The sequence below is a fragment of the Candidatus Omnitrophota bacterium genome (genome assembly GCA_028699255.1).
Taxonomy (GTDB): Bacteria; Omnitrophota; Gorgyraeia; order 2-01-FULL-45-10; family 2-01-FULL-45-10; genus FEN-1322.
The window spans coordinates 1-108,447 of record JAQVUX010000005.1 but is presented as its reverse complement, the minus strand read 5'-3'; the positions used below and the strand labels follow the sequence as shown (position 1 = coordinate 108,447).

At 49.0% G+C, this 108,447-nt stretch carries 90 protein-coding genes, 4 tRNA genes and 1 other RNA gene; 82 read left to right on the top strand and 13 right to left on the bottom strand.

Annotated features, from left to right (window positions below):
* A partial coding sequence (locus tag PHS46_05425) for a hypothetical protein (protein ID MDD3905954.1) occupies window positions 1-1,736 on the top strand: 1,736 nt, incomplete at its 5' end.
* On the opposite strand, the gene PHS46_05420 is transcribed toward PHS46_05425, so the two are convergent.
* Entirely contained in the window at window positions 1,733-2,164 is a 432-nt protein-coding gene (locus tag PHS46_05420; protein MDD3905953.1) for a hypothetical protein, read from the bottom strand. The genes PHS46_05425 and PHS46_05420 overlap by 4 nt on opposite strands.
* A gap of 55 nt (window positions 2,165-2,219) precedes the next feature.
* Window positions 2,220-3,431, bottom strand: coding sequence for a CHASE2 domain-containing protein (locus PHS46_05415; GenBank protein MDD3905952.1), 1,212 nt, complete (start codon window positions 3,429-3,431; stop codon window positions 2,220-2,222).
* Between the two features lie 49 nt (window positions 3,432-3,480).
* Between PHS46_05415 and rlmN the strand changes: the two genes are divergently transcribed.
* The 6 genes from rlmN to hemW all read left to right on the top strand — a co-directional run bounded on the left by rlmN (window position 3,481) and on the right by hemW (window position 11,544).
* Window positions 3,481-4,515, top strand: coding sequence for a 23S rRNA (adenine(2503)-C(2))-methyltransferase RlmN (gene rlmN / locus PHS46_05410; protein MDD3905951.1), 1,035 nt, complete (start codon window positions 3,481-3,483; stop codon window positions 4,513-4,515).
* The gene (locus tag PHS46_05405; protein ID MDD3905950.1) at window positions 4,512-5,480 is read left to right on the top strand and encodes a PEGA domain-containing protein; all 969 of its coding nucleotides are present in this window, start codon (window positions 4,512-4,514) and stop codon (window positions 5,478-5,480) included. Before rlmN ends, PHS46_05405 begins: the two co-directional genes overlap by 4 nt.
* Window positions 5,467-6,978: a glycosyltransferase family 2 protein gene (locus PHS46_05400; protein ID MDD3905949.1), complete on the top strand. Its 1,512-nt coding sequence runs from the start codon at window positions 5,467-5,469 to the stop codon at window positions 6,976-6,978. Before PHS46_05405 ends, PHS46_05400 begins: the two co-directional genes overlap by 14 nt.
* Before the next feature lie 134 nt (window positions 6,979-7,112).
* Window positions 7,113-9,449, top strand: a complete 2,337-nt coding sequence (locus PHS46_05395) for a vitamin B12-dependent ribonucleotide reductase (GenBank protein ID MDD3905948.1) — start codon at window positions 7,113-7,115, stop codon at window positions 9,447-9,449.
* 153 nt (window positions 9,450-9,602) lie between these two features.
* Window positions 9,603-10,277: a hypothetical protein gene (locus PHS46_05390; protein ID MDD3905947.1), complete on the top strand. Its 675-nt coding sequence runs from the start codon at window positions 9,603-9,605 to the stop codon at window positions 10,275-10,277.
* Between the two features lie 142 nt (window positions 10,278-10,419).
* Window positions 10,420-11,544, top strand: coding sequence for a radical SAM family heme chaperone HemW (hemW, locus tag PHS46_05385; protein MDD3905946.1), 1,125 nt, complete (start codon window positions 10,420-10,422; stop codon window positions 11,542-11,544).
* Between the two features lie 64 nt (window positions 11,545-11,608).
* Here hemW and PHS46_05380 read toward each other — a convergent pair whose 3' ends face one another.
* A complete protein-coding gene (locus tag PHS46_05380; GenBank protein ID MDD3905945.1) occupies window positions 11,609-12,223 on the bottom strand; it encodes a transposase in 615 nt (204 codons plus the stop codon).
* A gap of 200 nt (window positions 12,224-12,423) precedes the next feature.
* On the opposite strand from PHS46_05380, the gene gpmA reads away from it, so the two are divergent.
* The 5 genes from gpmA to folE are packed head-to-tail and all read left to right on the top strand — an operon-like array spanning window position 12,424 to window position 18,069.
* Complete coding sequence (gene gpmA / locus PHS46_05375; protein ID MDD3905944.1) at window positions 12,424-13,173, top strand: 2,3-diphosphoglycerate-dependent phosphoglycerate mutase; 750 nt, start codon at window positions 12,424-12,426, stop codon at window positions 13,171-13,173.
* On the top strand, window positions 13,173-14,750 hold the full coding sequence (purH, locus tag PHS46_05370) for a bifunctional phosphoribosylaminoimidazolecarboxamide formyltransferase/IMP cyclohydrolase (protein ID MDD3905943.1): 1,578 nt from the start codon (window positions 13,173-13,175) through the stop codon (window positions 14,748-14,750). Before gpmA ends, purH begins: the two co-directional genes overlap by 1 nt.
* A 1-nt stretch (window position 14,751) precedes the next feature.
* A complete protein-coding gene (locus tag PHS46_05365) occupies window positions 14,752-16,059 on the top strand; it encodes a bifunctional folylpolyglutamate synthase/dihydrofolate synthase (protein MDD3905942.1) in 1,308 nt (435 codons plus the stop codon).
* Window positions 16,052-17,491 carry a tRNA uridine-5-carboxymethylaminomethyl(34) synthesis GTPase MnmE gene (gene mnmE / locus PHS46_05360; GenBank protein ID MDD3905941.1) on the top strand — a complete coding sequence of 480 codons (1,440 nt, stop codon included), beginning with the start codon at window positions 16,052-16,054 and terminating at the stop codon, window positions 17,489-17,491. Before PHS46_05365 ends, mnmE begins: the two co-directional genes overlap by 8 nt.
* Window positions 17,492-17,508: 17 nt before the next feature.
* Entirely contained in the window at window positions 17,509-18,069 is a 561-nt protein-coding gene (gene folE, locus PHS46_05355) for a GTP cyclohydrolase I FolE (protein MDD3905940.1), read from the top strand.
* A 15-nt stretch (window positions 18,070-18,084) separates the two neighbouring features.
* On the opposite strand, the gene PHS46_05350 is transcribed toward folE, so the two are convergent.
* Window positions 18,085-18,633, bottom strand: coding sequence for a hypothetical protein (locus PHS46_05350; protein MDD3905939.1), 549 nt, complete (start codon window positions 18,631-18,633; stop codon window positions 18,085-18,087).
* 76 nt (window positions 18,634-18,709) lie between these two features.
* Between PHS46_05350 and PHS46_05345 the strand changes: the two genes are divergently transcribed.
* From PHS46_05345 to PHS46_05320, 6 genes are all read left to right on the top strand, one after another.
* Window positions 18,710-19,156, top strand: a complete 447-nt coding sequence (locus tag PHS46_05345; protein ID MDD3905938.1) for a divergent PAP2 family protein — start codon at window positions 18,710-18,712, stop codon at window positions 19,154-19,156.
* 15 nt (window positions 19,157-19,171) lie between these two features.
* The gene (locus PHS46_05340; protein MDD3905937.1) at window positions 19,172-20,020 is read left to right on the top strand and encodes a L,D-transpeptidase family protein; all 849 of its coding nucleotides are present in this window, start codon (window positions 19,172-19,174) and stop codon (window positions 20,018-20,020) included.
* Window positions 20,021-20,090: 70 nt separating this feature from the next.
* The gene (locus PHS46_05335) at window positions 20,091-21,059 is read left to right on the top strand and encodes an acetyl-CoA carboxylase carboxyltransferase subunit alpha (GenBank protein ID MDD3905936.1); all 969 of its coding nucleotides are present in this window, start codon (window positions 20,091-20,093) and stop codon (window positions 21,057-21,059) included.
* Window positions 21,060-21,074: 15 nt separating this feature from the next.
* Window positions 21,075-21,560 carry a hypothetical protein gene (locus PHS46_05330; protein MDD3905935.1) on the top strand — a complete coding sequence of 162 codons (486 nt, stop codon included), beginning with the start codon at window positions 21,075-21,077 and terminating at the stop codon, window positions 21,558-21,560.
* On the top strand, window positions 21,557-22,099 hold the full coding sequence (locus PHS46_05325) for a hypothetical protein (GenBank protein ID MDD3905934.1): 543 nt from the start codon (window positions 21,557-21,559) through the stop codon (window positions 22,097-22,099). Before PHS46_05330 ends, PHS46_05325 begins: the two co-directional genes overlap by 4 nt.
* Window position 22,100: 1 nt before the next feature.
* Entirely contained in the window at window positions 22,101-22,667 is a 567-nt protein-coding gene (locus tag PHS46_05320; GenBank protein ID MDD3905933.1) for a hypothetical protein, read from the top strand.
* Between the two features lie 204 nt (window positions 22,668-22,871).
* Here PHS46_05320 and PHS46_05315 read toward each other — a convergent pair.
* Window positions 22,872-22,945, bottom strand: a tRNA-Ala gene (locus tag PHS46_05315).
* Between the two features lie 215 nt (window positions 22,946-23,160).
* Here PHS46_05315 and PHS46_05310 point away from each other — a divergent pair.
* The 10 genes from PHS46_05310 to holA all read left to right on the top strand — a co-directional run bounded on the left by PHS46_05310 (window position 23,161) and on the right by holA (window position 37,625).
* Window positions 23,161-26,430 carry a hypothetical protein gene (locus PHS46_05310; protein ID MDD3905932.1) on the top strand — a complete coding sequence of 1,090 codons (3,270 nt, stop codon included), beginning with the start codon at window positions 23,161-23,163 and terminating at the stop codon, window positions 26,428-26,430.
* Window positions 26,431-26,683: 253 nt separating this feature from the next.
* Window positions 26,684-26,770: transfer RNA gene (locus PHS46_05305), tRNA-Leu, on the top strand.
* A 278-nt stretch (window positions 26,771-27,048) separates the two neighbouring features.
* Window positions 27,049-27,903, top strand: coding sequence for a deoxyribonuclease IV (locus tag PHS46_05300; protein ID MDD3905931.1), 855 nt, complete (start codon window positions 27,049-27,051; stop codon window positions 27,901-27,903).
* 63 nt (window positions 27,904-27,966) lie between these two features.
* Window positions 27,967-30,489 (top strand): leucine--tRNA ligase, encoded by a 2,523-nt coding sequence (gene leuS / locus PHS46_05295; GenBank protein ID MDD3905930.1) that lies wholly within the window; start codon window positions 27,967-27,969, stop codon window positions 30,487-30,489.
* Between the two features lie 3 nt (window positions 30,490-30,492).
* On the top strand, window positions 30,493-30,864 hold the full coding sequence (locus tag PHS46_05290) for a ComEA family DNA-binding protein (protein MDD3905929.1): 372 nt from the start codon (window positions 30,493-30,495) through the stop codon (window positions 30,862-30,864).
* A 3-nt stretch (window positions 30,865-30,867) separates the two neighbouring features.
* The gene (locus PHS46_05285) at window positions 30,868-33,345 is read left to right on the top strand and encodes a DNA internalization-related competence protein ComEC/Rec2 (GenBank protein ID MDD3905928.1); all 2,478 of its coding nucleotides are present in this window, start codon (window positions 30,868-30,870) and stop codon (window positions 33,343-33,345) included.
* A 101-nt stretch (window positions 33,346-33,446) separates the two neighbouring features.
* Entirely contained in the window at window positions 33,447-33,812 is a 366-nt protein-coding gene (locus tag PHS46_05280; GenBank protein ID MDD3905927.1) for a PilZ domain-containing protein, read from the top strand.
* Between the two features lie 52 nt (window positions 33,813-33,864).
* On the top strand, window positions 33,865-36,072 hold the full coding sequence (gene bamD / locus PHS46_05275) for an outer membrane protein assembly factor BamD (protein ID MDD3905926.1): 2,208 nt from the start codon (window positions 33,865-33,867) through the stop codon (window positions 36,070-36,072).
* A gap of 11 nt (window positions 36,073-36,083) precedes the next feature.
* Window positions 36,084-36,638, top strand: coding sequence for an LPS assembly lipoprotein LptE (gene lptE / locus PHS46_05270; protein ID MDD3905925.1), 555 nt, complete (start codon window positions 36,084-36,086; stop codon window positions 36,636-36,638).
* Complete coding sequence (gene holA, locus PHS46_05265) at window positions 36,639-37,625, top strand: DNA polymerase III subunit delta (protein MDD3905924.1); 987 nt, start codon at window positions 36,639-36,641, stop codon at window positions 37,623-37,625.
* Between the two features lies 1 nt (window position 37,626).
* On the opposite strand, the gene rpsT is transcribed toward holA, so the two are convergent.
* Window positions 37,627-37,902, bottom strand: coding sequence for a 30S ribosomal protein S20 (gene rpsT, locus PHS46_05260; protein ID MDD3905923.1), 276 nt, complete (start codon window positions 37,900-37,902; stop codon window positions 37,627-37,629).
* A gap of 88 nt (window positions 37,903-37,990) precedes the next feature.
* On the opposite strand from rpsT, the gene murJ reads away from it, so the two are divergent.
* The 6 genes from murJ (at window position 37,991) to PHS46_05230 (ending at window position 46,466) form a co-directional block, all read left to right on the top strand.
* Window positions 37,991-39,523 carry a murein biosynthesis integral membrane protein MurJ gene (murJ, locus tag PHS46_05255; GenBank protein ID MDD3905922.1) on the top strand — a complete coding sequence of 511 codons (1,533 nt, stop codon included), beginning with the start codon at window positions 37,991-37,993 and terminating at the stop codon, window positions 39,521-39,523.
* Window positions 39,502-40,776 carry an excinuclease ABC subunit UvrC gene (locus PHS46_05250; protein MDD3905921.1) on the top strand — a complete coding sequence of 425 codons (1,275 nt, stop codon included), beginning with the start codon at window positions 39,502-39,504 and terminating at the stop codon, window positions 40,774-40,776. The genes murJ and PHS46_05250 overlap by 22 nt, the downstream gene beginning before the upstream one ends.
* A 43-nt stretch (window positions 40,777-40,819) precedes the next feature.
* A protein-coding gene (gene prfB / locus PHS46_05245; GenBank protein MDD3905920.1) for a peptide chain release factor 2 occupies window positions 40,820-41,918 on the top strand; the annotation gives its coding sequence in 2 pieces (ribosomal slippage) (window positions 40,820-40,888 and window positions 40,890-41,918; 1,098 coding nt in all).
* Window positions 41,919-41,920: 2 nt separating this feature from the next.
* Entirely contained in the window at window positions 41,921-44,668 is a 2,748-nt protein-coding gene (gene secA / locus PHS46_05240) for a preprotein translocase subunit SecA (protein MDD3905919.1), read from the top strand.
* Window positions 44,665-46,227, top strand: coding sequence for an apolipoprotein N-acyltransferase (gene lnt / locus PHS46_05235; protein MDD3905918.1), 1,563 nt, complete (start codon window positions 44,665-44,667; stop codon window positions 46,225-46,227). Before secA ends, lnt begins: the two co-directional genes overlap by 4 nt.
* On the top strand, window positions 46,215-46,466 hold the full coding sequence (locus PHS46_05230) for a SemiSWEET transporter (GenBank protein ID MDD3905917.1): 252 nt from the start codon (window positions 46,215-46,217) through the stop codon (window positions 46,464-46,466). Before lnt ends, PHS46_05230 begins: the two co-directional genes overlap by 13 nt.
* A 65-nt stretch (window positions 46,467-46,531) precedes the next feature.
* Here the strand turns inward: PHS46_05230 and PHS46_05225 are convergent, their stop codons facing one another.
* The 6 genes from PHS46_05225 to PHS46_05200 all read right to left on the bottom strand — a co-directional run bounded on the left by PHS46_05225 (window position 46,532) and on the right by PHS46_05200 (window position 50,769).
* On the bottom strand, window positions 46,532-47,071 hold the full coding sequence (locus PHS46_05225) for an ORF6N domain-containing protein (GenBank protein ID MDD3905916.1): 540 nt from the start codon (window positions 47,069-47,071) through the stop codon (window positions 46,532-46,534).
* A 20-nt stretch (window positions 47,072-47,091) separates the two neighbouring features.
* Window positions 47,092-48,624, bottom strand: coding sequence for a YifB family Mg chelatase-like AAA ATPase (locus PHS46_05220; protein ID MDD3905915.1), 1,533 nt, complete (start codon window positions 48,622-48,624; stop codon window positions 47,092-47,094).
* Window positions 48,625-48,999 carry a YraN family protein gene (locus PHS46_05215; GenBank protein MDD3905914.1) on the bottom strand — a complete coding sequence of 125 codons (375 nt, stop codon included), beginning with the start codon at window positions 48,997-48,999 and terminating at the stop codon, window positions 48,625-48,627.
* A 5-nt stretch (window positions 49,000-49,004) separates the two neighbouring features.
* Entirely contained in the window at window positions 49,005-49,265 is a 261-nt protein-coding gene (locus PHS46_05210) for a SpoVG family protein (protein MDD3905913.1), read from the bottom strand.
* Between the two features lie 382 nt (window positions 49,266-49,647).
* Complete coding sequence (locus PHS46_05205; protein MDD3905912.1) at window positions 49,648-50,094, bottom strand: zf-HC2 domain-containing protein; 447 nt, start codon at window positions 50,092-50,094, stop codon at window positions 49,648-49,650.
* A 72-nt stretch (window positions 50,095-50,166) separates the two neighbouring features.
* Window positions 50,167-50,769, bottom strand: coding sequence for a sigma-70 family RNA polymerase sigma factor (locus PHS46_05200; GenBank protein ID MDD3905911.1), 603 nt, complete (start codon window positions 50,767-50,769; stop codon window positions 50,167-50,169).
* Window positions 50,770-50,933: 164 nt separating this feature from the next.
* Between PHS46_05200 and PHS46_05195 the strand changes: the two genes are divergently transcribed.
* The 38 genes from PHS46_05195 to alr all read left to right on the top strand — a co-directional run bounded on the left by PHS46_05195 (window position 50,934) and on the right by alr (window position 93,001).
* Entirely contained in the window at window positions 50,934-53,990 is a 3,057-nt protein-coding gene (locus PHS46_05195; protein MDD3905910.1) for a diguanylate cyclase, read from the top strand.
* Window positions 53,991-55,469 (top strand): lysine--tRNA ligase, encoded by a 1,479-nt coding sequence (lysS, locus tag PHS46_05190; protein MDD3905909.1) that lies wholly within the window; start codon window positions 53,991-53,993, stop codon window positions 55,467-55,469.
* Entirely contained in the window at window positions 55,466-56,689 is a 1,224-nt protein-coding gene (locus PHS46_05185) for a lipoprotein-releasing ABC transporter permease subunit (GenBank protein ID MDD3905908.1), read from the top strand. The genes lysS and PHS46_05185 overlap by 4 nt, the downstream gene beginning before the upstream one ends.
* Complete coding sequence (locus PHS46_05180; GenBank protein MDD3905907.1) at window positions 56,682-57,374, top strand: ABC transporter ATP-binding protein; 693 nt, start codon at window positions 56,682-56,684, stop codon at window positions 57,372-57,374. The genes PHS46_05185 and PHS46_05180 overlap by 8 nt, the downstream gene beginning before the upstream one ends.
* Before the next feature lie 52 nt (window positions 57,375-57,426).
* Entirely contained in the window at window positions 57,427-57,945 is a 519-nt protein-coding gene (locus tag PHS46_05175; GenBank protein MDD3905906.1) for a CvpA family protein, read from the top strand.
* A 32-nt stretch (window positions 57,946-57,977) separates the two neighbouring features.
* Window positions 57,978-58,934 carry an NGG1p interacting factor NIF3 gene (locus PHS46_05170; protein MDD3905905.1) on the top strand — a complete coding sequence of 319 codons (957 nt, stop codon included), beginning with the start codon at window positions 57,978-57,980 and terminating at the stop codon, window positions 58,932-58,934.
* 18 nt (window positions 58,935-58,952) lie between these two features.
* Window positions 58,953-60,710: a DNA primase gene (gene dnaG, locus PHS46_05165; protein ID MDD3905904.1), complete on the top strand. Its 1,758-nt coding sequence runs from the start codon at window positions 58,953-58,955 to the stop codon at window positions 60,708-60,710.
* 4 nt (window positions 60,711-60,714) lie between these two features.
* The gene (gene rpoD / locus PHS46_05160; protein MDD3905903.1) at window positions 60,715-62,361 is read left to right on the top strand and encodes an RNA polymerase sigma factor RpoD; all 1,647 of its coding nucleotides are present in this window, start codon (window positions 60,715-60,717) and stop codon (window positions 62,359-62,361) included.
* Window positions 62,362-62,581: 220 nt separating this feature from the next.
* A complete protein-coding gene (locus PHS46_05155; protein MDD3905902.1) occupies window positions 62,582-62,782 on the top strand; it encodes a cold-shock protein in 201 nt (66 codons plus the stop codon).
* 92 nt (window positions 62,783-62,874) lie between these two features.
* Entirely contained in the window at window positions 62,875-63,195 is a 321-nt protein-coding gene (locus PHS46_05150; protein ID MDD3905901.1) for a DUF5666 domain-containing protein, read from the top strand.
* A 298-nt stretch (window positions 63,196-63,493) separates the two neighbouring features.
* Window positions 63,494-63,570: transfer RNA gene (locus PHS46_05145), tRNA-Ile, on the top strand.
* Between the two features lie 274 nt (window positions 63,571-63,844).
* Window positions 63,845-63,921, top strand: a tRNA-Val gene (locus tag PHS46_05140).
* A gap of 9 nt (window positions 63,922-63,930) precedes the next feature.
* Entirely contained in the window at window positions 63,931-64,644 is a 714-nt protein-coding gene (locus tag PHS46_05135) for a C4-type zinc ribbon domain-containing protein (GenBank protein MDD3905900.1), read from the top strand.
* Window positions 64,634-65,050: a ribonuclease HI family protein gene (locus tag PHS46_05130; GenBank protein MDD3905899.1), complete on the top strand. Its 417-nt coding sequence runs from the start codon at window positions 64,634-64,636 to the stop codon at window positions 65,048-65,050. Before PHS46_05135 ends, PHS46_05130 begins: the two co-directional genes overlap by 11 nt.
* Before the next feature lie 72 nt (window positions 65,051-65,122).
* An RNA gene (gene rnpB, locus PHS46_05125) (RNase P RNA component class A) lies at window positions 65,123-65,592 on the top strand.
* 132 nt (window positions 65,593-65,724) lie between these two features.
* Window positions 65,725-66,168 (top strand): division/cell wall cluster transcriptional repressor MraZ, encoded by a 444-nt coding sequence (gene mraZ, locus PHS46_05120; GenBank protein MDD3905898.1) that lies wholly within the window; start codon window positions 65,725-65,727, stop codon window positions 66,166-66,168.
* Between the two features lie 45 nt (window positions 66,169-66,213).
* Window positions 66,214-66,393: a hypothetical protein gene (locus PHS46_05115; GenBank protein MDD3905897.1), complete on the top strand. Its 180-nt coding sequence runs from the start codon at window positions 66,214-66,216 to the stop codon at window positions 66,391-66,393.
* A gap of 35 nt (window positions 66,394-66,428) precedes the next feature.
* Window positions 66,429-67,310: a 16S rRNA (cytosine(1402)-N(4))-methyltransferase RsmH gene (rsmH, locus tag PHS46_05110; GenBank protein MDD3905896.1), complete on the top strand. Its 882-nt coding sequence runs from the start codon at window positions 66,429-66,431 to the stop codon at window positions 67,308-67,310.
* A gap of 5 nt (window positions 67,311-67,315) precedes the next feature.
* A complete protein-coding gene (locus PHS46_05105) occupies window positions 67,316-67,699 on the top strand; it encodes a hypothetical protein (GenBank protein ID MDD3905895.1) in 384 nt (127 codons plus the stop codon).
* A gap of 13 nt (window positions 67,700-67,712) precedes the next feature.
* Window positions 67,713-69,422 (top strand): penicillin-binding transpeptidase domain-containing protein, encoded by a 1,710-nt coding sequence (locus PHS46_05100; protein ID MDD3905894.1) that lies wholly within the window; start codon window positions 67,713-67,715, stop codon window positions 69,420-69,422.
* Complete coding sequence (locus PHS46_05095; GenBank protein MDD3905893.1) at window positions 69,391-70,860, top strand: UDP-N-acetylmuramoyl-L-alanyl-D-glutamate--2,6-diaminopimelate ligase; 1,470 nt, start codon at window positions 69,391-69,393, stop codon at window positions 70,858-70,860. The genes PHS46_05100 and PHS46_05095 overlap by 32 nt, the downstream gene beginning before the upstream one ends.
* A complete protein-coding gene (locus PHS46_05090) occupies window positions 70,857-72,236 on the top strand; it encodes a UDP-N-acetylmuramoyl-tripeptide--D-alanyl-D-alanine ligase (GenBank protein ID MDD3905892.1) in 1,380 nt (459 codons plus the stop codon). Before PHS46_05095 ends, PHS46_05090 begins: the two co-directional genes overlap by 4 nt.
* 11 nt (window positions 72,237-72,247) lie before the next feature.
* On the top strand, window positions 72,248-73,336 hold the full coding sequence (mraY, locus tag PHS46_05085; protein MDD3905891.1) for a phospho-N-acetylmuramoyl-pentapeptide-transferase: 1,089 nt from the start codon (window positions 72,248-72,250) through the stop codon (window positions 73,334-73,336).
* 7 nt (window positions 73,337-73,343) lie between these two features.
* Complete coding sequence (gene murD / locus PHS46_05080; protein MDD3905890.1) at window positions 73,344-74,714, top strand: UDP-N-acetylmuramoyl-L-alanine--D-glutamate ligase; 1,371 nt, start codon at window positions 73,344-73,346, stop codon at window positions 74,712-74,714.
* Window positions 74,711-75,805 carry a putative lipid II flippase FtsW gene (ftsW, locus tag PHS46_05075; protein ID MDD3905889.1) on the top strand — a complete coding sequence of 365 codons (1,095 nt, stop codon included), beginning with the start codon at window positions 74,711-74,713 and terminating at the stop codon, window positions 75,803-75,805. Before murD ends, ftsW begins: the two co-directional genes overlap by 4 nt.
* Window positions 75,787-76,914, top strand: a complete 1,128-nt coding sequence (murG, locus tag PHS46_05070; GenBank protein ID MDD3905888.1) for an undecaprenyldiphospho-muramoylpentapeptide beta-N-acetylglucosaminyltransferase — start codon at window positions 75,787-75,789, stop codon at window positions 76,912-76,914. The genes ftsW and murG overlap by 19 nt, the downstream gene beginning before the upstream one ends.
* A complete protein-coding gene (gene murC, locus PHS46_05065) occupies window positions 76,904-79,207 on the top strand; it encodes a UDP-N-acetylmuramate--L-alanine ligase (protein ID MDD3905887.1) in 2,304 nt (767 codons plus the stop codon). The genes murG and murC overlap by 11 nt, the downstream gene beginning before the upstream one ends.
* A complete protein-coding gene (locus PHS46_05060) occupies window positions 79,204-80,106 on the top strand; it encodes a D-alanine--D-alanine ligase (protein MDD3905886.1) in 903 nt (300 codons plus the stop codon). The genes murC and PHS46_05060 overlap by 4 nt, the downstream gene beginning before the upstream one ends.
* On the top strand, window positions 80,103-80,903 hold the full coding sequence (locus PHS46_05055; GenBank protein MDD3905885.1) for a cell division protein FtsQ/DivIB: 801 nt from the start codon (window positions 80,103-80,105) through the stop codon (window positions 80,901-80,903). The genes PHS46_05060 and PHS46_05055 overlap by 4 nt, the downstream gene beginning before the upstream one ends.
* Window positions 80,900-81,979, top strand: a complete 1,080-nt coding sequence (ftsA, locus tag PHS46_05050; GenBank protein MDD3905884.1) for a cell division protein FtsA — start codon at window positions 80,900-80,902, stop codon at window positions 81,977-81,979. The genes PHS46_05055 and ftsA overlap by 4 nt, the downstream gene beginning before the upstream one ends.
* 346 nt (window positions 81,980-82,325) lie before the next feature.
* A complete protein-coding gene (locus PHS46_05045) occupies window positions 82,326-86,162 on the top strand; it encodes a hypothetical protein (GenBank protein MDD3905883.1) in 3,837 nt (1,278 codons plus the stop codon).
* A 120-nt stretch (window positions 86,163-86,282) separates the two neighbouring features.
* Window positions 86,283-87,650, top strand: coding sequence for a YchF/TatD family DNA exonuclease (locus PHS46_05040; protein ID MDD3905882.1), 1,368 nt, complete (start codon window positions 86,283-86,285; stop codon window positions 87,648-87,650).
* A gap of 15 nt (window positions 87,651-87,665) precedes the next feature.
* Complete coding sequence (locus PHS46_05035) at window positions 87,666-88,772, top strand: DUF362 domain-containing protein (protein ID MDD3905881.1); 1,107 nt, start codon at window positions 87,666-87,668, stop codon at window positions 88,770-88,772.
* Between the two features lie 61 nt (window positions 88,773-88,833).
* Complete coding sequence (gene mtnA / locus PHS46_05030; GenBank protein ID MDD3905880.1) at window positions 88,834-89,874, top strand: S-methyl-5-thioribose-1-phosphate isomerase; 1,041 nt, start codon at window positions 88,834-88,836, stop codon at window positions 89,872-89,874.
* The gene (locus PHS46_05025) at window positions 89,865-90,779 is read left to right on the top strand and encodes a thiamine-phosphate kinase (GenBank protein MDD3905879.1); all 915 of its coding nucleotides are present in this window, start codon (window positions 89,865-89,867) and stop codon (window positions 90,777-90,779) included. Before mtnA ends, PHS46_05025 begins: the two co-directional genes overlap by 10 nt.
* Window position 90,780: 1 nt before the next feature.
* Window positions 90,781-91,200 (top strand): tRNA (adenosine(37)-N6)-threonylcarbamoyltransferase complex ATPase subunit type 1 TsaE, encoded by a 420-nt coding sequence (gene tsaE, locus PHS46_05020; protein MDD3905878.1) that lies wholly within the window; start codon window positions 90,781-90,783, stop codon window positions 91,198-91,200.
* Entirely contained in the window at window positions 91,197-91,850 is a 654-nt protein-coding gene (gene tsaB / locus PHS46_05015) for a tRNA (adenosine(37)-N6)-threonylcarbamoyltransferase complex dimerization subunit type 1 TsaB (protein ID MDD3905877.1), read from the top strand. Before tsaE ends, tsaB begins: the two co-directional genes overlap by 4 nt.
* Window positions 91,847-93,001: an alanine racemase gene (gene alr / locus PHS46_05010; GenBank protein MDD3905876.1), complete on the top strand. Its 1,155-nt coding sequence runs from the start codon at window positions 91,847-91,849 to the stop codon at window positions 92,999-93,001. The genes tsaB and alr overlap by 4 nt, the downstream gene beginning before the upstream one ends.
* A 24-nt stretch (window positions 93,002-93,025) precedes the next feature.
* Here the strand turns inward: alr and PHS46_05005 are convergent, their stop codons facing one another.
* Window positions 93,026-93,661, bottom strand: a complete 636-nt coding sequence (locus PHS46_05005; protein MDD3905875.1) for a transposase — start codon at window positions 93,659-93,661, stop codon at window positions 93,026-93,028.
* Between the two features lie 223 nt (window positions 93,662-93,884).
* On the opposite strand from PHS46_05005, the gene PHS46_05000 reads away from it, so the two are divergent.
* The 10 genes from PHS46_05000 to PHS46_04955 form a co-directional block, all read left to right on the top strand.
* Window positions 93,885-98,438: an N-acetyltransferase gene (locus PHS46_05000; protein ID MDD3905874.1), complete on the top strand. Its 4,554-nt coding sequence runs from the start codon at window positions 93,885-93,887 to the stop codon at window positions 98,436-98,438.
* Between the two features lie 91 nt (window positions 98,439-98,529).
* Window positions 98,530-100,185 (top strand): dihydroxy-acid dehydratase, encoded by a 1,656-nt coding sequence (ilvD, locus tag PHS46_04995; GenBank protein ID MDD3905873.1) that lies wholly within the window; start codon window positions 98,530-98,532, stop codon window positions 100,183-100,185.
* 51 nt (window positions 100,186-100,236) lie between these two features.
* Window positions 100,237-101,913, top strand: coding sequence for a biosynthetic-type acetolactate synthase large subunit (gene ilvB / locus PHS46_04990; GenBank protein MDD3905872.1), 1,677 nt, complete (start codon window positions 100,237-100,239; stop codon window positions 101,911-101,913).
* Window positions 101,914-101,990: 77 nt separating this feature from the next.
* Window positions 101,991-102,506, top strand: coding sequence for an acetolactate synthase small subunit (ilvN, locus tag PHS46_04985; GenBank protein ID MDD3905871.1), 516 nt, complete (start codon window positions 101,991-101,993; stop codon window positions 102,504-102,506).
* A gap of 23 nt (window positions 102,507-102,529) precedes the next feature.
* Entirely contained in the window at window positions 102,530-103,522 is a 993-nt protein-coding gene (gene ilvC / locus PHS46_04980; protein MDD3905870.1) for a ketol-acid reductoisomerase, read from the top strand.
* Between the two features lie 68 nt (window positions 103,523-103,590).
* Window positions 103,591-105,105, top strand: a complete 1,515-nt coding sequence (locus tag PHS46_04975; protein MDD3905869.1) for a 2-isopropylmalate synthase — start codon at window positions 103,591-103,593, stop codon at window positions 105,103-105,105.
* On the top strand, window positions 105,106-105,981 hold the full coding sequence (gene aroE, locus PHS46_04970; protein ID MDD3905868.1) for a shikimate dehydrogenase: 876 nt from the start codon (window positions 105,106-105,108) through the stop codon (window positions 105,979-105,981). It abuts the gene before it with no gap.
* Window positions 105,982-105,991: 10 nt separating this feature from the next.
* Complete coding sequence (locus PHS46_04965) at window positions 105,992-106,777, top strand: prepilin peptidase (GenBank protein MDD3905867.1); 786 nt, start codon at window positions 105,992-105,994, stop codon at window positions 106,775-106,777.
* A gap of 77 nt (window positions 106,778-106,854) precedes the next feature.
* Window positions 106,855-107,979 (top strand): chorismate synthase, encoded by a 1,125-nt coding sequence (aroC, locus tag PHS46_04960; protein ID MDD3905866.1) that lies wholly within the window; start codon window positions 106,855-106,857, stop codon window positions 107,977-107,979.
* On the top strand, window positions 107,979-108,447 hold a 469-nt coding region (locus PHS46_04955), incomplete at its 3' end, for a shikimate kinase (protein MDD3905865.1). The genes aroC and PHS46_04955, both read left to right, overlap by 1 nt.

Sequence of the window (108,447 nt, the reverse complement as noted above, 5' to 3'; positions counted from 1 at the left end):
TCGACCCCAACGGTTCAACGCTGACCGGCTCCGGCACCTCAGCTCTCGATGTTACGGGTACTCTCAAGGTCGATGCCGCCACATTCGCGGGTAGCTACGCTTCCTTCGCGAGCCCGACATTGAACGCAGGCTCGACGGTGGAATACAGCGGCTCAACAGCCCAGGCAATAGATAATACACTCACATACGTAAATCTCTCCACATCAGGCGCAGGCACAAAGACACTCGGCGGCGATACCACCATAACAGGTGACCTGACCATAGGAAGCGGCTCTACCCTTGCCTCAGGTAACTACGACATAACATTATCAGGTAGCTGGTATAATAACTCAGGTACATTTACTTATGGCACAGGTGAGGTAGAATTTGTAGGTACGGGTGATGCCAATATAACAGGGGATAACACATTCTACGACTTCACATGTGAAGTAGCCGGCAAATCCCTCATATTCGAAGCCGACAAGTTGCAGGACATCAAAGGTATCCTAACACTTAAAGGCACATCTGCAAGTAAGCTCACATTCAAGAGCTCCACCACAGGAACTACCAATACCCAATGGAAGATAAATCCTGAAGGCACTGTAGTAACCCAGTATCTTGACGGATACGACTCGAATAACTTAGGCGCTACCATATACGACCCTACGAGCCTATTTACCCGTTGTACAAATTGGATGGGAACCGCCAGACCGGTACCAGCGCCCAGCGGTAATACAAATACGCCCCAGATAAACAACGCGATCTTTTTCTTCAATCCAACATCGGCCATGATGATAACCAGCTCCATGGGCGGTGGAATGATGATGGGCCCGGGAGGAGTAATGCTGTCGGCTCCCGCGTATTCGAATATCAGCGTGCCGATAGCGGCCATGAGTCAATCGGTACGCACAGCCGCGATGGCACGCGCGGTTGCGCCGGCGATGGAACCGGAACAACCTACGCGGTTACATGTGGAAACCACTGCCCAACCGCGTAGGTTATTCGAGGGAGTGTCTGCGACGAGCGCGATGGTTACGCCGGAAGCGACTCAGCCGGAACAACCTACGCGGTTACATGTGGAAACCACTGCCCAACCGCGTAGGTTATCTGCGGTGGAGCTGTTTGGCGGTATGAATACCACGACCACATTGTCGCAGACTGTTTCGTTCGATGGCGTGAGCGCGACCTCCTCATTGGTTGCTCCGCTCGCACCGGCAAGCTTTGACAACGTCAGTATGATAGCTGTGTTACCGCAAGCGCCGTCGTTTAGCGGCGTCCAGGCATCTTCGGCAATGACTGTGGCTGTGATGCCGGGAGAGTTTAAAGGTGTGGCGACTGTAGCTACGTTGCCGCAGGCTGTTCGGGTGGAACAACCTACGCGGTTACCTGTGGAAACCACTGCCAAACCGCGTAGGTTATCAGCGGAGAGGTTATTCGAGGGGGTGTCTGCGACGAGCGCGATGGTTGCGCCGGAAGTGACTCGACCGGAACAACCTACGCGGTTACCTGTGGAAACCACTGCCCAACCGCGTAGGTTATCTGCGGAGAGGTTATTCGAGGGAGTGTCTGCGACGAGCGCGATGCCCGAGCCGGTTAGTCATGACATATTCAGCCAATTGACCGGTCAGTCAAATGTCAGAGTGGTATTTCCCGGAGGTCAGCAGATAACGTTAACGCAGAGCGCTGGAGTTCCTATGGGTTCGGAGGGTAAAGTGGTCGAGCCACGCGCAGAGCAGACGAAAAATAAGAAGAATTAATCTACATTAAAAGTGATCGATCTAAGAAGCCGCTTATCGAGGAACAAATCCGTGCGGTATTTGCCGGATGGCAAAGTCTTTCCTTCGGGCATCATAAGACGGACGCTTCCGTGTCCGGTCTTGCGCGGTATGGCGAATTTATGATCGAATATAGAGATGTCGTCCGTCAGAAAACGCCATTTTGCCGATATTCCGGTGCCTATTTTCGCATTCTCCCAACTGAACCAGCACTCTACTTTTGATGTGCCTTTAGGGAAGTTTGTCATTATCCCGACGGGCATTAATTTGTCATCTATCGCGTTAGCCATCTTTACATCGGTAATGTGGAAACCCGCCCTATTGGCAATATAAAAATAAGACGACAACGCTAAAACCAGCAATAATACCGCTACCGCTGATACTATGATAAGCATCTTTAATTGTGTCATTGTTTTCTCCGATTTTATTATATAAATATAACACCTTATCCGCGAAATTACAAGCCTATGTCCAGTAAAATTTCTTCCGGCCCCATAGCCAGTTGTAAATTTTTATGCTTAAAGCCGGGAATACACCGACCGAGAACGGGAACGCGAAATAATTCCATGAGTATCCGAGAGTGAGCAGGACGTAGCTGGCCGCGAAAAATACTGCTATCTCGATCCCTATAAATATGTACGCCATGCGGGTATCCAATAAAATGACAAGCGCCAGGGCAAGCATCACCCCCAATACCGTAAGAAATCTGTCGATGCCCATAGGATATTCTGTGATAAAGCTTTGCGTGTACAATGTTAAGAGGGAATTGGCGTTGAGCGTTATGCCCGGCATCCATCCTATGGGCGTGTTGTGGATATCCCCCAATAGCGAAGAGACGAAGCCTACCAGCACCATCTTATCTTTTATCATATCCCGGTCAAAATTGCCGTTGTAGACATTGTAAAAAGATACGCGGCCGAAGTCATCGGTATGCGCCCGGAAATTTATTATGAAAGATTTATTATACGAGTCCACGGGGATGAGCCATTTTTGACAGGTATTATTTTGTATCGATATGAAGGATTCGTTGCCCTTGATCGGCGTCAGGGACAATCCTTCCGCCGCTTTTAGTATGGCGAGCTCCCAGGAGAGAAAGCCTCTCGGGGGGACTTCGTCGCTTACCAGATAGGTGAGGGAGCGCCGTATTTCGCCGTCCGGATCCTGCAGTTTCGTGACTACGCCGAATGGCACATTAGCGCTTATGCCGGGGTTTGAACGTATCCTCAGCGAACCGCTTTCATCGACGGCGCTTGCCAGTATTATCTTGTTGTTATTGGATATCGCGCTTGCGAGGGCGGCGTCTTCCGCGTCTTCGGATTTACCGAGGAACACGAAATCGAACGCTATGACTTTTGCCTGCGCGAGGGTGAGATTTGTTACCACTTTCGCGAAGGCCGAGCGCGGATACGGCCACCGGTGGGCCATCTTCGTAACCGTTTCGCTGTCGATCGCTACGATGACGATATCTTTGATCTTGGCCGGTGGTTTTCTCAGGCGGTATTCTACGCGGGTAAGTATGTCGTATATCTTGAAATTAATAAGCCTTGCGGGTGGGATTAATCCTTCGCACGATAGGAAGATCGCGGTGATTGAAAACCCCAGGATAAATATTTTAACGTTTTTTTTGAAATGCGGCGGCATATTGGTTAAGTTTACATGATGTCTCGAATTTGTCAAATGAAATCCTTCGTCAGACGGGAAGATTATGTTATAATAAACGGCTAATATGAATAAGGCATCCATAAAAGATCTATCCAAAAAAGAGCTCGAAGAGGCTATCAAAGAGGCCGGAGGGCAGTCATACCGCGCCGGGCAGATATTCAGATGGTTGTATAAAATAGCTGTCGGCGCCTTCGACGAGATGAAGGACATACCCGCCCCGCTTCGTGAAGCGCTCGACGCCCGATTCCGGATAATATCTCTCGAAACCATAGATACGAGGCGGTCGCTGTCGGACGGTACGACAAAGTACCTCTTCCGCCTGGAGGACGGCAATACGGTCGAAGCGGTCCTTCTGCCGGAGAGAACGCGCGCCACCGTTTGCATATCGTCACAGGCAGGATGCAAGTTTAAATGCGATTTTTGCGCGAGCGCTTCGGCGCCATTCGCGCGAAACCTTACTTCCGGCGAGATAGCCGGTGAGGTTATGGCTATAAAAGCCGCCAATCCCGGCGCGAATATTACCAATATCGTATTTATGGGCATAGGCGAGCCGTTTGATAATTACGAGAATGTATTAAAGGCCGCGAGGCTATTTAACGATAAGGACGCGTTCAATATAGGTAGCCGCAGGATGACGATATCGACCTGCGGGGTGGTGCCCGGGATAGAACGCTTGGCAAAAGAGGGCATGCAGATAGAGCTTTCGGTTTCTCTGCATTCCGCCGGCGACGCTGTGCGTTCGAAACTTATGCCCGTCAACAAGCGCTATCCTTTGCGCGAACTGATGGCTTCGTGCAAAGATTATATACGTTCGACCGGCAGGATAATAACATTCGAATATGTGCTTCTGGACGGTGTAAATATTTCCCGCGAAAGCGCCGCGGAACTGGCCGGCCTTTTAAAGGGGGTCAAGTGCAAGGTGAATGCCATTTCGTATAACAAAGTCCCGGGCAGTAAATATGGCGCGCCGAAGGATAAAGACGTAAAAGTGTTCATGCAGACGCTCGCGGATGCCGGTGTTAATGTGATCCACCGCAAGCCGAAGGGCGAGGATATAGACGCGGGTTGCGGCCAGCTCAGAGCCTCGAGGTTGAAATGAAAAAAAGCGATAAGATAAAAAGGGCGATAGCATTCTATGTTTCGGTACTGCTATTTTTCATCACCCTTCCTATATTATTGTCCTACTCGCTTGGCTACCGCATAGAATATAAGGCTATGAAGGTTTACAAGACCGGCATAATCTTTATAAATACAAAACCTTCCGGCGCGTCCGTCTACATAAACGATGAATTGCTGGACGGTGTTACCCCGACGCAGGTAGAGGATCTGAAGCCGGGTTCTTACAGGGTCAAGGTCAATAAGGACGGTTTTTATCCCTGGGGGGAGGAGCTTATCGTAAGGCCCAATATGGTGACGAAAGCCGACAGTATAATATTATTCCCTGTAATGCAGGAGATGAACAGGATAAGCGGTTATCCGGCGGAAGATTTTGCCGTATCGGAGCGCGGCTATATTTACTATTTTACCGGTTCGGGTTTGTTCCGTTCGGATACAGGCGGTGTCGGTTTTAAAAAACTTTCTTCGTTTTCCGATTGGCCGAAAAAGATCATTAAAAAAAGGTTTTCGCCGGATGGCGATAAGATCCTGTTATTCAACGAAAAGAACATAGTGGTCGTTTATCTCGCCCATGATAAAGATCTGATGAAAGACGCCGAAGCGGCGCGTGTCGAGAATATATTGATTTCCGAGGAGCCGATATTGGATGTATTCTGGTATACGGGATCCGGTTATATCATAGCGGTAACGGAAAAGTATATAAACGTGCTCGAACTCCGCGGCGGCGGGAAGCGTAACATCGCCACCCTCTACAAATTTGCCGCAAAGCCGCAGTCGGTATCCTACGATCCGGCGAATGGGACGCTTTATTTTATGGATAGGGCGAGTGGTGATTCCGCTAAAGGCGGGGCTTTCCTTTACAGGCTGGATCTTCGCCAGAAGTTCTTCGATTATCTCATGCAATTACTGCTGAAGAAAGAACCGGAAGCTTCTTATGAAAAAAGATAGGTTTTATCAAAGGCTCTTCGAGATAATCCCGGGGTTTTTGACCTGGACGACACTTGGCGGGCTATTCGCGCTCGCTTTCATAAAACCGTTGTGGGTCGCTATATTTGTAATAACTTTCGACCTTTATTGGGTTATACGGATATCCTACCTGACATTCCTGCTCGTTTTCGCGTACAGGCGGCTTGGCAAAGAGAAGAAGATAGACTGGCTTAAAGAGTCGCGCTCCGCCGGATGCGTCGACGGCCTGGAATATAAAAATATCTACCATGCCGTGCTTTTTCCGGCTTATAAAGAAGGCCTGGACATATTGACCCCGTCGATAGAAGCGCTCGAGCATGCCAATTATCCCAAAGATAAAATGATAGTGGTTTTGAGTATAGAGGAGCGGGCGGGCGAGGAGGTGTGGCGGAACGCGCTTTCCTTAAAAGAAAAGTACGCCAAACACTTTTTTCATTTTATAGCGACACGCCATCCGGAAAATATCCCGGGTGAAGTTAAGGTAAAAGGCGCCAACGCTACATGGGGGGCGAAAGCGCTGAAAGAATTCGTTGATTCGAAAAAGATAGACCATGAGCACGTTATAATATCGTGTTTCGACGCGGATACCTGCGCGGACGAGGAATATTTCGGATGCCTTGCCTACCACTATATAATAAACAAAAAGAGGACGCATTCAAGCTACCAACCGATACCTGTATACAATAACAATATCTGGCAGGCGCGTTCGATCGCCCGGATACTGGAGCTCGGTTCGAGCTTCATGCAGATGATAGAGACGATGCGCATCGAGAAGTTTGTGACGTTCTCCAGCCACAGCATGAGCTTCAGGACGCTCTGCGAGGTCGGTTACTGGCCCGTCGACATGATCTCGGACGACTCGGTGATATACTGGAAGTGCTTCCTCCATTTCAACGGTGATTATTCGGTCATCCCGATGTATGTGACCGTATCGATGGACGTCGCGACGGAGAAGGGTATCATCCAGACGGTAATAAAGCAGTATAAGCAGAAGCGGCGCTGGGCCTGGGGCGTCGAGAATTTTCCTTACGTAATGATGGGGTTCAGGAAAAATAATAAGATACCTTTTTTTGTAAAGGCCCGGCGGGCTTTCAATATCTTAGAGAGCCATTACACGTGGGCGGTATGGGCGATAATCATAACTTTTATAGCGCCCCTGCCGCTTATATTCGGCGGCGGGCTTTTCCGCCAGACGGCGATAGGCTATAATCTGCCGAGTGTCGCGGCGGCGCTATTTAGAGTATCGCTATTCACGATATTCGTCTGTATGTTCATCGGCGTCAGGCTTCTGCCTCCGCGGCCGAAGGAAGTCAAGCGGCAGAAGATCGTGGTGATGGTCGCTCAGTGGGTATTTTCGCCGCTCGTTGCCGCGCTCCTGGGGTCGACTCCCGCGATAGACGCGCAGACGCGGCTTATGCTGGGAAAATATATGCACTTCTACGTAACTTCGAAATCCCGACGGCAAACCCATTCCCACTAATAGTGTTCATGTGTATGAAAACCACAATAGGTTGTGTTTTTATTTGACTTTTTCGGATATGTGTGATATATTCAATCCCGGCGTTCGGGGAAAGAAATTTTCTTATTATAATTTAAAATCGGGGGTAATGGGAAATGGAAGATCCGCGTGATGGTTCTTTGGGGTTGTCGGAAAACGCGATAAAGGTTCTGGAGAAGAGATATCTTAAAAGGGACAAGGACGACAAGGTTATCGAGACGCCTGCCGATATGTTCCGCAGGGTCGCGAAGAATATCGCGAAAGCCGATTCGCGTTACGGGCATACCGCCGCTGAAGTGACGGCGACGGAAGCGGAGTTTTACGCGATGATGACGCGGCTCGAGTTCCTGCCGAACTCGCCCACGCTCATGAACGCCGGCCGCGAGCTTCAGCAACTCTCCGCGTGTTTCGTCCTCTCGATAGAGGACTCGATGGAGTCGATATTCGAGACGATAAAAGATACGGCTATTATACATAAATCAGGCGGCGGTACCGGTTTCAGTTTTTCGCGTCTTAGGGGGAAGAACTCCCGAGTCCGTTCCACCGGCGGGATTTCCAGCGGCCCGGTTTCCTTCATGAAAGTATTCAATTCCGCAACGCAGGCGGTAAAGCAGGGCGGTACGCGCCGCGGCGCCAATATGGGCATCCTCAGGGTTGACCATCCGGACATACTCGAATTCATAACGTGCAAAGAGAGCGATAAAGAGATAACCAATTTCAATATTTCGGTGGCGCTGACCGAAGAATTCATGAAGAGGGCCGCCGATAATAAAGAATATGACCTTATCGATCCGCATACTAAAAAGAGCGTCGGGACTTTGAACGCGAAGGATGTTTTGGATCTTATCATAAAGATGGCCCACAAGAACGGCGAGCCCGGCATAATATTCATCGACAGGATGAATAAAGATAACCCCACCCCAAAGTCAGGCGAGATAGAGTCTACGAACCCGTGCGGAGAACAGCCGCTCCTCCCGTACGAAAGCTGTAACTTGGGCTCGATAAACCTGGCGCGCATGGTCGACGATGGCGCTATAAACTGGCAAAAGCTGGGCGACACCGTCCGCAAGGCCGTCCATTTCCTCGACAACGTCATAGATATGAACTCTTATCCGCTCAAGCGCATCGAAGATACGACGAAGTCCAACCGGAAGGTAGGCTTAGGCGTCATGGGTTTTGCCGACATGCTTCTCATGCTCGGGATTACCTACGGGTCCGAAAGTTCGATGAAGATCGCCGAGAAAGTCATGAAGTTTATACTCGATGAAGCTAAGATAGCTTCGCAGGATCTGGCCAAAGAGCGCGGGCCTTTCCCGAATTTTAAAGACAGCATTTATAATGTTGCCGGCGCCAAGCGCCTGCGCAACGCTACGTTGACGACGATAGCGCCGACGGGTACGTTGTCGATAATAGCGAATTGTTCGAGCGGGATAGAACCGGTATTCGCCATTTCCTATATAAGGAATATCATGGACAATACGAAGCTTATCGAGGTCCATCCCTATTTCAAGGAAGTCGCGGTAAAGGGCGGGTTCTTTACGCCTGAACTTATGAATATCATCGCCCAAAAGGGGTCGCTCAAGTCGCTTAGCGAGGTGCCGGAGAGAATACAGAAGGTTTTTGTTACGGCGCACGATATCGACGCGGTTTCTCATATAACGATGCAATCCGCGTTCCAGAAATATACGAATAATGCCGTTTCCAAAACGGTCAATCTCCCGCAGTCCGCCACCGTCGAGGATGTGGGTAGGATATATAAGCTTGCTTATGAGGGCGGTTGTAAAGGTGTTACCATCTATCGTGATCATTCCAGAGACGAGCAGGTTTTGAGCATACCTGCGGCCACAGAGCCGAAACAGCAGTTGGTGGGCGCTAAGATAAGCCCGCGGCCCAGGCCAAACGTTACAGTCGGCACTACCACAAAGATAGCGACCGGTTGCGGCAATCTGTACGTAACGATAAACGAAGACGAGAAGGGTCAGCCGTTCGAGGTTTTCATGTCGATGGGTAAGGCGGGCGGATGCGCGATGAGCCAGCTCGAAGCGATGGGGCGGCTTTTGTCTCTTGCGCTACGAAGCGGAATAGATACCAACTCCATAATCGAGCAGTTGCGCGGTATCAGATGCCCCTCGCCAAGCTGGGAGAAGGGCGGCAGGATATTCTCATGCAGTGACGCTATCGCGCGCGTTTTGGAGCGCAGGATAGTCGAAGCGAAGAAGGGCGCGGCCAAGCCGAAATCCGGGACGGCCGCCGATGCCGTCTCTCAGGCCTCGTCCTCGCCGGCTCAGGAGTCGGGCCTGTCTCAATCCGAATCTTCGGCAGTCAATACTCAGAAGGCGGTTAAAGCGAAGACGGGCAACATAGTAGGCGTCTGCCCCGATTGCGGCAGTTCACTGCGGCACGTTGAGGGTTGCATGGTATGCAACTCCTGCGGTTACTCTAAGTGCGGTTAGAAACAGAGTAAAAAAGTCAAAAAAAGTCAGATTTTAACTTGCCAAAATGTAAAATTGTGGTAAACTTTATTCAATGGCGATAGTTCCGCCCGGACTAAGATTAGAGGCGGGACGATTTGCCGGAGTTGAATTACAACAAATCGGAGGTGCTGTATGGATTGGCTGACGTTCGTTGTAGTTGACCCTGTTAAGGCTATGTTTATAAGAGTATGGGGTTATATTCCCGCCATAGCAGGCGCGATTGTCATCCTGGTAATAGGCTGGCTTGTAGCCAAGCTTATAGAAACGGTAATAGTAAGGGTTTTGAAGGCCATCCGCTTAGATGCGGCAAGTGACAAAGCGGGTGTATCGAATGTCCTGGCGCAGGGCGAGATACGGTTGACCGTATCGGAACTTATAGGCGCAGTGGTATATTGGATAATTATACTTGTAGTTATAGCGACCGCATTAGGTACGCTAAGCCTTACGGTAGCGGCAGACATGGTGCAGAGGCTCATTGAATATGTGCCTAACATACTGGGCGCGATATTCATCCTTATAGTCGGATCGTTCGTGGCCGATTTTGTCAGTACGATAGTGCGGACGACCGCTGGCAACGCCGGATTGAAAAAGGCGAGCATGCTTGCCAAGCTTACGAAGACGGTACTTGTTATCTTTGCAGTGGTCATAGCGATAGAACAGCTTAAGATCGCCTCGACGCTGATAGTTCTGGCCGTCAATATAGTTCTCATATCCGTAGGCATAGGCATAGCGTTGGCATTCGGCCTTGGATGCAAGGACATAGCCGGCAAGTTCGTTCAGGACGTTATCAACGACATGAAGAAATAGTAAGTTCGGATATATAAATAACGGTAGGGCACCTTTTCCCGCCATCGGTTTCGCACGGGCGGGATTCCGCCAAAGCGATAGCGACGGCGTGGAAGAGGTGCCCTACTTGTTTTATGGCGCGACTTCCTTTATAATGTCATTCATGGAACCTTCCCTGTATATACACATCCCATTCTGCAAAAGAAAGTGCATCTATTGCAATTTTTACAGCCGCATATACGATGAGGATGCGGCGGGCGCTTTGGTAGATACCGTTATTCTCCAGCTTAAAGACATAGATCCGAAAGTTTATTCGATATACATAGGCGGTGGGACACCCAGCGCCTTGTCTACAAAACTTCTGGGAAAACTTCTGGACGCGTTAAAAAACTTTTCCATAACATCCGGCGAGTTTACATTTGAAGCGAATCCCGAAAGCATGGATGGCGATAAGATGAAGTTTCTCCTCGATCGGGGAGTCGGACGCCTGAGCGTGGGTGTTCAGTCGCTGGATGACCGCAAATTAAAGAAGTTGGGCCGGATACATTCCGCGAAAAGGGGGGAAGAGTGTGTCGCGCTCGCCCATAGGATGGGGTTCAAGAATATAAGCGCCGATCTTATCTTCGGCGTGTGGGATGAGACGATCGATTCGTGGAAGAAAGAGCTTGATGGAATAACGCGCTTGCCGATAACGCACGTATCGTGTTACGACCTTACTTATGAGAAGGGTACGCCGTTGGCTGTGGCTGTGGCAAATAGGAGCGTCGAGCCTCTATGCGACGACATAACCTCGGTGATGTATGAAGACGCGATAGATATTTTAAGCCTGCGCGGTTTCAAGCAATACGAGGTGTCAAATTTTGCCCGCGCAGGGTTCGAATCGAAGCACAATACGAACTACTGGGAGAATAATCCTTATATAGGGCTGGGCCCATCGGCCGCTTCGTATCTGGACGGCGTCAGGTCGAGGAATGTGTCTGATGTGAAAGAGTATGTCGGGAGGGTGAGTTCGCGCAAGAGTGTTACGGGGTTCAGCGAGAAGCTCTCGCCGATTGAGCGGGCTATGGAGACGGCCGCCGTCAAGATAAGGACGAAGCCGGGTATCGACTTCGCCTGGTTTAAGGATAAGACGGGATTTGACTTTTGCGAGCTCGAGAAGAAAGCGCTACCCGCGTTACTGGCTGACGATTTAATCAAATACAAGAGGGCTGGCGACGCCATAACCGGAATATGCCTCAAGCGCAAAGGTTTCCTCTTCTGCGACACCGTCTCCACCGCGTTACTGTAGTCAACCATAAAAACCTATATCAACCTACGCGGTAACCGCGTAGGTTACCGCGTAGGTTGACAGGTCACTCAAGGAGTAAGTCCTTTATTTTTGCTAATTCTCGCTGATAATTAATTCTATCGGTTACGAAATTCATATATATTGTTGGTTGCATATCTATTAAATCAGCATATTTACATATCTGTAGATCTTTTGGTATTTTTAAATACTCATCATAAGAGGAATATGGCCATTTCCCCGGGTTGTCAACCAAATATGACGTAACAGGATTCAAATGTATGTATCTTGTGAGGTGTAGCAGTTGTTCATCGGTCTTTACTAATACCCTTCGGGATCTTCCCTGCCATAAAGGCCCTTTTCTATTATGTTTTATATTGAAATAACGAGTATAGCTATTAAGCAGGTTGTTAGTAAAAGAAGCTATTCCGCCTTCTTTTTGTTCATTTAAGATGAAATGGAAGTGGGTAGGCATAAGACAATACGCGATTACATCAACAATCTTATTTTCTGTTGGAATTTGCGTTTTTTCTTTTTCTAATAAACTAATAAATCGCGAAAAACTGGTTTTCCCCGGATTTGATTGGTAATACTGAATAGCTGTGAGCATCCGCAAGTACTCAAAAGCATCGTTGTATATTGTAAAATTCGATATACTTTTGTTAAAAATATGATAAATCATAATGCCCTCCTTGTCAACCGCGTAGGTAACCTACGCGGTAACCTACGCGGTAACCTACGCGGTTGAATGGTTTAATTGTTAACTGTCCCCTCACTATATAGACGCTTAAAACGTGGTTTTGTTGCAAAATATTTTAAAAAAAATTGGTTTTGTGTTATAATCGAATCTCGTAAAAAATAATATTAAGGGAGACGAATAATATGAAGAAGCTTGTTTTACTGCGTCACGGCGAGAGTGTCTGGAACAAGGAGAACAGGTTTACGGGATGGACCGACGTAGATCTTTCCGAAAAAGGCATGGGCGAGGCGAAGAAGGCCGGAGAGGTATTGAAGAAGGAAGGGTTTGTTTTCGACGTTGCTTACACATCGGTGCTGAAGAGAGCTATACGGACTTTATGGATGACGCTCGACGGGATGGATCTCATGTGGATACCCGTCTACAATTCATGGCGGCTGAACGAACGCCACTACGGCGCTTTGCAGGGGCTGAACAAATCCGAAACGGCGGCCAAGTTCGGCGAAGAACAGGTGCTTGTGTGGAGGCGTAGTTACGACGTACCCCCGCCGGTGCTGGAAAAGAAAGACCCGCGCTATCCGGGCAACGATCTCCGTTACAAAAACCTGACACCCAAAGAGCTTCCACTTACTGAATGCCTGAAAGATACCGTCGCGCGGTTCCTGCCGTATTGGCACGAGACTATCGCGCCCGCGGTGAAGGGCGGCAAGCGCGTGATAATCGCGGCCCACGGGAATAGCTTGAGGGCACTCGTGAAATATCTCGACAACGTTTCCGACAAAGACATAGTCAGTCTGAACATACCGACCGGACTGCCGCTCGTGTATGAATTGACCGACGACCTTAAGCCGATAAAGAGTTACTACATGGGCGATCCGGAAGAGGTGAAAAAAGCAATGGAAGCTGTAGCTAATCAGGGAAAGGCACAGCGATAATGAAGATAAAACGCGCGCTCATAAGCGTATCCGATAAGACGGGTCTCGATATACTCGCGAAGACATTAAATAAATTCGGGGTGGAAATATTGTCGACGGGCGGCACCGCCAAAGCGATAAGGGCGCTCGGCATACCGGTGAAAGACGTGTCGGAGCATACGGGTTTTCCCGAGATGCTCGACGGCAGGGTCAAGACCCTGCATCCGATGATACATGGCGGGCTTCTCGCCCTGCGTGAGAATAAAGAGCACATGGATATCGTAAAGAAACACGCCATCGGCCTCATAGACATGGTGGTCGTAAACCTGTATCCATTCGAGAAGACGGTCGCGAAAGCGGGCGTCAAATTGGAAGAGGCGATAGAAAATATAGACATAGGCGGGCCGTCGATGTTGAGGAGCGCGGCGAAGAACCACAGGTCGGTATGCGTCATCTGCGACGTTGCCGATTATGGCAGAGTGATAGCCGAAATGGAAAAATCCGGCGGTAGCGTGGCGGAGGCTCTTCTGGTCGAGCTTGGTGTCAAAGTATTCCAGAAGACATCGACGTATGACGCGGCGATATACGAATATCTTCAAAGGCAAGGGGCGACAGCGTCGAGCCAGGAGCCTGCCGGTGAGTTCCCGCAAGTTTTGAATTTGAAGTATAAGAAGCTACAGGATCTGCGATACGGCGAAAATCCGCACCAGAAGGCGGCATTTTATAAAGATGAAGCGTCTGCCGAGCCGAGCGTCTCCGGAGCCGTGCAGTTGCACGGAAAAGAGCTTTCATTCAATAATATCATTGATCTTAATGCCGCGCTCGAGATAGTCAAAGAGTTCAAAGAACCCGCCGCGACCATAATAAAACATACCAATCCGTGCGGTACGGCTACGTCTACGAGCCTGAAGCAGGCATATATCGACGCGCTCGATTGCGACCGGCTGAGCGCCTTCGGCAGTATCGTAGGGTTTAACAGGCCCATCGATACGGAGGTAGCAAAAACGATATTGGAAGAAGCGGATTTCGTCGAGTGCATAATCGCCCCATCCTATGACGCGCAGGCGCTCGAATCGCTTAAAGTAAAGAAGAACCTGCGCCTGGTCGAGGTTAAGAATTTCGGCGCGAAGCCTGCCAATTTTGATAAGGATATAAAAAAGGTCGTCGGAGGCCTGCTTATTCAGGATAGGGACGTTGTAACGCTTAAAGAGTCGGATCTGAAATTCGTTACAAAAATTAAGCCGACCAAGGAAGAGCTTGCGTCCTTACTATTCGGCTGGGTGGTGGCTAAACATGTAAAATCCAATGCTATCGTGCTCTGCCGCGGCACTAAGACCGTCGGTGTCGGCGCCGGCCAGATGTCCCGGGTCGATTCGGTAATGATAGCGTGCAAAAAAGCGGGCCAGAGAGCTTCCGGCTCGACATTGGCGTCCGACGCGTTCTTCCCGAAGGAAGACGGGATCGAGCAGGCTCATCAGGGCGGCATCACGGCTATAATACAACCGGGCGGATCGATCCGCGACGCGGAAGTGATAAAGGCGGCCGACCGTTTAGGCATAGCGATGGTCTTTACGGGGGTCAGGCATTTTAAGCACTAGGATGACTTACGAAGAAGCTCTTCGATATCTCGATACATTTGTCAATTATGAAAAGCGCGATGGTTATGATTACGAGCGCTCCTTCCGGCTCGACCGGATGCGGCGCCTTGCCTCGGAGATAGGCGACCCGCAAAAAAGTTTTAAATCCATCCATATAGCGGGGACTAAAGGAAAAGGTTCCACCTGCGCTATCACATATTCCATTTTAAAAGAAGCAGGTTTTAAGACCGGGCTATACACATCGCCCCACCTGATCTCATTCCGCGAGCGGATAATGATAAACGGTGAACTTATTACTGAAGGCGATGTGGCGCGGCACATTTCACAAATACGTCCTGCCGTGGAAAAGATGGGCGGTGAAGCGCCGACGCTATTTGAAGTGTGCACCGTTTTAGCGTACCTGTATTTTAAAGAGAAAGCTGTCGACTTTGCCGTCTTCGAGACGGGCCTGGGGGGACGCCTCGACGCGACCAATATACTCGCACCGCTCGTCGCGTGCATAACGCCGATAAGTTACGAGCATACCGATAAACTCGGGAATACACTTACGAGCATTGCCTCCGAAAAGGCGGGGATAATAAAAGATGATTCGATTTGTGTAATAGCCCCGCAAGAGAAAGAGGCGCTCGACGCTATTGTGAAAATATGCGGCCAGAAGCGCGCAAAGGCTATCCTTATAGGGCGCGACGTGAAGTTCGAAGAGCTTAAGCACGACGATTCATCGGAGGTGTTCAAAGTGCATGGGTTGGTTAACGAATATCCGGCGCTTACGATGTCTCTTTTGGGCGCACACCAGATTGTTAACGCGGCTACTGCCGTCGGGATTGTCGAAGCGCTATCGATGCGCGGCATCAGAGTAGGGAAAGATGTGGTGGAGCGCGGGATCGCCTGCGCAAAGTGGCCGGGACGGATGGAAGTAGCGGCGCGGCGTCCGCTGATTGTTTTGGACGGCGCCCAGAACCGCGCCAGCGCGAACGCGCTCGCGATAGCCGTTAGAAGAGCGTTTCAATATGAGCGACTTTTTCTGGTTCTCGGCGTGTCGGGCGACAAGGATATAAAAGGCATTCTCGACGAGCTTCTTCCTTTGGCGGACGAAGTGTTTTTGACAAAGGCAACGATAAAGGAAAGGGCCGCGGAGCCGGAGAGGATAAGGTCTTTTATCCCGCCCGATTATAAAAATATCCATATTACCGGTACGGTAGCGGAAGCCGTGGATAGCGCCAGATCATTCGCCGGGCCCGAAGACCTTGTGTTAATTACCGGTTCACTTTTTGTGGTAGGGGAAGCGAAACAATTAAGATATGAGTAGATACGACCAATCCGAAACAATAGTCGCTATAGCTACTCCGCCCGGCGAGGGCGGGATAGGGATAGTGCGTTTAAGCGGGCCTGATGCGGTAAAAATAGCCTCGGAGCTATTTCGGACGAAAAACGGCCAGGCGCCGTTAAAGCTTAAAACGTACACGATGCATTATGGGCACATAGTCGATGGTGAATCGAAAGATAACCGCGCGCCTTATCGGCGGGGCAACGCGCGGCCAACCTGCGCGGTTGTCGACGAAGTCATCCTTACCGTGATGCGCGCACCCGGAAGCTACACAAAAGAAGACGTGGTTGAGATAAATTGCCACGCCGGCATACGCGCCCTCGAGCGCGTCATGGAGCTCGTCTTAAAGCACGGCGCCCGGCTCGCCGCGCCCGGCGAGTTTACCAGGCGGGCGTTTCTCAACGGCCGGATAGATCTGTCGCAGGCCGAAGCCGTCCTCGATGTCATACGCTCCAAGACCGAAGGATCTTTAAAGGTCGCGATGGGCCAGCTTGAGGGTGAACTCTCCAGGAACGTGAACGCCATACTGGAAAAGGTTATGAATATAACTGCCGAGGTGGAGGCATCGATCGATTTCCCTGAAGAGGGGCTGGAACTGCCCCGCCGGCAGGAGCTTGCGGAAAAGGCCGATAGCGTAGTAAAAGAACTTGAGCTTCTGGCAAAAAGCTACAAGAACGGTGTGGTGTTCAGAGAGGGCGTCCTCGCTATAATATGCGGTAAGCCTAATGTCGGGAAGTCCAGCCTGATGAATCTCTTGCTAAAGAGAGACAGGGTTATCGTCTCGCCGATACCCGGGACCACGCGCGACGCGGTCGAGGAGACCATAAATTTGAATGGCGTACCGATACGATTGGTCGATACTGCAGGTATATCGTCTGCCGGGGATGCGCTTGAGAAAGAAGGGGTCAGGAAAAGTAAGTCGTATCTTAATATGTCGGATATCGCCATTCTAATGTTCGATGCTTCGACACCGCTCGACGGGGCGGATCGCGATATGCTTAATCTTGTTGGTGGTAAAAAGAAGATAGTAGTGTTAAATAAGATCGACTTGGCCGAAAGCCGCGTTTTAAGCGGTATAAAAAATGCTCTCGGCGATAATGCGGTAGTGGAAATATCCGTGAAAGACAGGCGCAATATTGACGCGCTCGAGGGCGCGATACGCGACGCGGTCTTAGGCGGCGGTTACGTTCAGGGCGAGAGCGCGGTTGTAAGCAATGCGCGCCATAAGGAGGCGCTTGACAACGCGGTGTCCGCCATGTTATCTGTAAAAAGAGCGATAGGGGAGGAACTCTCGCCTGAACTTGTGGCGATCGACCTGAAAGAGGCTATATTCAATCTTGGGCTGGTAATAGGTAAATCCGTATCGGACGACATGCTCGACCGTATATTCGGTCAGTTCTGTATAGGTAAATAGAGAGGGAAGGGTGCGCGGTGGACAAGAAACGTATAGAGAAAGCGGTAAAGGAGATACTTTTCGCGGTAGGAGAAGATCCCTCCAGGCCTGATATAAAGGATACGCCCAGACGCGTAGCCGAGATGTATGAAGAGATATTGGGCGGCATTAAAGTAAATCCCGAGAAGGAGCTGGAGGTTGTATTCGAGAAGGAGCACGACGAGATAGTGCTTCTTAAAGGCATACCATTATATTCTATCTGCGAACATCATCTATTGCCTTTCATAGGCAGGGCGCACGTCGCTTACATTCCCAGTAATAATAAAGTTACCGGTTTAAGCAAACTTGCGCGGGTGGTGGATACGCTATCCAAGAGATTGCAGGTTCAGGAAAGGCTTACGACGGATATAGCCGATATTATAATGCGTAAATTATCACCGAGGGGGGTAATGGTCATAATAGAGGCGGAGCACCTTTGTATGTCGATGCGGGGAGTAAAGAAGCCGGGTGTTATGACCGTGACAAGCGCCGTAAGGGGCATATTCCGTAAAAATGAGAAGACGCGCGCTGAGGCGATGGCGCTTATTAAAGGTTGGTAAAAAACCCCCGTCTTTTTATTTAGTCGGCTTACCGAAACACTTCCACAGAAAATGCCTTGCCATCTTTTCGGCAATGACCGATATGCTCTCCTGCGGCGTCATGCGCTGTTTTATGTAAGGATTCAACGTGTCCTGCCATAGTATTTCACCGTTGCTCGTCCTGGTTACCGTAAAGAGCGTCGTCATTTCGACATAATTCGCGGTCATCGATGCGGCGGCGTCAAGGAGCGTAGTGCCTATCCCGGGCGTCGGTTTGAACGGGCCTTTATCCAGATATTTGAATTGCTTTATTATAGAAGAGACCTGTATGTCGCTATCTTTTGGATCGGTCGTTATAACGAACTTCGTGGATTTTCTGTTCAATAGAGTTGTTTCTATGGCTTTCTTCAGGTTATCGGGCAGGATCTGCGCCTGATCGGATTCGTTTACAGGTTGAGCGATGAATACTTTTATACAGCCTTTATCATCCGCCAGGCGCCAGAGTTGGCCCTCCTCAGCCGATGCCGTGCCATAAGCGAAAAGCAGTACTGCTGTAATCAGCGACACAAAAAGCTTCTTCACCATGTCCGCCCCTCCTTTATTTATATTGAAAGTAACCGATGGATATATTATAATACCTAAACAAATAAAAGCAATGACAATGAACTATTTTATAGAATTCAGCAAAAATTACATATTCTGGACATCAGCCGCCGCCTGGATCATAGCGCAATCGATAAAGGTGGCTCTTGGCGTTTTCAGGGAGAAGCGGTTTGATTTTCGCTGGTTCTTAGGAACCGGCGGCATGCCCAGCTCCCACGCGGCCGGGGTCTCGGCGCTCGCGACCTCGATAGGCGTTACCTACGGATTTGATTCGGCAGTCTTTGCGATAGCGCTCACATTTACGCTTATAGTCATGTTTGACGCCCAGGGCGTCCGGCTGGCTACCGGCAGGCAGGCCGAGATATTGAATAAGATGCTCGATGACATTTATTGGAAGAAGAAGATGGACGAAGAGGAATTAAAGGAACTTATAGGTCACACACCGGTAGAGGTATTCGCCGGCGCGTTTCTTGGTATAATAGTTTCGTTACTGCTCTACAAATAGCGAAGGGTGCTTAAAGTGAATAAAAACATTCTTTTGATAGCGGTTATTGCCGTGATGCTTATATGCGCGGGGCTTCTTATCCTGGGGATCATCAGAAATTCAGGCGTCCCTAACGAGGAGGCCAAGACCATCGAGCCCAAAGCGGTTGTCGCGCCCGGAGAAAGCGAGCAGGATTATTTATCCACGGCCGTAGAATCCGAGAAGAAGGGTGACCTCGTAAAAGCTAAAGACGCATATCAAAAACTTACAGAAAAGTATCCAGCCTCGGGAAATGCCGCAAAGGTACAGGAATCCCTCGATAATCTGAATATTAAAATACTATTTTCTTCAGTAATAACCCCCGATTCGATGCTTTATGAAGTTCAGCCAGGTGACACCCTTAACAAGATAGCGAAGAAGTTCAACACCACGTCCGAACTTATAATGAAGGCGAATAACCTGAAAGACGCGGCGGTAAGATCCGGCAAGAAGCTGAAAGTAACCAAAGCGAAATTCAGTATCGCCGTGGACAAGTCCCAGAATATCCTTACATTGAAAAACGACCAGGAGATCGTGAAGACCTACCGCGTATCGACCGGTAAAAACTCCTGCACCCCCGTCGGAACATTTAAGATCACCAACAAGCTTATAGACCCGCCATGGTATCCTTCCGCAGGAGGCATGATACCTGCCAAAGATCCGAAAAATGTGCTCGGCTCCCGCTGGTTGGGCATATCCAAACAAGGTTACGGCATACACGGTACCATCGAGCCGGAATCCATCGGCAAGAGCGTTACCGAGGGCTGTGTGAGGATGAAGAACTCCGAAGTTGAGGAGTTGTACTCGATAGTGCCTATCGGCACGGAAATCGTTATAATAGATTAGAGGAGCGACCGTAAAATTGACCTCGGAGGTCGCTTTTTAGCGACTGCGGAGGAGAGGCAAGTCGTAAAATATGGCTACACATACACATATATCCGGCCTTGATTTCGAACGTCCCATAATGGAGCTGGAGCGCAAGATCGAGGAGCTGAAGAGCTTCACATCCGGCAGGGATATCGACATATCCGGGGAGATCGTGCGGCTCGAAGAGAAGCTCGCCCATATAAAGAAGGACGTTTACGACAACCTGACGCCCTGGCAGAGGGTCCAGCTTGCGCGTCATCCGAAGCGCCCGTACACGCTCGATTACATTGAGATGATGATGACCGATTTTATCGAGATACACGGTGACCGTCATTTTGCCGACGACAAGGCTCTCATATGCGGCTTCGCGAAACTGAACGGCGAGCGGGTGGTAGTTATCGGCCACCAGAAGGGCAGAGACACCAAAGAGAACCTCGAGAGAAGTTTCGGTAGCGCCCATCCGGAAGGCTATCGCAAGGCGATGAGGGTCATGAAGATGGCGGAGAAGTTCAATCTGCCGGTAATAGCGCTCATAGATACGCCCGGCGCATACCCCGGGATAGGCGCTGAGGAGAGAGGGCAGGCCGAGGCGATCGCGTATAATTTGCGCGAGATGGCCGACCTCAAGACCGCGATACTCGTATTCGTGATAGGTGAGGGCGGCTCGGGCGGCGCGCTCGGTATCGGCATTGGAGACAGGGTGTATGTGCTCGAGAACGCGTATTATTCCGTCATATCACCGGAAGGGTGCGCCGCGATATTGTGGAAAGAGCGCTCGAAGTCTCCGGATGCGGCCGCGGCGCTCAAGTTGACGGGTAAAGACCTCCTCGAGATGAAGATAATCGACGGTATAGTCAAAGAGCCGCTGGGCGGGGCGCACAGGAATCCGCAGGAAGTGGCCGATAATATCAAAAAGATAATCAAAAAAGATATCGCCGCGCTCAAAGCGATAGATAAGAATAAACTTATAGAGATGCGCTATAACAAGATCCGCGCGATCGGTGTGTATAAGGAATAGCAAAAGGGGGCTTTCATGAAGCATTTTATTTTGGCCGTGATTATCGCGGCTTTATTTATGTCCGGCTGTTGCGGCAGGACAGAGAAATGCGACGCCGATAAGAGCCGGGTTATCGTCAGGATAAATGATTACGATCTGACTTTAAATGATTTTCAGGAAGAGGCGCGGTTTATGCTACCGGATAAGCTTGCCGCATCGGATGCCGTTAAGGCGAAGGAGGACGCGCTCGACAAACTCATAACCAAGAAGATACTGCTTCAGGAAGCGCAGAGAGAATCTTTCGACAAAGACCAAAAGTTCATGAAGGAGATCGAGCGGTATTGGGAGCAGGCGCTTTTGAAACTTTTGATAAATAAAAAGATCGACGACTTCTCGAAAAAACTTCCAGCCGATCTGAGCGTTGAAGACAGGCAAAAGATGCTTCAGGACGAGCTTACGAAATGGGTATCGGGCTTGCGCGCTTCGGCAAAGGTCCGGATATACAGGGAGAACCTGAAATGAACAGGCGAAAAAATTATTATATAAAGAAAGAGTTCCAGCGGAATTTTATATTGAAATTCTGTGCTATCGTGTTGGCCGGGTCGGCCATATCGGGTGTTACGATCTATCTTTTATCCAGGGCTACAGTAACAACATCATTCGAGAACCTGCGCCTCGGCATTAAAAGCACCGCCGATTACATACTTCCCGCTGTATTATTATCGAGCGCGGTGGTGATAATAGCGACGGGCATAGCCACGATATTCATCACGCTATTCACTTCACACAAGATAGCCGGGCCGCTTTACAGGATCGAGAAAGACATCGAAGACGTCGCTTCCGGCAACCTTCGCAGAGAGTTCAATCTCCGGGAAGGGGACGAAATAAGGCCTATCGCGGAAGGCTTGAACGCAATGGTGCGGTTTTTGAAGAACGAAATAAGCGCGCTTAAAAAAACAGCCGCGGAACTTGAAGCATTACCGGCGGCGAACGATCTGCCGGGCGAAGTTAAGCAGAAGATAAAGGCGCTGAAGTCCGGCTTGGATAAGTTCAGGACATAGGATGATCCGCCGCGCCGCGATATCGGCATTACTCATAATCCTCACAATAGCCGCTCCCGTTTTTGCGGCCGGGCAGGAATGGATCATTCTCGAGACCGGCTATCTCACCATTTGCTATATGCCGGGGGCAGACCTGGACGCGGTCGAATCCAATCTGCGGAAACGCGCGACATATTTTACGAGCGAGATGCCCGGCGAGGATGCTCCCGTCGAAGAGAAGGTGCGCTATCAGCTTGACGCTCTATTCAGGCGCGCCGAAGAGCTTCTCGATATGTATCCCGCCAATGTTCATGTGAAGATAATGATATTTACCGCCCGAGCGGATGTGGAGGCCGAATACGTTAAGATATTCGGAACCCCCGCGCCGGTCGAAGAATATAAAAGCGGTATAAAATCATTTTATGTGCACAAGTTCAACACTATATATATTTCAGAAGAGGACATATCCGATTCGATCATAGCGCATGAGATGGCCCACGCGATAGTCGACCACTATTTCAATGTTATACCTCCGGAAAAGATAAGGGAGTTATTGGCGTCATACGTAGACTTGCATCTTGCGGAATGAGGATTTTCTTCGAAAAGTTTCTCGAGTTCTTCTATTTTGCGGAGCAAAATAGAAACTTGTCAAACCCCAGGCCCCTAAAATTTCCTTCGTATTGTTTCCTGAGTCCTTCTATTTTTCTCGAAATTTTCTCCGAAAATTTCAGGAAAAATAGAAGTATCTGAAACTGCAGGACCTGAAAACTTTCTTCGAAAAGTTTTCAGAGTATGGTGGAGCTGACGAGAATCGAACTCGTGACTACACAATGCCATTGTGTCGTGATCCCTCTTCACTACAGCCCCAATTTGGAAAAATAGTATAGCACAACCTTCCTCCAGCAAGCTACTAAAAAAATCAACCGCGTAGGTAACCTACGCGGTAACCTACGCGGTTGACATGGTTATTTTCGACCTCCGAGGTCGCACCTCGGAGGTCGAATGGGTTAAAGTGTTAGGTAGAAAAAAGATGGCTATCTTTATATTGTTTTAACATAATTCTATGTTATAATCTTCTCGCTATGTATAAAAAGTCATTGCGAGACGATACGCCTAAGGCGTGGCGGCGAAGCAATCTATATAAAATAATCTCACTAATCCTGGTCTGCCTATTCCTGCTCAACGACCTATCCTGGGCGGCGCCGCAAGTCCAAACGCCGCAACAGGCAACACTTGCCCCGCAATCCCGCTTCACCCTTTTCGATATTAAAAACGAAATAGATTTTAAATACAGGGCGAAGTTGAATTTGGCGGCCGATACGCTGGGCAAATTATTTATGGCCCCGAACCTTCCGGACGATGTGATTATTCGAAGAACGATCAATCGCCTCAATAGCGAATTATTTCCCGACCAATCCGTGTTTATTGATGAAACGTGGCGATCCCGCAAGGTGGCAGGGAAGGATTATAAATACGTTACCTTTAAATTTGCGAACGACGGAAAGATGATTGATCTATTTTTTATAAAGGATTATGAAAATATTGCCCACGAAGAGTTGGTAAAATTTGGAATTAAAACTCCGGATGACCGGCGTAATCTCGAGTCCACGGATCTCCCCGGCCTCAAAGGGCTGTGGTTCCGCAAAAGGCGTGACTCGGCAGACGATACACGAATGGTTTCCTATGCCAACATGCCTAAAGGCCTGCCCGGCCCGACGGACCCCGGGAGCAACTCTGGCGTCAGGCGATATTTACGACCGCCGGAGGTTGAGGGCGACTCAATGTCGCCGGATCGGTCAGTGTTCGGGCGTGCGGACGAAACCTCTCGTCAGGAAGTTGACCCCAAATATCCCTCCGGTAATACTTACGCGGTTAGGATGAAAGCAATATACGGCGAGCGGACGGGGCCGTCCGATTTTGAACGCAGGGCAGGGGTTTTTGCGTTAGCGCCGGTTTTAGATTTCGCCGCAGGAGGCGTTTTAAGTGTGGTATCGATGGCATTTTTTGTACTAATAAACGACGTCATGTCAGGCTTACTGGAAAGTGAAAAATTCTGCCGGATGTTGATCGATAATCATCCCCGGGCTTACCGGATATCGGATACAATTTTCCAGGGCCGATTTTTTCCTGCCAGCTACTCCCGATGGGCTGTTAAAATAATACTTCGATTAACAGATTCGTTATCATCGGCCGTATCCGTCCCTTCCAACATACCTATTCAACCAAGAAAGATAGAAACTACTTTTCTCAGGAAAGCGCTTCCTCCGGATTGCTTTAAAAAGTTTGAGGATTTCATCAGGCCGATCCCTGTAAATGATCAAGACGGGATGGTTGGAGTTTTTGAGGAAAACTATGAGCACTTTCGGAAGGTCTCTCATCCGGATATTAATGATCAAGTATATGAACCGGATTTTTATCGTTTATTAAAAGAATCTCATGACAACTTATATAATTATGATATGGATCCTGGGCAGAAATATGAGACTAAAATTGCCTTAGAGCAACTAATAGCTTTTTTAAATGCCAAATATCTGCATCAGCGCATAAGGCACTTATTTATACTTTCGGAGAAGAACAGCTATGAGTTTAGGTATGTATTAGCCAAGATGATGGTGTTGGATGTATTAGAACAGGAAAAGTATCTGGACTACAAGATAGAGAAGGCTGAGAGATGGCAGGACGTAGTGGCGCGAGGAACTTATGATTATCAGGTTGCGTATATCAACGCCGTCGGCGCAGAGTCGCAGTATAAATTTCTGATGTATATGCCGCTTCTGGATGAAGATATGCGAGCGCCTACCCATGAGTTTATCGATACCATAACGCCTTTACTCTTGTCCGGCGGGGTTACATTTAAAAAAATGCATCCCCATTTTGTACAAACGAATCAGTCCGGTGGGTATACTTTCAGCCTTTATCTTGATAATAGTAATGAGGAAGAAAGAAATCAGCCTTTACTTGAAAATATACCGTATTCTTTGGTCAGAAATCCCGGGGAGCGGGAAGTACTGGCGAAAATTCTTTCAGAGATGATTGAGAAAAATTTTCGCCAAATAGAATATCCATGCGGCAGTGCCACCCTGTATATGGACGGTGCGGACGCTATTCAGTTTATAGATACCGGCGATGATGTCGGACTATCGGGGGTGGCGCATATCCTTTTCGCGGCCATCGAGTTAAGAGATAATTTTTGTGCCGCAAGACCGGCGGGCAGTGTCAGGGCGTGTCTGACGACCGAAAAAGCGCATCTCGTAGTTCAATTTTATGAAGAAGGGAGTGGGGGAATGATACGACTTTCCGAGCGCCCTTTCGCGATATCCATGTATGATCGCGCCTCCGGTAAATTCGACGGTGTCCGTTATATTAATCTTCCCCACGGCCCCGGCGCCGATCCCGGGCCGCTCGGGAATGGCGGGCCCTTAGATGGCAATCGTTATTATAAACAGCCGAAGAAGCCGGGCGCTTTAAAACCGTCGGATCAGCCATTGACGTATGATAATGACGCTCTTCTACATGTGCATGCACCGGCGCATGTACATGTAAGACAGGCCGCCCCGACGGAAAATGGGCTCCTGCCCATGGAGAGGGAGGCGGGACAGGTAGTGTCAAAGGTTCAGGGGCAAGGGGAAACGGAAGCCGCGGCCGGGCGCGGCAAAGCGGGCATGACCCAGAACACAGTACGCAGAACGCCGAACGGGCAACCGGCTATTATAACCGATTCTGCCGTTGCCGAGGCCGGTCGGATACACGAAGAGAATAAAAAATATCGGCCAAAGGATCTCGGGAAAACGAAAACGATACTGTGCCATATAGCCGCGGAGGAAATATTTCCTTATATACAAAGAGATATGTTAAGGGCCCTGCTTCAGCAGGAGATGGAAAAGGACGCGAAATGCGGCGAAAAGGTTGCCTTACTGCCGGTTTGTGGCCCATCCGATTTTGTGGACGAGGTGAAGAGATTGATCGATAGGAAGAGAGCTGATTACGCGATAGAATACCCGGGTTACGAGGTGGAATTCGATGTTGCTTGTCCGAGTACGGAGATCGTTAACAAAGTCCTGGATAGCGGCATTGGTATAAGGGCGCTTGCCTTTGATCCTTGCCAAAACGATGTTCAACCCGAGGGGATTATCCTTGCGTTAAGAATTCGCCGTCTGGATGATATTGGCCGTCTAAAAGCAATATTTGAGTTTCTTGCCCGCCGGCCGTTATCCATGAAAGAGCAGTCCCAGGCCGATATCAATAATTTCGTGCGAAGCGTGCCATTCAAACTGCCAACCGCAAAATTATTGGATAATGACAAACGCCGGTTTAATAAGATGGCAAGCGATAACGTGATGTCCGCGGCGTAACCTGTCGGTACAACCGCGTAGGTTATCTGACTGAAATAACTGGCCAACCTCCGCGGTTGCGTGTAGGCGGCGGTTTGACAAGGTGGCGGTGTTGTGGCAATATTGCGGCGGTTTGTAGTTGAGGAATTGGCGGCGGTGTGTTATACTTTCCGTCAAGGAATATTGTGGAATAACCGTATTGCAAAACAACCGCGTAGGTTTGCATGCGGTAATCATAGATAACCTACGCGGTTGTTTTGACATGCATAATCGTGCCGAGGTGGCGGAACTGGCATACGCGTCGGTCTCAAAAACCGATTTCCTCACGGATATGAGGGTTCAACTCCCTCCCTCGGCACCACAAGCCCAAAATTTCGGGAAATTTTGGGGTCCTGGGGTTTGACAAGTTTCGATTTTTTCGGAGAAAAAATCGAAGTACTCTGAAAACTTTTCGAAGAAAGTTTTCAGGTCCTGGAGTCTAAGATATACCGATTTTTCTCTGAAAAATCGGTATACTGAGTAAACTTTTCGAAGAAAGTTTTCAGGTCCTGGAGTTTCAGATACTTCTATTTTTCTCTGAAAAATAGAAGCACTCACGAAACTTTTCAAAGAAAGTTTTGGAAATTTCGGAGAAATTTTATGCGTATCGGCGTTCACGTATCCATCGCGGGACACATCTACGAATCACTCGACAGGGCGCATGCGTTAGGATGCGACGCGATGCAGATATTCAGCCGTAATCCGAGAGGCTGGCAGGTAACGAAGCTTGCCGCTGAGGATGTAAAAGAGTTCGCGCGGCTCAAAACGAAATACGATATAAGCCCGGTAGTAGTTCATATACCGTATATCATAAATCTCGCTACACCCGACGATCGATTGTACAAGATGTCGATCGAGGCATACATCGAAGATGTTAAACGCGCGGATCAGCTCGGCGCGGAATATTTTGTTACGCATCTCGGAAGCCACGTCGGGAGCGGGGAAGATAGCGGCATAAGACGCTTCTCCGATGCTCTGGGCGAGATAATAGGCCGCGCCAAACCAAAGACGACGATACTTTTAGAGAATACCGCTGGCTCGGGTTCATGGATCGGTTACAAATTCGAGCACATAAAGCGTATAGTAGATAATGTGGGCGGCGATTATAAATTAGGCGTTTGTCTGGACACAGCCCACACGTTTGAGGCCGGTTACGATATAAGATCGAAGGCCGGTTTGGATAGGACTTTGAAGGAGCTTGATAAAGCAGTAGGGTTGGACGCTGTGAAAGTTGTACATTTTAATGACAGCCTGTCCGCTTTCGGCTCACATGTCGACAGGCATCAGCATATCGGCAAAGGCAATATAGGTGAGCAGGCGCTATCCCGGATAATACGCCATCCGAAATTAAAACACGCGGCCTTTATAATGGAAACGCCGAAAGAAACGGAAAAAGACGACAAAAGAAATTTGGCCGTTGCGAGGAAACTGGCGCACCGCGAAACAACCGCGTAGGTTGTTCGAGGTCAACGCATGGTTAACCTACGCGGTTGACCGCGATTGGTATGGTGAAAGAAAATGACACAAGACGAAAAACTTTTCCCCTTCGATACGATAGAGCCGAAATGGCAGAAGTTCTGGCGCGATAAACGACTGTTCAATGTCGATACGAAGAACACCGCGAATAAATATTACTGCCTTATGATGTTCCCGTATCCGTCGGCCGCGCTTCACGTGGGCCACGGCCGCAATTATATTATTGGCGATGTCGTCGCCCGTTACAAGATGATGCGCGGATTCAACGTCCTGGCGCCGATGGGCTTCGATTCGTTCGGGTTACCCGCCGAGAATGCCGCGATAAAAGGCGGTCTCCACCCAAAAACATCCACACTCAATAACATCAACACGATGAAGCGCCAGCTCAACCAGTGGGGCGTCGAGTACGATTGGGAGCGCGAGGTCATTTCCTGCCTGCCTGAATATTATAAGTGGACACAGTGGATATTCACAAAACTTTATGAGAAGGGCCTTGCTTACAAGAAGAAGGCGTTTGTCAACTGGTGCCCGTCGTGCAAAACCGTTTTGGCGAACGAGCAGGTCGTGAACGGCAACTGTGAGCGGTGCTCCACAGAAGTGAACCAGAAGGAGCTCGAGCAGTGGTTTTTCAAGATAACCCATTACGCCGACCGCCTTTTGAATGACCTGGAAAAACTTACCGAATGGCCCGAGCGCGTCAAGACGATGCAGTCCAATTGGATAGGCAAATCTTCCGGCGTCGAGATAGATTTTAAAATAGACGGCATGAATGAAAGCCTGAAATGTTTCACGACGCGGGTCGATACGATATACGGCGCTACGTTCATAGCTCTGGCGCCCGAGCATCCGCTTGTCGGCGCCTTAATCAAAGGCTCGACAGACGAGGCCGTATCCTTGAAGGCCATACAGAAGATGCGCGACGAGTCGAAGATATCGCGCTCGCAGTCCGAGGCCGCGAAGGAAGGCGTTTTTACCGGCAAGAACGTGATAAACCCGGTAAACGGCCGCAAGATCCCGATATGGATCGCGAACTACATCCTGATGGAATACGGCACCGGCGCTATCATGGCGGTTCCCGCCCACGATGAGCGCGATTTTGATTTCGCGAAACAGTACAAGCTTCCGATAGAAGTAGTGATAGACGATCCGAAAAACCATCTCGATCCCGACAGGATGAAAGAGGCATATACCGAAGAAGGTGTGATGATAAACTCCGCCCAATTCAACGGCTTAAGGTCGCAGGACGCGTTAGAAAAGATAGCGGAATATTTCGAAGAGAAGAAGTTTGGTAAGCGGATGGTGCAGTACAGGCTAAGGGATTGGCTGATATCGCGACAGAGGTATTGGGGCGCGCCGATTCCGATAATATATTGTCCAAAGTGTGGCGTGCTTCCCGTGCCCGAGAAAGACCTGCCGGTACTTCTTCCCGAGAACGTGGAGTTCAGACCGACGGGCGAATCGCCTTTGAAGTTCGCTAAGGGCTTTGTGGACACCAAATGCCCGAAGTGCCATTCCCCGGCCACCAGAGATACCGATACGATGGATACGTTCGTCGATTCGAGCTGGTATTTCCTTAGATATGTTTCCCCGCATCTTAAAGACAGGCCGTTCGATTCGGATCTTGTGAATAAGTGGCTTCCGGTCGATCAGTACATAGGCGGGATAGAGCACGCGATATTGCACTTATTGTATTCGCGTTTTATAACGAAGTTTTTGCATGATATCGGCGCGATAAGTTTCGACGAACCGTTTAAAAATCTTTTTACTCAGGGAATGATAATAAAAGATGGCGCGAAGATGTCGAAATCGAAGGGAAATGTCGTGTCTCCCGACGGGTTGATAAAAGACTATGGCGCCGACACCGTCAGGCTATACACGCTCTTTATCGGGCCTCCTGAGAAGGACGCAGAGTGGTCGGATCGAGGCGCTGAGGGCGCATACAGATTCCTGGGAAAAGTTTGGCGGTTAGTGGAAGGCGCGGTTCTTTTAAATAAGGGGGTAGGAGACGTTACCGGTACCCGGGGCGTAGACAACAACCCTGATAGTGAAATCCAGAATAAATTAGCGGAAGGCCTTAAGCGTAAAATCCATCAAACAATCAAGAAGGTTACCGATGATTTGGAGGGAGGATTTCATTTTAACACGGCCATAAGCGCGATTATGGAACTTGCCAATGAAGCAGGCGATGTTAAAACCAAGATCACCGCCAAAAATGATGTTTTAGTAAAACGTTTGAACGAAGCGGTAGAAGCTATTGTTATACTACTTTCGCCGTTCGTTCCGCATATGGCCGAAGAGATGTGGCGCATGATGGGTAAAGAGAATAGTATATTCAAGCACGAGTGGCCTTCTTACGATAAGGGTGCGATCATCGAGAAAGTTTTGACCATACCCATACAGGTAAACGGAAAGCTCAGGTCTAAGATAGAGGTAGACGCAGGTATCGATAACGACGCGCTCAAGGCGCTGGTTATAGCCGATCCTAAGGTAAAGACGTGGCTGGGCGGTAAGCCGGCCAGAGACTTCATAATAATCCCCAGGAAACTCGTCAACATAGTGACGTGACGGATGATAAATCTTGAGCGCATAGAGAGGGCCATACTGATATTTCTCGTGGCCGCGCTCATCGCAGGAGTTGCCGTCTCCGCGTTGCGAAAATCACGTGCCCCCGTCAAGGTACCTGTAGAAAAATTCGATCCATTAAAATATGCCGACACTGCGGAAGGCGCCGACACGACTGCGCGGGAGAGGGTTAATATAAACTCTGCCGGCGCCGAAGAGCTGGCGGCTATAAAAGGCATAGGGGCGAAGAGGGCCGCGCGCATAGTGGAATATCGTTACAGGAACGGGAGTTTCGCCTCGATAGACGATGTCAAGAATGTGAAAGGCGTCGGCGTGGCGCTCTTCGAGAAGATCCGCAATAAAATAACGGTGGAATAAAGAATGAAGCGCCCTGCGCTATACGCCCTCATACCGTTCTGCCTTGGCATAGCGCTTTCCGGGATATGCGTCATCCCGATAATTTTAACGATTCTCTCCGCCATTTTTTTCAGCGTACTCTCCGGTTTCTTTTCCAAAAATAGAGCGCTTGCTCACACAGCGTTATTCCTGGCGATCCTGTTTGCAGGGATGGCCGTTCATCTTAATTCAAGGATCATTTCTTCCGATCACGTATCCCGTTCCGTAGCGTCCTGCGGTAATAATTTCGTAGTTCTAAAAGGACGCGTTATCGACGACCCTGTCGCGGCGCCTACCATATATCATACTGTAAAGACGAGTTTCCTGCTGAAGGCTCAGATGCTGAAGGAGGACGCGTCCTGGCAGAATGTGAGCGGTTTAGCCAGGGCCGATATATTTTCAAATAGCATGGCTGGCGTGTCGTTTGGCGACGATGTAATATTGGAAGGGGCCATATCTAAACCTCAAGGCCTGAAGAACCCCGGCCTATTCGACTATGCCGAATATCTCGAAAATAAAGATATATATTGCCGCATCCGTGTCAAAAATAAGGATGGGTTTAAGGTATTGAGCCGGGATGGTGATAAGTCAGGTTCAAATCCGGCTTATCATTTGCTCGATAGGATAAAAACTATATCGTTCGGCATCCGCCACAGGATGTCCTCGCTCATAGACGAATATCTTACGATGCCTTACAGCGGTTTTTTAAAGGCGATACTGGTGGGCGACAGGACGGATCTGAAAGACAGCATACAGGACCCGTTCATACAGACGGGCACGGTGCATGTGATCGCCGTAAGCGGCCTTCAGGTCGGCCTTATCGCGGCCGTATTTCTCGCGGTGTTCGGCGTCCTGCGCATCCCTAAGCGCGTCAACCTTGTCATCACAACCATACTTCTGGTATTCTACGCGTTCGTTGCCGGTTCGAACCCTCCTATAATAAGGTCGGTGGTGATGTTCGCGATGTATGTCCTGGGCTATTTCATAAACAGGGAAGCCGACGCTATAAACTCTCTGGCGATAGCCGCCATAGCGATACTTCTATGGAACCCGAAAGAACTTTACGATCCCAGCTTCCAGCTTTCATTCGTGTCGATAGCGAGCACGCTTTTATTTACGACAAAATTAAATTCATTCTTTCCCGTTATTCAGGGAAAGAGGAAGAAGCGAAACTGGTTCGCTATAATTTACGTTTACATTACCACGGGCGTCTCCGTGTCAATCGCCGCGTGGATTGGCAGTTTTCCGATCGTCGCTACCTATTTTAATATAATATCGCCGGTGTCCGTGGTGGCGAACCTTATAGTCATACCGATACTATTTTTCCTTACCGCCGGATTTTTTCTTTTCTTTGCGGCGTCACTTTTATCGGCATCCATAGCTTTCTGGTTCGGGTCGATCCTTCAATTTACGGAAAAACTTCTATTTGCTATAAACGGATACCTGTCGGGTATTCCTTTTGCTTTTTTCAGGATCGGCAAACCCTCAGCGTTATTTATGGTAGCCTACTATGCGCTCGCCATTATTTTTATCATGCCGCCGATTATTGAAATAGGGAGGATGAAAATAACAAAACGGCGCATTACCATAATCGTTCTCATTCTTTTTAATCTTACGATCTGGCCTTCGGCTCTGGATACGGGACGGAAAAGCCTCGAAGCGACGTTCCTCGATGTGGGGCAGGGGGATTGCGCGTTTGTGGAATTCCCGGGCGGCGGCAATATGCTTATAGACGGCGGTAGCGGCGGAGAGGAGGACAGGTTCGACGTTGGGAAGTCTGTCATCGCTCCATTCCTGTGGAATAAAGGAATAAAGACGATTGACCTCGTGGTAGTGACGCATTTCCATGAGGATCATATGGGCGGGCTTCTGTATGTGCTGGAAAATTTTAATGTAGGATGTGTCGTCGATAACGGAGCGACTCCGGCCGCGGAGAGCCGGAAAAAATACTCGAAGTATACGCGGCTCGTCGAGCGAAAGGGCATAAGGCGCCTTGTCGTCAGTGAAGGAGATGTGCTCCGGGCGTTTGCGGACACAAGTATTTTTATACTGAATCCCACCGGAGAAAAAGAGCTTATGGATTCTAACGACAACTCCATCGTGTTGAAAATTGAATACAAAAATATCGCGTTTCTTTTCTGCGGCGACATAAAAGACAGGGCGATGTCGCGTCTTCTTCCCGTCGGAGATTTTCTGCGATCTGATATTGTGAAGGTTCCTCATCACGGCGGGAATCCGGGCAATCGAAAGGTCGCTGAAAGTTTTTATTCGCTCGTCTCCCCGGAGATATCGGTGGTAAGTGTGGGCTCAACCGGTAAATACAGGATGCCGTCAGAGGATGTGATTAATATGTTAACTTATTTAAAATCAAAGTGTTACGTTACAAAATCCACAGGCGCAATCGAGGTCGATGTTAATCCTAAGTCGAACAAAAAATTGATAAAAACTCTTAACAAAAACTAACTTTTTTATACTTTACCTTGACAAAAGTGTAATTGTATGATATAGTTTTGTGAAATGAAATATGTCCTTATACTAAAAATTTTAAGGAGAGCGACATAAAAATGGAAAACAATATACCGGCGATAGAGAAGAGAAGGTATAAGAGAGTAGACGCAAGTTTACCTGTAGAATACCGCGATCTCAAGAACTCGGTAGAATTACCGAAGGGCTCGTCGCTTCGCAATATAAGCGAAGGCGGAGCGTGCTTCAGCTCCAGCAAGTTCATGTCTTTGGCTTGTCGTCTCGTCCTTACAATAAGTCTTCCGAATAATTCCGCCCCAATAAAAGCGATATCGAAAGTCGCGTGGATACGTCGGTTGCCGCAATCCGACCAATACGAGCTCGGCAATCAGTTTTTGGAAATAACGAAATCCGACAAAACGCAGATAATGGATTTCGTAAAAAACTTACCAAGCGCGGCCGTATAAATTTAAGTATTATTTTTTGACTAAACACTCCAGCCTGTGGTATAATTTGCGGATGAAAAAAGAATTTTTTTGCAGAAGTATAGCGATAGCCGCAGTAGCTTTATTATTTCTCTTTTCCAATACGGCCCTGGCCTACTGGGTCTGGACGCCCGGAACTAAAAAATTCATAAATCCCAAGAATGCCGTTAAAGACACTCCGAAAGAACAGTTCGAGTGGGCGATGACATTTTATAACTCCAAGGATTTTCAGCGCGCCGCTACCGAATTCGAAAAACTCACAAAACAATACGAATATTCCGAATATGCCTCCAAGTCCCAGTATTATGTGGGCCTCTGTTATGAAAGCATGAACAAGTTTTTTATTGCCTACCAGAATTACCAGAAAGCCATAGATAATTTCCCGCACATCGAGAACCTGGACGAGATAGTGGCCCGGGAGTTTAATATAGCGAATATGTTTATGGTCAAAGAAAGTCCCAAGGTTCTTGGAGCCGATATATTGACTTCGCTCGACCGAGCTATCGAGATATATAAGAAGGTAGTGGAGAACGCCCCGTATGGCAGACTTGCCGATGAGGCGCAGTTCAGGATGGGTCTTGCGACGAAGAAGGCCGAGCGTTACGACGAAGCGATACAGGCTTTCCAGAAGATACTTGACGATTATCCCACATCGACGTTTGTGGATAAGGCGAAGTTTGAGGTGGCCGATTGCGCATACAAAGCGTCTCTTAAGCCGGCTTATGACGTTGAGCCGACGCAAAAGGCTATCAGGGCTTTCGAAGATTTTAGCCGGGAGAATAGGGACAGGTCCTTATCTAAGGAAGCGGACAAAACAATACAGCGCCTGAAGGACAAGGCTTCGGAAAAATCGCTTCTTACAGCGCAGTTTTACGAGAAGCAGGGGCGTTACCAGGCCGCGATAATATATTACAAAGATATTCTCAGTACATATCCGGAAAGTTCGTATGTGGACCTGGCGAATTCGAAGATAAGCGCTTTAACGGAGAGGCTTGAGAGGAAGACCAGCCCGTTCTCTTTAAAATTTGTAAAGTCACAAAAATCGGCTAAAAAAGATTCCACCGGTGAAGAAGTGACCAAGAAGAAAGCGTGGGCGCCGTTTAGTTTTAAAAAGCAGGCGAAAACTGCTGATGCGGCGGAAGATGCTAAGCCGAAATCGCAACCCGTGAAGATGTGGAATCCCTTTGCCAAGAAAGCCAAGGCGGAAACTGTTTCCACCGAAACGGAAAGCGCGAATGTGGAAGGCGCGAACCCTGCCAAGAAGGCGTGGGCACCTTTCAGCTTCGATAAGCCTAAGAAGACGGGCGAGCCGGTAGTTACCCAGGAACAGGAAAAACCGAAATCGCAACCTGTGAAGATGTGGAACCCGTTTGTCAAGAAAGCTAAGGCGGAAACTGTTTCTACCGAAGCGGAAAGCGCGAAGCCAACCAAAAAACCATGGACTCCTTTAAGTTTTGACAAGTCCGAGAAGGTAGAGGCGGCGCCAATTTCTCAGGAAGAGTCGGTGGCCGCATATAAAGAGCCGAAGCCGAAATCGCAACCCGTGAAGATGTGGAATCCCTTTGCCAAGAAAGCCAGGGTGGAAACTGTTTCCACCGAAACGGAAAGCGCGAATGTGGAAGGCGCGAAGCCTGCCAAGAAGGCGTGGGCACCTTTCAGCTTCGATAAGCCTAAGAAGACGGGCGAGCCGGTAGTTACCCAGGAACAGGAAAAACCGAAATCGCAACCTGTGAAGATGTGGAATCCGTTTGCCAAGAAAGCTAAGGCGGAAGCTGTTTCTACCGAAGAATCAAAAAAATCAAAAAGCTCTGGAATGAAATTATGGAATCCTTTTACCAAAAAAGCGAAGACGCAAGAGCTGATTAAGGAAGAGGCCCCGGTAATTTCCGAAACTCCGATCGTTTCTGAAGCTCCGGCTGTTTCCGAAACTCCGGTTACCCCGGAAGCTTCAACTGCCTCCGCGCCTCAGATTACGCCTGAAGCTCAACCTGCTGAGAAGGAAGCCGTTGTTGTGGCAGATACCACAACCGGCGCCACTGAAGTTGCGGCTGAAACTCCGGAAATCAAAAAAACCAAAGAAGAGATCGTTATTCCTGCTCAAGGTTCAGGCGAAGAGCCGAGCCAGATACGGCTCACTACCAATGAAGATGACGTAAAGCCTGCCACGCCGCCCGTACAGGATGAAACTGTCGCTAAAGACGATAATCCTGAAGACGAGATAGAGCGATCGGAATATTTTTAAGGAGCATAGTTATGGTAAATAGATCGGTTCTAAATTATCTGTTATTGCCGGTTCTGTTGCTTGCTGTTATATTAGGAGGTTGCGGCTACACTACGCGTTCGCTTCTACCGTCCGATATAAAAACCATAAGGGTCGATAATTTCAAAAATTCCGTTAATGTCGCGGCGGAACAGAGCAATATACGAATGTACCGAGGGTACAGGCCCGGCATGGAAATAGATATTACCACTACCGTTATAAATAAGTTCCTTCTGGACGGAACCCTTAAGATAGCCAGCGAGTCTTCCGCCGACTTAATACTTAAAGGCGAACTCGTGGACTTTAGGCGGGAACCTTTGAGGTATGACGCAAACGATAATGTCGAAGAATATAGAATAAAATTGATAGTCAACCTGGAGATGACGAACCGGAAGACGGGCGCTGTTATGTGGACGGAGAGCGGGTTTGCCGGTGAGACCACATACTTTTCGGTCGGAAGCCAGGCTAAGAGCGAAACGGCGGCTGTGACCGCGGCCATAGATGACCTTGCCAGGAGGGTAGTGGAGAGAACCGTTGAGGTATGGTAAATGGCGGCGCAGGCGGTTTTTTTATTAATAGGCACCGACGTTTATTCCAAAGAACAGGCTATAAAAAAGATAAGCTCCGCATTCCTGGACGCAAAGACGCGGGAACTTGATAGCAAGGTATTTGACGGCGTCGACGCAAACCCCCGAGATATTCTTGATCATATTTCCACAATGCCTCTCCTTGCCTCAAAACGTCTGATAGTAATTAAGAATTTCGCTCAACTTTCCGCAGAAGACGGCGCGCGCATAGTAAGCCATTTAAAAAATCCGCCAAAATCCGCCTGTATCGTACTGGACGCCGAAGACGATTCCGTTATAAAGAAATATCCCGAGCTTTCGCGCTGTGCCGTGGTTAGCAGGTTTGGTGAATTGGTCGGCCCGCAATTCCATGCAAGAACAGCAGAGTTATTGTTATCGATGGGCGGCGGCAAGAAGATAAGCCCGGAAGCATCCCTGGCCCTCAAAGAGCTTTATGGAGATGACATAGGGTCGGTATCTCAGGAATTGCAGAAACTTGCCTCTTTTGTAGGAGACCGTCCCAACATAGAGTGTGGCGATGTGGATGAGGTATCGGGAGGCAATATTACCTCTTCCGTGTTTGATCTTACGGATGCGATTGAGATAGCCGATGTCGCGAAGGCGCTTTCGATAATAGCGGAATTGGTGCTTTGCGGTAAGAAGCATTATGAGATAGTTGGTTTGCTATGCTGGCAGATAAAAAGGCTTTTCAAGGGCAGGATACTTTTTGAGAAAAAGGTGCCCGATAGCCGTATAGCTTCCGAGCTCAAGATAAATAGGCATCATTATGACAGATTTTTTGCCCAGGTAAAAGCGTTCGATCTGCCGCGGATAGAGACAGGCAGGAAGGCGCTTTTGGATGCGGACATGGATATCAAAAGATCCAGGTATGATCCGGAGATTGCGCTGGAATTTGCGGTTATTAAATTATGCCTTGGTACCTCAACAAATGCTCGGTACCACCCCTGAGTTATACTGAAGGGTTGGCTTGAGATGAAAGCCTTTTCATAAGGCGGGATATTTTTCGTGCCGCAGTATTCTTGGTGATGACACCCTTTGAAACGGCTTTGTCTAATTTCGATACCAGCGTCGATAAAGCTTTCTTCGCTTCGGCGGTCTTTTTCTCTTTAACGAGCCGTTCGAAATTTTTAGCCAGTGTTTTCAGGTCTGATTTTGTCGAGATATTCCTGAAGTGCCTTTTTTTCGCTTTTCTGAGTTCTTTGTATGCAGTCCGTTCTCTTGGCAATTTTAAACCCTCCGATTTGCTGTTATTTGATTGTAGTTAATCGAAGGAAAATTATAGCACGTCCGCAATTTGAGGTCAATATTTTTATATGAGTAAAAAAAGTTTATTGAGATCGACAGGCGTAATAGGTTTCGCGACCGCGACCAGCAGGGTTCTTGGTTTTATCCGCGATATTGTCATAGCCGGGTTTTTTGGGACCGCGATGTTCGCTCAGGCATTCGTTATCGCTTTCAGGATACCCAACCTATTACGGGACCTCGTGGGTGAGGGCGCCACCAACTCTGCCTTTGTGCCCGTCCTTACCGATGAACTTACGAAGAAGGGAAAGCAGGATTTTTTTAAATTAGCCCAGGTTATCCTTAATATAATGTTCTGGGCCCTTTTGATATTGACCGTGCTGGGAGTTCTTCTTTCGCCGCTTATAGTTCGTCTGATCGCGCCGGGATTTTCCGCCGATGTCGAAAAATTCGAAATTACCGTAAAGCTTACGAGGATCCTTTTTCCATTCCTGTTTTTGGTAGGCTTGTGGGCGTATGCCATGGGCGTATTAAATTCTCTCGGCTATTTTGCCGCCCCGGCTTTTGGCCCGAGCATCATGAATTTATCGATGATATTGTGCGCCGTATGGTTTGGGGAGAATATATTCGGCCTCGCGGCGGGCGTTCTGGCAGGCGGGTTTTTTCAGCTTGCCATACAATTCCCGTCCCTGTATGCCGCAGGGTGGAAGGCGCGCCTGACGAATGATTTTACTCATCCGAAAGCGCACAAGATAGGGATATTACTCGTTCCCCGCGCTCTGGGCGCGTGTGTCTATCAGGTCAACGTATTTGTAAGTACTATACTGGCGTCGCTGTCGGGCATAGTCGGTGAAGGCGCTGTCGCCGCTCTGTATTACGCGAACAGGGTGTGGCAGTTGCCTCTGGCGATATTTGGCATTGCCCTGGCTCAGGCCGCGCTTCCTATGATGTCACGCCATGTTGCGTTGAACGAAAAGGACAAGCTCAAAGATACTCTGCGGTTTTCTCTTAATATATTGTTTTTCATACTGATACCTTCGAGCATAGGGCTTGCCGTGATGCGCGAGCCAATCACAAAAGTCCTGTTCGAACGCGGCGCATTTACGGCCTATTCCACCGGGATAACTTCTATAGCGCTTCTCTATTACGCTATCGGGCTTGTTGCCTGCGGCGGAGTCAAGATACTGGTAAACACTTTCTATTCGATGCATGACACGATGACGCCGGTGAAGACTGCCTTGGCGGCGTTGGTATTGAACGTTATACTGAATCTGGCGTTGATGTTTCCGATGAAGTTGGGCGGCCTCGCATTGGCCACCTCGATATCGGCTGTTTTCAATTTCTGCGCGCTTTATATTATGCTGGCCCGGCGCATAGGACAGCTTGATACCAGGGCGATGATCGACTCTTTTGTAAGGGTTACGCTCGCCGGGGTGGTTATGGGTATCGTTCTTATGTTTCTGATGATCCGTGTGGCGAATTTCACATTCGTTTCACTTGCCTTCGCGATAGTCACAGGCATATTCGTATTTTTATCCGCAAGCTATCTCTTCGAAGTCCGGGAGATGAAAGACCTTATAACATGGATCTCAAAGCGAAAGTAAGAGCCCTGCCGGGTTCGCCGGGCGTATATATAATGAAGGACGATGACGGGCAGGTGCTGTATGTGGGCAAGGCCTGCAACCTGAAGAAGAGGGTGTCGAGTTATTTCCAGCTCGGCAAAAAACTCAACGAGCGGTTGGAGCGCCTCGTTCGTAGTGTAAAGGACATAGAGTACCTGCCGGCTTCTACCGAAGCGGAGGCGCTGATATACGAGAATAGCCTGATAAAGCGCCTGGATCCTAAATATAATGTGGCTTTGCGGGACGACAAGAGCTACCCGATGCTTAAGCTCACCGCAAATGAGACATTTCCTCGCCTGTTCATAACCAGAAAAAGATCGGACGACGGCGCTGTCTATTACGGCCCTTATTCCAACGCTAAACTTTTAAAGCAGGCCGTCATAATATTGCGGCAGATCTTTCCGCTTAGAACTTGCGGGAAGATGCCAAAGAGCGTATGCCTCGATTATCACATAAAGCAGTGTCTCGGGCCATGCGCCGGATATGTCAGCGATGCGGAATATGCCGGGATCGTGGCGGAATTAAAATTATTCCTCGAGGGCAGGCGCGCGGAGCTTCTGAAATCGCTGGCCAAGAAGATGGCCGCGGCGTCCGTTAAAGAGGACTTTGAGAAGGCGGCGGAATTGAGGGGTAGGATCGAATCTTTAAGTGCTATAAAAGAGGATCATATAAGCTACAAACCTTTGGGCGAGCTCGACGAGCTGAGGAAGATATTAGAGATAGGCCGCTCTCTCGACGTGATAGAGGCGTTCGATGTGTCGAATATTATGGGAAGTGAAGCGGTCGGTTCGATGGTATGTTTTCATAAAGGAAAGCCGAATAAAAACGAATACAGGCGCTTTAAGATTGCCGGGGTTTCCGGGATAGATGATTACGCGATGATGCGCGAGATCGTGCGCAGAAGATATTCCCGGCTTTCCGAAGAACACGGACGCATGCCTGACTTGATATTGATAGACGGTGGCAGGGGGCATCTGGCGGCGGCTTCAGGTGAGCTTGAGCAACTTGGTCTTGCGAATATACCGGCTATAGGGATAGCCAAGGAGTTCGAACATATATATGTACGCGGTAAAAAATCCCCTATAGTATTACCAGGAGAATCCAAGGCATTGCATCTTTTGGAAAGAATAAGGGATGAGGCGCACCGATTCGCGATATCATATCACAAAAAATTACGCTCAAAAAAATTGAAGGCTTCTTTCGACGAGATTGGTAAAGCGCGCCGAAAGGATTGACTGTAAGATGAACCGTTGTTATAATCCTTAAAAGGATGAAAATATGCTTTTAGAGCTTAAAGAAGAGATAACCGTACTCGAGGAGAAGTTCAGAAACCTCAGAGGTTATCTTTGACGTCGATAAGAAGCGCGGGAAGATGGCGGCCCTTGAGGCGGAGAGCGCGGCGGAGGGTTTTTGGAACGACGAAACGCGTTCTAAAGATCTTTTTAAGGAATTAAAAGAGCTAAAGTCAGACATTGAACCGTTTATAAAACTTGAAGATGAATTTAATGGTATAAAGGACGTCATTTTTATAGCCGGCCCGGAAGATGCCGCGTCTTTGGAACATTTTAAGAATGACCTCGTTGATGTTCGGCGAAGGCTGGATCTTTTGGAGTTTCGAACGCTCATGAGCGGTGAAGCCGACAGATCGAGCGCTATATTGAGCGTCAATGCCGGGGCGGGCGGTACGGAGTCATGCGATTGGGCCGCGATGCTTTTGAGGATGTACGTGAAGTGGGCCGAATCCAGGGGGAATCAGATAACGGTTATAGACCAGCTTCCCGGTGAAGAAGCCGGGATAAAGAATGCGACCGTTATCATAAAAGGTGAATACGCGTACGGTTTTCTCAAGTCCGAAACCGGCGTCCATCGCCTGGTGAGGATATCGCCGTTCGATTCAAATAAAAGACGGCATACCTCTTTTGCGTCCATAGATGTTATCCCCGAGGTTTCGGATGATATACAGCTGGACATAAAAGAACCGGATCTCAAGATAGATACGTATCGCGCCGGCGGCAAAGGCGGACAGCATGTCAATAAAACCGACTCTGCCGTGCGCATTACGCATATACCTACGGGTATAGTGGTGCAATGCCAGAACGAGCGTTCGCAATTCAAAAATAAATCTGTGGCGCTCAAAATTCTTAAAGCGAAACTGTACGAAGTTGAGCGCATGAAGAAAGCGAAGGCGATCGAGAGCGCTTATGACGCGAAGAAAGAGATCGCGTGGGGCAGTCAGATACGATCTTATGTACTGCATCCGTATTCAATGGTAAAAGATCACAGGACCGACCACGAGACGGGGAAGGCTCAGGCGGTGCTGGACGGAGAAATAGACGGTTTTATCGAAGCGTATTTAAAATGGGCTAAAGGCCGGTAAAAATGATAAATTTCATACTGAAAAAAATAATTGGAACACAGAATGAGCGCGCGCTCAATCCTTTGAGGGAGATCGTTGAAGCGATAAACTCTCTCGAGCCGCAGATATCCAAACTGTCCGACCAGGAGCTGAAGGCGAAGACGGATGAGTTCAGGCTTAAGATAGCGGAAGCGCGCAAGACGCATCAGGAAGAGCTGGACAGCCTCGATAAAGCGTTTAAAGAATCGACGTCTCCTGCGGAGAAAGAGAAAATAAAACATAAAGCCCGCGATGTGAAGAATAAGATATTCGAGGGCATCCTGCCCGAGGCGTTTGCGGTAGTCAGGGAAGCCGCAAAGCGGACGATCGGCCTGCGCCATTTTGATACTCAGATCCTGGGCGGGCTTGTCCTGCATCAGGGTAAGATATCGGAGATGGCGACGGGAGAGGGCAAGACGCTTGTCGCGACACTGCCCGTATATCTTAACGCGCTTACAGGCGAAGGCGTTCACGTAGTTACCGTTAACGATTATCTCGCCAACAGGGACAGGCAATGGATGGGGCCGGTATATGAATTCCTGGGCCTTACGATAGGGGCCATCCAGCACGACATGGATCAGAGATTGAGAAAAGCGGCTTATGCCTGTGATATCACATACGGCACAAATAATGAATTCGGTTTCGATTATCTGCGCGACAACATGGTGGTTAACGCCGAGGATATGGTGCAGAGGCCGCTCAACTACGCTATAGTGGACGAAGTCGATTCCATACTTATCGACGAATCGAGGACGCCGCTTATTATTTCCGGCCCCGCCGAAGAATCTACCGACAAATATTACATTATTAACAAGATAATACCGAAACTTAAAGGGAAAAAGATAACGGACAAGGACGAGATTGACGCGAAATATAAAGGTTTTGATATCGAAAAAGGTATTGACTACATGGTGAATGAGAAGAACCATACCGTGAATCTTACCGAGGAAGGTGTTAAGCGTTGCCAGGAGCTTATAGGTGTCGACAATCTCTATGATGATATACAATCCGAATGGGCGCACCATATAAACCAGGCGATACGCGCGCACCAGCTGTATCAGAAAGACGTTGATTACGTCGTGAAGGACGGAGAGGTGCTGATAGTCGATGAGTTCACCGGCCGTCTTATGCCGGGCAGGCGCTGGTCGGACGGGTTGCACCAGGCGGTCGAGGCGAAGGAAGGCGTGAAGATAGAGCGGGAGAACCAGACACTCGCCACCATAACTTTCCAGAACTATTTTCGTATGTACAAAAAACTCGCGGGTATGACGGGAACGGCCGAGACCGAGGCGGTGGAATTCGGCAAGATATACTCTCTCGATGTCGTCGTGATACCGACGAACAAGCCGATGAAGCGGGCCAACTATCCTGACGTAATATATAAGAGCGAGCGGGAAAAGTTTAATGCGGTGTGCCGGGAGATCGCGGAGCTTTACAAAAGCGGAAGGCCTGTGCTGGTCGGAACGATCTCTATAGAAAAGTCGGAGCATTTAAGCAATTTACTGAAGAGAATGACCATACCGCATCATGTGCTGAACGCCAAATATCACGCAGAGGAAGCCCAGATAATCGCGAAGGCGGGAGCGCCATACGCCATTACTATCGCGACAAACATGGCGGGCCGCGGAACGGATATAGTGCTGGGCGAGGGTGTCGCCGAAAAGGGCGGATTGCATGTCCTCGGTACGGAACGGCACGAGGCCAGGCGGATAGACAATCAGTTGCGCGGTAGAAGCGGCCGCCAGGGCGATCCGGGGTCGAGCAGGTTCTATCTCTCCCTTGAAGACGATCTTATGAGAATATTCGGTTCAGACCGGATAAAGACGGTTATGGATCATCTGGGTATGGAAGAAGGGCAGGATATACAGCATCCTTTTATTACCAAAGCGATTGAGACTGCGCAGAAGCGTGTGGAACAGCATAATTTCGAAGTGCGCAAACATCTTCTCGAATATGATAATGTCATGAATAGACAGCGCGAGGTCATATACGACGAGCGCCGTAAAATATTGCAGGGCGCGAACCTTAAGGATTATATTTATGAAATAACGGAAGAGGTGCTTGATTACGCGCTTGATACATATATTAACGATAAAGCGAGCGCGGACCAATGGGATTTTGACGGCTTGCGTCAGTATTTCGAGTCGAAGTTTATGATACGAACGGATGATGTGAAACTCGAAGAGATGCGTAAGCCTCAGATCAGGGATATATTCTTCGATGCCATGAAGAAGGCTTATGAGGAAAAAGAAAAATCGATGGGCGAAGGTATGGCAAGATATATGGAGAAGATGATACTGTTACAGGTTGTCGACTCGAAATGGAAAGACCACCTGTATGCCATGGACAGCCTCAAAGAGGGGATAGGTTTACGCGCATACGGCCAGCGTGATCCGCTCGTCGAATACCAGCACGAAGGGTATGCGATGTTTATGGATATGATCGACCGTATTAAAGAAGAGACTTTGGAATATCTATTCAAGATAAAGGCCGTAAAGGAAGAGAGGGAGCCGCCCGTCTTTAATCCTGCCCGCCAACAGCTTTTACATGAAGAGAAGAGCCAGTTCCAGGATGTTCCGGCCGCGGGAGCGGAGAGCTCCACCGCTTCATACAAAGGACAGCTCCCTGAAGAGCATGTCCAGCAATATGAGAGGGAAGAACCCAAGGTCGGCAGGAACGATCCGTGCCCATGCGGTAGCGGCAAGAAATATAAGAAGTGTTGCGGCAAATGATGAAACGTATAGTATTGCCGATAATATCCGCCGTATTATTAACGCTCTCATTTCCCGATTTCAATTTCGAGGGCCTCGCGTGGTTCGGTTTTGTCCCATTATTTTTTGCTATTGAAAATAAAAGACCGTTCAAAGCCTTCCTCATATCATACATAGCGGGTATCCTGTTTTTTCTCGGTACGATATACTGGCTCATTCATGTAACTCTTCCCGGAATGATAATAATAGTTCTATACCTCGCGTTATACTTTGGCCTTTTTGGACTTGCCTGCAATAGGTTTTTCCGGTCTGTAAACTACGATTCAGGATCCATAAAACGCCTGCACCTGCTTTTATCCATTCCCGCCGTGTGGGTAGCGCTGGAACTTGTCAGGTCGCATTTTATTACGGGATTCGGATGGGCGCTTTTGGGATACTCGCAGAGTTTTACCCTGCCGGTAATACAGATCGCCGATTATACCGGCGTATACGGAGTCAGTTTTCTGGTAGTCTTTGTCAATGCCGCTATATTCCTGACTATAAAAGAGATCCGGAAGAAGGATTACAAGCTTACCTCACTCATGTTGGCGACGATCCTCTTGTTCGCGGTTCTGTATTACGGTGTCATGAGGACGCGCAACGTTTTTACCGGCAATACGCTTAAGGTTGCCGTGGTTCAGGGCAACATACCTCAGGCAAAAAAGTGGGATCCGTCTTTTCAAAAAGACATCCTGGATAAATATGAACACCTGACGCGCCTGGCCGTTGCCCGCGATCCCGAACTTATAATATGGCCGGAGACATCTGTGCCCGGTTTTATGGAGTCGGAGCCGGAGCTTTTAACGAGAGTGACGAAACTCGCGAAGGATATCAGTGTGCCGATACTTGTGGGTACCCCGCGTGAAGACCCGGGCCGGATGGAGGCGTATTATAACAGTGCCGTGCTGATTGATTCCGTCGGAGGTGTGGTAGGCCGTTACGACAAGATGCATCTTGTCCCGTTCGGAGAGTATGTTCCGCTCAGGAAATTATTCGCGTTCGTCGAGAACTTCGCGCCGTCGCCGATAGGGGATTTTTCCGCCGGAAAAGAGTATACGGTATTTGAGATTTTTGTAAAAAAGAGCGCCAGGGACAAAGATGGGGTATGGCATAGCGCGAAGAAGGCCAGGTTCTCGACGCTTATATGCTTTGAGGATATATTCCCCGGCCTTGCGCGAAAATTTGTCGCCGGCGGAGCCAATTTTCTGGTGAACATGACGAATGACGCGTGGTTCTGGAAGACAAGCGCGGCATATCAGCACGCCGAAAGTTCCATCTTTCGCGCGGTGGAGAACAGGGTTAATGTGATACGAGCGGCGAATACAGGGGTTTCGTGTTTTATTAATCAAAAGGGTGAAATTATAGATAGTGTATTATCTGGGGGAGAATCGGTATTTGTAGATGGATTTGCGGTTCACGAGATAACCCTTACAAGGACGAAGACGTTCTATACGCTTTATGGGGATGTATTCGCGTATATGTGTGTATTGATAACTATAGGTTATACTCTGCTATTGAAAAGGAAAAAATGGCACATTTAATATTGGGGCTCATAGCCGGAACTTTAACCACGGTTGCATTTGTGCCGCAAGTTATAAAAATATACAAGACAAAGGACGCGAAAGACTTATCTCTGGCGACGTTCTGTATATTTTTCTGCGGCGTATTTTTTTGGCTGATCTACGGTATCGTGATCATGGAATGGCCCGTTATCCTTGCCAATGGCATTACCCTTATCCTCAGCTCCATCATCATCGCGATGAAACTCAAATACCGCTAACCCCAATTCCCTTCTAAGTTTCCAATGTAGGAGCACCCTTAAGGGCGTCCTACTAATTTTAAATTTTAATCATCGTATGTATGAAATCCTATACGCCTTTTTAGTTTCTCCGGAGGTGTTAAAAGCTCTCTTATTGCGTCAAATACAATTTGAAACTGCTGGTCATATTTTCCTTCCATTTCCTCTATTTTACGTTTTAATTCAGCATGTGTTAATAACATCTCGCGCAATTTAATAAATGTCCTTATGATCTGAATATTTACCTGAATGGCCCTTTTACTATTAAGAGCTGAAGAAAGCATGGCTACTCCAGGCTCGGTGAATGCAAACGGTGGGTAGCGTAGCCCCATTTTATCAGCTGAATTGGAGGTGCCAAATTGGCGCCTCCAAATTTTTAACTCTTCTTGTGTCAGCTGAAACATAAAATCCGTGGGAAAACGGACCATATTTCTGCGCACCTGTCGTTTTAAATATTTAACGCTAACTCCGTAAAGTGTAGCCAAGTCTTTATCAAACATAACTTTTTTATCTCGAAATATAAATATTTTGCTTTCCACGATTTCTTGAGGCACAAGCATACTATTCTTTATTTCTTCTTTTACCATTATATTTATCCTTTTTTTGTTTATCCCCACAAATTCCTGTCCAGGCTCCTGTATGATATCGCCTCCGATATGTGATGAGATTCAATGATCTCTTTACCGTCGAGGTCGGCGATCGTGCGCGCGACTTTAAGTATTTTGTCGTAAGCCCGGGCGGAGATGCCAAGTTCCAATATCGCGAGCTTTAGAAGCTCCTCACCTTCTTTAGCGAGAACGCAGAATTTTTCCAGTTCCTTCGACTCGAGATGCGCGTTGAAATGCACGCCTTCGCTTTTGTACCGCTGTTTTTGAATATCTCTTGCGATATCAACCCGCTTGCGTATCTCTTCGGACGGTTCGCCCCGGCGCTTGTCCGTCAGATTCTCTAATTTCAGGCGAGGGACATCGAGGTGGATGTCTATCCTGTCCAGAAGCGGCCCGGATATCTTTGAAAGATAGGACTGTATTTGGAAAGGGGAGCAGTGGCATTCGCGTTTCGGGTCGGTAAAATATCCGCACGGGCAGGGGTTCATGGCGGCGACGAGCATGAATTTCGAAGGGAAAGTTAGCCGGTTGGCTACACGAGATATGGTTATGGTGCCGTCCTCGAGCGGTTGTCTCATGACTTCGAGGACACTTTTTTTGAATTCCGGAAGCTCATCTAAAAACAATACGCCGTTATGAGCCAGGCTTATTTCTCCTGGTGCTGGATTCGTCCCGCCTCCGACAAGCGCGGCATCCGAAATCGTGTGGTGCGGAGAGCGAAACGGTCGCGTTATGCTCAAGCCTTTATTTGGCGGCAATAATCCGGCCACGCTCTGTATCTTTGAGGTTTCCAGGCTTTCCTCGAGCGTCATATCGGAGAGTATGGTAGGAAGGCGCTTTGCCAACATGCTCTTTCCAGAACCCGGCGGCCCAATCAGCAGGACGTTGTGAGATCCGGCGGCCGCGACTTCCAGTCCGCGTTTTACATGTTCCTGCCCTTTGACGTCGTTAAAATCCACGCGGTATTTCGGGACGCGTTTTACTATGCAACCGGCATTCTGTTCCTGCGGTTTGATTTCGAGTTTGCCGTTTAAAAATTCGACCACATCTTTTAATGCAGTTACCGGATATATCTTTGCATCCGTTACCATCGCAACCTCCCGGGAATTATCGGCGGGGAGGACGAGTATTTTTTTCTTCATGTTTTTTAAAGCCATGGCGATAGGTAAAGCCCCTTTTACCGGCTTTATCCGGCCGTCGAGCGAAAGCTCTCCGAGAAATACGAAATCTTCCAGGTTCGCGCGTTCTATCAGGCCTTCGGACATGATCACCGATAACGCGATGGGTAAGTCAAATAAAGCGCCTTCTTTCTTCACATCTGCGGGCGCTAAGTTTATCGTTACTTTTCTGGTGGGGAAGGAGAATCCCGAATTTTTTATCGCCGATTTTATCCTGTCGCGCGATTCCTTTACGGAAGCGTCTGGTAATCCCACAATATTTATTCCAGGCAACCCTCCGCCCGTATCTGTCTCTACCGCTACCTCGTAAGCGTCTACACCTATAACACAACTGGAAAATACCTTCGCTATCATTTAGTTATCCTCCGTTACGGCGTTCTCGATCATTTCTACAGATTTAAGATTATGCATGCTGTCGAATATCACCGATGCCACATCTATCCTCCAATCAGAATATACTCTGCCGCGTATCTTCAGATATGCCAGAGCGTTTCGTATCATGTGCAACTGTTTTATCTTCGTTATCGAAATGAAGGGCGGGCCGAGAGAGGATGAAGCTCGGGTTTTAACCTCAACGAATACGGTTATTCCGCGCCGCCTGGCTATTATGTCGATCTCACCGAAGACCGTCCTGAAGTTCCGCTCCAGTATTTCGTAGCCGTTTTTTTCCAGAAACCGGCAAGCCGCGTCTTCGCCCATCGCCCCGATCATTTTGTTCTCTCGGCCCACTTCAACTATCCTCCATACGCTTCGAGCACTATCCGCTCGATCTCGTCTTTAACCTCCCGTTTTAGCGGGAAGACGGTGTTGTACCACTTGCCGTCCTTTCCTTCCTCTCTGGGCATGCTTACAAACAGCCCGTCCTTGCCTTCAACGACTCTCAGTCCGTTTATCACGATGCTATCGAATACGGATAGGTCGCAAAATGCTTTCGTCGCGCCTGTTCCGTCCAGCTTGTGTAACCGGGTCACTGTGAGTTTTAAGTCTTCCATCATACTGATCACCTCCTTTCGATAAGTTATTTCTGTTAACTATCGCTTGCGAGTTTACAACTCCCCTCACTATATAGACGGTCAAAACAGGATTTTGTTGCAAAAAAAAGTGATATTTTTTTCGCCACAGGATGGAAATGTTAATAATGAAAAAGTTAACAGCATAGGTATTGCAAATGTTTATGGTATGTGATATCATTAATAGTAGAAGAGGGGCTTAGCCTTACGAAGGAAGTACGGGCCAAACAAACGGTCCGAATGCGATATCCGATAATTGGATAGAGCGCCAAGCTGATCGGTGGTCCTTGAAAGAGGGTGGCAAAAAGCCAGAAGAATTGATCAGCGAAGGATTTCTTTCGGAAAGGTTAAACCGCTTCTTCTTTTTTTATACCTTATGGCCGACGCGATCGAATCTTTTAATGACTTCCGATGCGCCGCGTTCTCCGCCCGTCTTCCATGCCTCATGGATCATGACGAGCATCTTTGTAGACTTTGAGTCAGCAACCCACTTTGCGCCCAAAAGCAGAGTAGCTACCAGTAACTGTAGGAAGTGGTGGGGGAGAATAAAGGATAGCGAGAAAGATATTATTGCCAAAATAAGATAGAAGTTGACCCTTCCCATGTTTTTAGCCTTTCTTTTATCACTGCGAGTCGATCCCTTGAACTGCTTTACCGATTCATATGAGGATATCAGTCGAACGCGACATTCATTGCAAGAGGCTACGTGTTTTTCAATATCGCGCATCTCCTTGCCGGATAATAGGTTATCCAGATAGTCCGCAAGTTTTATTGCGTCCGGATGATCACCAATCGTATCTTTTGTATTTTTCATAATGCGCCTTTCTTAAAAATATGTCTCCTCACTATATAGACGGTCAAAACAGGATTTTGTTGCAAAAATAGTTCATATTTTTTTTAATTCTTCTTTTAGCTTATCTTTTGCTCTCTTAATATAACTTGAAACTGTCCCGGTCGGTATTTTTAACATTTCAGCTATCTCGCGATACCCCATGCTATGCAAAAGGTTCAGTTTTGTGACTAATTGTTCCTTCGGCGGCAGTTTTTCTATAGAGCGCTCTATCGTTTCGACCAGATTTTCATGATCCAATAAACCTGGGCCAAGATCGTCGATTACTGGGGTGGTTATTAGAGCCTCAGTCTCTTCGGTTTCGAGTAGCGGTACGAATTTAATTGTTTCCGCGCCCATCTTTTGACGCATGTGCGCTATGGCGGCATTGCCGGCGACGATCGCGAGCCAATAGGCAATATTGCGCCTATTCCGTACTTTTTCAAGCTTCCCGGAAGTCCAGATGGAAACGAACAGGTTCTGGCGTATATCTTCAGTCTCTTCACACGACGGGTTGAAGCCGTATTTTCTGAGCCGGTTGGATATGGACGTGTTTACCAGGGAGGAATATTTGCTTATCAGCGCGGTCCACGCCTCGGCATCCTTCTGTATACAAGCCTCAACCAGCGGCGCATCATCGTTTTTAATGCTATTTCTCATAGATAAAAGGGTAGCATAAAATATGCAAAAAAGTCAAATCAATTTTAATTTAAATAAAATATGCAAATTTGCCTAATTTATCATATGATAGCCGCTTTATTTGACACGCATTGGAAAAGATAGTATACTAATCACTACCAAACCTAAGCGTAAAGGGCATGTAAATGGATGAAAAAAAGCGTTCGGTAGAAGAATTGGAGTTGGACCTGGAGGCCCTGCGTCGCAAGATCGCGAGCCTGGAATCCGGCGACGATGCCCGTAAGCGCATAGATGATGTTTTGAATCGTTTTTGCGAATCCACGTATAGCGCCATATTCAATGCCGCCAGCGACGCCATATTCATAAGCGAGATCGAGCAGGCCAGGATAATAGATGCCAACGAGAAGGCCTGCGAGATGTATTGCTACCCCAAGGAAGAGATACTTAAACTTACCATTTACGACCTCGGGATACTCCAGGAGCCTTTCACCGCCCAGGAGGCAAAACGTCTTATGAATAAGGCGGTAAACGGTGAGCCGCAGTTATTTGAATGGGTGTGCAAAGATAAGGTTGGCAGGCAGTTCTGGGTCGAGGTCAATTTGAGGCGCGCCGTAGTGGGCGGTAAATACCATCTTCTTTCGGTAGTCCGCGACATAAGCGAGCGCAAAAAACTCGAAGAGAGTCTGGCGAAGATAAATGAAACATTTCTTGCTTTTGGTCCTAATCCCGTCGAAAACATAAATCGCCTTACCGCCTTGTGCGGCGATCTTCTCGGTGCCGATTATGCATTGTATAATCGGCTTGAGGAAGGGGTTTTACGCGCGTGCGGTCAGTGGCGGGTGCCGGAAGGTTTTGCGCAGAAGGATAGTGCCGAAGGCCATGTATGCTATGAAGTTATTAAACGTCAGTCCGCCGGCGTATTGGTTGTCGGTAACCTTCCGGATACGGAGTATGCCGGGACAGATAAGAGCATTTCAGCCTACGAATTAAGGACGTATCTTGGCTGTGCGGTAAAATTTGGCGGCACTTATGTAGGCTCTCTCTGCGCTCTTTATAAATATGATTTTGAGCCTGCCGATGATGATAAAAAGATAATGGAGATAATAGCTTCCGCAATCGGCGTAGAGGAAGAGCGCCGTAGCGCGGAAGATATATCGCATCTGGCGCGGTTTTCCATAGATAACGCTTCGGATGCTATCTTTTGGGTAGGAGTTGACGCGCGGATCATGTATGTAAATGAAATGGCCTGTAAGATGCTCGGCTATTCTCAGGACGAGTTGCTTTCCATGAAGATAGCCGACATAGATCCGGATTTCCAAAAAGAAAGATGGTCGGAGCATTGGAAGGAGTTAAAGGAACGCAGGTCTTTTACATTCGAGACCGCCCATAGGAAAAAGGACGGTATACTTCTGCCGGTCGAGGTGTGCGTGAATTATCTCGAATACGAAGGCAGTGAGTATAATTTCGCGACCGCGAGAGACATAACCAAGCGTAAGTTGCAGGAAGAGGCGATATTGCGCCGCGATTACCAGCTGGAGATACTATCCCGCACGAGTCAGCACATAAATGCTATTTTGGAGATACCGGTTATTATGCGAACGCTCGTTACCGCCGCCATGGAGCTTGTTGATGCCTCGGGGGGCATGGCGGGGTTGCTTGAAGACAGCAAAATGAAATTTGTGGAATACGTAAGAGAGGGGAAGATAGAGCCGGTTGACTATTCCTTTTCTCATGGGCCAAGTTTGCCGGGCTGGGTTATAGATACATCGAAACCGTACATAGCTAATGATGCAGAACACGACAGCCATGTTGCCGTGGATTTTCAGAAGACATTCTCGTTGCGTAATCTCGTCAATGTACCGGTGCTTAATCGCAATGGTGAGCTCTTGGGTTGTTTCGAGATACATAATAAGAATCAGGGGTTGCCGTTTGATGCGGAAGACGTATTTATGTTGCAGGGTCTTGCCGCCAGCGCCGCCGTCGCATTGGAGAACGCCAAGACGATCGCGGAAAGAAATAAGGCCGAATCGGAACGCGTCAAGTTGAATAAAGAACTTATAAAGTCAAATGCGCGTCTCGAGAAACTCGCATTAAAAGATACGCTGACCGGTTTATATAACCATCAATACCTGAAGGAAGTTATAGAAGCCGAGTTTTACCGTGCCAGACGATATGGACTATCGCTGTCCGTAGTTATGCTCGATATAGATTATTTTAAATCTATAAATGATGTATACGGCCATGAGTTCGGTGATATAGTATTAAAACAGTTTGCCGCCTACCTGACGAAGATGGTGCGCAAATACGATACCGTGATACGTTACGGAGGAGAAGAATTTCTTATAATATCTCCCGGTGTGGATCAGGGTAAAGGACAGATAATGGCCCAGAGGATCCTGGACGCGGTCGGGTTGTACAATTTCGGCAATAAGAGCCATGTTGTCAAATTAAAGTTGAGCGTTGCCGTGGCGGCATATCCGGATACCGGTATGGCGCGCGGATTGGATCTTATAAATACCGCCGATAAAATACTTTCCAAGGTTAAAGAAGTCGGCGGCAACAGGGTTTTCTCCTCATACGATCTCTCCAACAAGAAGGACATGATGCCGAAAGGTGTGGAGCCGACCGATATCAGGTTCCTTAAGGAGAAGATAGATAAGTTGAGTCGTAGCGGTAAGCAGAGTTTGGTGGAGTTCATATTCGCATTCGCCAAAACGATAGAGTTGAAAGATCATTATACGGGTGAACATGTAGAGGACACCGTCCATTACGCGACTCAGCTGGCCTCCAAGCTTCATCTCCCGCAGGACGATATAGAGAATATAAAAGAGGCGTCTATACTGCACGACCTTGGAAAGATAGGGATAAGCGATAAGATACTGCTTAAGAAATCAAAACTTACCAAAAAAGAGTTTGACGCAATAAAGCGGCATCCGCAGATCGCGGCCGATATTATAAGACCGATACAGTTCATGCATGACATAATTCCGCTGGTATTGTATCACCATGAAAGATGGGACGGTAAGGGATATCCGGCCGGTTTAAAAGGCGAAGAGATACCGTTAGGCGCCCGTATAATAGCTGTGGCCGATGTTTACCAGGCGCTGACATCAAACCGTCCGTATCGAAAAGCGTTCTCGAAAAAGGCGGCTATGGATATGATAAGAAAAGATTCGGGGACGCATTTTGATCCGAAGGTCGTAGATATGTTCTTAAAACTAATAGGCAAGGAGAAGAGATAGATGTCCGCACATTCACAAGAACACCAAGAACACCAGGAACACGTAGAAGAGAGCGAACTTATAAAACAGCGTAGGGCGAAGCTCGATGACATTACAAGGAAAGGTATTTACGCATACGGCGGAAGATATGACACAACTTCTACGATAAAGGCCCTGAAGGATGATTTTACCGAAGGCAGGAGCGTGTCTGTGGCGGGCAGGATAATGGCAGTGCGTTCGCACGGTAAAAGCTCTTTCTATGATATTAAAGATTCGACCGGAAAGATGCAGGCATATCTAAAAGAAGATATCGTCGGGCCCGAAGCGTTCTCGCTGTTAAAGGATCTTGATATCGGTGATTTCATAGGCGTCAAAGGCGATACATTCAAGACGCGCACCGGCGAAGCTACCGTAATCGTAAAAGAATTTACAATACTGGCGAAATCCTTACGTCCGCTTCCGGAAAAATGGCACGGGTTGAAGGATGTTGAAACCAGATACCGGCAGAGATATGTAGACCTTATCGTTAATGACGATGTGAGGGAGGTATTCGTAACGCGCTCGCGTATAACGAGCGAGATAAGGCGATTCCTCGACGAGAAAGGGTTCATCGAAGTCGAAACGCCCATGATGCAGGCGATGTCTGGGGGTGCGGCCGGAAAGCCGTTCAAGACGCACCACGAGGCACTCGGGATAGACCTGTTCCTGAGGATAGCGCCGGAGTTATACCTGAAGAGGCTTCTGGTGGGAGGATTAGGGAAAGTTTATGAGATAAACAGAAGCTTCAGGAACGAAGGTATATCGATAAAGCATAATCCAGAGTTTACGATGCTTGAAGTGTACGAAAACTACTCCGACTGCGAAGGCATGATGAAGCTGACCGAGGATCTCGTAAGAGGGCTTGCGCAAAAAGTTTTGGGGCGCATTGAAATAGAGTATCAGGGAAAAACTATAGATCTCTCGAAGTGGGAGAGGGTATCCTTCGCAGATCTGATGAAAGAACAGTTCGGTATCATTCCGTCCGACAGCCGCGAGCAGTGGATTAAAAAATTGAAGACAAAAGGGATCGAGATGGAGGGTAAGGATGTTTCGAGAACGCAGATAATAAATATAGTCGGCGATCTCGTCGAGCCGAAAGCGGGTAACCATCCGGTCTTTGTCGTGGATATGTTCAAAGAACTCTGCCCTCTCGCTAAAACGAAGCCCGGTAATCCGGACCTGACCGATAGGTTCGAACTCTACATGGGCGGCATGGAGATAGCCAATGCTTATTCGGAGCTCAATGATCCGATAGAACAGAAGAAGCGGTTTGAGGACGAACTTCAGGGCGCCAAAGACGGTAAAAGGAATATCGATGAGGACTTCGTGACCGCTCTGGAATATGGCATGCCCCCCGCAGGAGGCCTTGGGATAGGCATAGACCGCCTCGTTATGATACTGACAAATTCTCCGTCCATACGAGATGTGATACTATTTCCGCAGTTAAAGCCGCAAACATGATCTGGCAACTATTCGTAAGCCTCAGGTATCTTACAGCGAAACGTAAAGAGAAGTTCATATCTATCATAAGCCTGATATCGGTCTTCGGTGTCGCTGTAGGCGTTGCCGCTCTCATAATAGTTATTTCGGTAATGAGCGGTTTCGACCAGGATCTCAGAACTAAAATAATAGGTACTTATTCCCACATAGAGATCGTCTCCGATTATGGCGTCAAACCTTCACAGGAATTTACGGATAAGATTTTAAGCACTCCTCATGTTATGGCGTGCGCATATTTTTTGAATGGACAAGCTTTGATACGTAAAGATGAAAGTGTCGCCGGAGTCATAGTAAAAGGTATAGACGCCGCAAAAGAGGTTCGTGTCAATAATCTGGGTAAATATATGACGCGAGGCACCCTCAATCCCCTGAAAGATAATGAGGTGGTACTGGGAAGCGAACTTGCCGACAAGCTGGACGTAGATGTCGGTGGCATGGTAACTCTCGTTTCACCGGCGCTTATACGGGATAAAAAGTTTAAACCGTCCGGAGTATTTTCCGTCGAAGGTAAGGATTTCAGAGTCGCGGGTGTGTTTAAATCGGGCATGTATGAATATGATTCCAATCTGGCGTATATAGGGCTATCCGGCGCTCAGGAACTATTGGCGGTAGGAGACATGGCGACAGGGCTATCGATAAAGGTCGACGATGCTTTTAATATAGACGGCGTCAAGAGCGCTCTTCGCATGAAGATGGGCCCGTCGTATGATGTGCGGACATGGGCCGATCTCAATCGTAATCTCCTCGAAGCCATCAAACTCGAAAAGACGGTCATGTTCATAATATTGATATTGATAGTAATGGTCGCATGTTTCAATATCGCCAGCACCCTCATAATGACCGTTCTTGAGAAGACGAAAGATATCGGCATACTCAAGGCTATAGGCGCCGCCAACTCCGACATAATGGCGGTATTCGCGCTCGAAGGCGCGTTGATTGGTTTTTTCGGCACCGCCCTGGGCGCCATTTTCGGATTCTTGGCGTGCTGGTGTCTCAAGACGTATAAATTCATTGACCTGCCCAAGGACGTATATTATCTCGACAAGCTTCCTGTGAGGATGGATCCGTCGGAGATAATACTGATAATAATAGCGAGCATGTTGTTAAGCCTTATTGCCGCGATCTATCCGGCATATCGCGCTTCACGCCTCGAAGCGGTGGAGGCGCTCCGATATGAATAACGGCCTTCTTCTCGCAAAAGGAATACATAAATCTTACGACAATAACGGTAAAAGGGTAAAGGCTGTCGATGGTATCGATCTTCAATTAAACGCTGGAAGATCGACGGCGTTTATAGGCCCGTCGGGCGCGGGCAAATCTACTCTGCTTCATATTCTGGGCGGTCTCGACCGGCCCACATCCGGGCATGTGATGCTGGACGGGGTTGATATCTACAAACTGCCGGACAGGGAGAGAGCTTCTATACGGAATAGGCGTGTCGGGTTCGTATTTCAATTCTATCACCTGTTACCTGAATTTACGGCGCTCGAAAATGTTATGATGCCGGAGATAATAAAAAATCAAAAGTTAAAAAGTAAAGATCGAAATGTAAAAGAAAGAGCTGGGGAGGCCCTGAAGCTTGTGGGGCTTACGAACAGGATGACGCATCGACCGGGCGAATTATCCGGAGGAGAATCTCAGCGCGTAGCTATCGCAAGGGCGATCATAAATAAGCCTGAGGTTTTATTGTGTGATGAACCTACCGGTAATCTCGATTCCGCGACCAGCGAATCGGTTTATGAGCTTTTATTTGGCCTTAAGGAGAGCTACGCTCTTACGCTTGTAATAGTTACTCACGATGAGAAGCTTTCTAAGAGGACCGATGAGGTCATACGCATGAAAGACGGCAAAATTAACCTGCCTTGACTTTCCAAATAATATATGATATACTTCATATTCCTTTTCAACAAGGGGAATTATGGAGATACTGTCAAAGATAAACTGGGTCGATATTTTAGTCGTAATTCTAATACTACGAACAAGTTATGTATCTTTGCAGGATGGATTGAGCCACGAGATATTTCCGCTTATCGGTTCCGTGTGCATGTTGGTGTTTTCCCTCCATTTTTTTAATAAAATAGCGGTATTTTTACATAATCTCGGTTTTATCCTGCCAATGAGTATCCTGGATTTGGCCGGTTTTATATTTACCGCCGTATGCGTAGGTGTTTTGTTCAGATTGATCAAAGCGGTCGTGGATAAGATCGTAAAAGTGAGTTGGCACCCGCTATTGGAAAAATTCGGCGGGCTTCTTGCGGGCGTTGTCAGGGGTATTGTGCTTACATGCACGATCCTGATATTGCTGACGCTTATCCCATTACCTTATCTTCAGTGGTCTGTCGTGGACAGGTCGTTGACAGGCCCTTATTTTCTGAATATCGGCCATTCGATTTACGAGAAGACGTATAATATACTGCCTGCCCAAGCGAAAAAATAGTTCTAATAAATATTATTTAGATGGAGGGGTTCATGAAATTAAAAGCCTTATACGAATTGGCTGTAAAAAAGGGTATTGAGAAAGATCTGCGTAAAAGATCCGAGATAAAAGCTGTCCTCGACGGAGCGAAAAAAGAATACAGGAAATCGAAGGGCGTTGATAAAAAAGCGTTCGATGTGAGGCGGCTTACTAATCCTTACGCGGATACCAGGATATTGTACGGCGATCCCAACACGGATGTTAAGACCATACTGTTGGGCGTGGACATGGAAGGGCCGGAACTTTTGTTAGCCGATAGGTTGCGCCGTACCGGGGCTGACGGGATCGATCTTGTGATGGCGCATCATCCCGAAGGGCTTGCTCTGGCAAGGCTGAACGATGTTATGGGGCTTCAGGCGAATCTCATGGACAGGCTCGGGCTTCCTCTGAAGATAGGCGAGGGGCTTCTCAAGGAGCGCTCCGACGAGGTTTCGAGGTCGCTTGCGCCGCTGAACCATTCCAGGCCGGTGGATATAGCGAGACTTTTGGATATACCGTTTATGTGCGTACATACGCCGGCCGATAATCACGTTACCGCGTATCTGCAGAAAATTTTTGATAAAGAAAAGCCGTTGAAACTTTCCGGCGTACTGGCAATCTTGAAACGCATACCCGAATACGCCGATGGTCTTGCAAAAGCCGCCGGCCCGAGGATATTTGCCGGTGACCCGGGTAAGACTGCCGGCAAAATATTTGTCGATATGACCGGAGGCACTGAAGGGTCCAAAAAAGTATATCCGCGCCTTTCGCAGGCGGGAGTGGGAACCATAGTGTGCATGCATCTTAGCGAAGCGCATTTGAGACAAGTTAAGGATGAGCATATAAACATAGTGATAGCCGGACACATCGCGAGCGATAACCTGGGGTTGAATCTTCTATTGGATGAGGTTGAGAAGGTCGAGAAGCTTAATATAATCCCGTGTTCAGGTTTCGTCAGGGTGAGAAGGTAATCCCGTAAGTTAGGATACATGGCAATACCGGATACGCTGATAGACCAGATACAGGAAAAGACCGATATAGTGGAAGTGATTTCACGCTATCTTCCGCTTAAAAAATTCGGCCGAAATTATAAGGCGCCATGCCCATTCCATAACGAGAAGACGCCGTCGTTCATTGTAAGCCCGGATAAGCAGATATATCATTGTTTCGGATGCGGCGCGGGCGGGAACGTATTCTCGTTCCTGATGAAGCACGAAAGCTTGCAGTTTCCCGAAGTTATAGAGATGCTTGCGAAGGATTGCGGTGTCGTACTTCCAAAAAGCTCATTCGCACGCGGCGCCGATAGCGTTCTGGCCGACAAGCTCTATAATATAAATGAACTTGCCTGCCGGTTTTTTCAGGCAGGGCTTGGCGGAAATAAAACCGCGGGTGACTACATAAGATCGCGCGGTGTCAGTTTTGAAGCGCTGAAGAAATTTAAGATCGGCTTCGCTCCGGATTCATGGGATGCGCTTATCACATTTTTTAAAAAGAATTCGATCGAACCGGCCCTGCTGGAAAAGGCCGGTCTTGTGGTTGCCAACGACAAAGGGGGCCACTACGACAGGTTCAGGAACAGGCTGATATTTCCTATAATCGACCTTAAAGGAAGGGTCGTAGGTTTCGGAGCGAGAGTGCTCGATTCCAGCCTGCCGAAATATTTAAACTCCCCAGAGACGCCGATATATTCGAAGGGGCGTAACCTGTACGGGCTTAATTTTTCGAAGGACGATATAAAAAAGAGCGGTCATTTTCTCGTTGTGGAAGGATATCTCGATTTCATCGTTCCGTATCAGGCGGGTATTACCAATATCATAGCGACGCTGGGTACGGCGTTAACGGCGGATCAGATAAAATTGTTAAAACGTTTTGCCGGCACGGCGGTGATGGTTTACGATCCTGACGAGGCCGGTGAAGCGGCGAGCCTTCGCAATCTGGATCTTTTCATAAGCGAAGACGTAAGCGTGTATATTGCCGAACTTCCGGCGGGGTTCGATCCGGACAGTTACATCCGGAAATTCGGCGTGGACGAGTTTTTAAAGCTTAAAAAATCGAGCAAGAATCTTTTCGATTACAAGCTCAGTAAGCTTTCCAATAGGTACAATATAAATACGCCTCACGGCAAGATGGGTATAGCCGCCGAGATGTTGCCGACGATAGCGCGCATCAATAACGCTGTTCTCAAGGCGACACTCATAAAGAAGCTTGCGGATTGTCTGGCGGTTGATGAAGAGTCGATAAAGACGGAGCTAAAGAAGGTTAAAGGAGATTACTCCGAGCGTCGTCACGTAGCGGCTCTTCCGGAGGCCAGACAGAAGGCTCCGGCGCAGAGCGCGGAGATAACGATACTCGCCATGCTGATGGAGGGCGGCTCGTTCATAGAAAAGATAAAACAGGCCTTGTCGCCGGATGAGTTCAGGAACTCTTCTATACGGGATATCGTAAGCGCGGCCTTCAAATTTAACGAAGAGAATAAAGAGGTAACGCCGTCGCGGCTTATAAATCACTTTTCACTTAGTCCGGATGCGGCTACCCTTATAACCGAAGCGGTGAGCGTCTCGGAAACGATTGGGGATAAGGATAGAGCCCTGGTTGATTGTATCGCGAAGATGAAGAGCGATAGTGTAAAAGAGCGCAAGGCCATGATACAGGATGCGATCAGGATAGCTCATAGCCAGAAGGATGACAACAAGGTGAAGGAACTGGTCGCCGAATACAACGAACTGGTAAAAGCAAAGAAAGCGTAAGGTTATGTTTAAAAAGAGAGTACCCGCAAAGATGAAAAGTAAGCCGGCTGTTTTTCAGGCTGTCGATAAAGCTTCCGGTGAAAACAACGCCGATCTTCAGGGTAAAAAGAAGCGCGTAAAAGGTTTAACCGAGCTTATCGCCCTTGGTAAAGAGAAGGGCCATCTTACGTTCGAGGAGGTTAATAACATACTCCCGGTGAATATTGTATCATCCGAAGAGATCGATGAGATACTGGGCATACTCGGGGATGAGAATATACGGCTCGTGGACAGTGAAGAGGATCTGGCCAAAGAGGCTGTCGAAGAAGAGCGCTCCGAAGAGAAGAAGGAAGAGCCGGAAAAAGAAGAGGTTGTTAAGTTGGCCCATGTCGATGACCCGGTTAAGATGTATCTGCGGCAGATGGGGCAGATAGCGCTTTTGACACGAAAAGAAGAGCTCGAAATAGCCCAGCGAATAAAAGAAGCCGAATATAAATTCCGGGACGCGGTTCTTGCCGTCAGGATCTCCAAATATAAAGCAATAGAAGTGGCCGAAAAAATACTCCGCAGTGAACTCAACGAAGAAGAGTTTATGAATATCGACGCGCGGTTCAAAGGCGGCCGGTTCAAGAAGAAGCTTGAGCGTCTCATAAGCGGTCTACAGCAGGCGCGCAGTAAGGAACGCATAGCCGCACTTATAAAAGAGATGAACCTCGGCATGAATGTCGTCGAGGAGATGGTGAAGAAGATAGAAGAGTATCTCGAAGAATATTCCAGGGTTCTCGCGAAGATAGCGAGCGCGCGCAAGAAAAAGGACAGGGAAGCGGTTAAGGAGCACTCGAAGCGCAAGAGAAAGATCGAGAACGAATTTGGCGAGTCGATAAGCGCTGTCCGGGAACACTTCAAGCTTGTCCGCAGTGCCGAGGTAAAATTCAATAAAGCGAAGAAAGAGCTTGTCGCCGCGAACTTAAGGCTCGTCGTAAGCATAGCGAAAAAGTATACCAATAGAGGCCTCTCTTTCCTCGACCTTATACAGGAAGGCAACATAGGCCTCATGAAGGCTGTAGACAAATTCGAATATAAACGCGGATACAAATTTTCGACTTACGCCACCTGGTGGATACGCCAGGCGATCACGCGCTCGATAGCCGACCAATCGCGCACCATAAGGATACCCGTCCATATGACGGAGACGATCAATAAGCTGATAAAAGTCTCCAGGACGCTTGTCCAGCAGAACGGCAAGGAGCCGACCCCGGAAGAGATCGCGCATAAGATGCGGATGCCCGTCGAGAAGGTGAGGGGCATACTCAAGATAGCGCAGGAACCGATAAGCCTGCAGACACCGATAGGTGACGAGGGCGATACACATTTCGGTGATTTCATCGAAGATAAGCGCGCGATATCGCCGGCGAACGCGACGGCGTATTCGATGCTTAGAGAGCAGATGGACGATGTTCTGGATACTCTTACCGAGCGCGAGAAAAAAGTCTTGCGCCTTAGATTCGGTATAGGCGATGGTTATCCAAGAACGCTGGAAGAGGTAGGTTCGGTATTTAAAGTTACCCGCGAGCGCGTCAGGCAGATAGAGGCGAAGGCCCTGCGAAAACTCAGGCACCCGACCCGGTCGAGGAAACTTAAGAATTTTCTGGCGATGGGGATAGGTGAGTAGGTTTTCTCGGAAAATACCTCAAACTCCAGTATCTAAAAACTTTCTTTGAAAAGTTTTTAGAAATATAAAATAATAGTTGACAATTTTCAGTTCATAGTGTATACTTACGCCATAGTGAAGAAGGCAGGAAAATCTTGAACCGCATGGTAGAGAAGCTTTCGCCTTGCGGTTTTTTTTCTGACCATCGACATTATAATTTCACTGAAAGGAGGTATTTACAGTGCCAAAAGGAAAAGTAAAATGGTTCAATGATGCAAAGGGCTACGGCTTTATTACTCCTGAAGAGGGTAAGGATGTCTTCGTTCACCACAGCGCAATTCAGGGTGAGGGTTTCAAGACGTTGAAAGAAGGCCAGGAAGTTCAGTTTGAGATCACACAAGGTCCCAAAGGTGAGCAGGCCACCAATGTCGTAAAGTTGTAACATTGACACAATAACCCCGCATCTTCTTTAAATTCACAAAACGAATGTCGAGAAGATGCGGGGTTTTTTATAGCGGCCGCAAAAGGTGGAAGATGAAATTAATACTTTTCATTCTAATCGCGATAACCGTTTTTGCCACACCCGGCTTATGTCAGGATAGCGAAGGATCCGGGATTATTAAAGTTATTGAAGGCACAATCGTTTCCATCGATTGGGTAGGATCTGTTATAGTCATAAATGATGTGAGAATATCGGTGACGTCCGATACAAAGATATATAAAGGTGAAGACGCCGTAAGTTTTAGCGAGATACATGAAGGTGATTCGGCAAGAGTTAGGTATTATATAGATGCCTCGGGCAATCTCAGGGCAAAGATAATAAATGTTGAATATAGCGGCGATTTCGCCGTCTAATTAAAGAAAGGACTACCATATGCCAAAGAAAAACACCAGAAAGATGAGACGCCTCGCAACGCGCCGCCTTAAACGCCGAAGGATACGCAAGTAGTATCTCCTCTAAAATCATCTTTACATCCTGCTGTGGTTTGAGTATAATAACCTCTAATTTCATAGAAAATTTATAGGGCCTGTAGCTTCCCGCCAGGAGTTTGACAGGGGGCGGGACCCCGCTTCGAGTAAGACCGATGGCGGGGCAGTCTGGCAGAGCCGTAGCTTTATCTGTTGTTTGTTGTTTTAATTGATAGTGTTTCGTGGGCCTGTAGCTCAGTCTGGCAGAGCAGGAGACTCATAATCTCTTGGTCCAAGGTTCAAATCCTTGCGGGCCCACCATACTCCGAAAACTTTTCGAAGAAAGTTTTCGGGTCCTGGAGTCTAAGATATCCTAATTTTTCTCCGAAAAATTAGGATTAACGAAAATCTTTCGAAAAAGATTTTCAGGTCCTGGAGTCTAAGATATACCGATTTTTCTCTGAAAAATCGGTATATTGATAAAACTTTTCGAAGAAAGTTTTCGGGTCCTGGAGTCTAAGATACTTCGATTTTCTATGAAATTTTCTCCGGAAATTTTGAGGAAAACCGAGGGTTCAGAAAATAAAAACCCTGGGGACGCGTAGCTCAGCTGGTTAGAGCGCTGCGCTCACATCGCAGAGGTCAGAGGTTCAAGTCCCCTCGCGTCCACCATCTAAAATTATGGAAAACTTAAAAGACCAAATAAAATTACTCGTTGAACTGCAGGGGCTGGATACCAATATATTCAGGCTTCAGGATGAGTTTGACTCTATCCCGGAGATTATCAAAAATAAGGAAGCGGAGTTTAAAGATAAGAGTGTTGAATTAAAAAAATTTGAGGATGAGCTGAAAACGCTCCAGTTAAAGCGCAAAGAGAAAGAGGGCGACCTTGAGGCGAAAGAAGGAAACATAAAGAAATATCAACAGCAACTCAACCAGGTAAAGACGAACAAAGAATATACGGCGCTACAGGAAGAGATAGGGCGCATAAAATCCGACAATTCGATTATAGAAGAAGCGATCCTGAATATATTCGACCAGGTGGACGCGGAGAATAAGCGGATAGCCAAAGAGAAAGAGTTCTTAAAATCGGAAGAGGCAAAATTCAACGAAGAGAAGAAGCGCCTCGCCGATGAATCCTCGCGCATAAAATCCGAAATGGGAGCTTTAAAGGCCCAGCGGGAAGGTCTCGCCGCAAAGGTCGAAAAAAACATATTGAAAAAATATGAAATTATAGTAAAAAATAAGGGCGGCCTGGCCGTAGTTACTATTGCCGATGAAGTCTGTCAGGGCTGTTTCAGGGTGCTTCCGCCTCAGGTGGTTAATGAAGTGAAGATGAATAGCGAGCTCGTCCTATGCGACAACTGCTCGAGGATATTGTATCTTGAAGAATGAAACATTTTTCCTATATGCCGATGGCGGTGCGCGAGGTAATCCCGGGCCAGCCGGCATAGGTGCCGTAATATTCGATTCTAAAAAGAAGAGAGTCGGTGAGGTTTACAAATATATCGGTGAGGCTACTAATAACAACGCGGAATATAATGCGTTGATATGCGGTCTCGAAGAGGCCAGAAAGCTGGGAGCTGATAAAATTGTCATTAATCTCGACAGCGAACTGGTGGTTAAGCAGTTGAGCGGTGAATATAAGGTAAAGAGCGTAGACATAAAGCCGTTGTTTGAAAAAGCGGTAACCGCTCTTAAGCATTTCGGGTCTTTTGAAATCCGGCACATAGATCGCTCGCAGAATAAAGAAGCGGATAAGCTCGTAAACAAAGCCATCAATCTTAAATTTCTTATATAAAATTTCAAAGTTTATAAGCCACAGTGATGGCTAAGTGCCGAGGTCTCTGACCGAGGCCAAGTTTATTTTGAAGAAGCCGGCCGGATATTCGCCTTGCGCTTTACGGAAGTAAAGGGTTAGGGAGGAAAGTCCGGGCTCCGGAGAGCGGCGCAGCGGTTAACGACCGCCCATCGAAAGGTGAGGATTGTGCTGGGCAATATCTCTGATATTGCCCGCGCATGTCGACGTCTCTGACGTCGACAAAGCGTTATAGCGCGTGCCGTCGTTTTTGACGACGGCAAGAGCCACAGAGACGAGTCTGTTTCGCCAAAAGCGGGACAGGGTGAAACGAGGCAATCTCTGCGCGGAGCAAGACCAAATAGGCCTCGAATCAGGAGTTGCTCGCTCCTATCGAAAATACGTCGGTGTCGAGGCGGGTAAGGTCGCTAGACCCCGTCAGTAATGGCGGGGCCAGATAGATGAATATCCTGTCATGTATTTGAGGCGCATTGCGCCGAATGGTATATGGCGGACAGAACCCGGCTTATAGGCCGACTTCTTCAAATAATTAAATGTAGGGCATCTTTAAAGGTGCCCTACATTTTTTTGTATCTTTTGTTGACAAGAAAATGCATATAGTGTATACTTCTACCATATAGTGGTTGAAAGTGGTTTAAAATGGAGGAGCGCAAAATATGTTTTATGGTGAATATGAACACACCATAGATAAAAAGGGAAGGCTTATCATACCTTCCAAATTCCGCGAATCCTTCAAGGAATATGACATAGAGAAATTCTATATAACCAGAGGATTGGATAAATGCCTTTTTCTATTTACGGAGAACGAATGGAAAACTCAGGAGTCGAAGTTCAAGTCGGTGTCCTTTACCAAGTCCGAATCGAGAAAGTTCAACCGGTTATATTTTTCCGGGGCGAGCGAGATCGAGTGCGACAAGCAGGGGAGGATACTGATACCGAAGTATTTGAAAGATTACGCCTCGATTAAAAGAGACGTGATGATAATCGGAGTATCGAACAGGATAGAGGTCTGGTCCCAAGACGCGTGGCGTGAGTATTATAATAGCTCTAAAGAGTCGTTCGAAGACATAGCAGAAAAGCTGATGACCGAAGAAAGCTGAGCTTAACCGGAAGCGATGTTTCAGGTTAAGCCGTGGAGGTGCGTTATGAGTCCCAGGCAAACAAGGGTCGAAAAAGCCGAACGCTATTGTAACACGGACAACGAGACGTGCATCGAGAGGATCCGGAAGGCGAGGGCTCTTGGCTGTGACCTTTCATATCTGGGTATTGACAGTCAGGCGTCCAGGAAGCCGGTTTCGAACCGGATGAGCCTTTTACTGAAGTAAGATAATGAAGCTATAATAATGAAGGGTCTTGCGTTGTGCACCAGCCGGTGATGCTTGAGGAAGTTATAAGTTCTTTGAACTTGAAACGCGGGGATGTTGTGCTCGATGCCACGGTAGGCGGGGGCGGGCACTCTAAAGAGATATTAAGGCGGATAACGCCCGGCGGTCTGTTGATAGGATTGGACGCAGATGAGGTTGCCATAAAAACGGCTTCCGAAAACCTGAAAGAATTTACCGGTAGTTTCCGGCTTATAAATGAAAATTTTAGAAATATCGACAGGGTTCTTTCTAAAGAAAATGTAAAGATGCTCAACGCGGTGATTTTAGATGTGGGCGTTTCATCATTCCAGCTTGATGACAGCGCCAGAGGGTTCAGCATAAAAGACGATGCGCGCCTGGACATGAGGATGAACCGGAATCTTGAAATAAGCGCGTTTGAGATAATAAATAGGTACAAAGAGCAGGATCTTTCTGATATTATATATAAATATGGCGAAGAGCGGCTTTCGAGAAAGATCGCAAAACGAATAATCGAAGAACGTTCGAAAAAGCCGATAGAGACGACAACGGAATTGGCGGAGATAGTGCGGCGGGCGATAGGGCGCAACCGCAAGAATTTTAAGATAGATCCCGCCACCAGGACATTTCAGGCGATAAGGATAGCGGTCAACGATGAACTTGCGGCGCTGGAAGAAGGTATAAAAAAATCCGTTTCCTGGCTTGATATAGGCGCAAGAATAGCGGTAATATCGTTTCATTCTCTTGAAGATCGAATAGTCAAAAACCTGTTTAAAGGTTATGCGGCTCTCGGAGTCCTCAGGATTATAACGAAGAAGCCGCTTGGCGCTTCGCCCGAAGAGATAGTCCGGAATCCCAGGTCGCGAAGCGGCCGGTTGAGGATCGCGGAAAGGATATAGAGATAATGAGGTTATTGAAATCGGTAGCAGGCATAATGGTCATGACGCTTGTCGCGCTGGTATATGTGCACCAGCAGGTGGAACTCGTAAAATTGAGTTATTCTATCGAGACCAAAGAGAAAAAACTCAAGGAGATGCTTGACCATAAGGGCCGCCTGGATTATAATATCAATAATCTTGAGGCGCCTTCCCGTTTGGAGAAAGTTTTGTTATCAAAGAATATAGATGTAGGGCTTCCCGGCAGGCATAACGTCGTTAAAGTGGCAAGATTGACTTCGGGGAGCGCTTCGGAAGGTGTTCGCGCAAGTTCAATCGACAGAAGGTTTAGTTTTTCAGGTATCGTCGACTTCCTAGGGCCAAGGGCTGAGGCTCAGGCCAGGGAGCGATAGGCGGTAAAAATTCGTGCATAGCGGAAAGTCCCGATCACGGCAGATCGCCGTATTTGTCCTGTTCTTCATAGCCCTCGCGGTTCTTATCATACGTCTTTTCTATCTCCAGGTATTAAAGCACAAGTTCTATTATAATCTGGCCAACGAGCAACATACCGTTTCAGTCGAAATACCTCCCACGCGCGGTACCATATACGATTCCTCGATGCGCGTTCTGGCCGTGAACCTCAACAGCAATTCCGTCTTTGTCAATTCCCGCGAGGTCAAAGATAAGAAAGCTGTAGCAAAAAAACTTGCCGGAATATTAAATTTAAGCGACTCGTATATTCTCCAGCGTCTTTCCAGGGACAAGGCCTTCGTGTGGATAAAAAGGAAGATATCGCCGCAGGAAGAGCTCGAGATCAAAAAGCTTAAGATACCCGGAGTGGCGGTAATAAAGGAGTCGAAGAGGTTTTATCCCGACAAGTCCCTGGCCTGCCATGCGATAGGGACCGTCAATATAGATAACGTAGGCCTCGAAGGTTTGGAGCTTTTATACAATAAATATCTGAAGGGTGAGAGCGGTTGGCTTATATCCACTCAGGATGCGAAAAGAAAACTACTCGAATCCTACCAGTATGAATTCATACCCGCCAAAGACGGTTTTGGGCTGGTGCTCACCATCGACGAGGTGATACAAAATATCGCTGAACGCGAACTCTACAAGATGTACGACAAATACAACGCCAAGGGCGCGTCTATAGTGGTGATGGATCCGCGGACCGGGGATATCCTGGCGCTCGCGAACTTTCCGAATTTTGACCTCAATAATCCGGGCAAGCGCGCCGCCGACGCGGTACGTAACAGGGCCATCAACGATTTCTTCGAACCGGGAAGCGTCTTCAAAATAGTCGCGGCGAGCGGCCTTCTGGAGGAGAAGTTGGTTACATTCCAGACGAAGTTCGATTGTGAAAATGGACAGTGGAAGATCGGCAGAAGGATATTGCATGACCATACGCCGCATGGCGTCCTGCCGTTTAAAGAAGTGATAGAAGTTTCCAGTAATATAGGTACGGTAAAGGCGGCCAGTCTTCTGGGCGCGAAAGGTATGTTCAAGTACATTGAGGCATTCGGCATTCGCGAAAAGACGGGTATAGATCTCCCGGGTGAAGTTTCCGGGATGAACAGAAATATATCGAAATGGTCCGGTTCGAGCATGTACGCGATACCGATGGGGCAGGAGGTTACCACTACTGCGATCCAGCTTGCGTGTGCCATCGCGGTAATCGCGGATAATGGTTATCTGGTCAGGCCCAGAGTTGTAAAAAGGATACTTGATCCCAAGGGTCAGATTGTGAAGGATATTCAACCGGTTATACGGAGGCGGGTGCTGTCGACGCAGACTGTGATGAAGATGCGCAGTATATTGATGGGGGTTGTGACCAGCGGCACCGGTAAGAAGGCGCGCATAGAAGATTATTCCACCGGAGGTAAAACGGGGACCGCGCAGAAGGTGGAGCCGGGAGGCGTTTATTCGCACGACCGGTTTGTGGCGTCGTTTATAGGGTTTGCGCCGGTCGAGAACCCGGTATTGGCTGTGGCGGTATGTGTGGATGAGCCGCGCCCGGTGTATTACGGCGGAGACGTGGCGGCGCCGGTATTTAAAAAAGTTGTGGATGATTCTCTCAAATATTTGAACGCGAAGGGCGTGTATGCTCCCGGTAGAACTTTTAAAGGGAATTGAATATAAGCTGTCAGGCGGCCCCGCGGAAACATCTTTTGGCCGGATGACGAACGACTCTAGATCTGTCCGTAGCGGCGATCTTTTCGTGGCGTTTCGTGGGTACGGCGCAGACGGATATGTTTTTATAGGCGACGCTCTGGCGAAAGGCGCGGCCGCGGTAGTGTCGGAAAAAGATTTTAACGCGCCTGACGATATAGTAAAGATACTGGTTGAAGATACGCGCAAGGCTCTGCCTGTAATGGCGGATAATTTTTATGGCCACCCATCACGCAGGATGAAGATGGTGGGCATTACCGGCACAAACGGCAAGACGACGATAACGTATCTGATCGAGAGCATATTGCGCGCGGCGCGTAAAGAACCGGGAGTGATCGGCACGATAAACTATCGAGCGCTCGGCAAGGTAACGCCGGCGGTAAATACGACGCCGGGCCCGCTCGAACTGCAGTCGATACTCGCCGGCATGGCGCAGGAGGCGGTTACGCACGTAGTTATGGAGGTATCGAGTCACGCGCTGGACCAGGGGCGCGTTGATTCTATCCTGTATGACGCGGCTGTGTTCACGAATATAACGCCCGAACATCTTGATTATCATAAGACGGTCGAGGATTATTTTAAGGCGAAGGCCGGAATATTCGAAAGATTGAAGGGTGGAGGGGTTGCGATACTGAATACGGATGACCCGAAAGTCGCGTCGCTGAAAGGCGCGACGCTCAAGCGTACGATCACTTACGGATTGGCGGGTAATCCTGACATAATGGCCAGGGATATCAGATTGTCGCTTGATGGTTCGCGCTTTTGCGTCGTGACGCCGAAAGGCGTTTTTAATGTTTCAAGTCCGTTGGTGGGAAGGTATAACGTCTCGAATATTCTTGCCGCGACCGCTGTATGTTACGACGCCGGACTGGATTTTGAAACGATAAAAAGAGGCATAGAAGCGCTTAAGAACGTGCCGGGCAGGCTCGAGACGGTGGAATGTGATCGGCCGTTTAAAGTATTTGTCGATTTTGCCCATACGGAAGACGCGCTGTATAATATGTTGTCGATGATAAAAGAGGTCTCGAAGGCTCCCGTGGTGACCGTATTCGGCTGTGGCGGCAATAGAGACAAGACAAAGCGGCCGCTCATGGGCAAAGTCGCCTGTAAATTGTCAGATCGTGTTATAATAACTTCCGACAATCCGAGATTCGAAGAACCCGATGCCATAATCGGCGATATTTTGGCCGGCGTGAAGGGTTGTTTTTTAAATTACGAAACGGAACCGGATAGGCGAAAGGCGATAGGTAAGGCGTTGAGTATCGCCGGAGACGGCAGTATAGTTGTCATAGCCGGCAAAGGCCACGAGAATTATCAGATCGTGAAGGATAAGGTACTGCATTTCGACGATCGTGAAGTTGTAAAAGAAAATTTGGGATCGAGGAGCGCAAGGCGGAAATGACGGTAAAAGAGATTGTAAGTATAACACGCGGGAAATTATTATCGGGCGATCCGGAATCGGCGATAGGCCCGTCGCGCATATCTACCGATTCCAGAAATATATCGAAGGAAGATCTATTCGTCGCGCTTAAAGGCGCGAACTTTGATGGCAATGATTTCGTCGCCGAGGTCCTGAAGAAAGGCGCCCTCGGCGCTATCGTATCGTCAGACCAGGGTCGCGTAAAAGATTTTTATGCTCGATCCCGGCACGGCAAAGTTATTATCCAGGTCGCAGATACGACGAAGGCTTTACAGGATATCGCCGCGTATCATCGCGCGCAATTCAATATACCGGTTGTGTGTGTTACCGGCTCGAACGGCAAGACGACGGTTAAGGACATGGCCTGGCATCTTTTGTCGACGAAATATAATGTACTGCGTAACGAGGGCACTCAGAATAACCATATAGGCGTGCCTCTGACGCTTTTGAGGCTTAATAAGACCCACCAGATATGCGTGCTGGAGCTCGGCACCAATCACAACGGCGAAATAGCCCTGCTCGCCGCGATCGCGCGGCCGACTACGGCGGTGATGACGAACATAGGCCCGTCGCATCTGGAATTTCTCGGGAGCCTTAGAGGCGTATTCGAGGCGAAGTCGGAGATATTCCCGTATATCCGTAAAGGCGGCCTTCTTATCCTGAACGGCGATGATAAATTTCTGTCTAATATTAAAAATAAAAACCTGGATATAGTAAAATACGGTTTTACCGCCGCTAATTTTTTAAAGGCGAAGATGGTTGCTTCCGGCAGTTGGAAGACAAGTTTTATCGTAAATAATAAGATGGAGTTTGACCTTAACGTCCTAGGTGAGCATAATGTTTATAATGCGCTGGCGGCCATCGCGGTCGCGCTCAATTTCGGTATCGAGCATAAAGCTATGCGAGAGGCGCTGTCGGATTACAGGCCGGCCAATATGCGGCTTGAGCCGGTAAAGACGCGCGGGGTCGACATAATAAACGATTCATATAATTCTAATCCACTTTCGATGATGCGCGCGATCGAAGTAGTTAAGCATTATCCGGCGCGCGCCAGATGGATCGTGAGCGCCGATATGCTGGAATTGGGCCGGGAGAGCGAGAAGTTTCACAGAATGATAGGTGAAGCGATAGCGAAGTCAGGCGCAGACGGGCTTATGACGTTCGGGGAACTCTCGAAATATACGCTGTCTCAGGCGAAGTCGAGCGGGATGGCGCCCGACAGGTTGTGGCACTGTTCATCGCATGACGAGATAGCAAAGCTTCTGAAGAAGATGGTAAAAAAAGGGGACGTAGTATTATTTAAAGGCTCGCGCAGTATGAAGATGGAGCGGGTTTTGGAGAAGTTTCAAAAGATTTAAGGGGAAGAAAAATGTTATACTATTTACTATATCCGTTACGCGATCTTTGGTTCGGTTTTAACGTATTCAAGTATATAACCTTCAGGGCCGCGATGGCCAGTTTGACGGCATTTCTCATATCGCTTATATTCGGGCCGATGATAATCAGATGGCTCAAGGAAATAAACTTCGGACAGAATATAAGGCGCGAACATGTCGAGCAGTTATACGATCTCCATAAACATAAACAGGGCACACCGACTATGGGAGGTATCATCATAATACTCGCCATAGGATCGGCTACGCTATTATGGGCTGATATTTTAAATCAGTATGTAATTTTAACACTCGTTTCATTCTTATGGCTCGGACTCCTGGGATTTGCGGATGATTATATAAAAGTGGTGAAGAAAAGAAATCTCGGCCTTACCGCAAAAAGCAAGCTCGTCGGACAGATAGTGCTCGGGCTTATTTTGGCCGTATACATCATGGTCTTTACTCCGATACCAGCCGCGATATCGATACCTTTTATGAAACATCTGACGATCAACCTGGGATTATGCTACATATTATTCGTGATACTCGTTATAGTGAGCGCGACAAACGCTGTGAACCTGACCGACGGGCTCGACGGCCTGGCTATAGGATGCACGGTAATAGCCGCGATAACCTATTCGGTCTTAAGCTATATTTCCGGCAATGTCCTGCTTACCGATTACCTTAACATATTTTATCTGCCGGGTTCCGGTGAACTCGCGGTATTTTGCGCGGCAATGATAGGCGCCGGCTTAGGGTTCTTATGGTTTAATTCATATCCCGCCACGGTATTCATGGGCGATACGGGTTCGCTTGCGCTGGGCGGCGGAATTGGCGTAGTGGCCGTATTCATAAAGAAAGAATTACTGCTATTCTTAGTCGGGGGCATATTCGTCATAGAAGCGCTTTCGGTGGTTTTGCAGGTGTTATGGTTCAAGACAACGAAGAAGAGGCTTTTCCTGATGTCGCCCATACATCACCACTTTCAGCTTCTCGGATGGTCGGAATCGAAAATAATAATAAGGTTCTGGATAGTCGGCATAGTTATGGCGCTTTTAAGCCTTGCGACATTAAAATTACAATAATTAAAAAATGAACGTAAAGAATAAGACGATAACGGTAGTCGGCCTGGGTAATAGCGGCGTCAACGCGGCGCTTTTATTGCAAGCGCGCGGCGCTATGGTAAAGATCACGGATTCCGCGGATACTCCCGCGACGGAACGGGCGGCTCGGCGGTTGGAAGAGGCCGGCGTTCTCGTCGAGACGGGTGGCCACTCAGAGGGTTTTGTAAAAGGCAGTGATCTTGTGGTATTGAGTCCGGGCGTGGAGGATAGTTCGCCGGTAATAAAATGGGCCGCGCAGTTGGGTATACCTGTTATGGGCGAGATGGAGCTTGGTTACCGTTTCTGCAAAGGGAAAATAATAGCGATAACCGGAACCAACGGCAAGAGCACAGTTACGACGCTTATCGGTGAGATGTTGAAGATGGGCGGGAAGGACACGGTTGTTTGCGGTAACATCGGCAACTCGCTCTGCGGTGAGATCCCGCGAATAAAAGATGATACGTGGGTTGTCCTCGAAGTCAGTTCCTTCCAATTGGAAAAGATAGAAAAATTCAAGCCTGCCGTGGCGGTTATCCTGAATATACGGGACGATCACATGGATAGATACACAAAATTCAGCGACTATTTTAATGAAAAACTTAAGATATTCGCGAAACAGGATGTGGACGACTTCCTTATATTGAACAAAGATGCCGACGAACTTAAAAATATCCCCGGCATGGCCGATGCTAAAAAATTATTTTACAGCAGACTTGGCAGGACGGGCGGCGCGTATGTCGAAGACGGTAAATTCTTCTGTACGCTACGAGGAAAAACCGAAGAGATATGCCGGGTAACCGATATGCGGCTCAAAGGACTGCATAATGTCGAGAATGCTATGGCATCAATGCTGGCGGCCGGATGCGCGGGGGTGGATGCGTCTTCGATAAAGAAGGCGCTCATTTCTTTTACCGGCCTCGCGCATAGATTTGAAACGGTAGATACGATAGACGGTGTCGAGTATGTAGACGATTCGAAGGGAACGACGGTTGATTCCACGCGCCGCGCGCTGGAGTCTTGCACCAAGCCTGTGATATTGATAGCGGGCGGCAAGGATAAACACAGCGACTACTCGGCCGTGCGCGATATAGTCAAAGAGAAGGTGAAACGCATTGTGCTTATCGGAGAGGCGCGCGGGGCGATACGAAGCGCGCTGACAGGGACTGTCGAGATGGTGGAGGCGTGCGATATGCGCGATGCCGTATCGATGGCACGATCGTTCGCGACGGCGGATTCGCTCGTTCTGCTTTCGCCGATGTGTTCCAGTTTCGACATGTTCAGTTCGTATAAGGAACGCGGTGAAGTTTTTAAAAGAGCGGTGAAAGAATTGAAAAACGCGGGTAGTGGGGTAGTGGAATGAGAGATGTAAGAAGGTCGATATTCCTTATAACGATCATGCTCGTTGCCGTAGGGATCATAATGATATACTCGGCGAGCTCGATATATGCATATTCTTCGATGGGCGACAGTTTGTATTTTATAAAGCGTCATCTTATCTATCTGGCGGTAGGTTTTATACTTATGTTCTTTGCCATGGCCTGCGACCTGAAGAAATTGCAGAAGCTTTCGAAGCCGATGATGCTTCTGGCTATATTTATGCTGGTACTGGTACTCATACCGCACATCGGCAGGGAGACATCCGGCGCCAGGCGCTGGTTCAAAATAGGACCGGTAAATTTTCAGCCGTCCGAATTTGCGAAGATAGCAGTTCTGGTTTATATGGCGGATATTGTCGCCCGCAAAGGAACGATAATGAAAGCATTCTTCCGCGGTTTTCTCCCGGCGGCCATTATGCTGGGCGCTGTTGTGGGTTTTGTACTTCTGGAGCCCGACCTTGGCACTGCCATAACGGTGTGTCTGATAACTTTCATAGTACTTTATGTCGGCGGAATCAATCCCGCGTATATCTGGGGTTCGTTTCTGGCCAGCCTGCCGATATTATATATTCTGCTTTTTCGTGTTGAATACCGGAGGAAGCGTCTTATGGTATTCCTGAATCCATGGGCGGATAAGCGGGGAGCGGGTTTTCAAATAATACAATCGTTCGTTGCGCTCGGTTCAGGCGGGCCTTTTGGCGTAGGCCTTGGGCAGTCGCGCCAGAAACTTTTTTATCTTCCGGCCTCTCACACCGATTTTATCTTTTCGATAATAGGCGAGGAGCTGGGGCTCGCGGGAGTTGCCGTGATACTGTCGCTTTTTGCGTTCTTTATATGGCAGGGGATGAAAGTCGTATTTAAAGCCGTCGATACATTCGACAGGTCGCTCGCGCTCGGTATAGTTTCGCTAATAGCCATCGAGACGATAATAAACGTAGGTGTTACAGCCGGCGCCCTACCCACAAAAGGATTACCCCTTCCTTTTATAAGCTACGGCGGTAGCGGGCTTATATTCCATCTCGTAGCGGTGGGATTGCTTTTAAACGTTGCCAAATCATGCGAGACGTGCCGATGAGGGTGTTGATAGCGGCAGGAGGCTCGGGCGGGCACATATTTCCGGCGATAGCGCTTGCCGCGGAGCTGAAGAAATCGGCTCCGGGATCGATCGATGTGATGTTCGTAGGCAGTGATAAGGCGCTCGATCGACGGATATTCGAAAAAGAAGGAGTTAAATATTCGCTCGTTTCGGCGAATAAATTTCCGTATAAGCCGTCTTTCGAGATTGTACCGTTCTTTATAAAACTTAAGATAGACCTGGCGAGAACATTATTTACGATGCTATCATACAAGCCGGACGTGGTGGTGGGTTTCGGCGGATATGTGTCGTGCCCGGTTGTGATAGTGGCCTGGTTACTGCGCATACCGTGTCTGGTGCATGAGCAGAATGTCCGGCCGGGGCGATCGAACGCCATATTATTTCGACTGGCCAGCATGATCGCCGTAAGTTTTGAACGGACGCGCAGGATAAAATCCATAGAAAAACATGCTGGTAAGTTTATACTGACGGGCAACCCTCTAAGGCCGGAAGTTTTGAAAGACGATAAGACTTTTTCTATAAAACAATTTGGGCTCGACGGGGCAAAGTTTACTATTCTCGTCATAGGCGGCAGTCAGGGCGCTCATATCCTGAATGAGACATTTATTGCGGCAATGGCGGGAATGGATAAGGCGGTAAGGCCCTCTTTTCAGGTGATACACCTTACAGGCGTGAAAGATTACGAATGGGCCGTGAAGATGTACAGCGCTATCGATGGGTTGTCTGCGCGCGTCTATTCGTTTATCGATAGGATGGAGGAGGCGTATAGCTCGGCGGATCTGGCGATAACGCGCAGTGGCGCTTCCGCGATATTCGAGCTGGCTTGTTTTAGTTGTCCGATGATATTGGTGCCGTATCCGTTTGCCATGAGCCATCAGGCGGAGAATGCCAAAGTTTTCGAGGAAGCAGGCGCGGCTATGGTGATAGAGGAGAAAACTCTGGATGCTGTGGCGCTTAGGGGGCAGATATTACGTCTGGCGAAAGATTCCGCCGGGCGCAAAAAGATGGGTGAGGCCGCAAAGGCCCTGAGCGCGCCGGATGCGTCGGCGCGTCTTGCGAAGGAGGTATTTAGGTTAAGTGAAAAATAAAGCGCTTTTGAAAAATAAGAATATACATTTCGCCGGGATTGGCGGCATTGGAATGAGCGGTATAGCGCTCGTCCTCCTCGAGATGGGTTACAATGTCTCGGGTTCGGATGTGGAGCCGAGCGCCATAACCGACAAGCTAAAGACTATGGGCGCCGGGATATTCGGCGGCCATGCGGCGTCGAACATTAAGTCGGATACGCAGGTGCTCGTCTATTCGTCCTCGATCTCCGATGATAATCCCGAGATGAAGGAGGCGCGCCGCAGAAATATAGTTATCGCGCACAGGTCCGAGATCCTGGGCGAGCTTTTCAATGCCAGGATCGGCATAGCGGTTACCGGTACTCATGGCAAAACGACGACATCGTCACTGATCTCATTCATTTTGAAGAAATCCGGTCTCGATCCTACGGTCGTAGTAGGCGGTGAAGTCGACAGCTTAAATGGCAATGCCGTATTGGGTAAAGGGGCACACATGGTGGCGGAGGCTGATGAGAGTGACAGTTCTTTTTTAAGGCTTAAACCATTTTATGCCGTTATCACAAATGTAGAGATGGAGCACCTTGACCATTTTAAGACGCTGAAGTCCGTCAGAGACGCGTACGGTGCGTTCGCCCGGAATATCAAAAAGGGCGGAGCGCTCTTTTATAATAGCGAAGACGAAAACATGAAGAAGGTGCTTAAAAGCTACAATGGCCGAACCCGCGGCTTTGGCTTCTCGGCAAAAGCATACGCGCATCCTTTGAATATAGAGATGAAGGGGTTTAACACGACATTCGATTGCGTGTGCGGCGGCAAACTCCTCGGGAATGTTTCGCTTAAGATACCCGGTCGGCACAACGTCTTAAACGCGCTCGCCGCGATACTGGTCGGCCTGGAGCTGGGATTAAAGTTCGAAGAGATAACGGCTGTCATGAAGGACTTCGAGGGGGCTAAAAGAAGATTTCAGATGAGGGCGGAATCGAACGGGGTGATGCTTATCGAAGATTACGCGCACCACCCGACGGAGATACGCTCCGTTATCGCCGCCAGTCGTAATTGGGACGGGAAGCGCCTCGTAGCTGTATTCCAGCCGCACAGGTATTCGCGGACAAAGTTTTTCGCGGATGCTTTCGGAAAGTCTTTCGCAGGCGTCGATAAACTCATACTGACCGACATATACGCGGCCAGCGAAAAGCCCATTAAAGGCGTATCCGTTAAATGCCTTTATGACAAAGCTAAAAAGAACGGATTGAAGGATATTGCTATATTAAGGAAAGAGCTTATACCGGATCATATTATGAAACTTAAAAGGCCCGGCGACATGATAATAGTGATGGGCGCCGGCAACATAAAGAAGGTTGCCGATGAACTTTGCCAAAGGTTTTTGTCGGAACAAAGCGCCGGATGCAACATGGTGAAAAAACTGCGGCAGGTTGTGAAGGGAAAGGTCAAGGCGGGAGAGCGGCTTTCAGCGCACACTTCATTCAAAATAGGAGGCGCAGTAAACGGCTGGATTGAGCCTAAAGATATACAGGATCTCAAGACGGCGCTAAGTTTTTTGAATAAGAACAAGACGCCTTTCTTTATAATAGGGAATGGTTCGAATATATTGGCGAAAGATGAAGGTTTTAACGGTGTGCTGATACATCTCGGAAGCGAATTTTTTAAAACAATAAAATTTACCGGCGCCAGGATTCGAGTGGGAGCGGGGTTCAGCCTGCCGAAGCTTGTAAATATTTGCTGTGCTAAAGGACTCTCCGGGCTCGAGTCGCTGGTCGGTATTCCCGGCACCATCGGCGGGGCGATATACATGAATGCCGGAGGGTGGACCAATCCGATATTCAGGAATATGGGTGAGCTGGTCGATTCAATAAAGGTGATGGACGCGCGAGGCAAGGTTCGCACCCTGAGGTCGGGCGATATAAAATTCGGATACAGGTATTCAGGCCTCGAGGGAAGCATAATATTGGAGGCGGTGCTGAAAATGAATAAGGCCGACAGCGACGTGCTGGTTTCAAGCGCTTCCCATTTCCTGAAGATGAAGCGTGAAAAGCAGACTCTCGACATGCCCAGCGCCGGATGTGTATTCAAGAACCCGCCGGACTCTCAATTCACATGCGGACAAATGATAGATACTCTGGGGTTGAAGGGCCGAAGGTGCGGCGGCGCTGAAATATCGACGAAGCACGCGAATTTTATAGTTAACAGGGGCGGGGCAACCTGCAGGGATGTCCTGGGGCTTGCGGATATTGTAAAAAAGAGGGTAAAGGAGAATTACGGTCTCGACCTGGAAATGGAAGTGAAGATAATATGAAGAAGCTGAGAGTGGGCGTACTGGCCGGAGGTCCGTCGAATGAACGTGAAATATCCCTGCGCTCAGGTCGGGCGGTGCATGATGCGCTTATGCAGGAAGATGTAGACGTTTTTTTTGTGGACGTCCGTGATAATATTTATGATATAATCAAAAACGAAAGAATGGATGTGGCTTTTCTCGCCCTGCATGGAAGATTCGGCGAGGACGGGACGGTTCAGAAAATACTTGAATCTGCCGGTATAAAATATACAGGATCCGGGCCGCGGGCCTCGGAGCTCGCGCTGGATAAGATCGCGTCCAAACAGGAGTTTGTAAAGAAGAATATTCCTACCCCGCGGTATCAGGTCGCCGAAAAAGGGGATGGCCAACCTGCGCGATTGAATATAGGCCCGCCGCTTGTGGTGAAGCCGCAATTCGAGGGGTCGAGTATCGGGCTTTCCGTGGTCAGAGACGCCGGGTCGTTGAAAGAAGCGCTCGACAAGGCGTTCGAATACGGGACGCGGGCTCTTCTCGAAGAGTATATAACGGGACGGGAACTCACCGTCGGAATTTTGAACGGCGAACCACTGCCGGCGATAGAGATAGTGCCGAAAGAGCGCGTGTATGATTACAAAGCTAAATACGCCGACCCCGATACGCAATATCTTGTCCCTGCGCCGATAAGCGCGGATGAATCCAAACTGGCCCGCTCGCTCGGCAAGATGGCGCATGATGCTTTGGGGTGCAGATCGTTCTCCAGGACGGATATCATGATGGACGGGTCAGGGAATATGTTCGTCTTAGAGGTGAATACGATACCGGGTATGACGTCGCGCAGTCTGCTTCCGAAAGCGGCCGCCGCGATGGGGATAAGTTTTAACCAATTGTGTATAAAGTTGATCGAGGATGCCGTAAAATGAGTAAGCCCAAGAAAAATAAAAAAACAAGCCTTGCTTCGATAGCTAAGAATGCGCGCGAAGCTATATTAAGGCGCGCTATCAACATACTTGTCCTGGCGATATTTCTGGCGGTCGTATTTCTGCTGGGGAAGGCGTATATTTACAGATCGGATTATTTTAAACTGCGGAAGGTCGAAGTTAAAGAGACGCTCATGGATCCGAGATGTGTCAACGAAATAAGATCGAGGATCTTAAACGCCAATAAAAATAAGAGTGTTTTCCAGATCGACCTTAAGGAAATGGCGAATGTTCTGCGGCGTACATATAAAGATTCCAAAGATGTGTATGTAACGCTGGAATTGCCGGATAAATTGGTGGTGAGCTTGAAGGTGCGCAGAGCCGTATTGCAGGTTCGGGCCGATAAGCTCTATCCCGTCGATGAGGAAGGTGTGATCCTGCCGGCGGTGGATATTTTAGCGCTCAAATGGGTGCCGGTCGTGGACGGCGTACAGGTAAGCGCGGAGGATCGCAGGCGCATGATCATAGACTCCAGGAATCTGCGCGCTTCTATGGTTCTTCTCCGGGCCATAGCGAACGCTAAGCCGGTTGCTGACCAGGGTATAGAATCGATAGATGTAAAAGATCTCGGCAATATAGTATTTTATTTACGGAACGGCATCGAAGTCCGCATAGGCGGAGAGGATTTTAAGGAAAGGCTCAATGTCCTGGCTAAAACATTAAAAGACCCCAGGCTTATTATGGAGAGGATAAAATATATAGACCTGCGGTTTGGCGACGCAGTGATAGGACCGAAATGATGAATATACAGAAGGTAAAGATTGTTACGGGGCTCGACATAGGCTCATCGAAGATTTCGGCTGTGGCCGCCTCGATAAGCAAGAACGGGCACTTCGACATAATAGGGCATGCAACCAGGGATTCGCGGGGTGTTTCGCGCGGGGTTATTATTGACCTGAACGAAGCGGTGCAATCGGTGTCGAGCGTTTTGAAGAAGCTTAAATCAAAATTGCCGTCCGGCCTCGGAGGGATATATGTCAATATGACCGGTGAGGCGCTTAAAGGTTCCAGATCCAGCGGCATGATACCCATCTCCGTTCGCGGCCGCGAGATAACTGTAACCGACATGGCGCGTTGCGTGGATGCCGGTTCTACGATACATCTGCCGTTCGATAGGGAGATTATTCATAGAATAGTGCAGAGATTTTCGGTGGACGATCAGCCGTGGATAAAGAGCCCGCTGGGTTTATACGCTTCGCGGCTGGCGTGCGAGGTTTATATAATAACCGCGGCTGTTAACAATATGCAGGATATATATAAATGCGTTTCGAATGCCGGTCACGATGCGAAAGAGATCGTCTATACGGGATTGGCGGATGCCACGGCGGTATTGAATAATGAAGAGAAGGCCGCGGGTGTGCTTTTATTGAGCATAGGCGCCCAACTTACCGAGATGTCCGTATTTTTCGACGGAACGCTTTGCGGTATCGATATACTATCATCGGGTGCGGAAGATTTTAAGGGTGACTTTCGCGCGAGCCCTGTGTTCGACGGTATTATGGCGGCGGTCGCTTCGAAGATGAAGCATTTTGCGGACTCGGGGAACAAACTGCAGTCGATAGTGGTAACCGGCGGAATAATATTCTCCGACGGTGTCATTGAATACATGGAAGAGAAATTGGCGTGTCCCGTCCGGATGGGAGTGGCAAAAGACGTAAGGGGTGATATATCCGGCCTTGACAGCATACGGTTATGTACAGCCATAGGCCTTGCCAAATATGCCGCCGCTTCTTACGAGGAAAAAGTTCGTAGAGATAAAGATCTGATGGGACGCGTTTCCTCAGCCGTTGTTGATATCTTCAATAACTATTTTTAACCAACCACGTCGACCTCGGAGGTCGAACGGTTAAGATTTAAAAAATGTAGTTTTCTTCGCTTGACACTTCCTTTTAATATGCTAAACTGATCCCAGTTGTCCACCTTCGCTACTGCAGTGAGATTCAATGAAGCTTCGGTGAGATTTCGTTATTGACTTAGATAACAGCGCTCAATCCACCTTCGCTACTGCAGTGAGGCTCCATGAAGCTTCGGTGAGATTTCGCTATTGGCTTAGATAACAGCGCTCAACGCTTGGCAATTGCCAGGCGTTTTTGTTTTGAAACTAAAATAATTTAACAAGATATGTTTGTGAAATAAACACATAAAAACCATAGGAGCACCAAATGCATAGAATCAATCGAATAGTGTCGTCCCTGGTACTGGCGGCTTTTCTATTAAATACCGTTGTGGCGGACTACGTCTTTGCGCAAATGATCGGCTTTAAAGATTCAAATAATAATCTTGCTACTATGTCAACCTTTGACGATCTTAATGGAATAGAAGCTAAAGACATAGGCGATATCGAGAAGTGGGCCGCCGCGGCTTTCAACTATGTGAATAGTAAAGGGTTTGATGTTACCTCGATAACGCTTAATAAATTTGCTCAATTACCCGAAGAAAATATAGGAAGCACCATATTCAAAATGCCGGGCACGAAATTTTTTGTCAATGAATGCGAAACCCTGCCCGATGGTACATTACGGATTAAGGTAACGCGGAAAGATCTTATTCATGGTGCGAGAAGATATCTTGTCGAGTATAAAGCTGACCGCGACGAGCTTTCGGTTTATCCTGAAGGTAAGTCAAAAGTCAGGGTGCCGGAAGATAGAGCGGCGATAGATAGTTATAAGAAAAATGACGAGCTTGTAATAGGTGGTTTTATACGCGCGGCGATTCGCGACCCGAGAAACTTTACGGAGATAAGGGGCAGGGCCGATGACATAGGGCACGGCGCAAAATATCCGGGTATGATAAAGCCCGCACGCTATCTGCCGGTAAGATTCCTCGATTTTATGCGCGGCAAATTCAACGCGATAATGGGTGTATTCGGTGTCGATTTCGACACAGTTTTTTCGGACAGCCCCTTCCCTAAAAATTTCGTATTCATAAAGGTCCCAAGAGGGGGCAGTCTTCCTGTGATAAAAGAGAACGGACGGAATGTTACGGTATCTAGCCGTTCCAGCAATACCACGGTATATTTTTTCGTGTATGAGGATGCGTTCAATGCCCTTATGCATGCCACATCCGATTTGTGGGATGAGGTTGCTGACAAAATGTCGCTTTTTACCAACCTGACCCACGAAGCGGGAGCTGTTTGCGGCGCTCCGTACGAAATGGAAAAGGTATTTGTGGAAAACGGCGACGCCGTGCACGTTACAGTAAATGATTTTGACCTAGCCAATCGCGCTCTCTTAGGAACGCTTGCGCGGTTTGGTGTAGATAGTTCGGGGCGGCTTGCCGATGAAGATCGCGCGAATGTCGCCGCGCAATACGCGCACTTGCGCAATATGAGGCCGGTTGATCTCGATGTCCTGCGCGGCGTAAACTCGGCCGGCGAGCAATACGAGCGCGATTACGCGATGGGTGAGGGAAGTAGCAGGACGAGGGCGGGGAATTTAGATCCGTTAAAAGGATGGAGTGATACGCAGAAGATCATCGTGCTCTCAAATCTATGGAAAGAAGATGTTTTTACTCCCGTCGATGTTATGGAGGCTATTGGAAAAGCTAAGGAACGGTACCCGGGATTCGTATGCGAAAGGCTTGGGCTATTGGATGTGGTTAGACAACTTGCCCCCTTAGCGAAAAGCGGCATTATTACGGTTTCGCTAAAAGAAAGTCAGTATAAGTGCCGGGTGAATGACGGGGTGAGGCATAGAGTGGTGCTGTGGCATCTCATGAACTGGATGGAGCGTACGCTCAAAGCGTACGAAAAAGATAAACGATATTACGATGTCAATCTTTCCAGGGAACGTGTCGCGGCAATCAGGGATTTGATAGAAGGGATTAACGATAGTACTATGCTTGCGGAAACTGCTACTGCGTTCCGGGGGAAGGCCAACGCTGACAGCAGATTTGGCGCGCTTGAAGCGGTGCGCGATAGCATGGTCGGGATACTGGATGAGGCCGCAGCAATTTCCAGAATCGCGCAACGGGCCGCCGTCAATGAAAGACATGGTGAAAATCCCGTTGCGGGGACAGGCCAGTCCGTGCCGCTTAATCAGTTGCTTCATCATCCCATGCTCAACGCATTGATAAATATGGCATTGGATGACAAGTCGATTAAACAAACAATCATATATCCCGATAAGGGCCTTTTTAAAAAAATATACTATATGGGTAATGAAACAGATGCAAGTTTTCTCGATATCTTTAATGCCCTGGTACAAAATTACGCTATTAAGAATGAGGCAGAGGATGGCGGGGCAGTATCGTTAGCCGAAGCCGAAATGGATATTTTTAAAGCCATGATGAGCCGCGCCGGAATATCTATCGCGAGCGAAAATCTTGCATCGGGCCTTGAAATGATGAGAAAAGAGTTAGCGCGGCAGATCGAGCACTTTGGTGTCGACAATACCGAGAATGTTTATGTGCTAAGAAGATATAGGCCTTATCAAAGTACTATTATTGGTCATGCCCAAACGGAAAAACATATACATAATATGGCAATCAACAAGTTTTTTGATGACGCTTTAGATGCCGGACTAACGCCAAGATCGCGAACGGAAAAATATAGGGCGTGGCGAGCCGATCCCGACGGGATGAGGTTAGCGGTAAATATAGACGGGATAGGCGAGGATATTCCGGCTATAACAGGAAAGCTTACTTATAACGAATTCGTCCAGGAAGCTCATAATAGGGCTGAAGCGAAATATCCGATCACAAGAATGGCTGGTGTGCCGGTGGTATTAAACGTGATCCCTGAAATTATGTTGTCGCACGGCGAAGCTCCTACGGCAGGCGTAAGGCCGGTGGATAGAACTGAGGGGCAGGAGCCTGTTGATCGGATTGACTTGGAGCAGGAAAGTATGAAGGAGCCTCTTGGCGCAAGTATTACCGAGGTGCCTGTGGAGCAGTCCGAACAGTTAGATGAGAATTTAACGCAAGAGCAGGCCGAATCTATCCTGCGGGATTGTCAGGCTTTCGGGAATGCGGAGAATGTGCAGTGGCTGGCGTCGGCAATTAATCCTGACTCCGCCATAACGATTGACGAGATGGAAAAGTTGTTGCAAAATCAGGGGGTAATATATACTGATACGAAACATGTTCGTCAGATAAAGATCAACGATACGCAGAGCGCGCAATATACCGATTATTTTGTGCAGGCGATTGGTTATATATTGAATTTCAAAGGCTTATTAGCAAACCCCATTGATGATGAGGCTATCGGCGCATTAGACGTCGCGGTAGTTGCGGCGCCGCCGGAAGTGCCGGTTGCTGTCGTGTCAACGCAAACTACGCTGGCAATAGCTGAAGGCTATCACGCGCCGACGGTGGAATTGGCGGCGGCTTTAGGTGGTGTGGCGGCCGCATTGAATATCGGCGATATCACGGGTGGTGTCGATAATGTCGTGGCGTTTGGCAGGCAGATAGCGGTTGAGCCCGAAGGCAAAAGCCAGCTGTTACTACCCATAGAGTTTTTTGAGGGACAGCTTAAAAAGCATCAGGGCGAGTTTGGGGACAGGTTCGATTTGTCTGGAGTGAGCGGATTGACTGATTCACCGAAAGCGTATATAGATAATCTTCTTAGCAAGGTCAAGCCAGGTGAAGAGGGCAGGGCCATAGCGCTTGTTCCTGAGAATTTGCCTGAAGCGCAGATTGATCTTATTAAGCAGAGGACGGGCATACGGGTTATACCGATCAACATGGATGTGATAAGGACTATCGGTAGTTTGAGCGGCATGGACAAGAGGATGTTTCAGGTGAATACATATGCGATGATGTATGACCTGCGGCATCTTAAGGAAACCGATGATCCGTCCTCATTGATATATAGGATATCGCGCGATTATTACGCAGTTAATCATATCGACCTTAAGGGCGTGGCGTTACAGACGTATCTCGTTGAAGGTATCATGAAAGGCAATATTGATATAATGATGGCGGTCTGTTTGCGGCCCACCAGGCCCGCAGACGCGAAGAAGGAGTATGACGAGCTTTCGTATCCGATGATATTCGCGTAACCTTGTGTCAACCGCGCAGGTAACCTACGCGGTTGACATGGTTTTTATGGTTTTAGTAGGGCACCTGGCGGGAAGGGTGCCCTACTTGTTTTAGGGATATGAGTGTGATAATATAAAGTCATGCTGATTGATACACATTGCCATCTCGATTTTCCTGATTTCGATAAGGATCGGGAGGATTGTTTAAATAGGGCCAGGAGGGCGGGAGTAACCGGTATAATCGATGTCGGAAGCTCTATCGAGAGCTCGCGTCGGGCGGTGGCGCTGGCGAAGACCCATGAAATGATATATGCCTCGATAGGCGTTCACCCTCATGATGCCGGGACGGTTACAGATAAAGTTATTGCCGATTTTCGCGAGCTCGCAAAGAGCGAAAAGGTTGTCGCGATAGGCGAGGTCGGGCTGGATTTCTACAGAAACCTATCGCCAAAAGAAGAACAAAAGTCCGCTTTTATAAAATTTATACATCTCGCCGACGAACTCGATCTGCCGCTTATAATTCACGCCAGGGATGCGGCAGATGATACGATAAGCATATTGAATAAAGAGAAGGGCAGGCGCTTTTGCGGCGTGATGCACTGCTTTTCAGGCGACAAAAAGTTTTTGAAGGAATGCCTCGGCCTCGGGCTATATATTTCGTTCGCCGGGCCGCTCACATTCAAAAATGCCGCGGCATTGCGCGATGTCGCAAAAGAAGTCCCCGTCGAGCGGCTACTGGTCGAGACGGACGCGCCGTTTCTCGCCCCGCAAAAGTATCGAGGGCAACGCAATGAGCCCGCGTATATTACGTCCCTGGTCGATGAGTGGGCCGCCATTACGGGGCTTACGCAATCCGACATCGCGCGTATAACTACTCACAACGCGAATGAGCTTTTTAAGCTACGAGCGGCAGGCGGCGCGAAGATCGCCTATGAGATACGCGACTCTTTGTATCTGAACATAACCAACCGGTGCACGAATAAATGCGATTTTTGCGTAAGAAGCCAGACCGATTTCGTTAAAGGGCACAACTTAGTGCTCGAGCGCGAGCCGTCCGTTGAGGAAATCATCTCGGCGATAGGAAACGCGTCACGGTATAAAGAGGTTGTTTTTTGCGGTTACGGCGAGCCGACGATACGTCTGGATGCGGTTAAAGCGGTGGCGAAGAAACTTAAAGCGGACGGCGTCCGGGTGCGGCTGGTAACCAACGGTCACGGTGATCTTATAAACTCACGGCCTATCGCCGCGGAGCTCGCGGGAATCATTGATAAGGTCTGCGTCAGCCTGAATGCCGAGTCGGAAGAGAAATACGAAGAGATATGCGCACCGGAGTTCGGGCGGAAGAGTTTTAGGCACATAATTGATTTTATTAAAGGTTGTGTCGCGGCGGGTATAGAGGTGGAAGCTACCTGCCTTGATCTCGAAGGAGTGGACACAGTCAAATGCGAGACTTTGGCGAAATCGCTTGGCGCTGATTTTCGCCTGAGAAGATATGGTGTAACGGGTTAGGCGGGAGAGTTTCGAATGGCGAAAGTCGCTATCGTCGGATGCGATAATTATGACACGGGGAAAGTCTTCGACGCCGTTAAAAGAGCCGTGGACTTATCCGGCGGCATGGAAGCATTCGTCGAGCGCGGTACAAAAGTATTGATAAAACCGAATCTTATTTCGGAGCGGCCGCCCGAGGACGCCGTCGATACACATCCTGAGGTGGTGCGAGCGGTCATCCGGCTCGTTAAAGCGGCCGGAGGCATCCCGCTCGTCGGAGATTCTCCGGGCGGATACGGAGCCAATATCGAGAAGATACTGGAGATCTCGGGTATAGGCGCCGCCGCGCGCGAAGAAGGCGTCGAGGTTGTCAGGTTCACTGCGGCCAGATTCGTTGACGGCATACCGTTTACGCGTTATATATTCGACTGCGCAAGCATAATCTCCGTGCCGAAACTGAAAACGCACGGCGTGACGACGCTGACCGCCGCGATAAAGAATATGTACGGCACGGTCGCTGGGCTCTATAAGGCGGAGTGCCATTCCCGCGCGCCGAAAGAAGAAGATTTCGCGAAGGTCATCGCGAAAGTTTATTCCATCGCCAAGCCTGATCTCACGATCCTCGACGGAATAGTCGCGATGGAGGGCGACGGCCCGTCGGCCGGTGTTCCGAGACAGATGGGGGTGGTGATGGCCGGTTCCGACGGTGTGGCCATCGATACTTGCGCCGCGTTATTGATAGGGGTCGCGCCTCTGGATATCCTGGTTACTAAGGAATCTGCGGCTCTGGGGCTGGGCGAGGCGGATCCTGCCCGCATAGAGATAACGGGGGATGGGATGGAGCGTTTCGTCGCCGAGGATTTTAAATTGCCGCAGACGACGATAGCGTTACGGCTTTTGCCGCACAGTGTGGCCAGGAGCGTCGCAGGATTGATAAAGTTCAAGCCATATATCGACGATAAGATATGCGCTCGTTGCAATCTTTGTAAATCGACGTGCCCGGTCTCGGCTATTACGATCACCCCGGGCGCGTGCAGAATAGATTATAAAAAGTGTATAAAATGTCTTTGTTGCCAGGAAGTTTGTCCCTATAAAGCGATCAGTATAAAAAGAAATATTTTAACTAAACTGGTGTGGGGGTAGAATAACGTCATAGCGAGGCCCGCCTTTGGCTCGCCCGCAATGACTATGAAAGGATTCTTTTGTGCCGGTAAAAACTATTTTCTGGGCGGGCGATAAGATTAAACTTATCGATCAAACGCTTTTGCCTAACAAATTCAAATACATAATATGCGGCGATGTGAAGCGGCTCTGGCGCGCCATAAAATGGCTCGAGGTACGGGGCGCGCCTGCCATAGGCATTGCCGGCGCGCTCGGCGTAGCACTGGGTGCAAAAAATTCGAAGGCGAAGACTTCCGCGAAACTTATCACAGAGGTGAATGAGATAGCAGGTTATCTTGCGTCATCCCGCCCGACGGCAGTGAATCTTTTCTGGGCGCTCGAGCGGATGAAGGTTGCCGCGGCGGCCAACCGGGCGAAACAGGTTCCGGAAATAAAAAAGATATTACTGAAAGAAGCGCTCGCGATAATTGACGAAGATAAGCGCTCGTGCAGGCGCATGGCGCGATACGGTGCGAGCTTAGTAAAAAAGGGCGATACGATACTGACCCACTGCAACGCGGGTGCTCTTGCCACCGCGGATTACGGGACGGCGCTTGGCGTTCTCTTCGAGGCGAAGCGGCAGGGCAAACGGATTAAAGTCTACGTCGATGAGACGCGTCCGCTACTTCAGGGCGCGCGGCTCACTACGTGGGAGCTTATGCATGAGGGCATCGACGCGACGCTCATTTGCGATAACATGGCCGCGAGCTTGATGGCAAAAGGCGCGATCGATAGGATATTCGTCGGCGCCGACAGGATTGCCGCCAATGGAGACACCGCCAACAAGATCGGCACTTATAACGTGGCTGTGCTGGCAAAACATCATGGCGTACCTTTTTATGTGGCGGCGCCGTTCTCGACGATAGACCTGGATATGCCGTCGGGGAAGTATATACCGATAGAAGAGCGTTCCGGTGACGAGGTCAGGCGCGTGCATGGCGCCTGTATCGCGCCGAAAAATGTGAAGGTTTACAATCCGGCGTTCGATGTTACTCCGGCCGGATATATAACGGCGATAGTTACCGAGAAGGGTATATTGCGAAAGCCTTACGGGAAAAGTTTTAAAGGGTTACGATGCCAATGATAAAAGATGTCGGTGAGTTAGGATTGATAAAACGGATCGCTAAAAATATCCGGCTTGATAAAACCGTCGTCCGTGGCATAGGCGATGACACCGCTGTCATAAAATGGACGGCAGGGAAATATCTTTTATTCACCTGCGACATGCTCGTCGAGGGAACTCACTTTACCCGCAAGGGCGCCCGGCCGTTTCAGATCGGGCACAAGGCGCTTGCGCGCAACATAAGCGACATCGCCGCGATGGGCGGGGTGCCGAAATACGCGCTGGTTTCCGTAGGGCTCGACCCGGAGCTTCCGGTGTCGTTTGCCGACGGTATATTTAAAGGTATGAATGAGCTCGCTATGCGTTTTAAGATAAACATCGTCGGTGGGGATACGACAAGATCGAAGAAATTGGTAATAGATATTTCCCTGATTGGTGAAGTGGAACGGAAGAATCTGGTTTTACGCGGTGGCGCCCGGCCTGGCGACGCGATATTTATTACAGGCTCCGTCGGCGGCTCGATAAAGAGCAAACACCTGGATTTTACTCCGCGGCTCGAAGAGGCCCGCGCGCTTGTTAAGAATTACAAAGTTAATTCGATGATCGACGTCTCCGACGGGTTGTTGCTCGACCTGTGGCGCATTCTCGATGCGAGTAAAATGGGTGCCGTGATCTGTGAAGACCTGATACCGGTCTCGACCGGCGCTTCCTCATTCAGGAAAGCGATTACCGACGGAGAAGACTTCGAACTTTTATTTACCATGTCTGAGCGTGAAGCGCTCCGTCTTATGAATAGCCATGGCTCGAAGATCAAGGCTCCTGTAAGCTTAATCGGTCAGGTGGTAGACGCGAAGCGCGGCTATGTTCTGGTAAAGAAGAATCGAAAGGTCGAACGGCTTAAACCGGAAGGTTTTTTACATTTTTGATATGCGATACATTTCAAATAGTCCTGAAGATACGATAGAAATAGGGCGGAAGCTGGCGTTAAAACTAAAAAAGGGCGATGTTGTGGCCCTGATAGGTGACCTCGGCTCGGGCAAGACCGTGTTTACTAAAGGTATCGCCGCAGGGCTTGGCGTAAAGAATCCGCGTTATGTCAACAGCCCCACGTTTGTAATAATAAAAGAGTATAAAGGAAAATTGCCGCTCTACCATTTTGATCTCTACCGCCTGGATCATTCGAGCGTTCTCGACGAGGAAGGCTACGAAGAATATTTTTACAGCGATGGCGTTACGGTGATAGAATGGGCTGACAAGATACGGCCGATTCTGCCGAAAAAATACGTCGAAGTTAAATTGACCGCCCTGAGCGAGGATAAGCGGAAGATAGAGATGAGGAAAGCATGATGATCCTGGCGATAGACACATCTACGGATTATCTGAGTATTGCGGTCGTGCGCGACGGTAAGATTGTCGCCGGATTCCACCGGAAGATGCGCATGCGCCATTCGAGCATGCTTATGCCGACCCTCGAGAATGTGCTTAAAAAAGCGCGGGTTAAATTGCCCGCGGTCGATTGCCTGGCGATAAGCGCCGGCCCCGGCTCTTTTACGGGTTTACGTATAGGCGTTACGACTATCAAAGGGTTTTCCTTCGCGTTGGGGCTACCTATAGTTGCCGTTCCGACGCTCGACGTGATAGCGCGGAATATTAAAAGTTATCAGGGGATCGTTTGCCCGGTGCTGGACGCGCGTAAGAATAAGGTCTACGCGTGCCTGTATCGTTCAGAAGGTAAGAGCATGAAACGGATCTCCGGGTACATGCTTCTGCCGGTCAAGGATTTAATGGAGAAAACGGAGCGATATGATAAAATAGTATTTTTAGGAGACGCGCTTTCGCTGATAGGCAAAGAGCCTTCGGTCGAAAACTGGTATCCGAAAGCGGAAGTTGTCGCGCGCCTGGGCGAGGAGCTGTTCAAGCGCCGGAAAATAACTACCGCGGAAAAACTCGAACCGCTTTATTTATATTCAAAGGAGTGCGATATAAAAGGCATATGACACAAATGAACGTAACTACGAAGAACGGCCATTCGAAGCCGAGGTACAGGCCGACCTGGGCGGAGATAGACTTAAAAGCTATCGAATACAACTACAAGCAGGTGCGGCGGCTCGTCGGAAAAAACATGAACATCATGGTCGTGGTGAAGGCGAACGCCTACGGCCACGGCATAGTCGAGGTCGCGACGGTTCTCGAGCGGATCGGCGTAAATTATCTGGGAGTGGCCACTACCGACGAAGCGGTGCGCCTGCGCGAGAACGGCATAAAGACGCCGATACTCGTGCTTGGTTCGGTTTTGCCCGTAGAAATACCTGTGCTGGTCGAGCATGGTGTAACCATTACGTTATGCGACAGCGCTATTTTCGACGCCGTTAAGAAAGCCGCCGCGTTCGGTCGAGGAGCCAAAGTTCATGTAAAGATAGATACCGGTATGGGCAGAATAGGTATATGGCACGAGGATGCGCTGGATTTTATCAAGAGCGTAAGCCGCGAAAAGGATGTCCAGGTCGAAGGTATATACACGCATTTTTCGAGCGCCGGCCGTGATGATTTTTTCACAAATTACCAGATAGAGTCTTTCGAGAAACTTCTCGCGAAGCTTGAGGCTTCCGACATACGCATACCGTTGAAACATGCCGCGAACTCGATCGCCACCGTCGATATCAAGCGGGCGCACCTTAATCTCGTAAGACCCGGCCTTGTCATATACGGCATGTATCCGAAGTATAATTTCCCGAAGCTGATAAAGCTTAAGCCCGTCCTTTCCCTGAAAACGCATATAGTATACATAAAAGATACGCCACCCGGCCGCTCAATAAGTTACGGCCGAACGCACGTAACGCAGAAGAATACCCGCATCGCGACGCTCCCGATCGGCTACGCTGACGGGTTCGCGCGAAACCTCTCCAACAAAGCCGAGGTGCTCGTGCGCGGCAAGCGCGCGGGTGTCGTCGGCAAGGTGACGATGGATCAGACGATGATCGATATCGGCCACATAAAGAGCGCGCAGGTGGGCGACGAAGTTATCCTCGTCGGCCGCCAGGGGATGGAGGAGATCAGGATGGAGAAACTGGCTCGTCTTGCCGGGACCATCGCGTACGAAGCGATCTCGCTCATCTCAAACCGCGTCCCCCGTGTTTACAAAACATAATTTTCCACCCCGGGGTGGAAAGCGTTAAACCATTATCTTGTTTCGTGATACTTGTCGCTGTAATTTGATATTGGATATGCAGAATGTCTTATATCTTGCGGGTTGCATATCAATCAGATTGGAATAATTACATATTTTTTCCGTGCATTCTTCGGTATTTATGTATTCCCGATAGGAAGAAAATTCCCAATCATATGGGTCATCGGTTAAAAAAGCTGTAACCGGATTAAGGTGTATATACCGGGTTACGTGTAATAACTGCTCATCGTTTTCAATAAGCACATCCTTAAATCTTTTTTCCCAAATAGGGCCCTGCCGCTTGTATTTAAGATTAAAGTATTTCGTGTAGCTATTTAGAAGCATACTCATAAAATTGGATATACCCCCATCGGTATTTTGCCTTAATAGCAGATGTATGTGATTGGGCATTATGCAAAAAGCAACTATGTCAACCATGCATGCGCCAATATTTATACTCGGCCGCATATTGTGCAGATAATTGGAAAACTTACCTGGGCGGTTAATAAATCTGTAGAACTTAAGTGCCGCAATCATTCTGTGATAATCCGCCTCTACGATGAACGGTGCAGGGGCGTATCGGCTTTTTGTAATAACGTGATAGATTTGATCAGTGACAATAGGCATCATTCTTCTCGGCATAAAACTTTACCTCCTTGTAATTTTCCACCCCGGGGTGGAAAGCATGACCCCTCACTATATAGACGGTCAAAATGCGGTTTTGTTGCAAAAAAAGTTAACATTTTTTTAATTTTCCACCCCGGGGTGGAAATGTTAGGCTAAAAAAAGTTAGCTGACTTTCGGTTGAATTAACCCTGCCATATGATATAATCAAATAACTTATATGCATATCAATAGCAGAGGAATGACGATATTTTTTAAAAAGACTCTCGCCGGGTTTGTCGCGGGGGTATTTTTATTTTCTAATACTTTTGCAAATGCCCAGGAATATGCAAATCTTGCGCCATGGAAAGCCACGGCTTCTCCAGATTTTCAGAAACGATTCGAGGCGGGATGCGAAGCGGTTGCCGCGAGATATGTTAACTATTATCTGGCAAAGCTGGGTGGTTTCGACAAACTGAAGAAGGTGCGCGAAGATTGGGCGGATTATGGTAACGGAAGAAAGCCCGTAGTAATCGCGTCGTTTCCCGGGTTATCGGCAAAGTTCAATGTAAACACTATTATTGACTTAAAAATAGATTCCGCGCGGCCGGTCATATTTGTCGATCCAAAATATTTTTGGGATGAACCATTACTGTTTCCGGTTAAGAAGGAAGCGGTCGCGAAGCACGAAGAGGCGAATTTTCGTATCCGCGGCGGAAGTTTTGGAATGCCCAATAATCCGCAGAGGACGGCTGTGCCGAGCGCGATCGGCGCCGGCGGTGACCTGGCCCCGCTGGGCGATTTTTCAATGCTGGATGATCGTCCGATGCCGTCTTCGGCGTGGAACGCGCACCCCGCGGTTTCAGGCTTGAGATTCTGGCAGGGTCCCGGCGCGTCCGATGTGCCGTCCCCGTCCAATGGCGCGAATGCCGATCGTTACCCGGGGCTTACCGGCGCTGAGGCTAAAGTAATAGACGAGCGCATAGAGAGGCTCGATCGCGAACGGGAAGCGCTACAGATTACAGTTGTAGGTATGGTGAGTGCTACGATCGAAATGCTTTCCCGCTATCAGGGAATGATGAGTTGTGAAACGATTACGAAAAGTTTCGAAAAAACCCGGCGGCCAATCCTGTCTAAGCTCCGCAGAATGCGCCGTGTTATGGCAGAGCGTCGTTTTTTAACCGGCAATATCAGGCAATGCTATATCGACAGGCTTGACCCATCGATTGATCTCGAATTGTCGTCGCGTTTTACCGATATCCTTATTCATGCGGCATCAAAAGCTGGAATTTGCGGAGTAACAGCTTGTGAGTGTTCTCGTGAATACGAAGGTAGCGGCGAAAAGGTCATTTATCGTTATCCCGCGCTTGATTTTAAAGGTCATCGGATCGCCATAAATATATATTTTAAGAAAGAAGCGGATAAGATAACCGGCAGGTTTATTTTTTACGACCCGGATACCGGAAGCGCGGCGATCAGGTCGGTGCTAAATAAATATTATCTGTTTGCCCCACATAGCGATAAGGGACGTCAGTTAACTGAGTTCAGCGAAGAATTCGAGAGGCTTCGGACAGCGCGTATGTCCGCTATAGTCACCAAAGCCGCGTGCTACAGAGATGATGCGGTAGGATTGCTTTATGACGATCTGGACCGGCTTTACAATGTTGATAATATGGAGGAAACAAATAGAATACTGACCAGGATGATAGGGAACTTATCGGCGATCGAGGACGCGCCGATTCGCAGGATCTCATCTATTGACAAGAAGGATTTTTACGCGAAACTGGCCGCTTTGATAGATGTCCGGGGGTGGCTCGACCTTTCGGATGGTGCGGTGGAGAGGCTTCTTGAAAGATATGATGGGCGTACCGCCCCCCGTGGAATAGAAATTTTTACCGAAAAGTGTATTAACGCGCCGCTCCCGAAAGAATATGTCGAATTCACTAAAAGCCGTGTAAGGAAAGATGTAAAAGTTTTAGAAAACTATGCTGATGCCTATGAGGTAGTAAAAGAGGTTATCCATATGTTGGGGATAACCGTTTTGGAATTAGCCAGACGGGTAGGGATCGGGTGGCGTACTCTTGCGAATGTCGCAAATGGAGTAGGCGGCTTGCCGCAGAATGCTCTTGAGGTAATAAGCGAATATGCCCATGCGCAAGCAGTTGCTTTATTTACGGACATACAGAAGGCTTTGAACCTTGATGATACTGAATATGGGAAAGTAGTGTCTCCAAAAAATCCGATCTCTGCCGTCGAAGTGCAAAATATGAAGCGCGGCGATATGGCTATACCGACAGCCGTTATGATCGCGGCGAGAACCGCTTTTGAAAAAAGTAAGCATAAAATTATACTCGGTTTAATTAAACAGAGCAAATTGACGGTCAAAAATTTTGCCGAAGCTACCGGTGTCAAATATAGTCTTGTGAAAGCAATTAAAGCCAAGACGGCCAGTTTTTCTCCGGAATATGTTATTAAAGCGCGGGAGGCTGTCGAGCGATTGTCTCGGGCGTCGAGCGCGCGGGCGAAATTGAAATTTAATATGCACGTCAGATCCGCGGACACGCTTACAGGCCAGATGATCGGATCGCTCAACGATTTGCCGGAATGGGCGAGGATTTCTTTTGCCGTTGTGCAACATGGAGGCTCTCTTGGCGAAAGACGTCTATATACCGTCGGGGAATTGATTAAAAAAGCGCATGAATTAATCGCCGGATCCGAAATAGCTATTTTTGTCGAAAGCGATAAGTTGAGTCGGGATGTATTAGATCGCATGGCGCGTCATATTGCCGATGTGGCAGAGGCGTATGAGGAATCTGGCCGGAGGGAGATTTTACCCGGATCTTTAGAAAGGATTGGGAATCTTTATAGGGCGTATCTTAACGATTTAACAACCATGGGTTTTGATATCGAAGAGAATCGTGCCAAGCCGCGTACGGATGACGCTGGGGCCTTCGTTGAAAATTCCAAAACTCCGTCTACACCGGAAACCGCGCCGGCAGGCAGAAAGAGGGATGCTGTCACGATAAAACCGCTCACAATAGAGTATGCCAGGGACCATCTCAAAGAGATACTGGAACTGCATAACACCATTAAGGTGGATATCTGGGAAGAAGGGCAACTATTGACGGACGAATGGAAGGCCGGGGAATTTGGCAGACCCAACCACAGGGTATTTCCGGGCAAGTGGGATCATAGCTATATATGCGAGGACAGCTCGGGTCATCCGATAGGGTTGCTGATCGGATATGAAGAGGCGGCCGGGAACAGACTGGGCCTTAACAAAGTCTCTCTCTATTTTCATGCTTTGGCCGTAAGTTATGGGTATCAAAATAGAGGGATTGCGAAGCGGTTATTTCTTAGAGCCGTTGCAGATATCAACAAAAGTGGGTTTATTTATTTGAAGCAGGATTATGCCGGCCCGCCCTTAGTCTCCCTGCAGGTCGAGGAAGAAAATATCAGGGCGCAGAGTATTTACCAAAAATTGGGGTTTGAATGGTGCGCCACCGAAGAACTTTCTGATCATAAAGAGTACATTTATGTGAGCGACTCTTCCAAGATGCTGGACAACCTGACTGGTCGAAGCGTTGCCGAGCCTAAAGATATAATCATTAGCCCGCACGCGTTGACCCGCTTGCCCAACGGCGATCGTTTGGCCGAGGCCGTGACCGGGGCGGTTCGGACGAAGCAGACTGTGTCGGCCGGAGGCGCGTCAGTCGTTGTCTCGGGTACGGAGCGGGCGTCTGGAGTGAAGAAAAACGAGATTGCTTCTCCCGCCCTGGATGATGACCGCGGGCGGGATCGCAATGACGAAAGACGAACGACGAACGACGCGACGCCGGCCGGTCTGCTGATGGGCCTCCGCGACAACCCGGAGCGGATGGCCGCGGCGCTTAGCGAGAAAGGGATCGCGTCCTCCTACGCTAAAGCTTCGGAGGACAAGCCGGCGTCGGACACGGAGCGGGCGATATTCGAGACACTCGTCGGCGCGGGCGTGTTTGAGCCGGCCACGACGGCGGGTAATTACCGGTTTACGGAGATGATGCGAGGAGCGCCGGTTGATGGCGCTACGCAAAACGCACCACGAACGATGCACAACGAGCAAGAGTATATCCAGAACCTCATCAACGTCGTTACCGGCGCACCGGCTGACGTAAATAAGCCGGCCACAGGGACTCTTCTCGGGCGAAAGGATATTCCCGCCGCGGAATTGCCGATGGTTAAGGCGGCACTGCGACTGCACGTTTCGGATTATGCGTACAGGCAGATAAAAGAATCGCAGGTTACAGAGAAAGTCTACACGATAAAGGCCTGGGCCGGATACGCCGCGCCCAGTCAGACGAATTTTCTGACGAAGATAAGAAAGATCACGCAGGATAAACAATATCGGGTAAGTTTTAACGAAATCGGCGAACTCGTATCGTTCGCGTGCAATAATGTCAATGATGATACGGTTACGATACTGCCGTTAAATATGCTGGATGTTGATCAGGTTACGGCTCTTAAAAATGCGAACGCGAAGGTCATTTATATCAATCTGGATGGCCGTAATATCGGAGCGGATGACCTGGTAGATCTCGAAGGGCTGATCGGTACCGGCAAGGCGTATCTTGCCGATGACGAAGAATCGTTTTACAAGCTATACCGGTTATTGGCAAAGGAGCCTGTAAGTGACTATGTGGCGTTGAGCGAACTCAAAAGTAACCCGTTCTTATTTATAAACCGGCTTAAATTCATACTGCGACCGATTGACGTGAAGGATCCCGCGGAATTACCTCGTCTTAAAGCGCGCCAGGAGTACCTACTCGAATTCGCGTAACCACGTACCCCGGGGTGCGAAAACGCCTTTGATATTGACACCTATATGACTAATATTATATAATCCTATTCTTATTTGGAGGTACCTCTATATGCGAAGTGACAAGATAAAAAAAGGTGTCGAACGCGCAGGGGCGCGCTCACTTTTATACGCTACAGGCGTGTCCAAGGAGGATATGGCCAAGCCGTTCATAGCGGTTGCCACGTCCAGAACTGATATTATCCCCGGCCATATACACATGGCCAGGCTTGAACGCTTCATCGAGCGCGGGATAGCCGCGGCGGGAGGCGTGCCGTTCTTCTTCGGCGTGCCCGGCATATGCGACGGCATTGCCATGGGCCACACAGGCATGAGATATTCGCTCGCTTCGCGCGAGCTTATCGCCGACATGATCGAGTGTATCATGAAGGCGCATCAATTCGATGGGCTCGTTTGCCTGACGAATTGCGATAAGATCACCCCAGGGATGCTTATGGCGGCCGGACGGCTCAATGTGCCGTCGATCGTCGTTACGGCGGGGCCGATGATGAGCGGAAACCTGCGCGGCAGGCGGCTCTCGCTCGTCAAAGATACGTTTGAGGCGGTCGGAAGGTTTAAGAAAGGCGATATTTCACAGGACGAACTGAGCTCGCTTGAGATGTGCGCATGCCCGGGCGCCGGCGCCTGTCAGGGCCTGTATACGGCTAACTCTATGGCGTGCGTGACCGAGGCGCTCGGCATGAGTGTTCCCGGATGCGCGACGGCATTGGCGGTTTCCGCGAAGAAGGACAGGATCGCGCAGGAATCCGGCGAAAGAATAGTCAATCTTGTGCGCAGGAACATCCTGCCGCGGACGATCTGCAGGAAAGAGGCATTTGAGAATGCCATAAAAGTCGATATGGCGCTCGGCGGCTCTACGAATACAGTTTTACACATAATGGCTGTGGCTAAAGAGTTTGGTGTCGATATCCCGATAGAGATGTTCGATGAGATATCGAAACATACACCACATTTATCAAATATCCTCCCGGGCGGCGATCATTTCATGGAGGATCTCGATTCTGCGGGCGGTATCCCGGCGATAATGAAGCGGATGAAGAACCAGCTTGACGATATCATGACGTGCAGTTCGAAGACAATAAGTCAGATAGCCAACGACGCCCAGATCCTCGACGAAGACGTGATACGCGATTACAAGAACGCTTATCACAAAGAGGGCGGGATCGCGGTTCTGAAAGGCAATATTTCGCCCGAAGGAGCGGTCATAAAACAGACGGCCGTATCCGAGGCGATGATGCATTTTAATGGCAAGGCGAAAGTTTATGATTCCGAAGAGGCGGCGATGGCGGCGATCATGGCAGGCAAGATCAAAAAAGGCGATTGCGTCGTAATCCGATACGAAGGGCCGAAGGGCGGGCCGGGGATGAGAGAGATGCTCTCACCGACCGCCGCGATAGTCGGGATGGGGCTGGCCGATGATGTGGCGCTCATTACCGACGGGCGTTTCTCCGGAGGGACTCAGGGGCCGTGCATCGGGCACATCGCCCCGGAAGCGCAGGCCGGAGGCGTGATAGCCATTATCCAGGACGGAGACGAGATACAGATAGATATTCCGGCGAGAAAGCTTGAGCTTATGGTTGCGCCGGATGAGATAAAGAGGCGCCTTGCGGCGTGGAGGGCTCCCGAGTTGAAGGAAAAAGAGGGCTACCTCGCGCGATACGCGAAAGTTGTATCATCGGCGTCAGAGGGAGCAATACTTAAAGCATAACTATGAGGCCGTAGGGGAGGTTTAAACCTCCCCTACGGCTGTGGATAACTTATGAAACTGACAGGCGCTAACATACTGATCGAGTCGTTGAAGAAAGAAGGTGTCGATGTAATATTCGGCTACCCGGGCGGACAAGTTTTGCCCATTTTCGACGCTCTTTACGATTCACCGGTCAAGCTGATACTGACGCGCCACGAGCAGGGGGCGGCGCACGCGGCCGACGGTTATGCCCGCGCGACCGGCAAGGTCGGGGTCTGCTTAGCCACGTCGGGCCCGGGCGCCACAAACCTTGTCACCGGCATAGCCACCGCGTACATGGACTCCGTTCCGATGGTCGCGATCACAGGCCAGGTCAAATCCTTTTTGATAGGCAACGACGCGTTCCAGGAAGCGGATATCACAGGCATAACGCGGCCAATTACAAAACATAATTACTTGGTCGAGGACATAAAAGACCTGGCGCGCATTGTTAAAGAGGCGTTCCACATAGCTTCGACCGGCAGGCCGGGGCCCGTCCTGATAGATCTGCCCAGCGACATTCAACAGCAGGAAGCGGACTTTAAATATCCGGATCGCGTCGAGCTTCGCGGTTACAAGCCGACGTATGAAGGCCATCCGGGCCAGATAAAACGCGCGGCGAAGGCGATCTCGGAATCGAAGAGGCCGATACTCTACGTGGGCGGCGGCGCCATAACTTCCGGGGCATCGGAAGAGGTGCGCGAGCTTGCTATTAAAAATAACATACCGGTTACGATGACGCTTTTAGGGCTCGGAGCTTTCCCTCAGGACCATAAATTGGCGCTCGGCATGCTCGGCATGCACGGAACCGCTTACGCGAACCATTCCATAATGGAATCGGATCTCATCATCTCCGTCGGCGCAAGGTTCGACGACAGGGTTACGGGCAAGGTCGATGAATTTGCCCCGCACGCTAAAGTCATCCATATCGATATCGATCCGTCGAGCGTTTCGAAATCGGTCGATGTCGATATACCTATAGTCGGGGATGCGAAGACGATATTAAAATGCCTTCTGAAGGCCGTGAAGCCGCCGGATACGAAGGATTGGATAAAACGGGTTGAAGAATGGAAAAAGAAACATCCGCTCGCCTACAAAGACGACGACAAGCTCCGTCCGCAATACGTACTCGAGGAGATATGGCGCGCCACGAAAGGCGACGCTATTATCTGTACCGAGGTAGGACAACACCAGATGTGGGCGGCGCAGTTCTATAAGTTCCTGAAGCCGCGGACACTGCTCTCGTCGGGCGGGCTCGGGACGATGGGGTACGGTTTCCCGGCCGCTATCGGCGCGCAGATCGGTATGCCGAAAGCGACCGTATTCGACATAGCCGGCGACGGCTCGATACAGATGAATATCCAGGAGCTCGCGACGGCGGTCATTAACAAACTTCCCATCAAGGTTGCGATATTGAATAACGGATATCTCGGCATGGTCAGGCAATGGCAGGAGCTCTTTTACAAAAAGCGCTATTCCTATACCACGCTTGGCGGGATGTGCCCGGACTTCTTGAAACTGGCGGAGAGTTACGGCGCTGTAGGCATCAGGGTTACGAAAAAGAGCGAGGTTAAGGCGGCGATCGCCCGCGCGCTTAAGACGGACAATACCGTATTCCTTGATTTTCACGTCGAGGAGGAAGAGAATGTGTTCCCGATGGTTCCGGCGGGGCAGGCGATAAATAAGATGATCGGTGGAGGGTTGGCGTAGGAACGTCGGGGATAACCGCGCAGGTTATCTGCCGGGTTAACGCAGGCCAACCTGCGCGGTTAACCAGGGGTCGAATTATGAAACACACAATTTCGGTTTTAGTCGAAAATAAGTTCGGTGTTCTTGCCCGCATAGCCGGGTTATTCAGCGCGCGCGGTTTCAATATATCGTCACTTGCGGTCGGCGAGACGGAGGATCCGTCCGTCTCCAGGATGACGATAGTCGTCAAAGGCGACGACAGGACGCTCGACCAGGTTAAGAAGCAATTAAACAAGCTTATCGATACGATAAAAGTTGTCGATTTTAAAGAGGGCGATTTTATCGACAGAGAGCTTATACTTGTTAAAGTAGCGGTTACGACTAAAAATCGCAGGGAAGTTCTCGAGGCGATAGAGTCTCTCGGCGCCGAGATTGAGAACGCGGGCGCAAAGTCGATAAGCTTAGCCGCTAAGGGCGACCAGACGAAGATAAATGCGATACTCGAGCTTCTTCGGCCGTTCGGGATAATGGAGGTGGTCAGGACGGGCAGGATCGCGATGAGCATAGAAGACAAAGATTTGAAGACCGAGGGAAAACCCGAGGTTAATGAGTAAACAAAGAAAGGAGCAGTAAGGCAATGGCAAAGATTTATTATGATAAGGACGCGGATTTAAATTTATTGAAAGGTAAAAAGATAGCCGTTATCGGATACGGCATACAGGGGCGCGCCCAGAGTTTGAATCTGCGCGATTCAGGTCTCGATGTGATAGTAAGCGAATTGCCCGGGACGGCGAATTTCGAACAGGCGAAGAAAGACGGGTTTAATCCGGTGTCCGCTAAGGAGGCATCGAAAGAGGCCCAGGTGATCCAGATATTGACCGAGGACCATGTTCAGGCGAAAGTGTACAAAAACGACATCATGGAGAACATGACGAAGGGCAAGGCGCTTTTATTCTCCCACGGTTTTAACATAAGGTTTAAGCAGATAAAGCCGTCGAAGAAGATTGACGTTATCATGGTCGCTCCGAAGGGCCCGGGCGCGTTGGTGCGCAGGATGTACGAAGAGGGCAAGGGTGTTCCATGTCTTGTGGCCGTGTATCAGGACGCGACGGGTAACGCTAAGAATGTCGCGCTCGCTTACGCGAAAGGTATCGGCGGGACCAGGGCCGGTGTCATCGAGACGACGTTTGAAGAGGAGACTGAGACGGATCTTTTTGGCGAGCAGGCAGTGTTATGCGGCGGCGCGTCTGAGCTTATTAAAGCGGGATTCGATACGCTGGTCGATGCCGGATATCAGCCGGAGATCGCGTATTTCGAGGTTCTTCACGAGCTCAAGCTCATCACCGACCTTATACAGGAAAAAGGTATCAGCGGGATGCGTTCGAGAGTTTCTAACACGGCGTGCTACGGCGATATTACTCGTGGCAAGAGAATAATAACCGACAAGACGCGTAAGGTTATGCAGAAGATACTCAAAGAGATAAAGAGCGGCAAATTTGCCAGAGAATGGATAAAAGAGAACGAGGATGGCAGGCCCAACTATAATTCGATCCTGAAAAGCGAGTGCGCCCACAGGATAGAGAAGGTCGGTTCGGATCTGCGCAAGATGATGCCATGGATGGAAAAATAAAGATCTCGGCATCGTGCTTCGCTTCGGCCGTAGCTTAAGCACGAATACCTCGATAACAGGATGGCGTTATGAGTGAGAAAATAATAATATTCGATACGACACTGCGCGATGGCGAGCAATCGCCGGGCGCCAGTCTCAATATTAACGAGAAGCTCGAGATAGCCAGGCAACTGGCTGTCTTGGGCGTCGACGTTATTGAGGCGGGTTTTCCCATATCCAGCCCCGGCGACTTTGAAAGTGTCCGGGCGGTAGCCCGGGAGGTGAAGGGGCCTGTCATATGTGGCTTAGCTCGCGCTATCGAAAAGGATATAGACGCCGCTTACGATGCCGTGAAGGCATCCGGCCGGCCGCGTGTCCACGTCTTCCTGGCGACCTCGAAGATACACATGAAGTATAAATTAAAGAAGGCCGAGGATGAGATATTAAAGTTGGCGGTCGCGAGCGTGAAATACGCCCGCCGTAAATGCCGCGACATCGAGTTTTCCGCAGAAGACGCTTCGCGAACCGATATCGGATTTTTGTGTAAAGTAGTCGAGGCGGCTATAGACGCCGGAGCTACGACGATGAATATTCCCGATACGGTCGGTTACACGACGCCGTTCGAATTTGCAGAGATAATCAAAGGCTTAAAGAATAATGTGCCGAATATCGAAAAGTGCGTTATTAGCGTCCATTGCCATAACGACCTGGGGCTGGGTGTGGCTAATTCACTCTCAGCCGTGTTGAATGGCGCCGGGCAGATAGAATGCACGATAAACGGCCTGGGCGAGAGGGCCGGCAACGCTTCCTTAGAAGAGATCGTCATGGCTATAAAGACGCGAAACGATATATTTAAAGGCATGACCACCGGCATCAAAACTACAGAATTATACAAGACGAGCCGGATGGTGTCGAAATTGACCGGCATGGCCGTGCAGGCTAATAAAGCGATCGTCGGTTCAAATGCCTTCAGCCACGAGTCCGGCATACATCAGGACGGTGTCATGAAGGAGAGGACGACCTACGAGATAATGCGGCCCGAAGATGTCGGATTCGAGGAGACACGTTTTGTGCTGGGCAAGCATTCCGGCAGGCACGCCTTTGCGGAACAACTGAAGAAGCTCGGATTCACCCTGAATAAAGAGCAGATAGAGGTGGCGTTCGACCGGTTCAAGAACCTGGCAGATAAGAAGAAGGAAGTCTTCGACGAGGATCTCGAAGCTATCGTGGACGAGGAGATATCGCGTATGCCGGAGAAGTTCCGGTTGGCGCATTTTTATATCTCGTCCGGCGACCAGGTGAAGCCCACCGCCAGCATAAAATTGAAATTCGATAACAAAATACTCGAGGCATCCTCGAGCGGGGACGGCCCTGTCGACGCCTGTTACAAGGCGATTGATAAGATCACCGGCCTGACCGGCAAGCTACTCGACTATCAAATACGGAGTGTCACGAGCGGTAAGGACGCGTTAGGCGAGGTTTTGATTAAGATATCGTCGAAGGGCAATATTGTCTCCGGCCGCGGCGCATCTACCGATATTATCGAAGCCAGTGTTAAGGCGTATTTAAGCGCCGCAAATAAGCTCGTTTACAAAAGACAGTAAATGGCAAAATTAAAATACGGAATTATCGGCCATCCCGTCCGGCATTCGCTTTCGCCCGCTATGCAGGGCGCGGCCTTTCACGCGCTTGGCATAGACGCCGAATATCTTCTCTATGATGTCGAGCCGGAAAAACTGAACGATTTTTTAAAGGATGCCCCCGCCGTAAATATCTCCGGATTCAACGTAACGGTCCCCCATAAGATAAAAGCAAAGGAATATATCGAACGCGCCGGCTCTCTCGACGAGAATGCCAGGCGGCTCGGCGCTGTCAATACCGTAAAGGTCGCCGGGGACGGGTCTATTTGCGGTTACAATACGGATGGCCCGGGATTTTACCGGTCGCTGGTCGAGGATCTGGGGTTCGAGCCGGAAGGTAAAACCGCGTTTTTCTTAGGTGCCGGCGGAGCGGCGCACGCGTGCATTATGTATCTGGGCAACGGCCCTAAAAAGATATACGTATTCGATGTGGACAGGACGAAGACCAGAGATCTAAAAGCGCATTATGGGAAATATTACGACCCGGCGCGGCTCGTCGTCGTGGAGCGGGGTGAGTATAACGACGCGCTTAAATGTTCGGCCCTTGTGGTCAACACGACTCCGGTCGGGATGAAGGATGCGGATCCGTCGCCGGTAGATACGGCGTTACTGCGGCGTGGGCAGTACGTCTATGACCTCGTGTATAACCGTCCGTCGACCCAGCTCGTCAAAGAAGCGACGCGGCTGAAACTGCACGCGTCCACGGGGCTGGGGATGCTTCTGTATCAGGGGGCGATAGCTTTCGAGATATGGACTGGGGCGAAGGCGCCGGTCGGTGTGATGAGGAAGGCGCTCAAAGAAGCTCTGAGAGAATCAGCTCGAGCAGTAGGTAGTAAGTAACAGGAGCCAGATGTATATATTAACAACGGTTTTTGTGTTTATCTTCGGTTTGCTTATCGGAAGCTTTCTGAATGTCTGCATGTACAGGATGCCGAAGGGTAAGTCCATCGTATTCCCGGCGTCCCATTGCCCGGCGTGCGAAAAGGATATAGCCTGGTACGACAATATCCCGGTCGTAAGCTTTATCGTTCTGGGCGGGAAATGCAGGTTTTGCAAGACAAAGATATCTTTCAGGTACCCGATCGTCGAGATGGTGACGGCGATTTTACTCGCGGCGCTATTCTTGAAATTCGGCGTTACCGCTAAATTTTTGGCATATTCCGTAATGTCGTGCGGATTAGTCGTCGCGACATTCGTTGATTTTGAGATACAGGAGATACCTGACGAAATATCGATAGGCGGAGCAGTGGTTGGGCTTGCGCTGGCGTTCGCGTTCCCGTCGATACTTGGCGAGGCCGCCAGGATGAAGGCGCTCCTTAATTCGGTTATAGGCGCTGTCGCCGGAGGCGGGAGCATATATCTTCTGGGCGTTGCCGGCAAAGTTATGTTTAAGAAAGAGGCGATGGGCGGCGGCGACGTGAAATTGATGGCGTTTGTAGGCTCGATCATCGGATTAAAACTGGTACTGCTGACGTTTTTCATAGCGCCGTTTCTCGGAGTAATACCGGGAATTATTTCCAAGATCCGGAGCGGCGCCGAAACGATACCATACGGCCCGTTCCTTTCGCTGGCGGTGATAATAGCGATATTTTTCGGAAATCAGATACTGAGTATGTTTTTCGGCGGGATAATTTAACCTGAGATAACCGCGTCAACCGCGCAGGTTACCTACGCGGTTGACAGAAGGTTATCTATAAGACATGGGAGATGACTATGTTGCGCTATCTTACAAGCGGTGAGTCACACGGAAAGTGTATGCTCGCGATCTTAGACGGGATGCCGGCGGGGCTGAAGGTTGACGAAGCAGTTATAAACCGGGAGCTCGCGCGGCGGATGGCCGGCTATGGCCGGGGCGGACGCATGAAGATCGAGGCGGACAAGATACAGATACTCTCCGGCCTGCGGCGCTCGCGCACTATAGGCAGTCCCATATCGCTTATGATAGAGAATGTCGACCAGTCCATAGAGGAACTACCAGTGATCCTGCATCCGCGTCCCGGGCACGCGGATCTTGCGGGTGCGATGAAGTATGATTTCGAGGATATGCGCAATGTCCTGGAACGCGCGAGCGCGAGGGAGACCGTTTCGAGAGTCGGTGTGGGGGCTGTCTGCAAGCTACTTTTGGCCGAATTCGGCATTCGTGTAACGAGCCACGTTACCGCGATCGGGAATGTCCAGTCGCGCCCCAACAGCCTGGGGTTTTCGCAGATCGTTACGCTTTCTGAAAAGTCGGCGGTGCGGTGCGCCGATCCCGCGGCGTCGCGGCTTATGTGCAAGGATATCGACATGGCGATGGCCTCCGGCGATACCCTCGGAGGAATTTTTGAGGTCGTCGTCAACGGCGTTCCGCCCGGACTCGGCAGTCATACCCAGCACGATAGGCGGCTCGACAGCATTCTTGCCGGCGCTGTCATGTCGATACAGGCGATCAAAGCGGTTGGGTTCGGCGAAGGTTTTAGAACCGCCGAGCGTCGCGGCTCAGCTGTCCACGATGAAATATTTTACTCGAAGGCGCGCGGCTTTTACAGAAAGACGAATAATGCCGGTGGGATTGAGGGCGGCATGACGAATGGCGAAGATATCATGATACACGCGGCCATGAAGCCGATAGCCACACTTAAGAAGCCTCTGGTCAGCGTCAATATAAAGACGAAGAAGGCATTCAAAGCGACGGTGGAGCGTAGTGATGTCTGCGCGGTTCCCGCGGCGGGCGTGGTGGGCGAGGCCGTAGTGGCTGTCGCGGTCGCCAACGCGTTCATCGAGAAGTTCAGCGGCGATTCGATTACAGAGATTAAACGCAATTATCGCGGATATATGGAGCAGGTCAGGAAAATTTAATGAAAAATATAGTTCTGATCGGATTCATGGGCACAGGGAAGACCACGATAGCGATACAGCTTGCCGATAAACTTGGCATGCGTTACGTCTCTATCGATGATCTCATAGAAAAGCGCGAGAAGCGCACCATAAATGAGATATTTACCGAGGAGGGCGAGGACTATTTCCGCGATATCGAAAGCCAGGTTGTCCGCGAAGTCTCCGGGCAGGATGGGCTCGTGATCGATACCGGCGGCGGGGTCGTCATACGGGAAGAGAACCTCGTCAACCTGAAGGCGGCGGGTATCGTCATCTGCCTTACTGCCGACGAAGGGACAGTGATGGAGCGCACGAAGAAGTATAAACACCGTCCGCTCCTCAACGACGAGGATCCGAAACTCAAAATACGCATGCTTCTTGCTAAGCGCGCTCCGTTGTACGCGAAATCCGATCATGTTATCGATACGGGGAAGTTTACGGCGCGGCAGG

Excerpts from the sequence above, each read along its gene's own strand:
- PHS46_05170 (MDD3905905.1), top strand. The coding sequence starts at position 57,978 with ATGAAATTAAAAGCCTTATACGAATTGGCTGTAAAAAAGGGTATTGAG.
- PHS46_05200 (MDD3905911.1), bottom strand. The coding sequence starts at position 50,769 with ATGAGAAATAGCATTAAAAACGATGATGCGCCGCTGGTTGAGGCTTGT.
- secA (MDD3905919.1), top strand. The coding sequence starts at position 41,921 with ATGATAAATTTCATACTGAAAAAAATAATTGGAACACAGAATGAGCGC.
- PHS46_05095 (MDD3905893.1), top strand. The coding sequence starts at position 69,391 with ATGCTCCCGGTAGAACTTTTAAAGGGAATTGAATATAAGCTGTCAGGC.
- purH (MDD3905943.1), top strand. The coding sequence starts at position 13,173 with ATGAAGATAAAACGCGCGCTCATAAGCGTATCCGATAAGACGGGTCTC.
- ilvD (MDD3905873.1), top strand. The coding sequence starts at position 98,530 with ATGCGAAGTGACAAGATAAAAAAAGGTGTCGAACGCGCAGGGGCGCGC.
- murD (MDD3905890.1), top strand. The coding sequence starts at position 73,344 with ATGAACGTAAAGAATAAGACGATAACGGTAGTCGGCCTGGGTAATAGC.
- PHS46_05390 (MDD3905947.1), top strand. The coding sequence starts at position 9,603 with ATGGATTGGCTGACGTTCGTTGTAGTTGACCCTGTTAAGGCTATGTTT.
- murG (MDD3905888.1), top strand. The coding sequence starts at position 75,787 with ATGCGAGACGTGCCGATGAGGGTGTTGATAGCGGCAGGAGGCTCGGGC.
- PHS46_05205 (MDD3905912.1), bottom strand. The coding sequence starts at position 50,094 with ATGAAAAATACAAAAGATACGATTGGTGATCATCCGGACGCAATAAAA.
- PHS46_05330 (MDD3905935.1), top strand. The coding sequence starts at position 21,075 with ATGAAGCATTTTATTTTGGCCGTGATTATCGCGGCTTTATTTATGTCC.
- bamD (MDD3905926.1), top strand. The coding sequence starts at position 33,865 with ATGAAAAAAGAATTTTTTTGCAGAAGTATAGCGATAGCCGCAGTAGCT.
- PHS46_05345 (MDD3905938.1), top strand. The coding sequence starts at position 18,710 with ATGAACTATTTTATAGAATTCAGCAAAAATTACATATTCTGGACATCA.
- PHS46_05335 (MDD3905936.1), top strand. The coding sequence starts at position 20,091 with ATGGCTACACATACACATATATCCGGCCTTGATTTCGAACGTCCCATA.
- PHS46_05395 (MDD3905948.1), top strand. The coding sequence starts at position 7,113 with ATGGAAGATCCGCGTGATGGTTCTTTGGGGTTGTCGGAAAACGCGATA.
- PHS46_05105 (MDD3905895.1), top strand. The coding sequence starts at position 67,316 with ATGAGGTTATTGAAATCGGTAGCAGGCATAATGGTCATGACGCTTGTC.
- PHS46_05380 (MDD3905945.1), bottom strand. The coding sequence starts at position 12,223 with ATGATTTATCATATTTTTAACAAAAGTATATCGAATTTTACAATATAC.
- PHS46_05210 (MDD3905913.1), bottom strand. The coding sequence starts at position 49,265 with ATGATGGAAGACTTAAAACTCACAGTGACCCGGTTACACAAGCTGGAC.
- PHS46_05300 (MDD3905931.1), top strand. The coding sequence starts at position 27,049 with ATGCGTATCGGCGTTCACGTATCCATCGCGGGACACATCTACGAATCA.
- PHS46_05090 (MDD3905892.1), top strand. The coding sequence starts at position 70,857 with ATGACGGTAAAAGAGATTGTAAGTATAACACGCGGGAAATTATTATCG.
- ilvC (MDD3905870.1), top strand. The coding sequence starts at position 102,530 with ATGGCAAAGATTTATTATGATAAGGACGCGGATTTAAATTTATTGAAA.
- PHS46_05025 (MDD3905879.1), top strand. The coding sequence starts at position 89,865 with ATGCCAATGATAAAAGATGTCGGTGAGTTAGGATTGATAAAACGGATC.
- PHS46_05005 (MDD3905875.1), bottom strand. The coding sequence starts at position 93,661 with ATGCCGAGAAGAATGATGCCTATTGTCACTGATCAAATCTATCACGTT.
- ftsA (MDD3905884.1), top strand. The coding sequence starts at position 80,900 with ATGATGAATATACAGAAGGTAAAGATTGTTACGGGGCTCGACATAGGC.
- lptE (MDD3905925.1), top strand. The coding sequence starts at position 36,084 with ATGGTAAATAGATCGGTTCTAAATTATCTGTTATTGCCGGTTCTGTTG.
- aroC (MDD3905866.1), top strand. The coding sequence starts at position 106,855 with ATGTTGCGCTATCTTACAAGCGGTGAGTCACACGGAAAGTGTATGCTC.
- PHS46_05250 (MDD3905921.1), top strand. The coding sequence starts at position 39,502 with ATGGATCTCAAAGCGAAAGTAAGAGCCCTGCCGGGTTCGCCGGGCGTA.
- ftsW (MDD3905889.1), top strand. The coding sequence starts at position 74,711 with ATGAGAGATGTAAGAAGGTCGATATTCCTTATAACGATCATGCTCGTT.
- alr (MDD3905876.1), top strand. The coding sequence starts at position 91,847 with ATGACACAAATGAACGTAACTACGAAGAACGGCCATTCGAAGCCGAGG.
- hemW (MDD3905946.1), top strand. The coding sequence starts at position 10,420 with ATGGAACCTTCCCTGTATATACACATCCCATTCTGCAAAAGAAAGTGC.
- leuS (MDD3905930.1), top strand. The coding sequence starts at position 27,967 with ATGACACAAGACGAAAAACTTTTCCCCTTCGATACGATAGAGCCGAAA.
- PHS46_05320 (MDD3905933.1), top strand. The coding sequence starts at position 22,101 with ATGATCCGCCGCGCCGCGATATCGGCATTACTCATAATCCTCACAATA.
- rlmN (MDD3905951.1), top strand. The coding sequence starts at position 3,481 with ATGAATAAGGCATCCATAAAAGATCTATCCAAAAAAGAGCTCGAAGAG.
- PHS46_05225 (MDD3905916.1), bottom strand. The coding sequence starts at position 47,071 with ATGGTAAAAGAAGAAATAAAGAATAGTATGCTTGTGCCTCAAGAAATC.
- PHS46_04975 (MDD3905869.1), top strand. The coding sequence starts at position 103,591 with ATGAGTGAGAAAATAATAATATTCGATACGACACTGCGCGATGGCGAG.
- PHS46_05040 (MDD3905882.1), top strand. The coding sequence starts at position 86,283 with ATGCTGATTGATACACATTGCCATCTCGATTTTCCTGATTTCGATAAG.
- PHS46_05365 (MDD3905942.1), top strand. The coding sequence starts at position 14,752 with ATGACTTACGAAGAAGCTCTTCGATATCTCGATACATTTGTCAATTAT.
- PHS46_05185 (MDD3905908.1), top strand. The coding sequence starts at position 55,466 with ATGATCTGGCAACTATTCGTAAGCCTCAGGTATCTTACAGCGAAACGT.
- tsaE (MDD3905878.1), top strand. The coding sequence starts at position 90,781 with ATGCGATACATTTCAAATAGTCCTGAAGATACGATAGAAATAGGGCGG.
- PHS46_05060 (MDD3905886.1), top strand. The coding sequence starts at position 79,204 with ATGAAGAAGCTGAGAGTGGGCGTACTGGCCGGAGGTCCGTCGAATGAA.
- aroE (MDD3905868.1), top strand. The coding sequence starts at position 105,106 with ATGGCAAAATTAAAATACGGAATTATCGGCCATCCCGTCCGGCATTCG.
- PHS46_04965 (MDD3905867.1), top strand. The coding sequence starts at position 105,992 with ATGTATATATTAACAACGGTTTTTGTGTTTATCTTCGGTTTGCTTATC.
- lnt (MDD3905918.1), top strand. The coding sequence starts at position 44,665 with ATGATGAAACGTATAGTATTGCCGATAATATCCGCCGTATTATTAACG.
- ilvN (MDD3905871.1), top strand. The coding sequence starts at position 101,991 with ATGAAACACACAATTTCGGTTTTAGTCGAAAATAAGTTCGGTGTTCTT.
- PHS46_05115 (MDD3905897.1), top strand. The coding sequence starts at position 66,214 with ATGAGTCCCAGGCAAACAAGGGTCGAAAAAGCCGAACGCTATTGTAAC.
- PHS46_05400 (MDD3905949.1), top strand. The coding sequence starts at position 5,467 with ATGAAAAAAGATAGGTTTTATCAAAGGCTCTTCGAGATAATCCCGGGG.
- PHS46_05290 (MDD3905929.1), top strand. The coding sequence starts at position 30,493 with ATGATAAATCTTGAGCGCATAGAGAGGGCCATACTGATATTTCTCGTG.
- PHS46_05420 (MDD3905953.1), bottom strand. The coding sequence starts at position 2,164 with ATGACACAATTAAAGATGCTTATCATAGTATCAGCGGTAGCGGTATTA.
- PHS46_05220 (MDD3905915.1), bottom strand. The coding sequence starts at position 48,624 with ATGATAGCGAAGGTATTTTCCAGTTGTGTTATAGGTGTAGACGCTTAC.
- PHS46_05285 (MDD3905928.1), top strand. The coding sequence starts at position 30,868 with ATGAAGCGCCCTGCGCTATACGCCCTCATACCGTTCTGCCTTGGCATA.
- PHS46_05175 (MDD3905906.1), top strand. The coding sequence starts at position 57,427 with ATGGAGATACTGTCAAAGATAAACTGGGTCGATATTTTAGTCGTAATT.
- lysS (MDD3905909.1), top strand. The coding sequence starts at position 53,991 with ATGTCCGCACATTCACAAGAACACCAAGAACACCAGGAACACGTAGAA.
- PHS46_05325 (MDD3905934.1), top strand. The coding sequence starts at position 21,557 with ATGAACAGGCGAAAAAATTATTATATAAAGAAAGAGTTCCAGCGGAAT.
- PHS46_05280 (MDD3905927.1), top strand. The coding sequence starts at position 33,447 with ATGGAAAACAATATACCGGCGATAGAGAAGAGAAGGTATAAGAGAGTA.
- holA (MDD3905924.1), top strand. The coding sequence starts at position 36,639 with ATGGCGGCGCAGGCGGTTTTTTTATTAATAGGCACCGACGTTTATTCC.
- PHS46_05310 (MDD3905932.1), top strand. The coding sequence starts at position 23,161 with ATGTATAAAAAGTCATTGCGAGACGATACGCCTAAGGCGTGGCGGCGA.
- PHS46_05055 (MDD3905885.1), top strand. The coding sequence starts at position 80,103 with ATGAGTAAGCCCAAGAAAAATAAAAAAACAAGCCTTGCTTCGATAGCT.
- PHS46_05035 (MDD3905881.1), top strand. The coding sequence starts at position 87,666 with ATGGCGAAAGTCGCTATCGTCGGATGCGATAATTATGACACGGGGAAA.
- PHS46_05000 (MDD3905874.1), top strand. The coding sequence starts at position 93,885 with ATGACGATATTTTTTAAAAAGACTCTCGCCGGGTTTGTCGCGGGGGTA.
- PHS46_05150 (MDD3905901.1), top strand. The coding sequence starts at position 62,875 with ATGAAATTAATACTTTTCATTCTAATCGCGATAACCGTTTTTGCCACA.
- rpoD (MDD3905903.1), top strand. The coding sequence starts at position 60,715 with ATGTTTAAAAAGAGAGTACCCGCAAAGATGAAAAGTAAGCCGGCTGTT.
- mnmE (MDD3905941.1), top strand. The coding sequence starts at position 16,052 with ATGAGTAGATACGACCAATCCGAAACAATAGTCGCTATAGCTACTCCG.
- tsaB (MDD3905877.1), top strand. The coding sequence starts at position 91,197 with ATGATGATCCTGGCGATAGACACATCTACGGATTATCTGAGTATTGCG.
- PHS46_05195 (MDD3905910.1), top strand. The coding sequence starts at position 50,934 with ATGGATGAAAAAAAGCGTTCGGTAGAAGAATTGGAGTTGGACCTGGAG.
- mraY (MDD3905891.1), top strand. The coding sequence starts at position 72,248 with ATGTTATACTATTTACTATATCCGTTACGCGATCTTTGGTTCGGTTTT.
- PHS46_05405 (MDD3905950.1), top strand. The coding sequence starts at position 4,512 with ATGAAAAAAAGCGATAAGATAAAAAGGGCGATAGCATTCTATGTTTCG.
- ilvB (MDD3905872.1), top strand. The coding sequence starts at position 100,237 with ATGAAACTGACAGGCGCTAACATACTGATCGAGTCGTTGAAGAAAGAA.
- dnaG (MDD3905904.1), top strand. The coding sequence starts at position 58,953 with ATGGCAATACCGGATACGCTGATAGACCAGATACAGGAAAAGACCGAT.
- PHS46_05180 (MDD3905907.1), top strand. The coding sequence starts at position 56,682 with ATGAATAACGGCCTTCTTCTCGCAAAAGGAATACATAAATCTTACGAC.
- PHS46_05045 (MDD3905883.1), top strand. The coding sequence starts at position 82,326 with ATGCATAGAATCAATCGAATAGTGTCGTCCCTGGTACTGGCGGCTTTT.
- mraZ (MDD3905898.1), top strand. The coding sequence starts at position 65,725 with ATGTTTTATGGTGAATATGAACACACCATAGATAAAAAGGGAAGGCTT.
- PHS46_05135 (MDD3905900.1), top strand. The coding sequence starts at position 63,931 with ATGGAAAACTTAAAAGACCAAATAAAATTACTCGTTGAACTGCAGGGG.
- PHS46_05230 (MDD3905917.1), top strand. The coding sequence starts at position 46,215 with ATGGCACATTTAATATTGGGGCTCATAGCCGGAACTTTAACCACGGTT.
- murJ (MDD3905922.1), top strand. The coding sequence starts at position 37,991 with ATGAGTAAAAAAAGTTTATTGAGATCGACAGGCGTAATAGGTTTCGCG.
- gpmA (MDD3905944.1), top strand. The coding sequence starts at position 12,424 with ATGAAGAAGCTTGTTTTACTGCGTCACGGCGAGAGTGTCTGGAACAAG.
- PHS46_05350 (MDD3905939.1), bottom strand. The coding sequence starts at position 18,633 with ATGGTGAAGAAGCTTTTTGTGTCGCTGATTACAGCAGTACTGCTTTTC.